Annotated in this window: 94 protein-coding genes and 8 pseudogenes (1 of these 102 running past the window's edge); 46 read left to right on the plus strand and 56 right to left on the minus strand. The window is 66.9% G+C overall.

All coding sequences use genetic code 11. The annotated features are described in order from the left end of the window. The 3 genes from ACQPYK_RS48315 to ACQPYK_RS48325 all read left to right on the plus strand — a co-directional run bounded on the left by ACQPYK_RS48315 (position 1) and on the right by ACQPYK_RS48325 (position 4,036). Positions 1-1,752: a glycoside hydrolase family 35 protein gene (locus ACQPYK_RS48315; RefSeq protein WP_433259526.1), complete on the plus strand. Its 1,752-nt coding sequence runs from the start codon at positions 1-3 to the stop codon at positions 1,750-1,752. Between the two features lie 822 nt (positions 1,753-2,574). Continuing rightward, positions 2,575-2,769: a DUF5999 family protein gene (locus tag ACQPYK_RS48320; RefSeq protein ID WP_433259528.1), complete on the plus strand. Its 195-nt coding sequence runs from the start codon at positions 2,575-2,577 to the stop codon at positions 2,767-2,769. A 430-nt stretch (positions 2,770-3,199) separates the two neighbouring features. Then, a complete protein-coding gene (locus ACQPYK_RS48325) occupies positions 3,200-4,036 on the plus strand; it encodes an LLM class flavin-dependent oxidoreductase (protein WP_433259530.1) in 837 nt (278 codons plus the stop codon). Positions 4,037-4,435: 399 nt separating this feature from the next. Here ACQPYK_RS48325 and ACQPYK_RS48330 read toward each other — a convergent pair whose 3' ends face one another. The 5 genes and pseudogenes from ACQPYK_RS48330 to ACQPYK_RS48350 all read right to left on the minus strand — a co-directional run bounded on the left by ACQPYK_RS48330 (position 4,436) and on the right by ACQPYK_RS48350 (position 9,745). Next, positions 4,436-5,458, minus strand: a complete 1,023-nt coding sequence (locus tag ACQPYK_RS48330; RefSeq protein WP_433259532.1) for an ABC transporter permease — start codon at positions 5,456-5,458, stop codon at positions 4,436-4,438. Beyond that, on the minus strand, positions 5,455-7,041 hold the full coding sequence (locus ACQPYK_RS48335; protein WP_433259534.1) for a sugar ABC transporter ATP-binding protein: 1,587 nt from the start codon (positions 7,039-7,041) through the stop codon (positions 5,455-5,457). The genes ACQPYK_RS48330 and ACQPYK_RS48335 overlap by 4 nt, the downstream gene beginning before the upstream one ends. A gap of 127 nt (positions 7,042-7,168) precedes the next feature. After that, positions 7,169-8,218, minus strand: coding sequence for a substrate-binding domain-containing protein (locus tag ACQPYK_RS48340; protein WP_433259792.1), 1,050 nt, complete (start codon positions 8,216-8,218; stop codon positions 7,169-7,171). A gap of 383 nt (positions 8,219-8,601) precedes the next feature. After that, a pseudogene (locus tag ACQPYK_RS48345) lies at positions 8,602-8,781 on the minus strand (transposase); the annotation flags it as partial. Positions 8,782-8,830: 49 nt separating this feature from the next. Then, complete coding sequence (locus tag ACQPYK_RS48350) at positions 8,831-9,745, minus strand: IS3 family transposase (RefSeq protein WP_433259536.1); 915 nt, start codon at positions 9,743-9,745, stop codon at positions 8,831-8,833. Between the two features lie 260 nt (positions 9,746-10,005). Here ACQPYK_RS48350 and ACQPYK_RS48355 point away from each other — a divergent pair, with 260 nt between their 5' ends. Next, a complete protein-coding gene (locus ACQPYK_RS48355) occupies positions 10,006-11,112 on the plus strand; it encodes an IS110 family transposase (RefSeq protein ID WP_433259537.1) in 1,107 nt (368 codons plus the stop codon). Here ACQPYK_RS48355 and ACQPYK_RS48360 read toward each other — a convergent pair. From ACQPYK_RS48360 to ACQPYK_RS48370, 3 genes are read right to left on the minus strand one after another with little or no spacing between them, the layout of a single operon-like run. Continuing rightward, complete coding sequence (locus ACQPYK_RS48360; RefSeq protein ID WP_433259539.1) at positions 11,102-11,398, minus strand: transposase; 297 nt, start codon at positions 11,396-11,398, stop codon at positions 11,102-11,104. The two genes, ACQPYK_RS48355 and ACQPYK_RS48360, sit on opposite strands and share 11 nt — an antisense overlap. Positions 11,399-11,444: 46 nt before the next feature. Further along, entirely contained in the window at positions 11,445-12,251 is an 807-nt protein-coding gene (locus ACQPYK_RS48365) for a helix-turn-helix domain-containing protein (RefSeq protein ID WP_433259541.1), read from the minus strand. Positions 12,252-12,273: 22 nt separating this feature from the next. Beyond that, the gene (locus ACQPYK_RS48370; RefSeq protein ID WP_433259542.1) at positions 12,274-12,765 is read right to left on the minus strand and encodes a transposase family protein; all 492 of its coding nucleotides are present in this window, start codon (positions 12,763-12,765) and stop codon (positions 12,274-12,276) included. Positions 12,766-13,255: 490 nt separating this feature from the next. Here ACQPYK_RS48370 and ACQPYK_RS48375 point away from each other — a divergent pair, with 490 nt between their 5' ends. The 4 genes from ACQPYK_RS48375 to ACQPYK_RS48390 all read left to right on the plus strand — a co-directional run bounded on the left by ACQPYK_RS48375 (position 13,256) and on the right by ACQPYK_RS48390 (position 16,085). Continuing rightward, positions 13,256-13,858: a dihydrofolate reductase family protein gene (locus ACQPYK_RS48375; RefSeq protein WP_433259544.1), complete on the plus strand. Its 603-nt coding sequence runs from the start codon at positions 13,256-13,258 to the stop codon at positions 13,856-13,858. A gap of 179 nt (positions 13,859-14,037) precedes the next feature. Continuing rightward, positions 14,038-15,101 (plus strand): IS630 family transposase gene (locus tag ACQPYK_RS48380; RefSeq protein WP_433259545.1). Its coding sequence is split into 2 segments (ribosomal slippage): positions 14,038-14,481 and positions 14,484-15,101, totalling 1,062 coding nucleotides; the frame shifts between segments, so codons are not numbered across the junction. A 232-nt stretch (positions 15,102-15,333) separates the two neighbouring features. Then, positions 15,334-15,630 (plus strand): hypothetical protein, encoded by a 297-nt coding sequence (locus ACQPYK_RS48385; protein WP_433259547.1) that lies wholly within the window; start codon positions 15,334-15,336, stop codon positions 15,628-15,630. 59 nt (positions 15,631-15,689) lie between these two features. Further along, entirely contained in the window at positions 15,690-16,085 is a 396-nt protein-coding gene (locus ACQPYK_RS48390; RefSeq protein ID WP_433259549.1) for a site-specific integrase, read from the plus strand. A 305-nt stretch (positions 16,086-16,390) separates the two neighbouring features. Here the strand turns inward: ACQPYK_RS48390 and ACQPYK_RS48395 are convergent, their stop codons facing one another. The 5 genes and pseudogenes from ACQPYK_RS48395 to ACQPYK_RS48415 all read right to left on the minus strand — a co-directional run bounded on the left by ACQPYK_RS48395 (position 16,391) and on the right by ACQPYK_RS48415 (position 20,154). Continuing rightward, on the minus strand, positions 16,391-17,305 hold the full coding sequence (locus tag ACQPYK_RS48395; protein WP_433259551.1) for an MFS transporter: 915 nt from the start codon (positions 17,303-17,305) through the stop codon (positions 16,391-16,393). A 513-nt stretch (positions 17,306-17,818) separates the two neighbouring features. Next, complete coding sequence (npdG, locus tag ACQPYK_RS48400) at positions 17,819-18,505, minus strand: NADPH-dependent F420 reductase (protein ID WP_433237448.1); 687 nt, start codon at positions 18,503-18,505, stop codon at positions 17,819-17,821. Continuing rightward, positions 18,469-19,224, minus strand: a complete 756-nt coding sequence (gene cofC / locus ACQPYK_RS48405; protein WP_433237445.1) for a 2-phospho-L-lactate guanylyltransferase — start codon at positions 19,222-19,224, stop codon at positions 18,469-18,471. The genes npdG and cofC overlap by 37 nt, the downstream gene beginning before the upstream one ends. A 36-nt stretch (positions 19,225-19,260) precedes the next feature. Beyond that, positions 19,261-19,651: pseudogene (fbiC, locus tag ACQPYK_RS48410) on the minus strand (7,8-didemethyl-8-hydroxy-5-deazariboflavin synthase); the annotation flags it as partial. A 113-nt stretch (positions 19,652-19,764) separates the two neighbouring features. After that, complete coding sequence (locus tag ACQPYK_RS48415; protein WP_433237439.1) at positions 19,765-20,154, minus strand: PPOX class F420-dependent oxidoreductase; 390 nt, start codon at positions 20,152-20,154, stop codon at positions 19,765-19,767. A 476-nt stretch (positions 20,155-20,630) separates the two neighbouring features. Between ACQPYK_RS48415 and ACQPYK_RS48420 the strand changes: the two genes are divergently transcribed. Continuing rightward, complete coding sequence (locus ACQPYK_RS48420) at positions 20,631-21,017, plus strand: putative quinol monooxygenase (RefSeq protein WP_433237436.1); 387 nt, start codon at positions 20,631-20,633, stop codon at positions 21,015-21,017. A 142-nt stretch (positions 21,018-21,159) separates the two neighbouring features. Here ACQPYK_RS48420 and ACQPYK_RS48425 read toward each other — a convergent pair whose 3' ends face one another. The 3 genes from ACQPYK_RS48425 to ACQPYK_RS48435 form a co-directional block, all read right to left on the minus strand. Continuing rightward, entirely contained in the window at positions 21,160-21,687 is a 528-nt protein-coding gene (locus ACQPYK_RS48425) for a VOC family protein (protein ID WP_433259793.1), read from the minus strand. Between the two features lie 45 nt (positions 21,688-21,732). Next, positions 21,733-23,292, minus strand: coding sequence for a GMC oxidoreductase (locus ACQPYK_RS48430; RefSeq protein ID WP_433259553.1), 1,560 nt, complete (start codon positions 23,290-23,292; stop codon positions 21,733-21,735). 104 nt (positions 23,293-23,396) lie between these two features. Next, a complete protein-coding gene (locus ACQPYK_RS48435) occupies positions 23,397-25,049 on the minus strand; it encodes a PucR family transcriptional regulator (RefSeq protein WP_433259555.1) in 1,653 nt (550 codons plus the stop codon). Between the two features lie 125 nt (positions 25,050-25,174). On the opposite strand from ACQPYK_RS48435, the gene hisD reads away from it, so the two are divergent. From hisD to ACQPYK_RS48455, 4 genes are all read left to right on the plus strand, one after another. Beyond that, a complete protein-coding gene (gene hisD / locus ACQPYK_RS48440) occupies positions 25,175-26,479 on the plus strand; it encodes a histidinol dehydrogenase (RefSeq protein WP_433259794.1) in 1,305 nt (434 codons plus the stop codon). A 57-nt stretch (positions 26,480-26,536) separates the two neighbouring features. Next, entirely contained in the window at positions 26,537-28,102 is a 1,566-nt protein-coding gene (locus ACQPYK_RS48445) for an APC family permease (protein ID WP_433259557.1), read from the plus strand. Beyond that, positions 28,090-29,874 (plus strand): thiamine pyrophosphate-binding protein, encoded by a 1,785-nt coding sequence (locus tag ACQPYK_RS48450; protein WP_433259559.1) that lies wholly within the window; start codon positions 28,090-28,092, stop codon positions 29,872-29,874. Before ACQPYK_RS48445 ends, ACQPYK_RS48450 begins: the two co-directional genes overlap by 13 nt. A gap of 348 nt (positions 29,875-30,222) precedes the next feature. Continuing rightward, positions 30,223-30,717: an Lrp/AsnC family transcriptional regulator gene (locus ACQPYK_RS48455; protein ID WP_433259561.1), complete on the plus strand. Its 495-nt coding sequence runs from the start codon at positions 30,223-30,225 to the stop codon at positions 30,715-30,717. A gap of 469 nt (positions 30,718-31,186) precedes the next feature. On the opposite strand, the gene ACQPYK_RS48460 is transcribed toward ACQPYK_RS48455, so the two are convergent. The 6 genes from ACQPYK_RS48460 to ACQPYK_RS48485 all read right to left on the minus strand — a co-directional run bounded on the left by ACQPYK_RS48460 (position 31,187) and on the right by ACQPYK_RS48485 (position 36,683). Further along, the gene (locus ACQPYK_RS48460) at positions 31,187-31,519 is read right to left on the minus strand and encodes an STAS domain-containing protein (protein ID WP_433259563.1); all 333 of its coding nucleotides are present in this window, start codon (positions 31,517-31,519) and stop codon (positions 31,187-31,189) included. 518 nt (positions 31,520-32,037) lie between these two features. Continuing rightward, entirely contained in the window at positions 32,038-32,232 is a 195-nt protein-coding gene (locus ACQPYK_RS48465; RefSeq protein ID WP_433259565.1) for a hypothetical protein, read from the minus strand. Between the two features lie 15 nt (positions 32,233-32,247). Then, positions 32,248-32,559, minus strand: coding sequence for a DUF6247 family protein (locus ACQPYK_RS48470; RefSeq protein ID WP_433259566.1), 312 nt, complete (start codon positions 32,557-32,559; stop codon positions 32,248-32,250). 200 nt (positions 32,560-32,759) lie between these two features. Next, complete coding sequence (locus tag ACQPYK_RS48475) at positions 32,760-33,572, minus strand: radical SAM protein (protein ID WP_433259568.1); 813 nt, start codon at positions 33,570-33,572, stop codon at positions 32,760-32,762. 277 nt (positions 33,573-33,849) lie between these two features. Continuing rightward, positions 33,850-36,099 carry a catalase gene (locus ACQPYK_RS48480; protein ID WP_433259570.1) on the minus strand — a complete coding sequence of 750 codons (2,250 nt, stop codon included), beginning with the start codon at positions 36,097-36,099 and terminating at the stop codon, positions 33,850-33,852. Between the two features lie 29 nt (positions 36,100-36,128). After that, entirely contained in the window at positions 36,129-36,683 is a 555-nt protein-coding gene (locus tag ACQPYK_RS48485; RefSeq protein WP_433259572.1) for a hemerythrin domain-containing protein, read from the minus strand. A gap of 171 nt (positions 36,684-36,854) precedes the next feature. On the opposite strand from ACQPYK_RS48485, the gene ACQPYK_RS48490 reads away from it, so the two are divergent. Then, entirely contained in the window at positions 36,855-37,304 is a 450-nt protein-coding gene (locus tag ACQPYK_RS48490) for a DUF2243 domain-containing protein (protein WP_433259573.1), read from the plus strand. 146 nt (positions 37,305-37,450) lie between these two features. Here ACQPYK_RS48490 and ACQPYK_RS48495 read toward each other — a convergent pair whose 3' ends face one another. Both ACQPYK_RS48495 and ACQPYK_RS48500 read right to left on the minus strand, forming a co-directional pair. Continuing rightward, positions 37,451-39,817 (minus strand): SpoIIE family protein phosphatase, encoded by a 2,367-nt coding sequence (locus tag ACQPYK_RS48495; RefSeq protein WP_433259575.1) that lies wholly within the window; start codon positions 39,815-39,817, stop codon positions 37,451-37,453. Positions 39,818-39,862: 45 nt separating this feature from the next. Continuing rightward, positions 39,863-44,137, minus strand: coding sequence for a HAMP domain-containing protein (locus tag ACQPYK_RS48500; RefSeq protein ID WP_433259577.1), 4,275 nt, complete (start codon positions 44,135-44,137; stop codon positions 39,863-39,865). A gap of 353 nt (positions 44,138-44,490) precedes the next feature. Here ACQPYK_RS48500 and ACQPYK_RS48505 point away from each other — a divergent pair, with 353 nt between their 5' ends. Continuing rightward, positions 44,491-44,958 carry a hypothetical protein gene (locus ACQPYK_RS48505; protein ID WP_433259579.1) on the plus strand — a complete coding sequence of 156 codons (468 nt, stop codon included), beginning with the start codon at positions 44,491-44,493 and terminating at the stop codon, positions 44,956-44,958. A 207-nt stretch (positions 44,959-45,165) separates the two neighbouring features. On the opposite strand, the gene ACQPYK_RS48510 is transcribed toward ACQPYK_RS48505, so the two are convergent. Beyond that, positions 45,166-45,540: a hypothetical protein gene (locus ACQPYK_RS48510; RefSeq protein ID WP_433259581.1), complete on the minus strand. Its 375-nt coding sequence runs from the start codon at positions 45,538-45,540 to the stop codon at positions 45,166-45,168. A 416-nt stretch (positions 45,541-45,956) separates the two neighbouring features. Here ACQPYK_RS48510 and ACQPYK_RS48515 point away from each other — a divergent pair, with 416 nt between their 5' ends. Beyond that, a complete protein-coding gene (locus ACQPYK_RS48515; RefSeq protein ID WP_433259582.1) occupies positions 45,957-46,205 on the plus strand; it encodes a hypothetical protein in 249 nt (82 codons plus the stop codon). A 525-nt stretch (positions 46,206-46,730) separates the two neighbouring features. Here the strand turns inward: ACQPYK_RS48515 and ACQPYK_RS48520 are convergent. The 8 genes from ACQPYK_RS48520 to ACQPYK_RS48555 form a co-directional block, all read right to left on the minus strand. Then, positions 46,731-47,561 (minus strand): DUF2382 domain-containing protein, encoded by an 831-nt coding sequence (locus ACQPYK_RS48520; RefSeq protein ID WP_433259584.1) that lies wholly within the window; start codon positions 47,559-47,561, stop codon positions 46,731-46,733. A 348-nt stretch (positions 47,562-47,909) separates the two neighbouring features. Further along, the gene (locus ACQPYK_RS48525) at positions 47,910-48,080 is read right to left on the minus strand and encodes a hypothetical protein (protein WP_433259586.1); all 171 of its coding nucleotides are present in this window, start codon (positions 48,078-48,080) and stop codon (positions 47,910-47,912) included. Positions 48,081-48,262: 182 nt separating this feature from the next. Continuing rightward, positions 48,263-48,601: a hypothetical protein gene (locus ACQPYK_RS48530; RefSeq protein ID WP_433259588.1), complete on the minus strand. Its 339-nt coding sequence runs from the start codon at positions 48,599-48,601 to the stop codon at positions 48,263-48,265. A 224-nt stretch (positions 48,602-48,825) separates the two neighbouring features. Then, positions 48,826-49,005 (minus strand): YegP family protein, encoded by a 180-nt coding sequence (locus ACQPYK_RS48535; protein WP_433259589.1) that lies wholly within the window; start codon positions 49,003-49,005, stop codon positions 48,826-48,828. A gap of 199 nt (positions 49,006-49,204) precedes the next feature. Continuing rightward, positions 49,205-50,194: a YihY/virulence factor BrkB family protein gene (locus ACQPYK_RS48540; RefSeq protein WP_433259591.1), complete on the minus strand. Its 990-nt coding sequence runs from the start codon at positions 50,192-50,194 to the stop codon at positions 49,205-49,207. Continuing rightward, positions 50,191-50,484, minus strand: a complete 294-nt coding sequence (locus ACQPYK_RS48545; RefSeq protein WP_433259592.1) for a DUF4235 domain-containing protein — start codon at positions 50,482-50,484, stop codon at positions 50,191-50,193. Before ACQPYK_RS48545 ends, ACQPYK_RS48540 begins: the two co-directional genes overlap by 4 nt. Beyond that, positions 50,369-51,079 (minus strand): DUF3618 domain-containing protein, encoded by a 711-nt coding sequence (locus ACQPYK_RS48550; RefSeq protein WP_433259594.1) that lies wholly within the window; start codon positions 51,077-51,079, stop codon positions 50,369-50,371. The genes ACQPYK_RS48545 and ACQPYK_RS48550 overlap by 116 nt, the downstream gene beginning before the upstream one ends. After that, entirely contained in the window at positions 51,076-51,225 is a 150-nt protein-coding gene (locus ACQPYK_RS48555; RefSeq protein WP_433259596.1) for a hypothetical protein, read from the minus strand. The genes ACQPYK_RS48550 and ACQPYK_RS48555 overlap by 4 nt, the downstream gene beginning before the upstream one ends. A gap of 440 nt (positions 51,226-51,665) precedes the next feature. On the opposite strand from ACQPYK_RS48555, the pseudogene ACQPYK_RS48560 reads away from it, so the two are divergent. After that, positions 51,666-51,752, plus strand: a pseudogene (locus ACQPYK_RS48560) (IS5-like element ISMra2 family transposase); the annotation flags it as partial. A gap of 114 nt (positions 51,753-51,866) precedes the next feature. Here ACQPYK_RS48560 and ACQPYK_RS48565 read toward each other — a convergent pair. The 5 genes from ACQPYK_RS48565 to ACQPYK_RS48585 form a co-directional block, all read right to left on the minus strand. After that, entirely contained in the window at positions 51,867-52,265 is a 399-nt protein-coding gene (locus ACQPYK_RS48565) for a hypothetical protein (protein WP_433259598.1), read from the minus strand. Then, the gene (locus tag ACQPYK_RS48570; RefSeq protein WP_433259600.1) at positions 52,262-52,555 is read right to left on the minus strand and encodes a hypothetical protein; all 294 of its coding nucleotides are present in this window, start codon (positions 52,553-52,555) and stop codon (positions 52,262-52,264) included. Before ACQPYK_RS48570 ends, ACQPYK_RS48565 begins: the two co-directional genes overlap by 4 nt. Positions 52,556-53,012: 457 nt before the next feature. Then, entirely contained in the window at positions 53,013-53,171 is a 159-nt protein-coding gene (locus tag ACQPYK_RS48575; RefSeq protein WP_433259602.1) for a hypothetical protein, read from the minus strand. Between the two features lie 106 nt (positions 53,172-53,277). Next, positions 53,278-54,660: an IS30 family transposase gene (locus ACQPYK_RS48580; protein ID WP_433239105.1), complete on the minus strand. Its 1,383-nt coding sequence runs from the start codon at positions 54,658-54,660 to the stop codon at positions 53,278-53,280. A gap of 112 nt (positions 54,661-54,772) precedes the next feature. Continuing rightward, entirely contained in the window at positions 54,773-54,997 is a 225-nt protein-coding gene (locus tag ACQPYK_RS48585) for a hypothetical protein (protein WP_433259604.1), read from the minus strand. A 245-nt stretch (positions 54,998-55,242) separates the two neighbouring features. Here ACQPYK_RS48585 and ACQPYK_RS48590 point away from each other — a divergent pair, with 245 nt between their 5' ends. Together ACQPYK_RS48590 and ACQPYK_RS48595 are read left to right on the plus strand one after the other, a co-directional pair. Further along, positions 55,243-55,857, plus strand: coding sequence for a class I SAM-dependent methyltransferase (locus tag ACQPYK_RS48590; protein WP_433259606.1), 615 nt, complete (start codon positions 55,243-55,245; stop codon positions 55,855-55,857). Positions 55,858-56,004: 147 nt separating this feature from the next. Beyond that, positions 56,005-57,582 carry a translation initiation factor IF-2 gene (locus tag ACQPYK_RS48595; protein ID WP_433259607.1) on the plus strand — a complete coding sequence of 526 codons (1,578 nt, stop codon included), beginning with the start codon at positions 56,005-56,007 and terminating at the stop codon, positions 57,580-57,582. 102 nt (positions 57,583-57,684) lie between these two features. Here ACQPYK_RS48595 and ACQPYK_RS48600 read toward each other — a convergent pair whose 3' ends face one another. Beyond that, positions 57,685-59,835, minus strand: coding sequence for an NB-ARC domain-containing protein (locus ACQPYK_RS48600; RefSeq protein ID WP_433259609.1), 2,151 nt, complete (start codon positions 59,833-59,835; stop codon positions 57,685-57,687). Positions 59,836-60,030: 195 nt separating this feature from the next. On the opposite strand from ACQPYK_RS48600, the gene ACQPYK_RS48605 reads away from it, so the two are divergent. Beyond that, the gene (locus ACQPYK_RS48605; protein WP_433259611.1) at positions 60,031-61,809 is read left to right on the plus strand and encodes a hypothetical protein; all 1,779 of its coding nucleotides are present in this window, start codon (positions 60,031-60,033) and stop codon (positions 61,807-61,809) included. 37 nt (positions 61,810-61,846) lie between these two features. On the opposite strand, the gene ACQPYK_RS48610 is transcribed toward ACQPYK_RS48605, so the two are convergent. Continuing rightward, positions 61,847-63,784, minus strand: a complete 1,938-nt coding sequence (locus ACQPYK_RS48610; RefSeq protein WP_433259613.1) for an NB-ARC domain-containing protein — start codon at positions 63,782-63,784, stop codon at positions 61,847-61,849. A gap of 337 nt (positions 63,785-64,121) precedes the next feature. On the opposite strand from ACQPYK_RS48610, the gene ACQPYK_RS48615 reads away from it, so the two are divergent. Next, positions 64,122-64,490, plus strand: coding sequence for a hypothetical protein (locus tag ACQPYK_RS48615; RefSeq protein ID WP_433259614.1), 369 nt, complete (start codon positions 64,122-64,124; stop codon positions 64,488-64,490). A gap of 132 nt (positions 64,491-64,622) precedes the next feature. Here ACQPYK_RS48615 and ACQPYK_RS48620 read toward each other — a convergent pair whose 3' ends face one another. Beyond that, the gene (locus ACQPYK_RS48620) at positions 64,623-64,823 is read right to left on the minus strand and encodes a hypothetical protein (RefSeq protein WP_433259615.1); all 201 of its coding nucleotides are present in this window, start codon (positions 64,821-64,823) and stop codon (positions 64,623-64,625) included. 179 nt (positions 64,824-65,002) lie between these two features. On the opposite strand from ACQPYK_RS48620, the gene ACQPYK_RS48625 reads away from it, so the two are divergent. Continuing rightward, positions 65,003-68,131: a DEAD/DEAH box helicase gene (locus ACQPYK_RS48625; protein ID WP_433259616.1), complete on the plus strand. Its 3,129-nt coding sequence runs from the start codon at positions 65,003-65,005 to the stop codon at positions 68,129-68,131. Between the two features lie 69 nt (positions 68,132-68,200). On the opposite strand, the gene ACQPYK_RS48630 is transcribed toward ACQPYK_RS48625, so the two are convergent. The 5 genes and pseudogenes from ACQPYK_RS48630 to ACQPYK_RS48650 all read right to left on the minus strand — a co-directional run bounded on the left by ACQPYK_RS48630 (position 68,201) and on the right by ACQPYK_RS48650 (position 73,400). Continuing rightward, complete coding sequence (locus tag ACQPYK_RS48630; RefSeq protein ID WP_433259618.1) at positions 68,201-68,962, minus strand: restriction endonuclease; 762 nt, start codon at positions 68,960-68,962, stop codon at positions 68,201-68,203. Between the two features lie 516 nt (positions 68,963-69,478). After that, positions 69,479-69,946 (minus strand): annotated as a pseudogene (locus tag ACQPYK_RS48635) (transposase); the annotation flags it as partial. Positions 69,947-70,538: 592 nt separating this feature from the next. After that, entirely contained in the window at positions 70,539-70,766 is a 228-nt protein-coding gene (locus ACQPYK_RS48640; protein ID WP_433250497.1) for a hypothetical protein, read from the minus strand. 423 nt (positions 70,767-71,189) lie between these two features. Beyond that, the gene (locus ACQPYK_RS48645) at positions 71,190-72,965 is read right to left on the minus strand and encodes a hypothetical protein (protein WP_433259619.1); all 1,776 of its coding nucleotides are present in this window, start codon (positions 72,963-72,965) and stop codon (positions 71,190-71,192) included. Between the two features lie 147 nt (positions 72,966-73,112). Further along, positions 73,113-73,400: a hypothetical protein gene (locus ACQPYK_RS48650; RefSeq protein WP_433259621.1), complete on the minus strand. Its 288-nt coding sequence runs from the start codon at positions 73,398-73,400 to the stop codon at positions 73,113-73,115. A gap of 152 nt (positions 73,401-73,552) precedes the next feature. Between ACQPYK_RS48650 and ACQPYK_RS48655 the strand changes: the two genes are divergently transcribed. From ACQPYK_RS48655 to ACQPYK_RS48670, 4 genes are all read left to right on the plus strand, one after another. After that, positions 73,553-74,788: an IS701 family transposase gene (locus ACQPYK_RS48655; protein WP_433259623.1), complete on the plus strand. Its 1,236-nt coding sequence runs from the start codon at positions 73,553-73,555 to the stop codon at positions 74,786-74,788. Positions 74,789-74,975: 187 nt separating this feature from the next. Further along, a complete protein-coding gene (locus ACQPYK_RS48660; protein ID WP_433259795.1) occupies positions 74,976-76,154 on the plus strand; it encodes an IS701 family transposase in 1,179 nt (392 codons plus the stop codon). Positions 76,155-76,220: 66 nt separating this feature from the next. Continuing rightward, the gene (locus ACQPYK_RS48665; protein WP_433259624.1) at positions 76,221-77,291 is read left to right on the plus strand and encodes an IS630 family transposase; all 1,071 of its coding nucleotides are present in this window, start codon (positions 76,221-76,223) and stop codon (positions 77,289-77,291) included. Positions 77,292-77,387: 96 nt separating this feature from the next. Continuing rightward, positions 77,388-78,229 (plus strand): IS5 family transposase gene (locus ACQPYK_RS48670; RefSeq protein ID WP_433259626.1). Its coding sequence is split into 2 segments (ribosomal slippage): positions 77,388-77,733 and positions 77,733-78,229, totalling 843 coding nucleotides; the frame shifts between segments, so codons are not numbered across the junction. A gap of 662 nt (positions 78,230-78,891) precedes the next feature. Here ACQPYK_RS48670 and ACQPYK_RS48675 read toward each other — a convergent pair. Then, a complete protein-coding gene (locus ACQPYK_RS48675) occupies positions 78,892-79,290 on the minus strand; it encodes a hypothetical protein (protein WP_433259628.1) in 399 nt (132 codons plus the stop codon). Positions 79,291-79,701: 411 nt separating this feature from the next. Here ACQPYK_RS48675 and ACQPYK_RS48680 point away from each other — a divergent pair, with 411 nt between their 5' ends. The 5 genes and pseudogenes from ACQPYK_RS48680 (at position 79,702) to ACQPYK_RS48700 (ending at position 81,899) form a co-directional block, all read left to right on the plus strand. Then, complete coding sequence (locus tag ACQPYK_RS48680) at positions 79,702-79,968, plus strand: hypothetical protein (RefSeq protein WP_433259630.1); 267 nt, start codon at positions 79,702-79,704, stop codon at positions 79,966-79,968. Between the two features lie 303 nt (positions 79,969-80,271). Next, positions 80,272-80,532: a hypothetical protein gene (locus ACQPYK_RS48685; protein ID WP_433259631.1), complete on the plus strand. Its 261-nt coding sequence runs from the start codon at positions 80,272-80,274 to the stop codon at positions 80,530-80,532. Then, positions 80,529-80,840 carry a hypothetical protein gene (locus ACQPYK_RS48690; RefSeq protein WP_433259633.1) on the plus strand — a complete coding sequence of 104 codons (312 nt, stop codon included), beginning with the start codon at positions 80,529-80,531 and terminating at the stop codon, positions 80,838-80,840. The genes ACQPYK_RS48685 and ACQPYK_RS48690 overlap by 4 nt, the downstream gene beginning before the upstream one ends. A gap of 417 nt (positions 80,841-81,257) precedes the next feature. Further along, a pseudogene (locus ACQPYK_RS48695) lies at positions 81,258-81,440 on the plus strand (transposase); the annotation flags it as partial. Positions 81,441-81,461: 21 nt separating this feature from the next. Next, a complete protein-coding gene (locus tag ACQPYK_RS48700) occupies positions 81,462-81,899 on the plus strand; it encodes a hypothetical protein (RefSeq protein WP_433237418.1) in 438 nt (145 codons plus the stop codon). Positions 81,900-82,204: 305 nt separating this feature from the next. On the opposite strand, the gene ACQPYK_RS48705 is transcribed toward ACQPYK_RS48700, so the two are convergent. Both ACQPYK_RS48705 and ACQPYK_RS48710 read right to left on the minus strand, forming a co-directional pair. Next, positions 82,205-83,713, minus strand: coding sequence for a galactose-binding domain-containing protein (locus tag ACQPYK_RS48705; RefSeq protein WP_433259636.1), 1,509 nt, complete (start codon positions 83,711-83,713; stop codon positions 82,205-82,207). A 277-nt stretch (positions 83,714-83,990) separates the two neighbouring features. Then, positions 83,991-85,136, minus strand: a complete 1,146-nt coding sequence (locus ACQPYK_RS48710; protein WP_433259637.1) for an ROK family transcriptional regulator — start codon at positions 85,134-85,136, stop codon at positions 83,991-83,993. A gap of 120 nt (positions 85,137-85,256) precedes the next feature. On the opposite strand from ACQPYK_RS48710, the gene ACQPYK_RS48715 reads away from it, so the two are divergent. The 5 genes from ACQPYK_RS48715 (at position 85,257) to ACQPYK_RS48735 (ending at position 93,598) form a co-directional block, all read left to right on the plus strand. Next, positions 85,257-86,534: an ABC transporter substrate-binding protein gene (locus ACQPYK_RS48715; protein WP_433259639.1), complete on the plus strand. Its 1,278-nt coding sequence runs from the start codon at positions 85,257-85,259 to the stop codon at positions 86,532-86,534. Beyond that, positions 86,535-87,425, plus strand: a complete 891-nt coding sequence (locus tag ACQPYK_RS48720; protein ID WP_433259641.1) for a carbohydrate ABC transporter permease — start codon at positions 86,535-86,537, stop codon at positions 87,423-87,425. After that, positions 87,422-88,228 (plus strand): carbohydrate ABC transporter permease, encoded by an 807-nt coding sequence (locus tag ACQPYK_RS48725; protein WP_433259643.1) that lies wholly within the window; start codon positions 87,422-87,424, stop codon positions 88,226-88,228. Before ACQPYK_RS48720 ends, ACQPYK_RS48725 begins: the two co-directional genes overlap by 4 nt. Next, on the plus strand, positions 88,225-89,526 hold the full coding sequence (locus ACQPYK_RS48730; protein ID WP_433259645.1) for a Gfo/Idh/MocA family protein: 1,302 nt from the start codon (positions 88,225-88,227) through the stop codon (positions 89,524-89,526). Before ACQPYK_RS48725 ends, ACQPYK_RS48730 begins: the two co-directional genes overlap by 4 nt. 229 nt (positions 89,527-89,755) lie before the next feature. Further along, the gene (locus ACQPYK_RS48735; protein ID WP_433259647.1) at positions 89,756-93,598 is read left to right on the plus strand and encodes a discoidin domain-containing protein; all 3,843 of its coding nucleotides are present in this window, start codon (positions 89,756-89,758) and stop codon (positions 93,596-93,598) included. A gap of 264 nt (positions 93,599-93,862) precedes the next feature. On the opposite strand, the gene ACQPYK_RS48740 is transcribed toward ACQPYK_RS48735, so the two are convergent. Further along, a complete protein-coding gene (locus ACQPYK_RS48740; protein WP_433259649.1) occupies positions 93,863-95,785 on the minus strand; it encodes a family 20 glycosylhydrolase in 1,923 nt (640 codons plus the stop codon). A 274-nt stretch (positions 95,786-96,059) separates the two neighbouring features. Between ACQPYK_RS48740 and ACQPYK_RS48745 the strand changes: the two genes are divergently transcribed. From ACQPYK_RS48745 to ACQPYK_RS48755, 3 genes are all read left to right on the plus strand, one after another. After that, positions 96,060-97,370, plus strand: a complete 1,311-nt coding sequence (locus tag ACQPYK_RS48745; RefSeq protein ID WP_433259651.1) for an MFS transporter — start codon at positions 96,060-96,062, stop codon at positions 97,368-97,370. Positions 97,371-97,485: 115 nt separating this feature from the next. Further along, positions 97,486-99,534 (plus strand): alkaline phosphatase D family protein, encoded by a 2,049-nt coding sequence (locus ACQPYK_RS48750; protein WP_433259653.1) that lies wholly within the window; start codon positions 97,486-97,488, stop codon positions 99,532-99,534. A gap of 713 nt (positions 99,535-100,247) precedes the next feature. Further along, on the plus strand, positions 100,248-104,141 hold the full coding sequence (locus ACQPYK_RS48755; RefSeq protein ID WP_433259655.1) for an alpha-L-fucosidase: 3,894 nt from the start codon (positions 100,248-100,250) through the stop codon (positions 104,139-104,141). Between the two features lie 306 nt (positions 104,142-104,447). Here the strand turns inward: ACQPYK_RS48755 and ACQPYK_RS48760 are convergent, their stop codons facing one another. Then, positions 104,448-104,624, minus strand: a complete 177-nt coding sequence (locus ACQPYK_RS48760; protein ID WP_433259657.1) for a hypothetical protein — start codon at positions 104,622-104,624, stop codon at positions 104,448-104,450. 153 nt (positions 104,625-104,777) lie between these two features. Then, a complete protein-coding gene (locus tag ACQPYK_RS48765) occupies positions 104,778-105,416 on the minus strand; it encodes a transposase (RefSeq protein WP_433259659.1) in 639 nt (212 codons plus the stop codon). Positions 105,417-105,631: 215 nt separating this feature from the next. Between ACQPYK_RS48765 and ACQPYK_RS48770 the strand changes: the two genes are divergently transcribed. Beyond that, positions 105,632-105,967, plus strand: a complete 336-nt coding sequence (locus ACQPYK_RS48770; RefSeq protein WP_433259661.1) for a hypothetical protein — start codon at positions 105,632-105,634, stop codon at positions 105,965-105,967. Further along, positions 105,964-106,716, plus strand: a complete 753-nt coding sequence (locus ACQPYK_RS48775; RefSeq protein WP_433259662.1) for a glycosyltransferase — start codon at positions 105,964-105,966, stop codon at positions 106,714-106,716. Before ACQPYK_RS48770 ends, ACQPYK_RS48775 begins: the two co-directional genes overlap by 4 nt. 8 nt (positions 106,717-106,724) lie before the next feature. Here ACQPYK_RS48775 and ACQPYK_RS48780 read toward each other — a convergent pair whose 3' ends face one another. Further along, the gene (locus tag ACQPYK_RS48780) at positions 106,725-107,225 is read right to left on the minus strand and encodes an NUDIX domain-containing protein (protein WP_433259664.1); all 501 of its coding nucleotides are present in this window, start codon (positions 107,223-107,225) and stop codon (positions 106,725-106,727) included. A gap of 110 nt (positions 107,226-107,335) precedes the next feature. Next, positions 107,336-107,845, minus strand: coding sequence for a hypothetical protein (locus ACQPYK_RS48785; RefSeq protein WP_433259666.1), 510 nt, complete (start codon positions 107,843-107,845; stop codon positions 107,336-107,338). Between the two features lie 132 nt (positions 107,846-107,977). Between ACQPYK_RS48785 and ACQPYK_RS48790 the strand changes: the two genes are divergently transcribed. From ACQPYK_RS48790 to ACQPYK_RS48805, 4 genes and pseudogenes are all read left to right on the plus strand, one after another. Beyond that, on the plus strand, positions 107,978-109,150 hold the full coding sequence (locus ACQPYK_RS48790; RefSeq protein WP_433259668.1) for a transposase: 1,173 nt from the start codon (positions 107,978-107,980) through the stop codon (positions 109,148-109,150). Positions 109,151-109,490: 340 nt separating this feature from the next. Continuing rightward, a pseudogene (locus ACQPYK_RS48795) lies at positions 109,491-110,658 on the plus strand (IS110 family transposase). Positions 110,659-110,692: 34 nt separating this feature from the next. Then, a pseudogene (locus ACQPYK_RS48800) lies at positions 110,693-110,966 on the plus strand (transposase); the annotation flags it as partial. A 113-nt stretch (positions 110,967-111,079) separates the two neighbouring features. Continuing rightward, complete coding sequence (locus tag ACQPYK_RS48805) at positions 111,080-111,538, plus strand: AraC family transcriptional regulator (RefSeq protein WP_433259670.1); 459 nt, start codon at positions 111,080-111,082, stop codon at positions 111,536-111,538. Between the two features lie 225 nt (positions 111,539-111,763). On the opposite strand, the pseudogene ACQPYK_RS48810 reads toward ACQPYK_RS48805, so the two are convergent. Beyond that, positions 111,764-111,886 (minus strand): annotated as a pseudogene (locus ACQPYK_RS48810) (IS3-like element ISRhosp1 family transposase); the annotation flags it as partial. 342 nt (positions 111,887-112,228) lie between these two features. Here ACQPYK_RS48810 and ACQPYK_RS48815 point away from each other — a divergent pair. After that, positions 112,229-112,465 carry a hypothetical protein gene (locus tag ACQPYK_RS48815; protein ID WP_433259672.1) on the plus strand — a complete coding sequence of 79 codons (237 nt, stop codon included), beginning with the start codon at positions 112,229-112,231 and terminating at the stop codon, positions 112,463-112,465. 263 nt (positions 112,466-112,728) lie between these two features. Here the strand turns inward: ACQPYK_RS48815 and ACQPYK_RS48820 are convergent, their stop codons facing one another. Next, a protein-coding gene (locus ACQPYK_RS48820; RefSeq protein ID WP_433259674.1) for a serine/threonine-protein kinase crosses the window boundary here: on the minus strand, positions 112,729-115,343 show its 3' portion. The gene runs 859 nt beyond the window's last position; only the last 2,615 of its 3,474 coding nucleotides appear in the window; its start codon lies beyond the right edge, outside the window — the gene reads right to left on this strand; its stop codon occupies positions 112,729-112,731.

Here is a 115,343-nt window from a genome sequence, read left to right on the forward strand (position 1 = left end):
ATGCCCGTTTTTCAGATCGATGACGGCGGATTCCGACTCGACGGTGAACCCTTCCGGCTCCTGTCCGGCGGGCTTCACTACTTCCGTGTCCATCCTGCGCAGTGGGCTGACCGGCTCCGCAAGGCGCGCCTCATGGGACTCAACGCCATTGAGACGTACGTCCCCTGGAACCTCCACCAACCACGGCCGGATCGGTTCCGCATGGACGACGAACTCGACTTGCCCGCCTATCTCGATCTCGCCGCCGCCGAGGGTCTCCACGTCCTTCTTCGCCCTGGCCCGTACATCTGCGCCGAATGGGAGGGCGGCGGGCTGCCCTCATGGCTCCTGGCCGAACCCGACCTCCGGCTGCGCACCCGCGACTCCCGTTACCTTTCGGCAGTCGACGACTACTTCACCCGGCTCCTCACCCCGCTCCACCCCTACCTCTCCACGCGGGGCGGCCCGATAATCGCCGTCCAGGTGGAGAACGAATACGGAGCTTACGGCGATGACACCGCCTACCTCGAGCATCTCGCCGACTCACTTCGCCGGTGTGGTGTCGACGTCCCACTGTTCACTTGCGACCAGCCCGCCGATCTGGAGCGCGGAGCCCTACCGGGAGTTCTCTCCACGGCCAACTTCGGCAGCCGCTCCGCCCAGAATCTCGCCACGCTGCGCGCACATCAGCCCACCGGTCCGCTGCTGTCGACGGAGTTCTGGATCGGCTGGTTCGACCGCTGGGGTTCCCGTCATGTGGTCCGCGACGCTGACCAGGCGGCGCAGGAGCTTGACGAGCTGCTCGCGACCGGAGCTTCGGTCAACTTCTACATGTTCCACGGCGGTACGAACTTCGGATTCACCAACGGCGCCAACGACAAGCACACCTACCGGCCGACCGTCACCTCCTACGACTACGACGCCCCTCTCGACGAAGCCGGTGACCCCACCGAGAAGTTCACCGCCTTCCGCGAGATCATCGCCAAGTACGCAATGGTCCCCGGCGAGCCCGTCCCCGCGCCCGGGGCCAAACTCACCGTGGCGGCCGTACCGCTGACGCAGAGCGCGGGCCTGCTGGAGGGTGCTGCGTCGCTCGGCGAGGCCGTCGAGTCCCGGTATCCGCTGACTATGGAAGAGCTCCGGCAGGACTTCGGCTTCGTTCTTTACGAGACCACGCTGCCGGCTGCCGGGCCCGCCCTGCTCGAACTGGAACACGTCCGTGACCGCGCTCAGGTTTTCCTGGACGGACAGCCCGCCGGGGTCCTGGAGCGGGAGAACCACGAGCATGCCCTCACGTTCACCGTGCCGCGTGAAAGCAGCGTCCTCAGCGTGCTCGTGGAAAATCAGGGTCGTGTCAACTACGGGTTGGGTATCCACGACCGCAAGGGACTGCCCGGAAAGGTCCTCCTGAACGGCTCGGAGCTCGCCGGGTGGACCAACCGGCCCCTTCCGCTGACCTCCCTAAGCGGACTCCCGTTCGCTGCCACCAGGACCGTTACGATCGGGCCGGCGTTTCACCGCGGCACGTTCGAGGTGACCGAGGCGGCAGACACCTTCCTCCATCTCGACGGCTGGACGAAGGGCAACGCGTGGATCAACGGCTTCGCACTCGGCCGCTACTGGTCCCGGGGTCCCCAACGGTCTCTGTACGTCCCCGCCCCAGTACTGCGCATGGGCACCAACGAGATCATCGTCCTCGAACTGCACGCCTCCCATCACGCCCGCACCGTCGACTTCAAGGAGACACCCGATCTTGGTCCCACCGAGGAATAGCCTCGGCACGGGCACGCACGCTGAGGTACGGTGCCCGGTGCATCTCTGGAGCCGCACCTCGACCGGCCGACGCCGCCGACAAAGCCGACGCTCACGTCCAGCGGGCTTCGGGCAAGACACTGCGGTGCCGCGAGCCACCGAGGCCGGACTCGCTGGTAGCGACGGAGTAGCTGCGTAGCCGAAGGCCTTCCCCACTGCCGTTGCCGCATCCTCACGGATGTGCGCATGTTCGCTTACGTTTGATTGCTTCTCTGGGGTCCCGCGGCCGATCCGGCCTCATGCATCGACCGAATGCCCGAGCCTCGATCTCCGCCTTCACCTCACGACGACCAGGCACGGCACTGCCACCCCGGGCTAAACCGTGACGAGGACGCCGGGGCGCGGCGGGGTACGGTCGTCGTCGTCGACGGGGAACCCGTACCTGGTGCCCGCAACACAGAGGGCCATGCAACGGACATAAGCGGCCATACCGCGCATAGCCCCGCGACACCATCAGGGTCGGCGGGCTGACGGCAGCCTTGAAGCGAGGCTCCCCATGCAGCGCCCGGGAGGCGAGCAGCAGTCCGACAAAAGAAACTTTATGCATGAAACCCCCTTGACATTTCCCCATATCTCAACTTTCACATGGTGAAAGAGATTTAATTTTGATGAACCTTGTTCTATTGATCAACGTGATTCGTCACGATCAAATAAGATCTCATCAAGCGGATACAGCCCGTACGGCTTGCCGTCGAGTGATGCCGGACGATGACGGTTTCGTCGCACCGGCCGCGCCGGGAGCCGCAGAGGAGCCATCGCCTTCTGCAGGAGTAGGTAGGAAGCATGTGCCAGCACCAGCCTCAGTGCCCTCCGGCCGATGCACCCGATCGCGAGGCGGCACTGCTCATCGCCTTCCACCCGGAGCAGGGGTGGTGGCTGCTCTGCAACGGTGTGGTGATCTTCGACGACACCGGGGAGCTTCTGCCCGATGGGCGCAGCATTCCCGCCCGTCGCGCCCTCTGCGAGCGAGCGACATGAACCCGCTCCGCAGCATGGTGGACGAGTGTCCGAGCTCACCGCGCTTCTCGGCGGAGCCCCCGTTCTCCCCACCGACCTTCGAGGCGGACCGCTACGCGTGCCTTTGCCGCCGGTCCAGCCGCGTCCTTTGCCGCCGGTCCAGCCGCGTCCTTTGACGCCGGTCCAGCCGCGTCCTTTGACGCCGCACGGGGCTGGCTGCGAAAGCGGCGCCTTGGTGCCGGCGCCCGAATTCTGAAACCATCAGCCACCCGGCCCATATCATCCCCCAAAGCACCAATAGGGCATTTTCAATGCTTCACGCGCTCATTAGATACAAAAGACTGGACCATCGCCATAAGTCCGATTTTTCGTGCTGCTCCGGCTGTCCCGATATCGGCGTCGGCACCCCTCCCCTCCATCGCCGGCTACTTTCGTTACTCATAGGAGAGACATGCGCCTGGGTGTGATGTTCGACCGCGACCTCCCCCCGGAGTCGCTCATCCCCTTCTGCCGCCATCTGGACGCCACCGAGGTGGACGACGTCTGGGTGGTGGAGGATCTGGGCTGGACCGGCGCGATCTCGTCGGCGGCCACCGCGCTCGCCGTCACCGAGCGGCTGCGCGTGGGCATCGGGATCGCTCCGGCGCCGCTGCGCAATCCGGCCCTGCTGGCCATGGAGCTCGGCAACCTGGCCCGCATGCACCCCCACCGCCTCACGGCCGGGATCGGTCACGGCGTCCAGGACTGGATGCGGCAGGTGGGCGTGCTGGCGCCCTCACCGCTGGCATTGCTGGAGGAGACCATCGTGGCCGTGCGCGCGCTGCTGCGCGGCGAGACGGTCACCCTCCAGGGCCGGGCCGTACGGATCGACGGGGTGAGCCTGGTGCATCCGCCCGCGACCGCGCCGCCGGTTCTCGCCGGGGTGGTACGGCCCCGCTCGCTGGAGTTGTCCGGACGGGCGGCCCAGGGCACGATCCTGCCCGAGGGGGTCGGCCCCGCCCAGATCGCGCAAGCCCGCAAGCTGACCGGCGGAGACGACCACGAGCTGGTGGTGTTCACGAACCTCTACGTCGGCGACGACGCGGCGGTGGGCGCGCGTCTGGCCGTCGGTTCCGCGAAGTTCCTGCACGTCGCCCCGGATGAGGTCGTGCAGGCGGTGGGCTCCCCCAAGGCCGCCGCCGACCAGGTCAGGTCGCTGTGGGAGGCGGGGGCGGACACGGTGGCGCTCCGCCCGTTCGGGCCCGACCCCCTCCCCCAGGTCGACCTGGTCCTGGCCGAGTTGCGCTAGAACCCGCAGCGGGCCCAGGCGCCTCCTCTGGGCGGGACCGATCTCGCCGCCTGTGCCGGCCCGCCCCGGAAGCCCGCCGAGGGCGGGAGACTACGGGCGACGGCCGCGAATGCCGGTCAGCCGGCGCAGGATGTCCCACCAGAAGGAGGCCCCGAACAGCAGCGCGGAGCTGCGGGTGTTCTCACCCGGCCTGGGTTTCCACATCTGGCAGAACACGGTCCTCGTGGAGGAGCTCGTCGGTCACGGGTACGTCGTGTGCAGCGTCGCGCATCCCGGCGGTCGGATCTCGCCCCCGGCGCCCAGCGCTGGTGTGACGACCTCATCGCCTTCGTCGACGCGCTGACGTCCGGGTGCCCCTGCTCTGCGCTGGCACGGCTTTTCTGGAGTGACGGCTGGGAGTCAGGCGGGTAGGCCGACGGCGCGCTCGCCGCTGCGGCGCTGCTGGATCACCACGGCGGCCACGAGCAAGGTGCCTTGGGCGACGTTCTGCCAGAAGGTGTTGATGCCTTGGACGGTCAGGCCGTTTTCCAGGGCGCCGAGTAGCGCGACCGCGAGCAACGTTCCGCCGATGCCGCCCTTGCCGCCCTTGAGTGCACAGCCGCCGAGCGCGGCGGCTGTGATGGCCTTGAGCTCCAGGCCCTCGCTCCCGGAGACGGGTTGTCCCGAGCCGGTGCGGGCGGTGAGCAGGATGCCGGCGATCGCGGCGACCATGCCGATCAGGGCGTAGACGGCGATCAGGTATTTGTTGATGGAGATACCGGCGAGGCGGGCGGCGGTGTCATTGCCGCCGATCGCATAGATGTTGCGGCCGATGTCGGTGTATTTGAGCAGGATGTGGACGGCGATCGCAGCGACGATCAGGATCCAGATCATCACCGGTAGTCCGACGATCTTGCCGCGGCCGAGGAAGACGAAGATGGGGTCGTTGAGCACGAAGCCTTGCGCACGGCCGTTGGACAGGAGCTGGGCGACGCCTTTGTAGGCGGCCAGCCCGGCGAGGGTGGCGATGGTGGGGTTGACCCGTCCGTAAACGATGATGAAGCCGTTGATGATGCCGACCACGGCACCCACGCCGATCGCGGCGATGATCCCGACACCAGGGTTGGCTCCCGCCGAGGTGAAGGCCATGGCACTGATGACTGAGGCGAGACCGGCCTGTGAGCCGACCGAGATGTCCAGTCCGCCACAGATGATGACCACGGTTTGGACGACTGCCAAGAGTCCGGTGATGGTCGCTGCCTCGGCGATGACCTGCATGTTGGTCCAGCTGAGGTAGTTCTCGTTGAGCGAACCGAACAGCACGAGCACCACGCCGAGGGCGACGATGAGGCTGAGGTTCTGGCCGCCGACCGAGGCGAGCGACATGTGGCGGAACGAGCCCGCCGTGCTCTCCGCCGGGGTGCTCGTCGTGGGGGAAGTCATCGGAGGCCTCCAGTGGCGGAGTCGTTACCGGTGGTCGCAGAAACGATGGCGAGGTCGTCGGCCATGGCGAGGTTGAGGATGGCCTCTTCGGTGGCTTCGGCCCGGCTGAGCTCGCCTGTGATCCGGCCGTTCTGCATCACGGCGATTCGATCGGCGAGGCCGAGTACTTCGGGGAGCTCGGAGGAGATCACCAGCAGAGCCACCCCGTCGCGGGCCAAGTCCGCGATGATCTGGTAGATCTCGGTCTTGGCGCCGATGTCGATGCCCCGAGTGGGCTCGTCGAGGATCAGCACTTTGGGCTTGCGCGCCAGCCAGCGCGCGAGCACCACTTTCTGCTGGTTGCCGCCGGAGAGCTTGCGGATCTCATGCTCGACGGACGGTGTGCGCACGCGGAGACGGTCGACGTATTCCCGGGCAAGTGCTCGTTCCGATCTGCGGCGGACGAATCGGAAGCGACGCAGCCGCTCCAGGCTCACCAGCGCTGTGTTGTCTCGGATGGAGCGGTGCAAGAACAGGGCCTGTGCCTTACGTTCCTCGGGCGCCAGGCCGATGCCGGCCTTTATCGCGTCTTTGGGACTGCGGAACCGGAGAGGCCGCCCCTGTAGGCGGATATGGCCGGAGCGGATAGGCAGGTCCCCGGCAAGCGCACGTGCCAGTTCTGAGCGGCCCGCCCCGATGAGCCCGGCGAGGGCAACGACCTCTCCCGCCCTGATCTGAAAGCTGACATCCCGGACATCGTCGGTGGTGAGGTTCTCAACGTCGAGGACGACTTCGTCGGTGGCGACGTCCTGGCGAACGAAGAGCGAGGACAGGTCCCGTCCGACCATCAGCCGGACGACTTCCCCTTCGTTGATGCCCGCGGTGTCCAGTACACCGGCGACCATGCCGTCACGCAGGATCGCGACGCGGTCGGCCAGCTGGAAGATCTCCTTCATGCGGTGCGAGACGTAAATGACCGCGAGGCCCTGGGCCCGCAGCCGGTCGATCAGCGCGAACAAGGCCTCGACCTCGTATTCGGAGAGCGAAGAGGTAGGTTCGTCGAACGCGATAACCTTGGCTTCGCCCGTGAGAGCGCGCAGGATCTCCACTAGCTGCCGTTGGGCGGCGGTCAGCTGGGAACCCAGTAGATCCGGTTTGATGGCTCGTTCGAAGCCGAGCCGGTGCAGGTCTTCAGCGATACGCCGGTTCAGCTCAGCGCGGTCGAGGCGGCGACCGGTCTTGCGGGGAAGCGCTCCGGCGTAGACGTTCTCGGCGACCGAGACATGTGGGATGATCTCTGGTTCCTGCGGGATGATACGGACACCTGCCTTTCTGGCGTCCTGCGGAGAGCCGAAAACGACTGGACGCCCGTTCAGTAGAACGCGTCCTTCGGTCGGCGGATGATCACCGGTGAGAATCTTCAGCAGGGTGGACTTGCCCGCGCCGTTCTCTCCCATCAGAGCCGTGACCTGCCCGGGAGGGAAGTCGAGCGTGACACCGCCGAGAGCCTGAACTGCGCCGAAACGTTTGACAACGTTCTCTACGGCGATTCCTGCGTTGGCAGCGGGCGGAGGGGGCGACGGTTTGGCACTGAGTGTGGTCATATGGTCCTCGAAGCTGGAGACAAAGCTGGAGACGGAGCCGGAGCGCGGCGACAGCCGCCGGTAGAGAGAATCGGCGCGGCGGCCAACACCGTCACCACCGCACCGACGTGAGAAAGCGGTTGTCAGATCAGCCGCACTTGACGCCCTCGGCCTGCCAGTTGGAGGCGTCAACCACCTTGGTCGGCGCAAACGCCTCCTTCGGGAACTCCTTGCTGTTCTTGAGCTTGTCGTACATGGTCTGTACGGCCAGCGCGCCGACGTCGCGACCGTTGATGTACAGGGCGGCCTTCATTCCCGACGGCTCGGTCGAGCTCCAGCTCTTGCAGGCCAGGTACGCGCCAAGGCCGACACCGATCACGTTGTCGGCCTTGAAGCCGGCGTTCGCCAGCGCGGTGACCCCGCCCTGGACGTTCTCGTCGTTGCAGCCCCAGACCACCCAGTGCTTGACGTTGGGGTTGGCGGTGATCGTGGCGGCGATCTTGTCCTGTGCGCCAGTCGGGGTGTTGTCGGTCGGGACGTCGATGTTCTTGACCGTCGCGCCCGAAGCTGTGGTGAAAGCCTCCGCGGAGGCCTTCACCCGGTCGGTGCAGACCGTGACGTCCTGCTTCCATGCGGAGATGGTGCGAGTGTCCTCCGCCTTCCAGCCGGCCTTCTTGAACTCCTCACCTGCCCTCTTGCCGACCTCGCCGCCCATCTGGGAACCGCTGAAGCCGACACGGGGCACAAGCGCGTCCGCACCGCACGTCGCGGGGTCGGGACCAGTGGTGCAGATCTGGTCATCGGAGGTGAGCAGTGCGACGTTGGCGTCCTGTGCGGTCTTCACGAGTTGGGGTCCCACGGCGGGGTCGGGAACCACGACGATCAAGCCATGAGCCTTCTGCGCGATCGCCGACTGCGTCTCGCTGATCGTCTTGTTGGCGTCATTGCCGAGGTTCACGACCTTCAGATCGATTCCCAGCTCGCTTGCCTTGGCTTTGGCTCCTTCGGCTTCGCCGACGAAGTACTCCTGGTCCCCCTGCTTCTGCAGATATGTGATCGCGATCTTGCCGTCGACTGAGGCGACGGCGCTACCGAGCTTGATGGGTTCCTGGCCCGAGGAACATGCCCCGAGGCCGAAGGTCGCGGCGAGACCCAGTGCGACTAGCGCAATGGGGTGACGAGTGCGAATGGCAAACATGTGGGCGTCCCTTGCTTGGAACGGGCCGGAAGCCCTTGAGGGGTGGGTTGAAGTCCAGATTTCGGGTGACCAGATTGGATGATCACCCAAAATCAAACGATTTCTAACACAGTGGGACAAAGAAAGCAGTCGATTCCCCCGCAAGTCAACACAGGTCAATCGGTCATTAACGAATCGTTACTGGCGCGTTACAGCAGAAGGCTTCCCGTCGGATCCGGTCTTGGCCAGAAAGCCGCAGGTGACGGACGTATTCCAGACGGATCCCAGAGAGGTCGGACGTCGGCGATGATGAGCCGGCCGACCTCATCCCCACGTGCAAAACAAACAGAATGTGACATACCACTATCGGTCACAAGCAGGCTCTGGCGCTGATCTTGTTGAGCTCAGGCGAGCAAGACTCGTCGGCGGAGTAGGTCGAGGTTGGCTCGGCCGTACATGCTTCGCTCGATCATTTTCAGTCGGTTCACGGTACCCTCGGTAGGGCCGTTGCTCCAGGACAGGGTGAGACCGGCGGTGACGGCGTCCCGGTCACGGATAAGGCTGGCTGCGAAGCGATGGAGCGCGGGCAGGTCATCGGCCCGGTGGCAATCCCCTGAAACCGTGGAGACTTTTCTATGCGGCGATGAGCTGCTGAAGTCTCACCGTGGTGGCCGCTCTAACGGCCGCGATCCGCTGTTCGTAGATGATCGGTGGTAACCCGTCAGCGGCGCTGTGCCGGCGGCGGGCGTTGTAGAAACCGGCGATCCAGGCCGCGATCTTCAGCCGGGCCTCGGCGCGGGTGGCGAAGCGATACCGGTGGGCGAGCTCGGCCTTGAGCGTGGCGTTGAACGATTCGGCCGGAGCGTTGTCCAGCGCGCAGCCGACCCGGCCCATCGACTGCACCACGCCCCAGTGACGGCAGGCAGCCTGGAACCGGGCAGCGGTGTACTCGCCGCCGCGATCGGAGTGGAAGATCACCCCGTCGACGTCGCCACCTCGGGTGACCGCGGCCATCTGCAAGGAGGCAACCGTCAAAGTGGCGTCATGATGGGCAGACATGGCATAGCCGAGCAACCAGCGGGAGAACAGGTCCTGCACGGTGGCCAGATACAGCTTGCCCTCGTCGGTGACGATCTCGGTGACATCGCCGCACCACAACACGTCCGGTACGACGGCGGTGAACTGACGGCCGACCAGGTCCGGAGCCGCGGGCCTGGCGCCCTGGCGGGTCAGCGAACGCCGTTTGGCGGCAGGCCGACCGGCCAAACCGAGTTCGGCCATCCGCGCGGCCACCGTGTTAGCCGAGACCCGCCAGCCCTCCTCGTGCAGGTCCCGGGTAATGCGCGGGCTGCCGTAGGTGCCGCCCGAGGCGGTGAACCTCACCTCGATCGCCGCATCCAAGCCGGCGCGACGCTGCTGACGAACACCCGGCGCGCGGTCGCGCCATTTGTAGAACCAGGACTGCGAGACCTCCAGGATCCGGCAGGCCACCGCGTGGGCAACGCCATGCTCGGTCTTCTGGCAGGCGATGAAGGCCGCCACGCTCACCGGCCCGTCGCCTCCTTCACCCACAAGACCACCGAGCGCTTGAGGACTGTGAGGATGAATGCGTGTCCCCGGTGCCGGGTCTGACCCGGCTTGAGACTGGCCATGCTGCCTTCGTGATGACCTGTCGCCCCGGTGCCGGTGGCGCCGTCGACCGGGCGGGGGATGTGTCCCGATAGGGGCCTTGCCGTGCACCATCACAGTCCTGACCTCCCTCACCTGGTCGGTGCCCGTGCCGCAACCGCACCCCCCAGGAGAAGCACGTGAGCGTCGCCGTCGACGACACCCCCGTCACCACCCACTACGCCGATGATGAACGCGAAGAGGTCATCGTCGGCGTCGACACCCATACCGAGGTCCATGTCGCCGCAGTCCTCACGATCCAGGGCGTCCTGGTCGCCACCCGCGCCTTCCCAGTCACCGCGCGCGGCTATGCCGAGCTGCTGGCCTGGGCGCGCAGCCACGGACGGCTGCACCGCGCCGGCGTGGAGGGCACCAGCTCCCACGGCATCGCCCTGACCCGCTACCTGCGTCGCCACCGGGTGCAGGTGATCGAGGTCAACCGGCCCGACCGGGCGGTGCGCCGCCGACGCGGCAAGACCGACGCCATCGACGCCGAAAACGCCGCCCGTGCGGTCCTGTCCGGACAGGCCAGCGCCGTGGCCAAGTCCGGCGACGGCGCGGTGGAGATGCTGCGCATGGTCAAGATGGCCAAGGAGTCCGCGGTCAAGGCCCGCACCCAGGCCATCAACCAACTGCGCGCCGTCGTGGCCCGCGCCGAGCCGCACCTGCGCGAATCCCTGGCCGGCCTGGGCCCGGCCACGCTGTTTCGCCGCTGCGCCGAGTTGCCCGTCGCCCAGGCCGGCGACCTCACCGACGTCGCCACCGAGGTGCTGCGCACCCTGGCCCGGCGGATCCTGGCCCTCACCGAGGAGATCCGCTCCCACCAGCAGCACATGAAGGCCATCATCACCGCTTGTGCGCCGCGGCTGCTGGAGCGGCACGGCATCGGCCCGGACACCGCCGCTGCCCTGCTCATCACCGCAGGCGACAACCCCGACCGGCTGACCAGTGAGGCCGCCTTCGCCGCCTTGTGCGGGGTCAACCCGATCGAGGCGTCCTCCGGCAAGACCGCCCGCCACCGGCTCAACCGCGGCGGCGACCGACGCGGCAACAGCGCGCTCTACACCATCGTCTTGACCCGGTTAAGCCGCGACCAGCGCACCCGTGACTACGCCGAGCGCCGTACCGGCGAAGGCAAGACCAAGAAAGAGATCATCCGCTGCCTCAAGCGTTATGTCGCCCGCGAGGTCTTCCCGATCATCGCCGCAGCGCTGTCACCGGCACCGACTCCGGCGATCACGGCTTGACAAACATAGGGGCGTCATCACGCTCCATTTCCAGCTCAGCGCGTTCCCTGCTCCACTCGGCCCGCTGCCGGCGCAGCCGGGTCAGCTCTTCCCGCTCGGACTCGGCCAGCTCACCGTTGGCGTCCTGTTCACGGGCCAGGCGGTCCATCTGCATCCAGTTGGCCAGCGTGCCCGCGTTGATCCCCAGATCCTTGGCGACCGAGGCGATCGATTTCCTGGTCTCGTGCACGATACGCACCGCACCCGCCCGAAACTCCGGATCGAAACTCCGTCTGGTCTCTCCCACGATCCGACCTCCCCTTAGGCCAGATCTCCACAGTACGAGGGGAGGCTCACGGACGGCGTCGATCCAGGCCGGTAGCCTGTTGCCGGCAAGGTTCTGGATCATGTTGGCGAAGCTGCCGACGTGCTGACGCGTAGCCTCCAGCTCGGGGCAGCGCGCGAGAATGTTCTTGAGCTGCACGGCGGTGCCCGCGGACAGGTGGTCGGGGTCGGACATGATCCAGCCCGGCGACTTTGCGTGGTTTCGGAGGTGTCGGCGCGGTCGGTGGGGGGTTGGTCCGCTCCCGCAGCCGGGCGACGTAGCGTTCGACGGTGCGCAGGCTGCCGCGCCAGCCCAGGAGCTGGATCTCGTGGTGTAGCGCCGTGGCGTTGCGGAGCCCGTCGGCGAAGCGCTGGTGCAGGTGGTCCATGAACCGGTCCAGACGGCTCGCTCTGTGGTTGGCCTTGCCCAGGTATTGCTCCAGGGGCGCGCCTGCGAAGCGGTAGACGGTGCGTTCGCTGATGCCGAGCTCGCGGGCGGTCTCGGCGCGGGAGCGGCCTGCGGCCAGCAGCTCGTGGATCGCGGCGTGGCGTTCTCGATGCCGCCGGGCCAGCGAGTACTCGATCGGCGAATCGAGTTGCGGTGGCAGGCCGGCCTCGCTGGGCTGTTCATCGGGTCCGTGATGGTCTTCCAGGGACGGCTCGGGCAGGCAGGTGGCGTGTGCGGAGACCGTCTTGTCCACTGCTGCGCCCAGGTTCGCCCACAGGCGCCACCGGTCGGCCACCTCGACGGCATCCGGTGCGCCGCGCCTGGCCCCGTCGGCGTAGGATCCGGCGCGGTCCCGGCAGATCATCACGATGCCGGGGCGTTTGGCCAACCATGCGGCCAGTGTGTCGGCGTCACGGCCGGTGGTTCTCCATGTCGATGATCACGGTTCCGTACACGGCGCCCTTGCGCAGTGCGAAGTCATCGACCCCGATCACGGTCGGCGCCGCCGCGGGCGGCTCGGGCAGTCGACGGACCAGCCGGATCAGCGTGTCTCGGCAGGCCGGCATGCCCAGCTTGGCTGCCAGGTGGGATCCGGCGCGGCCGGCCAGCGCCAGCCCGATCTCAGCCAGCCGACCGGTCAGCCCGGCTGTGCGTCGCGCGAACGGCATGGTCAGGCCGGGAATCTGCTCGGCGAACGTCACCGCACTACATCCGGGATCATCACAGCGGAAGCATCGGACGCCGACGTCGATCCGCACCGGGCGACCGGAGATCAGCAGGTCGGTCAGCTGCCGACGGTAGCCGCCGCGCGTCCTGGTCGAGATCGTGCCGCACCTCGGGCACGTAGCCGTGCGCATCGCCGAGCCGACCGTGAACACGACCGCGCCTAGCTCGACCCGCACGGACTCCACCCGAGCTGATGCAAGATGCGGCAGTAGTAACTCAAACTCCTTATCTATGCACGCGCACCATCATCAACCTTCAGGCCACAACACAGGAACTACACCAAACTGACGGCACCGCACGAAGATCAGCGCCAGATCTTCGGCCTGTCAGTGGATTCCGCCACCAGCGTCAGTGACGTTCGGAGGGTTGCGTCGTCGAGGCCGCGGGGCCGGTCACGGCGACATGGCGGGCTCCCGGCGCTGGACACGTCGCATGGTGGCCTAACAAGCCCGCGTACTTCTTCGTCTTATCTCGACGCCGAACGAGGCCACCCCCAGCGGGACCGCAGCCGACCCCCAGCCGATCGTGCGCGCCCTGCCGCACAGTGGGCCGTGCCGCCGCAGCGGCGGCTTCCTACTCGCCAGGGCATCGGGATCGGCTTCGGCCAAAGCTTCGACACCCTCATCACACACGCACACGAACAGACATGGACATCAGGAGCATCGCGTGAGCACCACCAACACCGGCCGCAGAGTCAGCGCCAACCTCGGCCTCAGCCTCGATGGCCGCTATAACGGCCCCGGCGGTCCCACAGACTTCGCGGCCTTCGCCCCCTACGTCGCCAGTGACGTCGCCCGTGACCACATGACCCGCATCTGGGAGACCGCTACTATCGCCGTCCTCGGCCGGATCAACGCCGAAGGCTTCATGAGCTACTGGCCCTCCGTCGCCCAGGACGCCAACGCCGACCCCCGCGACCGCGGCTACGCCAACTGGCTGGTCAACACCGATAAAGTCGTCTTCTCCACCACCTGGACCCAAGCCCCGTGGGAACGTACCCGCGTCGTCAACGCCCCTGCCGCCGAAGTCATCACCGAGCTCAAAAGCACCGGCGAGGGCGACATCCTCCTCAACAGCAGCCCCAGCATCATCAAACCCCTGCTGGCGGCCGACCTCATCGACCGTCTCCACCTCATGATCTTTCCCGAGATCGCCGGTGGCGGGCAGCGCCTGTTCCACGACGGCCTCCCCGCCACCCGGTGGGCCCTCACTCACCAGGAAACCGGCGCACTCGGCGAGATCGCCATGGTCTACGACCGCCTGCGCTGACCGACTCAGCGGCCGCGTCCGGGAGAAACCCGGGCGCGGCCTCCGTGCGGTCAAACGACACCGCTTTGGTCGAGGCCGGCCTGGTTCACCCTGACGAGGCCATCGGCTCCTACCTACTGAGGTTGAACTCGTGGTGTCGTAAGTCCTGACGTGCGTTGATTGCCGGGTACACCGGCATCATGAGGTATGCACAAGGCGGAGGGCTGTCCGCCGAGCGAAGAGCGTTCCGCGAAAAGCTGCGGTTGCAGGCGGCTGAGAGGTTCGCCCGCGATGAATCCAGCACAGCTATCGCCCGGGACCTGCGGATCAGCGTCCGGTCCGTTCAGCGATGGCGCAGGGACTGGCAGGCCGGCGGGGCCGGAGCGTTGCGCTCACACGGGCCGGCCTCTCTGCCCCGGCTCGGCGAACGGCAACTCACCGCACTGGAACAGGAACTGCTCAAGGGACCCATCTGGCACGGCTGGCCCGATCAGCGCTGGACCCTGGCCCGCATCACGACCCTGATCGGCCGGCGCTTCCATCTGACCTACACCCTCCAAGGCGTGCGCAAGCTGCTGCTCCGCAACGGCTACTCCTGTCAGATACCGGCCCGGCGCGCAATGGAACGCGATGAGGCGGCGGTGACCGGGTGGGTGAAGGAGACCTGGCCGAGCGTGAAAGATCCGCGGCGGCGCTCGGCGCCTGGATCGTCTTCGAAGACGAGACCGGCCTATCGATGACGCCGCCCATCGTGCGCACCTGGAGCCCGCGCGGCCAGACCCCGCTCATCACCGTGCGCGGCCGCTCCCGGCGCCGGATCTCAATCGCCGCTCTGGCCTGCTACAAACCCGGGCACCGTTCCCGCCTGATCTACCGGCCCCGGCTGGAGACCCGCCCCGACGGGCGCAAATCCTTCGCCTGGAGCGACTACCGCGACCTGCTGATCGCCGCACACCGCCGGCTCGGCGGCCCGATCGTGCTCGTCTGGGACAATCTCAACACCCATCTGACCGGTGGGATGCGTGCCTTCATCGCCGCCCAGGACTGGCTGACCGTCATCCAGCTGCCCACCTACGCCCCCGATCTGAATCCGGTCGAGGGCATCTGGTCGCTGCTACGGCGCTGCTTCCTGTCCAACGTCGCCTTCACCAGCCCGGAGCACCTGATCCGCACCGTCCGACACGGACTGCGCACCCTTCAATACCGCAGCGACCTCATCGATGGCTGCCTCGCAGGAACCGGCCTGACCCTCACGCTGGCATAACCACACACGACACCATGAGTTCAACCTCAGTAGTCAAACCGATGTCCGCTACAGCCTCGGCTACTTACCCCATTCCAACGGCAGACGACAACAAGATCAGCGCCAGAGCCCACAAGCATGTCCACTTCGGGGAGAGAAGCGAATCCACCGAGGCTGACGACTCCCACTTACGACCTCGTACATGATTAGCCGTGGCCTTATTCGGAGTCTGGCGGGTCTGCCTTGGTCGCCCATGACAGAGATCACATGGGACAGATTCCCCCTGTTCGCAGGGCACGAGCACGCTCGAAGACGGCTGCAGTCCACCCCCGACATCGGCCGCGCCCCCAACACGATCACCGCCTATGGCCGCGCGTTCGAGGATCACCTGCGGTTTCTGCACTGCGGTCGGCGTCGACCCGCTGGTGATCAGGGGCTGGTGCGGCGGGTGGAGAAGGCACCGTGGATCCCCAAGGAGTGGGACCGGCAGCACGCCGCCTACCTGGTCGAGCGGCGCCTGCTGGTGGGCGCCGGGCCGGGCGGCTGCTGATCAGCCAGTTCTGTCGTAACCGTGGCGCGACGCTGGGCGCGGCGAGCTGGTCAAAGATCGTGACCGGCATCGGTGCGCGTGCCGGGGTTCCGCGACTGTGCACGCATACCTTCCGGCACCTGCGGTTGACCGATCTGGCCCGCGCCGAGTGGACGATCGACCAGATCGCGCAGTACGTCGGGCATCAAGACGTGTCCACCACGCTGCGCTACATCCACCGGTCGGGAGTTGGCGGCCAAGCTGCACCGGGCCAGCGCGGCGATCCAGGCCGACCGGGAGCGTCTGCTTGCCACCCTGCTGGAGGCGCGATGAACCCCGACGACCTCGCCCACCCTGCTCAAGAGCCGTTGGCTGTGGCCGAGCTGTGCCGGCGAGTGCGCGGCCAAGACGCCCGCTCACCGCTGTCGAACGCGCAACGCTCGCGCATGTGGACTCGCTGGCCACGGTCTATCTGATGACGACCACGTCAACGTTCTCGGGCCTCTCTCGACCGCCGAGCAGCAAGTGAGAGGACGAGCGAGAGGACGAGGAGGACGAGCCCGGCCGCGGGGGCCTGTGAGAGGGCGGCGGAGGCACCCCACGCGTCGGCGGCGCGCCCGGCGAGAGAAGCCGCCAGTGCCGAACCAGCCGCGCTGGCGGAGTTGTTCCAGGTGAAGGCCTGGGTGCGGACGGCTGGGTGAACGGCCTTTTCCGTGAGCACGTTCAGCAGGACGAGCGTGGGCGGTACCGCCGCCTCCGTGACCACCACAGCCGCGCCGAGTCAGATGGCAGACGGCGCGAGGGGAAGCAGCAGCGCGGCGCCCGTCAGATAGGCGGTGGCGATGACGAGTTGGCGGCGCGCCGGGGCGGGGTGCCGTCGCAGCCCGTAGAGCCAGCCGGACAGCAGCCCGCTGAGGCTGGAGGCGGCGATGATCGGCGCGGCCGCACCGGGAATCCCGTGGCTGAGAGCGAAGAAACTCACAGCAACCCCCATGGTTCCGAAGTACAGCCCGATGGCCAGGTTGAGCAGGGCGAGCAGGAGGAAGGTCGGCTGCAGCAGGGTCCGTCCGGTACGGGCACGCTCGGCGTGCTCGCGGGCCGGCGGGGGCGCGGTGCGGCTCTGGGCGGCCAGCGCTCCTCCCCCACCGAGGATCAGGGCCACGGCGATGGTGCTGGCCAGGGCCGCGTCGCCGACCGCGCCGAGCGAGGTGACCAGGACCGACCCGAGGAGGAAGGCGGTGGCGTTGGCCAGAGATTCCAGGGAGAAGGCGGTGGGCAGCTCGTCGGCCCGGTCGCCGCGCAGCAGGTGGGCCCAGCGGGCTGCGGACAGGGCGCCGAGCTGGGGGACGACCGCGCCGGCGCAGGTGGCGGCAATGATCGCGGCGGCGGGGGTGGCGGAGGCGAGGACGCCGGCGATGGCGGCGCCGTGGGCGAGAACGGAGAACGGCAGGACGCGGGTCTGGCCGAACCGGTCGACCAAGCGGGCCAGATGCGGGCCGATCAGGGCCTCGGCGAGGGCGAATCCGGAAGTGGCGAGGCCGGCGGTGCCGTAGGAGCCGGTGCGGGCGTGCAGCAACCAGACCAGGCCGAGGCCGGTCATGGCGACGCCGACGCGGCCGACAGCGGCGGTGAGGAAGAAGGCGACGGCGCCGGGGGTGCGCAGCAGGAGACGGTAACCGGTGGCGGCGTGGGGCATGAGGGTGTCCTTCATAGCCGCCTGGCGGGGCGAGCCACCTGGGGTCGCCGGCGCCTGAGTGATGCAGAAAGGTGCGGCCCCCGGCTCGCCGAGGGACGTCCAGGACTGCGGTGGGACGGGACACGCGCCCTCGCCGCCGCCCCCGAATCGTTACCTCATATTCGCCCTAACGTGCCTCTGAGCTTCGCTTTTAACCCGGTGACGAGTGTCAGGCCGCCTGGTCGGTCGTTTTGATGGCCGGATGGCGGGGAGCAGGGCCACGGGTAGTGCCGCGTGGGCGGCCCGGGGAGCGTCCGCAGGGTTGTGGTGCGCTGGCGGGAGTGCCCATCTCCGCGTGAGCCGCAGGTCACAAACAGCGGGCCGGCTCCCCCAGCAGCTCAGGCCAGATGTCGTAGTTGTAGTTGATCGTCAATAAAGAATATGCCGACTATCGGCAGAAATCGCGGTGGGGTTCGGCTGATCGACCCGGTCCGCGGCGTCGGCCGGTCGAGGCGCGGCTCCAGAGCGGAATCATCACACGTCCGTGATGCGGATTCCCGCGTGTGCCTTGTAACGGCGGTTGATCGCGATCAGGTTTGCGGTCAGCGCTTCAACCTGGTGGGCGTTGCGCAGCCGCCCGCCGTACACGCCGCGCATGCCCGGCACCGCATCGGCCAGGGCGCGCACGATGTCGGTGGCCTCGCGGTCGTCGCCGAGCACGAGCACGTCGATGCCCAGCTCGGGGATTGACAGGTTGGTCAGGTGCACGGCCGATACATGGTGGAAGGCGGCCGTCACCCGGGACTCCGGCAGCAGTTTCTCCGCCTGCTGCGCGGCGCTGCCCTCCTTGACCGGCAGCGCGAACGAACCCTGCTTGTCGAAGCCGAGCGGGTTCACGCAATCGATGACGATCTTGCCGACGAGTTGGTCCCGCAGCGATGCCAGCAGCTCACCGTGGCCCTCCCATGGCACCGCGACGAGCACGACGTCTGCGGCGGCGGCCGTGCCCCGGTTGTCCATGCCGGTCACGCCGTCGCCCAGCTCGGCGGCCGTCGCCCCGGCGCGCTCGGCGCTCCGCGAGCCGATGATCACCTTGATGCCGGCCTTGGCCCAGCGCAGTGCGAGGCCCTTGCCCTGCGGGCCGGTGCCGCCGAGCACCCCCACCGTCAGGCTTGTCACGTCGATCAACGTTCCTCCTGTGTCGAACTGGTCGCTTCGCATATCTGCCGGATGTTGTCTTGCCTTCGTCGCGCCCTCGGTCTGGCTCGTACCTCGCTGGCGCGGTCCTCGGTCCAGTCGGCATCCGCTTCTTCGGACCACCGTGTGATCGCGTGGTCGAACGGAAGAGTGAACTTTCCAAGTCCGATCTGGGCCGCAATGGCCAGATCGTCTTCGGTGTCCACGTCGCACCGCAGTGACGCCAGCGACCCGCCGACGCGCACGGCGCCGGTGGCGGCGTGCGCGTCGGCGGATCTGGGGCCGAAGCTCGGATGGAGCGGCTCCCCGGGTGCGGCCAGCAGCAGCGTGGTGCCGGTGCCCGGCCGGTCCGCGCAGTACGCGCGCCGCCCGGCGGCCTCCTCGATCGCCGCGGACAGGTCGGCCGGGCGCAGCGCGGGCAGGTCGGCCTGCAGCGCGCCGACCGTGCTCCCCGGCGTGCGCAGGTACGCCGCGCCGAACCTCAGCGCCGCGTTCAAGCCGGGCAGGCCGCGCTCATCGACGCACTCCACGCCGGTGCCGGCCAGCGCTGCCGGGATCCGTTCGTCCTCGCAGATCACCAGGACCCGCCGCACCCCGCCGGCCTGCGCGGCCGCCGTCACGGTGTCCAGCAGCAGCGTCAGCACGAGGCCGGCGTGCTTGTGCGCCGGCACGGTGCCACGCAACCGCGACTTGGCCCGGTCCAGGTTCTTGATCGGGACGACCAGGTCCACTCCACGCTCCACTCGACTCCTCGATTCGGATACTCGTGGGGTTGCGGCTTAGCCGCTGATCAGCGGTAGCAGGTTCGGCCGCCATACGCCGTCGTGCTCACGGCCTGTCGCCAGGCGCTCCTCGTCGACCTCGCCGTAGGTGGTCGTTCGTTGGCGAGCGGGGCGACCGGCGGCGTGCGCCAGGGCCTCGAGGTCGGCGATCGTCTTGTAGCTGCCGTTCTCAGAGCCCGCCATGCGGCTGATGGTCTCCTCCATCAGCGTGCCGCCCAGGTCGTTCACGCCGCCGCGGAGCACGTCGAGCACCCCCGCCGGGCCCAGCTTCACCCAGCTCGTCTGGATGTTCGGGATCCGGCCGTGCAGCAGCAGCCGGGCCAAGGGCGTGCACGGCCCGGTTCTCCAGGTGCGTGGGGCCGGGGCGGGCGATGCCGGCCAGGTACAGCCGATCCGGGCGCCGACCGATTCGTTCAGCCGCTCGACCGGCCGCCGGGCTGACGCGAGCGCCGGCGGGGCGTTGAAACTCCCGCGATCTCCTCAGTGAGAATCCACGGGCTTTCACACCTTGCGGCTCGACCGAGCCCCGTCCAACCCCCAAGAGATGATCTTGCTGGGCGTGATCGTGATGATTTCCCGCGAGAAGTACGGAACCGGCGGCTCGTGGTCCGTCAAAGCCACCGCCGAACCCCGGATCTCGATGCCGCGCACCACCCACGGGTCCACCGAGGCCAGGTCGTCCACGACGAACGACACGGTGCTGCCCTGCTGGACGTTCCTGAACTTCTTGGACACCCCCAGCGCGTGCCCGCCGATGGTGATCGTGCCCGAGGCGGCGTCCACGAAGAACCCCACGGGGTTGTTCTGCACCTGGCCGGCGGGAGAGACGGTGGCCAGACGGCCGAGATGCTGTCCGGCCAGATAGTCGAGTTCTGCCTGTGTGAAGACCATGCGGCCAGTATGTAACCTTGACGCCGACGTCAATCAAACCAGGCCGCCGGCCGGCCACCTCAGCGGGTCGTCGCGGGTGACCAAACGACGTGGGTCGTTTCGGGGCGAAGTGCGGATCACGGCTGCCGGCCCAGGAGCGAGGGCGACGCCGACGCCCTCGGCCAGCAGGACCCGCCGTATCTGCGAGCGCGTCACCTCATCTGCCGAGGGCGCGAGCGGCCTCGGCAGATGAGGTGATCCCTGCGGCCAAGTGCTGGTGGATCTACCGGATGCTCGCGATGAACCGGCCGGGGGCGGGGCTGTCAGCGGCGATGGCGTATCGGCGCGCGGGTGTCCGTTTTGCCTGGTCCTGTCAGGCCCAGGCAGGGCAGGCCGGGGTGGAGCGGAGCTCTGGATGGTCTTGGGCAGGTGCCGCAGGATGGACATCGTTCGCCAGCGAACACCGCACCAACCACATCAGATCAGGAGTTTCTGCCGTGTCGAACACGCTCACCATCATGGCCGGCTTCGTCGCCAAGCCCGGTCAGGAGCAGCGGCTCCGGGACAAGCTGGACGCGATGATCGCACCGTCCCTGGCCGAGGAGGGGTGCCTGAGCTACCAGCCCTATGCCGACCCGAACCGTTCCGACCGGATGATCATCGTTGAGGAGTGGATCGACTGCGCCGCACTGGACCACCACTTCTCGCTGCCGCACTTCAAGCACGTCGCCCAGGTCTTGGACGAGATCCTCACCGTATCCTCACCGTGCCAAGCCATCGGCCCAGTGCCTTGCTCGACGGCGGAGAGCAGGGATCTCTCCTGGGCGTCGGTCAGGTCCTCGGTGGTCAGCGCGTTGTTCCAGCCGAGCACGATGAGGGCGTAGCCGGTGAGATCGGCGTCGAGCGCGAAGATGTCACTCGTCTCGGTGACGACGAAACCGAGATCGTCGAGCAGTCCGCGCGCCTATGCGCCGACTTCGGCCGGCCGATGTCGCGGCCGGCCGCCGAACAGGCCCGATACCGGGGTCATTCGGAAACCTCTGCTGGCGGGGCCATGCGTTCGCCGGGGAGTCCCCGGTAGAACGTGCCATCGGCGCAGGAGGTGATCTCCATCTGTAGCCCCCACGGGGTCGTGAAGTAGAACCATCGCTGCCCGAAGACCGGTGAGTCGTCGGCGACCCCGTTCGGGCCCTCCATGAGGGTCACACCGGGAACAGATGACAGATAGGCGTGCGCGGTGTCGACGTCGTCCACGTAGAGGGCCAGATGGTGCCCGCCGATGTCGCTGTTGCGCGGCTGGGTCGTCGACTGCTCGGGTGCGGTGTATTCGAACAGCTCGAGGTTCAGGCGGCCGAGCCGGACCATAGCGAGTGTGCATCCGGCTCGCGCGTCGACGTTGAGCCTGCGGGTCATGCCGTCTCCCGCCTCGTCCACGAACGGACCGTCGCGGAAGATGAGTTCGCCGCCGGTGTGGTCGACGAAGAAGGCGATCGCCGCATCGAGGTCGGGCACGGTGAAGGCGACATGGTCGACAGATCTCAGGGTGGGAATGATGTCCTGCTCCTGCTCTTTCGTGGGTGCTGGTGCGGGCGAGGTCGCTCAGGCGATGAGCTGACCGGACTCGGCGACGCGCAGGGCGAGGGCCGCAACTGTCAGCGCGGGATTCACCGCGGCCGAGGACGGGAAGGGCGAGGAGTCGACGATCCACAGGTTGTCGACATCGTGGGACTTGCAGAACGGGTCGACGACGCTCGTCGCGGGGTCCACGCCCATGCGGGCAGTGCCGCACTGATGGGACGACGCCTCGATGCCGAGCAACTGGGTGAGGGCGACCGGGTAGCCCGCCCTGCGAGACACCGCCTTCATCCGCGAGACGAGTTTCTTGTGTGATGACAGATTGGTGGGCCTGCGGGCGAGAGTGAGCCGGCCGCTGGTGCTCAGGGTGACGCGGTTTTCCGCCAGCGGGATGTCCTCGGTCTGCAGGAACAGGTCGAGGGTGTGGTGGGTGACGGCGTCGAGAATGGCCTTGGGCACCATTCGGCGCGCGTTCTTCACACTGGCCCCTTGGAGTTTTCCCAAGCCCTGCACATTGCCGAGGGGGTATCGGCTGTCACCGCCGGCGTTGTACCAGTCGTTGATGCCGATGGTTTTCTGGAAGACCGACTTGTTGGCGTGCCGGGGGTCGACCGCCAGGAAGAACGATGTGACGTGCGTCATATAGTTGCGTCCGACCTGGTCAGAGGCGTTGGAGAGCCCCGCGGGATGCGAGGGCGAGGACGAGCGCAGGAGCAGCGCCGCTGTGTTCGCCGCGCCGGCCGAGACGACGAAGCGCTTGGCGGTGATCCGGATGGGCGTACCGTCGTGCACGGCCTGTGCGGCCACGACCTCCTTGCCCGAGCCGTTGGTGTCGAGGCGAAGAACCTCGGCGCGGGTCAGCAGGCGCACGGTTGGCGACTTCAGCGCGGGCCGGACGGCCGCGACATCGGCGTCGCCCTTGGCATCGACCATGCACGGGAAGGCATCGCAGGTCGCACACCACAGGCACTTGCCGCCGGGCCGGTAGTCGATGGCGGTCGGCAGACTGAACGGGCTGAGGCCCTGCCCGCGCAGACTCTCGACGTATTCGGCCACGGTGTCGTCGTGCGGCACGGGCGGGTGCGGGAAGTCCGTCGAGCGCCACGGATCGGTGGGGTCCTCCCCCTTCAGACCGTGGACCCAGAAGATCGACTCGGCCTGCGCGTAATGGCGCTCCATGTCCGCGTAGTTCAGCGGCCAGGCTGGCGACAGCCCGTCGGGGTGCTCGACGTCATCGAAGTCGTGCTCACGGAAGCGCGGCAGCGTGGCGCCGAACATCTTCGTGCTGCCGCCGACGTAGTGATAGTTGCCCGGAGTGAAACCCCGGCCGGTGCCGGCCTCGTACCACATGGGCGAATTCTTGTACCGGCCCTGCATGTGGACCGCGCGCGGCGACCAGTTGGAGATCTCCCGGGGCAGGAAGTCGCCCATTTCAACGATGAGCACCCGGGCTCCGGAATCACGTAGCGCGTACGCCAGGGTGCCGCCGCCCATACCCGAGCCGATGATGACGATGTCGCAGTCGATCTCGGTCGGGGGATCGGTGACCACGGACGGTTGGTCGGCACGGAACACATCGGTCATCGCTCACTCCTCGTGACATGGGACGAGGCCGGATGCCTGCTTCGATCCCCTAGTCACGTTAGTTTGGGGTGAGGGTCATGGACGGCGCACAAAGTGTGCAGTCTTCAGCTATCGGATTTCATCGTTCGTGCACGGCCCTGCTGCAACAGATCGAGGCCGTGCAGGGCAAGCGCCAGGCTCTGGCGGACGTCGCTTTCGTCGAGTGAGCGGCCCAGCAGCGCGTCGAGGCGCTCCAGCCGGTAGTAGAGGGTGCGGCGCTGGATGTAGAGCTGGTCGGCGGTCTTGGACTTGTTGGCGTCGTTCTCCAGGAAAGCGCGGAGCGTCGGCAGCAGCGGGTAGGGGGAGTCCGCGTCGTGCCGCAGCACGGGCCCGAGTTCGTCGTCGACGTAGTTGGCGAGTTCGGGCCCTTGTGAGAGGGACACAAGTAGACGTAGCAGGCCGAGATCGTCGAAACGGACCACTTCACGGCCTGAATGGGAAGCGGCCACCGAGGCGGCGCTCCTCGCCTGGCGGATCGCGGTGGACAGGTCGGTCGGCGGGCAGGTGCGGCTGACCCCGGATCGTAGTTTCTCGCGTGCGAGTTGTGCGACGATCTGAGGTTCGTCCTGGGAGCGCGCGAGTCCGACGATGGCCATGACGTGGTCGCCGATGTCGGCGACCACGGCCGGCAGCGTGATCGACTGGCAGGCGGCGCTCAGACGCGCCTGGTCGTGGTGGTCTGATGCTGATTCCTTGACGGCGCAGATCGCGATGAGGGGTCGGCCCCTCAGATCCTTGCCCAGCCGAAGCGCGCGGGAGATGAACGCCTCGCCGGAGATATCGCCGAGCAGAAGCCGGTTGACCAGGGCGTTCTCTCGCTGGGCCGCCTGGGCGCCGACCTCGCGCGCGCTCAGCACACTGATCGCGATCACATCGGCGGTCCGGTCGATCGCGTGATGGGCGGGGCTGAGCAGAGCGTCGCTGTCATGGATGACGTGCAGCCAGCCCCACCGCTCGCCGCGGATGAGGATCGCGCGGCGCGTGCACGTCATGCCGGCGCTCGGCGCCTCGCCCTCGTCGGACGATCCCAGGGGGGTCGACGCGACGATCGTCTCCCCATGGGAGTCGCGAGCGTGCAGGACACGGGAGTGCAGGTCCCAGCCGGTGATCACGGTGTCGGAGGCATCCGTGCCCGCGGAATAGGCGACGATCCGGCGGGATGCGTCCTCGAGGATCACCGGCCAAGCGATCTCGTTCGCGAGGGCCTGGGTGAACGCCACGTGGTCACGCCCGGCGAGCAGCAGCCGCATAAAGGTGTCGTTCAGCCGGTCATAGGCGGTGAGCTCGGAGACCCGCTCATCGACCAGGCTCCCGTGCACCTGGGCCGACACCTCGAGGAAGGGCAACTCGCCATCGAGGCCCACCAGCGGAAGCCCCAGCCGGGCAGCCTCATCGACGAGGGCCTCGGGCATCTCGGAGTAGGCGCGCCCGCTGAGCTCGATGATGAGCACGGCGGCACCCGCCTCCGCGAGCGCCCGCACATAGGCTCGCTGGGCGGCCGGCCGGTGATCGATCCCCAGACCGGCCGTCAAGAGCATTTCGCCTCCCTTGAGGAAGCGCGCGATGTCGGGGATCTCGACGGGATGGACCCATCGCACGGTGCGATGCAGGTTCTCCTCGCCCGCGTACACCTTGAAGTGAACGCGGGAGAACACCTCAAGCGACAGCGCGGCTTCCACCGTCAGCGGCACCACGTACCCCCGAACCCTGCACATCATGTGCAGCTGAATCAATCATTTTTGCACAGTGTGAGTCTAACCTCACGGTGCGTCAATGGGCAGACTCGACCCCACATCGCCCCGCACCCAGCAGGAGACCCACCGTGACCGTTGACTCCCAGCGCATGCTCAAGCGTCCCGCCGGCCAAGCTGAGGCGCCGATTGGTGACTCTCAGGTGGCGCAGACAGTGGCCCAGGTCATCGCCGATGTAAGAGCGGACGGTGACGAGGCCGTCCGGCGCCACTCAGGCACCTTCGATCACTGGCAGCCCGCCTCATTTCGGCTCGGCCCCGCTCAGATCGCGGCGATCGTGGCGGCTTTGCCGACCACTGTGCTGGATGACATCCGCTTCGTCCAGAAACAGGTGAGCGACTTCGCCCGTGCCCAGCGTGAGTCGTTGCACGACTTCGAGATCGAGACGCTTCCGGGCGTCTTCCTCGGCCAGAAGAACATCCCGGTGTCAGCGGCCGGCGCCTATGTGCCGGGCGGGCGCTATCCGCTGACGGCATCGGCCCACATGACGATCGTGACAGCGAAGGTGGCAGGCGTCGAGCGCGTCGCGGCCACCACGCCGCCGAACCGGGGCGAGGTGCCGCCGGTCAGCGTCGCCGCCATGCATCTCGCCGGAGCCGAGGAGATCTACGTGCTTGGGGGCGTGCAGGCCATCGCCGCCCTCGCCCTCGGGACCGAAACGATCCCTCCCGTGCACGTCATCGCGGGCCCGGGCAACGCCTACGTCGCCGAGGCGAAGAGGCAGCTCTTTGGCGAGGTCGGCATCGATCTGTTCGCCGGTCCCACCGAGGTCCTGATCGTCGCCGACGACTCCGCTGATCCTTTTGTGGTCGCCGTGGACCTGCTCAGCCAGGCCGAGCACGGACCCGACTCTCCCGCGGTGCTCATCACGACGTCCGAACGCGTGGGCAGGGGGAGCCTGGACTGGATCGACCGGCTGCTCGTGGACCTGCCGACGCGCGATATCGCCTCAAGGGCGTGGCGCGATCACGGCGCCGTCCACCTCGTCGACACCCTGGACGAGGCGTATGCGCTGGCCGACCAGTACGCGTCGGAGCATGTGCAGATCCTGACGGAGACGCCGCGTGAGGCTCTGGACAAGATGCGTGACTACGGCGCGCTCTTCCTTGGTGAGAACACCTGCGTGTCGTTCGGCGACAAGGTCATCGGCACCAACCACGTGCTGCCCACCCGGGGAGCCGCCCGCTACACCGGTGGCCTGTGGGTCGGCAAGTATCTGCGCACGGTCACCTACCAGGAGGTCCGTGACCCGAGCAGCAGCGCCTTCTTCGGCGAGCTCTGCGGCCGCATGAGCCGCCTGGAGAATTTCGAGGGCCACGCGAGGTCCGGTGATGTACGAGCCGCGCGGTTCGACACCGCGGGCATCCCCTGGCTCGCGGCCTCTGACGCTTCCTGACCCTATCCGCTTCTAGCCACCTGTTGCCTGCCTTGCCACTTTTATGAAGGAACGCTCATGTCAGATCCACATCCACCGCCAGAGGCGTTCTCCGACGACGCCTACTTGAGAACGCTCGGCTACGAGGAGCGCTTCGACCGCCGCGTCAGTCTCTGGTCGAACTTCGCTCTCGGGTTCCTCTACCTCTCTCCCCTGGTCGGAATCATCGCCCTGTTCGCCCAGGGGCTGACGACGGCGGGACCACCGGTCGTGTGGTGGATCATCATCGCCGCGGGCGGACAGTTCCTCGTCTCGCTGGTGTTCGGCGAAGTCGTGTCCCAGTACCCGATCGCGGGCGGGCTCTACCAGTGGGCCCGGCGGCTCTGGAGCGGTCCGTACGCCTGGATGCTCTCGTGGATCTACATCTCCGGCGTCATCATCGGCATCACGACGACCGCCATCTTCAGCGCGGACTTCGTCCAGGCACTGCTGCACGGCAACGCCACGGACCCGGGAACGGCGTCGACGCCGGGCGAGAAGTTCGTCATCGCGATCGTCGTCACGGTGATCGGACTGCTGCTCAACACCACGGGGAGCAAGACACTGGCCCGGATCGCCAAGGTGGGCCTCGCGGCCGAACTCTCCGGGATCATCGTGGTCGGGCTCTACCTGCTGGTCTTCGAGCGACACAACTCCGTGTCGGTCTTCTTCGATACGATGGGAACCGGGGGCACCGGCGGCTACGCCTCGCCCTTCCTCGCCTCCGCGCTGGTCGGGCTCCTGCTCTTCTACGGCTTCGAAGCGTGCGGAGAGGTCGCGGAGGAGACGCCGAATCCGGGACGTGCGATTCCCCGCTCCATGCAGATGACCGTCCTGATCGGGGGTGCGGCGGCGCTGTTCGCCTTCGCCGGGTACGTCCTGGCCGCCCCCGACCTCCAAGGCATCGTCAACGGTGAGATCACCAACCCGATCCCGGTCATCCTGCAGAGCACGCTCGGAACGGTGGGCACCAAGATCTTCCTGGTCGTGGCCCTGACCTCGTTCCTGGCCTGCGTCATGGGCCAGCAGGCGGCGGCGAGCCGGCTCATCTTTTCCTTCGCACGCGACGACATGTTCCCCCGCAGCACCTGGTTCTCGAAGATCTCCACCCGGACGCACGTCCCCGTCAACGCGCTCATCGCCGCGAACGTGCTGCCTATACTGCTCTACGTATTCATCTATTATCTGCCCGACTCGCTGTTTCGCATCGCCTCCTTCCAGATGCTCGCTGGATACTTCGCCTTCCAGATGGTCGTTTTCGCTTCGCTGCGCGCTCGGCGGAAGGGCTGGCGTCCGGCAGGCAGGTTCTCCCTCGGCAGGGGAGGCTGGCCAGTGTCGATCGCCGCACTCGCATACGGCATCTTCGCCATGGTGATGCTCGCCAAACCGTCCGGTGACGCTAACCTCGCGTTCTACGACCGCTGGATCTCACTCATCGGGTTCCTGATCGTGGCCGCCACCGGACTCATCTATCTGCTGGTCGCGAAGCCATTCCGCAGGTCGAGCGCTCCAGAGGGAGACGCCGTCGAAATGGCCGAGCGGTTGCGGGCCTCCCATCTGGCCGCAGAACCCACAGAAAGAAAGGACGAGTCATGGCTGAGCTGACCGGCGGACAGATCGTGGCCCAAGCCCTCAAGGAATACGGCGTCAAATACGTCGCAGGCATCCCGGGCCACGGCATCTGGTCACTGACGGACGCCTTCCTGGAGGAGGGCTCCGAGATCCCCTTCATCCAGGTGTTCCACGAGCAGAGCGCCGTGCACATGGCAGACGGCTACTACCGGGTCACCGGCCAGCCGATGGCCGCCGTGACGTCCATCGGTGCCGGTGCCAGCAACACGGTGATCGGCATGGCGACGGCCTACACCGACTCCACGAGCACCATCCTGATCACTGGAGGGCCGCCGACCCATATGCGTGGCCATGGCCTCCTTCAGGAGCTGGAGCGTTTCACGGCGAACGACTTCCCGAAGATCGCCGAGGCCGTGTCCAAGCGGCACTGGGTGGCCCAGCGCGTAGACGAACTGCCGTTCATCATGCAGCGGCTCTTCAGCGCGATGAAGACGGGACGGCCGGGCCCGGTCCATCTGGAGATCCCCATGGACGTCCAGGCCGAGAGCGCGGACGTGGAGATCCACGCGCTGGAGGAGCGGCTCCCGGTCGGGGTCGCCTACCCGGACCCGGCTGCGATCGCCGCCGCGGTGAAGGTGCTGTCCGCGGCGGAGCGGCCGGTCATGGTGGTCGGTGGCGGCGCCATCACCGGCGAAGCGTCCGGGGAGATCCTGCGGCTCGCCGAAAAGTGCCGCATCCCGGTCGTCACCACGTGGAACGGCAAGAGTGCCTTCCCCGAGGACCACGGTCTGTTCGCCGGCAGCGTCGGCCAGACCGGAACGCCCGTCGGCAACCGCATCGCCTCCACCGCCGATGTCGTCATCGCCGTGGGCTGTCGCTTCACCGACTGGTCCGCTTCGAGCTACGCGAAAGGCGTGACCTTCTCGATCCCGGACTCCAAGCTGATCCACATCGATGTCGACCCGCAGGAGATCGGCAAGAACTATCCCGCCACTGTGGGCATCGTCGCGGACGCCCGGGTGACGGTGGGGCAGATCGCGGACGCGCTGCCCGCCGGTAGCCCGGACCGCTCCTCCTACGAGGCCGAACTCGCCGAGAGGAAGGGGGAGTGGGAGGCGCTGCTGTCCGAGCGCCGCGATTCCGACCGCTTCCCCTTCACCTCCCAGCGCCCCTTGGGCGCCCTCCGCAAGGTCCTGCCACGGGACGCCATCATCGTCGCCGGTTCCGGTAACACCCAGGGCGCGGTGAAGCAGACGTTTCCCGTCTACGAGCCGCGCACGCATCTCACCTCGGGAGGCTTCTCGTCCATGGGGTGGGCCGTGCCCGCCGCCATCGGCGCGAAGCTGGGCGCCCCCGATCGGACGGTGGTCTGCGTTCTCGGCGACGGCGACTTCCTGATGACGGCGCAGGAGATCGGCCTGTGCGTGACGAACGACATCTCGGTCGTGTTCGTGGTGCAGAACAACTCGGGCTTCATGTCGATCCGGGGTGGTCAGCGCAAGCAGACCAACCGGCACATCGGTACGGAGTTCAACCGCCCCGACGGCACGCCCTACAGCCCGGACTACAAGGCCCTCGGCGAGGCGTTCGGGCTGACCTCCTTCCGGGTCGAAAGTGACGCAGAGCTGGAGGAGACCCTGCGGAAGGCGGTCGCACTCAACGCGCCGGTGCTGGTGGAGGTGCCCACGTCGCGCGACGCCGCGGGCCCCTGGGTGCCGGGCTGGTGGGACTTCCCCATCCCGGAGTATGTCGAGGAAGGCCAGGACGAGTATCGCGCGTACCGTCAGAACGAGCAGCACCTCTGAGCGCGCCGGATACTACGGGGAGTCGTGTGCCTTGACCAGATCTGGGGTGAGCGGCAGGCATCGCCGCGTAGGTCATAGCTGCCATTGTCATGAGTACGCCCGAGGCGTGGCTGGTCGGCTCACGCGTACGTGATGCCGCCGGTCGCCGTGGCGGGTGCCGATTCGTTCGCCACCACAACGTCAGCCACGCCAGCGGATTCGGCGGGGGTGCGGCAGGTGATCTCGTCGTCTCATGGAGCACGGTGATGAGGGTCGCGGGGTCATTCAGGGGTGCCGGTAGCAATGGAGAAACTTTCAACGGATATGCAGGTCGGAGCCCCCATAGGCCTGCAGGAAGGCGACGAACAGATGCTGGCCACCCTGGCCCGGGACGACCGCATAACTTATCCCGATATCGCCAAGGTAGCCGGCTGGTCGGAGATGACGGCCAAACGCAGACTGGCGCAGCTGCGCCGACGCGGCGCGCTGTTCTTCGACGTGGCCATCGATCCCCTGCTACTGGGGCTCGAGACGCTCGCCGTATTCTGGCTGGCCGTCGATCCGGCCCAGGTGCGCCGGACGGCCGAGGCGATCGCCGCGCATCTCGAGGTCACCTTCACCGCGGCCACCACCGGCCCGACCAACTTGCTGGTCTTCGTCGCCTGCCGCGACGTGGACGCCCCGTACGACTTCCTCGAACGCGGAATAGGAAACCTACCGGGGATCCGCCAACTGGAGAGCACACCGCTCATCCGTAACAGCAAGCGTGCCGGTGCGGCCCAGCACCCGGTCCATAAGCCAGAACGCCGCGTCCCTCGCCGTGCTCCGCCCGCGACGAGCAGACCAATGACCCCGCAGGGGTGAGCTGGTGCGGAATGCGCAACAACGGCATCGGTCGGCGCCGCCGGGCAGGTCTGGTGGGCGGGCGAGAGGGGGCGTGGGCGCCGAGGCTCCGGCCAGGCGCAGGACTCGCCGAAACCAGACCTCAAGGCTCGCCAGGGCGGGTAGGGCGGATGGCGGATCCATGGGCTGGCTCTACTTGCGGTCTGTCCGGCGGCGTCGCAGGCGCGGTGTCTGCGCCTCTGCTCGCGTAAGGCTCGACTCCGGACGATGGACGGGGTTCACCATCCGGAGTCAGAGCAATATGCATAGTAATCATTGGTTGACCATGTGGCGCAGATTGTGAGCATCGCCATGATCAAGGCTTTCCTTCCCGCGCTGGCGTTCCTCGTCGCGGCGCTGATCATACTGGTGCTGTTGTCTCGTCCGCGGCAACCACGCTGACCGTCGGATGGGCCGTAGCGGATTTAGCGGCCGACGGTAGCCCTGAGCGTCATCGACCGTGCGCCGACGCTCTCGTCGTGTCCAGCCGATGATCGAGTCCGGCGGCCCACAGCAGCCGCTGGACCGCAGGGCCGAGGCCGGACAGGGTCAGGGTGCCGCCCGACTGCTGCAGGCGCTGTTTGGCGCCAATGAGCACGCCCAGCCCGGAGCAGTCCATGAACGGTACCCGCGTCAGGTCCGCCTCGACCCAGCGGGCACCCGCTATGAGGGCTTGGTCCAGCATGGCTTCCAGCAGGTCCGCCGTGGCCAGGTCGATCTCGCCGCGCACGTGCACCACGGTGTGGTGCTTCTCGATGTCCACACTGACGGCCAGGTCCGGCATTGCCGTCTTCAGGATGGATCGACCTCCCAGGGCGGGATCGGCCACCTCACCGGAGGTGCCCGAAACCGGGTCCTCCCTGGCAGGGCAGCACGCCCCAGTGCCCGCTGTCACCCCTCGGAGCGCTAAACCTGCGCCATTTTTCTGCCTGGGCCGGCAGCGAGCGCCGCTGCCCCAGAGAGGCGGTGCGGACACACCTCTCCGGGGCCAACGGCCGGGTCGGTGACCCGGTCCAGGCCGAGCCCCGTCTTGACTGTCCCGCCAAGAGGCCCGGCCCTTTGCGCGGACTGAGGTCGTCCCCCCGAATCGGTGCCCAGTCAGTGAGGAAGACGCCTCACGGGCCCCTGATCGTTGCTCGATGGGGAAGATTTTAAGGCGTCAGGCAACCCGGGCACCGGCAAGCGTTCCCGGCGGGTAACGTCCGGCGACAGGGTCACGCCCAACGGGGCATTCATCCTCATGGGTAATCGGCCCGGGGCGGAGCCTAGATCGGGTGGCGATCCATGCCCAGCACCGCGACCTCACGCTGGGGGTACATCTATCAGGACGTAGGTCACCGAGATGCCCTTGTGGTCCCAGACGTACATATCGCCGGTCATGGTAAGTCGGCGGCCGTTGCTCGGCGTCAGTCGAAGCACCTCGTAGATCTCCAACAGGGTGTCGATCTCCGGATCGGACAAGGCATCGAGCTGGGCTTCAGCGACCGGGCTGCCCATCCTGATGGCATACACCTACAGGTGTGCTCCCCGCCGGGCCAGGACCTCGGCCAGTGACGGGCCCGCAGGCCGCCGGCCGGATCGGATCTGCTCGGCCTCGGCGGGCATGCGCTGCCAGTCGTCCGGGTCATCGGCCGCCCGCACCGCGATGTGCCACCAGCCGGTGAGGAAGTCGTCCAGGGCGGCTAGATCCACCACGTCCGCGTGGGTGATCGCTGCGAGCTCGGCGTCGAACGCGATCACGTTGACGGCGGGCAGCGCCGCCCGTACTGCGGTGAAGGTTCGCTCGATCGCCGGGCTGGGGCCCGCGTGAGGCTGGGCGGTCATGGTGGCGGCTCCTTCCGGTACTCCTGGCGGTCTACCGAGCGGGGCTGACGTGGTCGTAAGACAAGTCCCGCGCACGGATGGGCCGATGACGCGGCCGCCGCCGTGGTGGGTCAACCACTCCGTCGCCTGACCCACCACGGTGCCATTGTAGGCTCGGCGAATAGGCCACCGATCGGCGGGCGTTCTTCTCGGCGAGGGACTCAATGGACAACGCGTGCTCGACGCCGGGCGTGCACGAGGCGCTGGCGACGATCGCTGCGGCGGCGCGGGCCCTCCGCTGTGGGTCCTGCGCCAATCCATGACTCGCCGCCAGAACCGTTCGGCCTGGTCCTGGGTGATCCCGCACCGCTGGTTGTTGACGCCTCCCATCTCCTCCACGTTGAAGCCGATGGTGTGCGGCCCCAGCTCGGCGAGGAAGCCCAGGAGGGGTTCGGGCTGCTCGATGCCTTCGGCCCCGACGGCGATCGGGAGAAGCGGATGCCGTGATCGTGGAGGCGGCGGATGTTGCGCACGATCCGGTCGAAGGCAGGCCGGCCGCGGAGATCCACCCGCCGGGCGTTCAAGGCCGCGGGGCCGTCGATGCTGACGCCGACGCGGACCTGGTAGCGGGCGAGCAGGTCGCACCACTCATCGTCGATGAGGGTGGCGTTGGTCTGCACGCTGTGCTGGATCCAGCCGGCCACCGTGGGAGAGCTGTCGGCCCAGCGGCCATAAGTGGTGATGGCCGGCATGGGCGCGTCGGCTTTGGCGGCGAAGGTGGCGCCGCCGACGCGTAGCCCGTGGGCGGTGTAGGTCTCCGGCGGTCCAGCCCGGCCAGGCGGCGGCGTTTTTACGATGAGGTTGATGGTCTGACCGCTGAGATGCTGGCGGCCGCCACGACCCGCGCTCTGGATGCCGCCGTCGGTGCCGCCGTGGCGGCCGGTCAGGCGCAGCAGAGCGCTGGAGGTGACGCCGTGTTCGGCCAGTACGGCCAGCCAGGTTTGCAAGAGGGGCGGCCCGGGGGCTGCGCCCATTTGAAACCGCAGGTCAGAAAGTGGGGCCGGGAGCCCGAGGGAGGTTTCGGCGACCGACTGTCGTGCGGCACGTGGGACCGGATTGGCACCCAAACCGAGGCCAGGTTACTGACCTGTGGAGAGACGGTTGCGGGGACCGGAAAGAACCAAGTTCTTTCCGGTCGGTGGCCGGGTGCGGTTCGCCCGTATCGTATTCCGGGGCCGCGTGTGTAGGGCGGGCCGAAACGAAAAGGGGCGTCGCGACCAAAGTCGCGACGCCCTCCCGGCCACTCGGCTGCTACGCGAGCATGCTCGGGAACCGTTCCCAGACGCGGTGACGGGCCAGCAGCCCGGTCACCTCCTCAAGGACGGCGGCCGCCGCATCGCCGGACACCACGCCCGGCGACCCGGTCGGGATCGCCGCAGTGGCGAACGCGTCCTGCGCGTCGCCCCAGCCGCCGATCGGCTTGGCGTGTCGATACGCCTCGCCGAGCAGCAGCGCGATCCGCGGGTCGATCGGGCCGCTCGCCCCCGCCTTGGCGTCGCGGGCGCCCTGGGCGTCGGCGTCGGGTGCCGGAGCGCCGGCGACGAGGATCGCGTCGAACTCCACCGAACGGGCCGTCGCGAAGGTGCGCTGCACGGTCACGGGCTCGCCCGCCCCGGGCAGGACGCCGCCGGTCGGCGCGATTACTAGCGGCACCATGCCGCCGTCCAGCACCGCCTGCCGCACCGTCCGTACGGCGTCGAGATCGGGACCGGCCACGATGCCGATGATCCGGCCCGTCGTCGGCCAGGTCTCGCCCACCTGTGACAGCGCGGGACTGGGCTCCGAGTCGCCTTCGGACGTGTCGTCGGGCGCGGGCAGACCGAGCCCGGCGGCGACCTCCTGGCACAGCACCGGGTCGATTCGGGCCAGCACCAGGAGCTGCCGCTCCTTGATCGCCTGCTCGTACACCTTGCTCAGTTCGAACGTGTACGCGGCGATCACATGCTCCTGCTCCACTGGCGACAGGCTCAGCCAGAACAACCGCGCCTGGCTGAAGTGGTCGTTGAAGGAGGCAGGCGCGAGCCGTCCGCGCGGCCCCGCTTCCACGGGGAAGGGCATCTCGACGTAGCCGTCGGGCGCGTGGAACGGGCAGCCGCCGTCGAGCGAGTTCGGCCGGTACGGCGCCGCCCCGGCGTGCACGGCGGTCTGGTGCATGCCATCGCGCAGCATGTCGTTGACCGGGGCGTGCGGCCGGTTGATCGGCAGCTGGTCGAAGTTCGGCCCGCCGAGCCGGCTGATCTGCGTGTCCAGGTAGGAGAACAGGCGCCCCGCCATCAGCGGGTCGTCGGTGACGTCGATGCCCGGCACCAGGTGGCCGACGTGGAAGGCGACCTGCTCGGTCTCGGTGAAGTAGTTGACCGGGTTGGCGTTGAGCGTCATCAGCCCGATTGGCTGCACCGGCGCCAGTTCCTCCGGCACGATCTTCGTCGGGTCGAGCAGATCGATGCCCTCGTACGTCTGGTTCCCGGAGTCGGGGAAGGTCTGCACGCCCAGTTCCCACTCGGGGAAGCCGCCCGCCTCGATAGAGTCGGCCAGGTCGCGCCGGTGGAAGTCGGGGTCGACGCCGGCCAGGAGCTGCGCCTCCTCCCACACCAGCGAGTGCACGCCCGCCTTCGGCTTCCAGTGGAACTTCACCAGGACCGTGCCGCCGTCCTTAGCGACTAAGCGGAAGGTGTGAACGCCGAAGCCCTCCATCATCCGGTACGAGCGCGGGATGCCGCGGTCGGACATGTTCCAGATCGTGTGGTGAGTCGCCTCGGTGTGCAGGGAGACGAAGTCCCAGAACGTGTCGTGCGCGCTTTGGGCCTGCGGGATCTCCCGGTCCGGGTGCGGCTTGCCCGCGTGGATGATGTCCGGGAACTTGATCGCATCCTGGATGAAGAAGACCGGGATGTTGTTGCCGACCAGGTCGAAGACGCCTTCGGAGGTGTAGAACTTCGTTGCGAAGCCCCGCGTGTCGCGGACGGTGTCGGCCGAGCCGCGCGAGCCCAGCACGGTGGAGAAGCGCACGAACACCGGCGTTTCGGCGTCCTTGGCCAGGAACGCGGCCTTGCTGAGGTTGGCGGCGGTGCCGTACGCCCGGAAGACGCCGTGCGCGGCGGCGCCGCGGGCGTGCACGACCCGCTCCGGAATGCGCTCGTGGTCGAAGTGCGTGATCTTCTCACGCAGGTGATGGTCGCGCAGCAGGGTCGGCCCGCGCGGCCCCGCCTTGAGCGAGTGGTCGGTGTCGGGCAGGCGCGTGCCGGTGGCCGTGGTCAGGAACTGCCCGCCCTGGGCGCGAGCCTCGGCCGTCTCGCCGGACGGCTGCCCCGTAGGCGTGAACGGGTCGGGCCCGTGCTGGTCGGGCTTGGGCGGCAGCGGACCGCGTGGCTTCACGGGTTCGGCGAGACTCGGCGGCTCGACGCCGGGTCGCCCCGGGATCTCTCCTTGCGGGCCGCGGTCGGCCACCGCGTCGATCACCTTGTCGACGGCCTTGGCCACTGGGTTGGTCTCTTCCGGCATGTGAATCGTCCCCCTATGTACCAGCGGCACTAGTCGCTGAGCGCGTCGATCAGTTCGTCCTTGGTCATCGAGCTGTAGCCCGCCACACCCTTCTCCTTCGCCTGCTCCAGCAGTTCCTGCTTGGTACGCCCGACGGGCTTGGGCGGGGTCGCCAGCTCGTCGGCCTTGGCCTGACTGAAGACGCGGCCCAGCTTGACGAGCTTGTCGGCCGGGATGGCCTTGGCCATGGCCGGGAGGATCTCGTTCTCCTCCTCCTCGACGTGGTGGCCGACGGCCTTGACCATCTCCTCCAGGACACTGAGGAACTGCGGCTCGTCAGGGTTGGCGTCCATCAGCTTGGCCAGCAGTTCCTCGGCCTCGTGATGCTCCTCGACGCCGTGGTGGACCTCCTCGCGCTCCGACGGGTTGGCCCTGGCCAGCTCGGGGTAGACCTTCGCCTCTTCGGCGCGGGCGTGCGCGACGAATTTGGCGGCCAGCTCGGCCACCAGCGCGGGACGGTTCTGCGGCTGCTCCTTGAGCTTTTCGAAGATCATCTCGACGTCGCGGTGGTCCACCATGATGAGATCAATTACGGTTTGCGTCATTTCCCCTCCTGATTGTGACTTGTGAGGTGCTACCCGACGCAGAGAGACACATGCGGCGCCGGCACGCTTACGCGAACCGATCGTCCGGACACGACGTCCGTCCTCGCCCTTCTCGCGGGCGGCTATGACCGGCGACGCATGGCGCTGTCCGCCGGGGGTAACTCGGCGCCCATGACATCGACTACCTCAGCCCGTCTGGCGGGCCTCGTCCTTGGTCTGGGCCTCGGCGGGTTCGTGGATGGAATCGTCTTGCATCAGCTCCTCGGCTGGCACCACATGCTCAGCGGCTGGTATCCGGACGACGAGCACGTCAACATGATCGGAGACGGCCTGTTTCACCTGCTCTGCCTGGCGCTCGTCGTCACCGGCGTCGTCCTGCTCGCCCGCGCGGCTCCTGTCCCCGGCCGGGCACTGGCCGGATGGACCGTCGCCGGATGGGGCGCCTTCAACTTCGTCGAAGGACTCCTCGACCACCAGATCCTCGGCGTGCATCATGTGAAGCACGGCTCCGGCCAGCTCGCTTACGATCTGGCCTTCCTCGCGTCGGGGCTACTGCTGATGGCGGTGGGGTACACGCTGGCGCGCGCGCCCGCGCGGTCGCGCGACGTGGGTGGCGCATAGGACGGCCGTAGCCGACAAGGCGGCCGTGTCCTGCGCACCGTGAAACGTTGTTCAGCACCGTGAGTTTCTTCTTGAAAAGAAGAATTCGCCAAACCGGGCTATCTTCAGTAGAGCTTTCCGGTAAATGGAACGCGCTTTCTCGAAATTCAGCGAAGCTGGATACCAATGAGGCAGGTGTCGTCGTCGGTATCGGAGCTGCTGTGGGTGAGCAGGTGGTTGAGCCGTTGCTCGAGGGTGGCGGCGGGGCTTTTCGCGAGAGAAAGAAGCTGTCGCTGGGAGTACTGGAGGGTACGATCTCTGCGTTCGATCAGCCCGTCGGTGTACAGCAGCAAGACGTCGTCTCTTTGTAGCTGAAGCTGTCCCTCCTCGTAGTCCGTCTCGGCAATGGCCCCGAGCAGGACACCGTCGATGAGCGGCAGCTCGGCGGCCTGATCCTGGCGGACCAAGATGGGCGGCAGGTGCCCGGCCCGGGCCCAGCGCAGGATTTGGGTGTGCGGGTCGTAAATGCCGCAGACCGCGGTCGCGGTGACATGGTCGGTCAGGTGATGGGCGACGAGGTTGAGCCAGGACAGAAGCTGGGCGGGGCCCGCGCCGGTGGCGGCCAGGCCGCGTAGTGCGTTACGCAAGACGACCATGCCGGTGGCCGCCTCAATACCGTGGCCGGCGACATCGCCCACCGACAACAGGATCTGCTTGGAGGGCAGGATAACGGTGTCGTACCAGTCGCCTCCTACCAAGTGATCTTTTTCGGCAGGGCGGTAGCGGACGGCGATGTTCAGGCCGAAGGCGTCGATGGGATCTCGGGTGGGCGGCATGATGGCTTGCTGCAGTTGCAGGGCCAGCCGGTTGCGTTCGGCGGCGTGCTGCTCGCTATGGGCGAGTTGGTCGCGGGTGGCGGCCAAAGCGACCTCGGTCCAGTGCTGAGCGGAGATGTCTTGGTAGGCGCCGCGGATGGCGAGCAGGCGGGCGTTGGCATCGAGGACGGGTTCGGCGACGACACGGATGTGACGGGCGATTCCGTCGGGGCGTTGCAGGCGAAAAGCAGTGGAGGCGGGGCGGCGATGATGGTGCAGGGTACGCAGGAAGCGGCCAATGGCGACGGCATCGTCGGGGTGGGCGTGCTCGGGCAGCTGCTGCAAGGGAATCGGCGTAGCGGTAGGCGGTAGCCCGTGGAGGGTGAACAACTGGCCGTTCCAGGTGATCTCTCCGGTTGCGGTGTTTTCCTCGAAACCTCCGATCCGGCCTAGGCGCTGGGCGTGCTGCAACAGGTTCGCTAGCCGAGCTGCCTCGTCCTGGACACGCCAGATGAGCAGCACGCTGTCGCCGTGGCGGCTGATGCTGATATCGGCCACGATGGTCAGCGGCACTTGGTCGACCAAAGTGGTGAGGACCATCCGCTCGGTGCGGAAGGGTTCGCCGGTGGCGTGGACGTGTTCGATCTTTTCAAACAGGCCGCTTTCTCCGATGGCCATCGGATAGGTCTCCAGCAGGAGTCCTCCGATGACGGCGTTTCGGGGGCGGCCGGCGGGATCGATGAAGTGGCTGTTGATGTGGTGAATACGGAAGTCGACGAGTCGGCCGTCGGGGTCAAGGTGGGCTCGCAACACCAGCGCAGAGTCGTGCAGACCGTCGACGAGTTCTACCAATTCTGCGCCGTCTCGGCTGCTGCCTTGCCGGGTGAGCGCCGAGCCGGAGAGCGCTGTCAGACGGGTCTCCAGGGTGTGGGCGCACAGTTCGGCCAAAGCTTCGATTTGGCGCTGTATCTGCGGGGGTTGTGGCGCCAGGGGGTGCGGCCAGCCGATCTCCAGGACGCCGAGGATACGGCCTCCGGTGCCCGCAGGCACGGTGACTCGGCCTCCGCTGGGAGACTGCTTGTGGCCGATGGAGGGCAGATTCATCTGCGACAGGTTCGTGAACCACACCGCCTGCCGCTCGACCAGCGCCCGGCGGGCGGGCGTCGCCACGCCTGGCGGCACATAATGCCATCGCTCAGCCTCCTCGGGAGTGAAGCCCGCAAATCCCGCCAGCGTAAGGGAAGCGTCGGGTCCTGCGGCCCATACCGCGACCATCGTGGCGCCGAGCGGGACGAGCGCGTGTTCCAGCAAAGAGTCGGCGACCGCCTGGGTGTCGTTTGCGGCTAGCACACCGCTTTCGGTGGTGCGCAGCCGTACCGCCATGGAGGTGCCGCCGAGAGCGCCTTCTTGCGCGGTGGCCGAGACCAGGAACGCGTTGGCGGCTTCGGTCAGCCGGTCCTGGGCCGTCTGGTTGACGATGTCAGCGGCCAGTTCCAACTGCGACAACCCAGCTTGTTCGGCGAGTGCGGTGAGCTGCCGGGCGGCTTGAGCCGGAGTGCATCGCAGCCGCTCCACCAAGATTCCTTTGGCCAGCCCAATGAGGGCGCGGCCGTCGGCGGCGGCGTGGGCTTGGCGCACCTCCAGGCGCAGTCGTTCCACGGTGGCAGCCAGCCGCCCAGGGCCGATACCGGTATCGGGCGACTGCTGAGGGTCATGCACGTGCTGCTCCCTTGGTGGTTCTGACGCAAATGCCCGGGGTGTGACCTATCGGGTCAGCCAACGCTGGATCCGCGCGATCAGATCGTTGGCGTCGACCGGCTTGGTCACGTGGTCACTGGCGCCAGAAGCGAGGCTTTTCTCCTGGTCACCGGGCATCGCCTTGGCCGTCACCGCGATGATGGGCAGTTCCGCGTGCCGGGGCATCGCCCGGATCGCGGTAGTGGCGGCGTAGCCGTCCATCTCCGGCATCATCACATCCATCAAGATCAGGTCGATCTCTGGATGGGCGATCAGGGCTTCGATGCCCTTGCGGCCGTTTTCGGCGTGCAGGACCTGAAGGCCGTGAATCTCCAAGATGCCGGTCAGGGCGTAGAGGTTGCGGCTGTCGTCGTCGACGACCAGCACGGTGCGTCCCGCCAGCGTGTCATCGACCTGCGGGGTCGGCTGTCCCACCTCCTCAAGCCGGACTAGGGGCAGGACGTCTCCCGGTTCGTCAGCCGAAAGGTGCAACGCGATCCGTTCGCGCAGCTCATCCAGACTCGACAACAGCTCCAACGGCTGGGTAGCGGCGCGCGACTGCAGGAGTTCTTCCTGTCGTAGGTTCAGGCGCCAGTTGTTGTAGGCCAGGACGGGGACACCGTGCAGTGCGGAATCGCCGTCCATGTCTTGCAGGAAGCGCAACGCCGCACCGTTGGACATGTCGAGCTCCAAGACGATGCAGTGGTAGGTCTGCGCGGCGAGGGCGGCCGCCGCCTCCTGCGCGCCGAGGGCGGTGACGACCTCGACAGGACCGCGTACCTTACCCAGGTCGTGATTGTTGGCCAAGTCGGTCGCGGCGCTTTCGGCTACCAGGGACAACAGTCCACGATCGCGTTCTTCAACTACCAGCAGCCGCCGCTTTTGAGGTGGTGAGGGCAGAGCGGGTACCGGCTCCGTGTGCGTCGAGCTGCCGGGGGCCAAGGCGTCGGAAGCCGCCTCCTCGAAATCGGGGCGCGCCACGGGCAGATAGAGGGTGAACACGCTGCCCTGGCCCGGGGCGCTGTGGGCGGTGATGGCACCGCCGAGCAGCTGGGCGATCTCCCGGCTGATCGACAATCCAAGGCCGGTGCCGCCGTACTTGCGGCTGGTGGTGCCATCGGCCTGCTGGAAGGCACCGAAGATGACCTCTAGCTGTTGCTCGGCGATGCCGATGCCGGTGTCCTTGACGCGGAAGGCGATGGCTGAGCCGTACGGGCGGACCGAGGCGGGAACCTCGGCCGAGGAGACGGGCTCGATGCGCAATTCGACGCTGCCGGCCTCGGTGAATTTCACCGCGTTCGACAGCAGGTTGCGCAACACCTGACGCAGCCGGGAGTCGTCGGTCAAGACGTCCACCGGCACCCCGGCAGCCGTGGTGACCATGAAGTCCAGACTCTTTTGCGTGGTCATGGGGCGGAAGGTGGCCTCAACGTCGTCCAGGAGCTGGCGCAGTGGAACCCGCTCGGGAGCGATGTCCATTTTGCCGGCCTCGACTTTGGACAGATCCAGGATGTCGTTGATCAGCTGCAGCAGGTCGGAGCCGGCCGAATGGATGATGCTGGCGTATTCGACTTGTTTAGGAGTGAGATTACGGGTGTGGTTTTGAGCCAGGAGCTGAGCAAGGATGAGCAGGCTGTTGAGCGGGGTGCGCAACTCGTGGCTCATGTTGGCCAGGAACTCTGATTTGTACTTCGATGCCAGTGATAGCTGCTGGGCGCGCGTTTCCAGTTCCTGCCGCGCTTGTTCGATCTCCAGGTTCTTGGTTTCGATGTCGTGGTTTTGGCTGGCGAGCAGTTCGGCCTTTTCTTCTAGTTCGGCGTTGGAGCGCTGCAGTTCCTCCTGCTGGTTTTGCAGCTCTTCGGAGCGGGCCTGCAACTCGGTCGCAAGCCGTTGAGACTCCCCCAGCAACTCGTCGGTGCGGGCGTTGGCGACGATGTTGTTGACGTTGACACCGATGGTCTCCATGAGCTGGTCGAGGAAGGCACGGTGAACCGGGGTGAAGGCATGCACCGAAGCCAGCTCGATGACGCCGAGTACCTGCTCTTCGACCACGATGGGCAACACGACCAGGCAGGCGGGCATCGTCTGGCCGAGTCCGGAGGAAATCGTGATGTAGCCGGCCGGGACGTCGTCCACAGCGACAGTACGGCGGCTGCGAGCGGCCTGGCCGACCAGGGATTGACCGAGCCGGAAGCGGGTGTGACGCTCAACCGCATCGAAGTAGCCATAGGAGCTGATAAGACGTAGTTGCGTGCCCTCTGTGGTTTCTTCGGCCAGGAAGAACGCGCCGTACTGGGCGGCCACCAGCGGGGCCAGCTCGTTCATCACCAGTTCGGCCACGACGGCGAGATCGCGGTGTCCCTGCATGAGACCGGAGATGCGGGCCAGGTTGGACTTGAGCCAGTCCTGCTCCTGGTTGGCCAGGGTGGTCTCGCGCAGGGACTTCACCATGGAGTTGATGTTGTCCTTGAGCTCGGCCACCTCGCCGGAGGCGTCGACGGTGATCGACCGGGTGAGGTCGCCGGAGGTCACGGCACTGGTCACCTCGGCGATCGCGCGCACCTGACGCGTCAGGTTGCCGGCCAGCTCGTTGACGTTCTCCGTCAGCCGCTTCCAGGTGCCGGAGACCCCTTCGACCTCGGCCTGGCCGCCCAGCCGCCCCTCACTGCCGACCTCCCGGGCGACACGGGTGACCTCGGCCGCGAAGGAGGACAGCTGATCGACCATCGTGTTGATCGTGGTCTTCAGCTCCAGGATCTCGCCCCGGGCGTCCACGTCGATCTTCTTGGTCAGGTCGCCCTGGGCGACCGCCGTGGTGACCTGAGCGATGTTGCGGACCTGGTTGGTGAGGTTGTTGGCCATCGAGTTGACGTTGTCGGTGAGGTCCTTCCACGTGCCGGCCACGTTGGGCACGCGTGCCTGACCGCCCAGCTCACCCTCGGTGCCCACCTCGCGGGCCACCCGGGTGACCTCGTCGGCGAAGGCGCTCAACGTGTCGACCATGGTGTTGATGGTCTGCGCGAGCGCGGCGACCTCGCCCTTGGCCTCGACGGTGATCTTCTGCGACAGGTCGCCGCGGGCGACCGCCGTGGCCACCTGAGCGATGGAACGCACCTGGCCGGTGAGATTGAAAGCCATGAAGTTGACGTTGTCGGTGAGGTCCTTCCACGTGCCGGACACCCCGCGCACGGTGGCCTGGCCGCCCAGTTGGCCCTCGGTGCCCACCTCGCGGGCCACCCGGGTGACCTCATCGGCGAAGGCCGACAGCTGATCGACCATCGTGTTGATGGTCTCCTTCAACTCCATGATCTCGCCGCGCGCGTCCACCCTGATCTTCTGCGACAGGTCGCCCTTGGCCACCGCCGTGGTGACCTGGGCGATGCTGCGCACCTGGGCCGTGAGGTTGTCGGCCATCACGTTCACCGACTCCGTCAGCGCCTTCCAGGTGCCGGAGACGCCCTTGACGTCGGCCTGACCGCCCAACCGGCCGTCGGTGCCCACCTCACGGGCCACCCGGGTGACCTCGTCGGCGAAGGACGACAGCTGATCGACCATCGTGTTCAGAGTGTTCTTCAACTCCAGGATCTCACCCCGGGCGTCCACCGTGATCTTCTGCGACAGGTCGCCCTTGGCCACCGCCGTGGCCACCTGGGAGATGTTGCGCACCTGAGCGGTGAGGTTGCCCGCCATGTAGTTCACCGAGTCGGTGAGGTCGCGCCAGGTGCCGGCCACGCCCTTGACGTCGGCCTGACCGCCCAATTGGCCTTCGGTGCCCACCTCACGGGCCACCCGGGTGACCTCGTCGGCGAAGGACGACAGCTGATCGACCATCGTGTTGACGGTGTTCTTCAACTCCAGGATCTCACCCCGGGCGTCCACGGTGATCTTCTGCGACAGGTCGCCCTTGGCCACCGCCGTGGTGACTTCGGCGATGCTGCGCACCTGGTCGGTGAGATTGCCGGCCATGGCATTGACCGACTCGGTGAGATCCTTCCAGGTGCCCGATACTCCGGGAACGTCGGCCTGGCCGCCCAGCCGCCCGTCGGTGCCCACCTCCCGGGCCACGCGCGTCACCTCGGAGGTGAACAGCGACAGTTGGTCCACCATGCCGTTGAAAACCAGCGCGATCTCGCCGAGCAACCCGGCCGCGTCATCGGGCAGACGGGTGCCGAAGTCCCCGTCCCGAACCGCGGTCAGTCCGGCCAGCAATTGGTGAAGTTCTAGCTCCTCCACTGTGTCGGCGCCACGCGCAGCTTTGCCACGCCCGATTGGGCGCGAACCGCTGACTGTCGTGTCGTCCATGCCTGTCCTCGTTCCGCTCAGCGCTGTGCTCGCAATTTCAGCCCACCATTATGGCTATACGCCCCATGGTCGGCAGATTGAGAAGCCTATGGCAGTGCCGGTGTGAAGGTATGCCGAGAGGCCGAGACCTCTCCCGCCGCAAACCGTTGAGCCATGCTTGAGACTTGCGGATCAGCGGGAAGAAGGGGCGGAGCTTCCCGGTGATTGTTTGAGGCTCCCCGGCATGGCCGACGCGCCAACCTCGGCGGGGAAGGCACACCCGATGCTCACCGTCGTCCCCGACCCTGCCGTACGGCAGGCACCCGGTTTGCTCCTCCATACTCGATGCGCTCGTCTGTGAAGGCGCCCGCCGGATGCTCACCCAAGCACTCAAAGCCGAAGTCGACGCCGACTTCGCCAGTTCGCCGAGAAACGCGATGAGCACGGCCATCGTGATCCTAGGTAACGACTCGGCCCAACTGCGGGAGATTCTCACCGCGGCCGGCACGCTCGAGATGACTGCGTCTCGGGCAACAAGCGGCACCACCCTGGAAACCGGCGGGCGGCAGCGGTTCTTCTCGGCGATCCCGCTACCGTGCGTCCAGGGCCCCCAAGTCACCGAGGTGTTGTCGCCGCTGTATCCGCACGATTTGTCCAACGGGAACTTCGTACCCACGCTGGAGCAGTTCCTTAAATCATCTGCCGAGCTGTCAGTCCGCCGTCAGATCAGCCTGCACGATTCCCGACCACGGCAGGTGAAACAGCGTCGGGACAACCGTGACGAGATCCCTGGTCTGCTCGGTTTCAGCCAGCAGGGTCACCTCCAGCGAAGTGGTGTATGAGCCGACCTTGCCAAGATGGCAGTATCGCTCTGAGACAAGGTGCTGCACCGCAACCAGGACACCGGAGAGGGAAAGCCCGGGAAGTCATTCCAGCTCTGTGCGCTCGCCCGACGCTGACGGTTTCACCCATTCGTGATCTTCATGCAGCGGTGGTTTGAGGAGGTGCGGTGGCGGCGACGCTGGAAGGGGGCGTCGCCGCCATCAGAATCAGGCAGCTCCGTGCTTGCGCGAGCGGCCGGAAGGACGCCGGGCTGAGGTGCGTCTGATGGTGTGGCATCGCAGAAGCCACACTGCTGCGATAAGAAGATCGGCGGCGATAAGGACGGCGATGGCGGTCGGGTTCAGTCCCGCTGTGGGCCCCAGGTAGAGAACGACCATCGGTACGCCAATCGTCAGCGTGACGACGATGATGACACACCCAACCATGTTGATCATGCTGTTGGCTTCATGGGCAGGTACCTGGGCCTGCAACTCCCCCTTGAACGGTACCGCGCTGATGGTCAGCCGGGCCGATGCTGAGGGCTCCTCGGCCGGCTCCGCAGAGCTGGCGGGCGGAGGACTCACGGATGGTTCTGTGGACATCGAGGGGGTTCTCCTCGTGGTGCTGCTGGATGTTGACGCTGCACCGCGCGCGGTGCAGGTGGAACCGCTTTCTGCTCCATGGGGTCGTTCTCCTCGGGGACCATCGGGGTGATCGGTCGCGGAACGCGCGTTCGGACCACCACGATCCGGCACCGACTATAGACCATGACGCAGGAAATCACTGCCTGTGAGATGGCAAATACACAGCAACTTCGCATATAGTTAGCTGAAGTAATCTGCAAACAGTATGCCTATAGACTGGCGAACTTGTGCGCTGATGTGTCACGGTAAGAAGACGGCCACGGCCCACCCCAGCCCACTCCAACCCCTCCGCCCCTCGCTTCCGCCGCCCTCGACCGTTCAACCTTCTCTCTAGCGCCAGTCCATGTGAAAAGACCTGCAAGGGAGTCCGACAAATGACCTCCATCACCGGTGAAGGCGTGTCGCCTCGGCAGGCCGTTGCCGAACGGATCACCACTGCGCTCATCCCGAAGTCCTCAGAGGCGCTCCAGCGCTCTTTGGACCGCACCGGCCTGTCCAAGACAGACATCGTCAACCGCGCCCTGGCCCTGTACGACTACATCGACGAGCAACTCAGCGCCGGCAAGGAGCTCCTGCTACGCGATGGCGACAGCGGCGAAGTGCAGGTAATCAGGCTGCTGTAACCGGACCAGCCTGATCCTCACCCCCCTTGACTCCCGTCCCTCCGACTGCCCATCCCGATTCCCACGCCGACGCGGCGGACTGTCCGCAGTGATCGCAAACCGCCGCGCCGGCTTCCTCCCTCGACGCCGTTCACCGCTGAAGTGGCCATACCCTCTTTCGCGTACTGGCTGGCCGCCTTCGGCGCGCGGACCCGGACTGCGCGGGTCTGGCCCGCATGCCCGCTGCGATCCGCCGCCGCTCAGCCACCCATCCGACGCCGCCACCAGCCGCGGGATACTCAGCCCCGCGGGACGGGCCTTCGTGCTGGCCACCCGCACCCGCTCACCGCTGATGTTCGGAGGCAGTGAGCCTGCCATGGCTATCCGCTGCCTCGCCGTAGCCGTCTCAAGCCTTCGTCGATGGTGATGTCATCGGTGTCGACGGCCGATTCGATCCAGTCCGCGGTGCGGGAGGGGAAGCATGTCCTGCTGCCCCGGTGCCGGTCAGGCTTTGAGGCAGCCAGACATGTGCAAGGGGGAAAACCCTCAGGAGGTACGGCCGGACTCGCCGGTGTCCCCTTCGGCTTCGATGCGCTCCTTGCGAACCTGCTCGGAGACGGTCTCCTCGTCGGTGACCTGCTCCTTGGTCATCCGGACCTGCTCCACCGGGATGGTCTCTGTCTCCACCACCGGCCGTTGTTCGTGCAGGATGACCTCGTGTTCAGCCTCGGTGATGTCCGGGCCGCCGAGTGCGGCCTCGCGGTTGGCGTCGGTAATCGGCTCGCGTTCGAGACGCACCTCTTCGTGGCTGACGGGTACGGTGACTTGCTCTTCCTCGGTGACCACGTACTTGCGCAGCCGTGCCCGGCCGCTCTCACGGGTCTCGGTGCCGACCTTCAACTGCTCTTCCGAGCGGGTCATCGCATCGTCGCCGGTGCGATCCATGGACTCGCCGTCGGGCTGCTCGCTGATGCGGTCCATGCGCTCGCGTTCTCGCTGGCCGCCGGTATGGGCCCAGCCGCCCTGATCGGGCTGGTTGGCCTGCTGCCAGGAAGCCTCCCAGTCGATGTTGTAGTAGCGGTACAGCTCCTGCTCCTCCTGTGCCGACATGTGGCCGCCAGCCTCGACGTCGATGGTGGGGGCGTCCTTGATGCGGTCCTTGTCGAAGGCGACCTCTACATGATCGGCCACCACGTCGGCCCCCTGGATCGGGACGAAGGTCTCCTTGGTGCCGAACAGCCCGGTCTGCACGCACAGCCACTCGGGCTGGCCACTGGCGTCGTCGAGGTAGACGTGCTTGATCTTGCCGACTTTGTCCCCGTGGGTGTCGTAGACCGGCTGATCGATCACCATCGGGATCTGCTCCTGGGTAATCATGGCCTTCCCCCTTCTTTGGAGATTTTGTCTGATTCATGCCTGTTGCCGCTTTATGTGAAGAAAAAACATGATTGGCCTAATCTCTTCCTATTCATGGAAAAGGCTCGCCGGTAGGGACACTGCCGCTGGGCTCGCGCCGCCCCTCACAAAGGAGTGGGCAGTAATGGAGCAGGCGAACGCAGGCGGGCGGGGGAGCAACGAAGCACGCCCTGGGCGATCCGTCGGGCTTAGCTCTACGCGCCGGAGTGTGGGGCAACCGGATGGGAGTTCGTGCTACCGGTGCACCGCCGAGCGGATCAATCGCGTTCGGACGTCCATGACGATCGCGGCACCCAGCCCGGCGGCGTCTCAACTCAGCTCGTGCAGCACCTCACCGACCCGGGCGGCGCCCGCGAAAGCGGCCTGCCCATCCGGAGCCGCTGCGATCGCGGTAAGAGCTTCGGTGTAGGGGCGCTCCAGCGCGTTCAGAGCGGTATCCAGCGCACTCGCGGGTGTCTGCGGCGCATCGGGAGGGCTCATGACACGAAATCGCCTCTTCTGGATGAACGTAACCGGGGTCTCACCCCGGCACCACCCCCGCCGCACAAGGACACACCGACGGCTATGCCAGTAAGGCATTTGCGGCGCTGCGCCGGGACGGCATCGCCGCCAAAGACGCCACCGAATCCGCCTGGCTGTTCATCGGTCTGGTGAGAGGGCCGCTAGCGCAGACGACTGCCGAGCGCCGTGGCGGAAAGGTGGTTCCAGAGGCACATAGCGGCGGCCGGCCGGGCAGGACGCCTGCCGATCGTCAGGAAGCGCGCGGGGTGATCAGTGACCGCAGCGCTGCGTCCACAGGGTCGAAGATCGACAGCCGGCCAGACCGGTGATGGGCAACAGCCGTGCCGGTCGCGGCACCGGGCGGCGTCCAAGGCGATCGCCCCCTTGGCGGCCAGCCGGTGACCGATCGTCAGCAGCGCGGCCAGACCGGCAGAGCCGATGAAGGTCAGCCCGGACAGGTCCACCAGCGTGGTGGGGAGGACCATCGGCGAGGTAGCCATCCAGCCAGCGCCTGATCTGCACGGCGGTGTGCACATCAGGCTCGTCGACGGGCCGCAGCCGCCGCCGCATACCGTCGTTGGGGGGTGTCGGCAGGCGCAGCAGATCGGTCATGATGGTGCTCCCTGCTGTTGTCGCCTCCGATGACCGCCCGCCACCGGCCACGGCCGGCCTGCCCGCTTGCCGGCGGCGGACAACGCCGACCGCCGGCAGACGGTGGGCTCTGTCAGGCGCTGGTCTGATCGTCCACCGGGGAGGCGGCGTTCGCGCGGACCGCGTCGATGCCCTTCAACGCGCTGGCCTTGGTCGTGTAGGACTCGCTGGTGGCGATGATCTCACCATTGCCGGCGACCAGATTGAAGCGAAATCCTGCGGAGGTCTTCTTCAGAACGTAGCGCGCTGCCATGGCAGGGCTCCTTTCCTCGATCGTTTCCGCCGAACCCCTGCCCCAGCGGTCCGCCGCCATTCCCCTTGCGGTAATCCGATCGAGACTTCCTCGAATGCGTCACGGACGTGAGGCATGGAGCGCGGGGTAACGCCGCCCTCACCGGTCGGCTGAGTGCCGGCGGCACCCAGCCGAGATCGCCGGTGGCCATCGGCGGCCCTCAGGCGGACTCGTCCTTGTCGAAATTGCGGGTGTCGCGGGGCTCGACGTAAGGCTCCTCGTCGGCCGGCCGGCCCGCCTCGATGGCGCGCTCGCGGGCGAGTTCGGCGTCGAACTCGACCCCGAGCAGCACGGCGATGTTGGTGATCCACAGCCAGATCAGGAAGACGATGACGCCGGCGAGGGCGGCGTAGGTCTTGCTGTAGGAGCCGAAGTTGGCGACGTAGAACCCGAACGCGGCGGACGCGACGATCCACAGCACGACGGCGAGCATGCTGCCGGGGGTGATCCAGCGGAATCCGGGGTGCTCGACGTTGGGCGCGGCCCAGTACAGCAGGGCCAGGACCAGCGCCACGATGATCACCAGGATCGGCCACTTGACGATGCCCCAGATGGTGAGTCCGGTCTCGCCGATCCCGAGGACCTTTCCGGCCTGTTCGGCGAGCCCGCCGGTGAAGACGACGGAGACCGAGCCGATCGCCATCAGGATCACCAGGACGGCGGTGATGGCCAGGCGCAGCGGCAGCGTCTTCCAGACGGGCCGGCCCTCGGGCATCTCGTACATGACGTTGGCGGCTCGCATGAACGCCCCCACGTAGCCCGAGGCGGACCACAGCGCGATGGCGATACCCATGATCGCGGCGATTCCGGCCGCCCGCTGGCTGCTCTGCAGGGCCTGTAGCACGCTGTTGAGGGTCTGCCGAGCCGGGCCGGGGGCCACGGCGCCCAGGTTGTCGATGAGCGACTGGGTGGCCGACTGGCCGAAGAGCCCGAGGACGGAGATCACGGCCAGCAGCGCAGGGAAGATCGACAGCACCGCGTAGTAGGTGAGCGCGGCGGCCCAGTCGGTGAGATTGTCCTCCTGGAACTCCTTGGCGGTGCGTTTGAGCACGTCCCACCACGACCTCTTCGGCAGCTCGGTCGGCTTGTCCGGGGTGTCACCGCCGGCCGACCCCCTTGGCCGGTCGGCGGCGTCGGCGTGTTTACTCACGACCGCGGGCTTTCGAGGGTTTTGCGCCGGTCGTCGCCCGGCCAGCGCCCGGTCGTCTTGCGAGCGCCGTGCGCGCCGGCGCGTCGAACGGCCGCCTTCACCAGGCCGAAGGTGGCTCCCTGCGCCATGGCGGCCACGACCACCTGCCGCCAGGTGTGATCCTGACCGTCGACGTCAGGGGCATCGTCCTCGCCCGCAAAGACCTTCCACACCTGCTTGAACAGCACACTGGCGATCAGAGCGCCCAGCGCGCCAAACAGCAGGGACAGCGGCTTGTAGAGCAGGGCCATCGCGCCTCACCCCACCCCGGCCCGCCGGTGGCGCGGGCGGCGGCGCAGCCAGATGAGCATGAACAAGGCGATCGCGGCGGTTGTTGCGCCGCGCGCCCCGGGCGTGGCCGCCGATGACGTGGCGGCATGGTGCACCTGCGCTCCGCTGTGCCGAGCGGCCTGCACCGCGCGCTGCCAGGTGGTCTGCCGGGGGGGCGTTGCGGCGACGTAGCCACGCCGTCACGGCGACGGCACCGCCGAGCACCGTCGCGGCCGCGGCACCGCGACGCACCGCTGGCATGGTGTCCTTCGCGGCGATCTGCCGAGCCTTGGTGGTGAACTCGGTGGCCATGGTTCGCACATGATCACCGGTGTGGTGCGCCCGGGCGGTGAGGTGCGCCTTGACCTGCTCGGTCTTGCCCTTAGCGCGGGCTTTGGCGCGGGCTTTAATGTCGGCCTTGGCGGCCAGCGCCTCCACGGTCTCCCCCAGATGCTCGCGCGTCTGAGCGATATCGGCCCGCAACTGCTCGGCGGAGCCGGCCTGCTCACTACCCTGAGGCGGCCCCGCCTTGGTCGAGCCAAACGCGCCGTGAGATGGTCCGCTGGTGGTCATCATCGTTCTCTTTTCCTGATCTCGATCACGACTTGCGTGGCGCTGTCACCCGACGGCAGCCCGTGGGTGAGTTGTCTGCGGACCGTCGGGTCCAGCACCGCCGCGGCCGCCAGCAGCACCACACCGGCGATCGGCGCGGCCGCCCACACCCGACACGACCAACGCCAAGACGGCGATCACCGCAGCCACCGGGGCCACTGGCCCGTAGAGCGCGACCAGACCGGCCGTACCCAGCATCCCCGCTCCGGGGTCGGGCCGGCCTCTTTGTCCTTCACCTCGGCCAGCGCCAGCCATGCCTCCTAGCGCACTGGCACAGAAATCTGCTCGAAGGCCTGTTTGATCAGTTCAGCGATCGGCTGCGGTGACTCCCGTGCCCGGCTGGCACCAGCTCTGCCGCCGGCAGGCGGCTGCACCGCGCTCATTGCCGTTCATCTCCTCGCCCTCTGAGCCAAGCCTGCGGCATCCCTCCCTAACTGCACCGTTACCCCGCGATAGCCCGCACCATGTGCTGTCAGGGCAGACTCCCCTCCCGGCTCTGAATTGCCGAAGCTGTCACAAGGCAGATCACCCCCGTAGCGCTGGTTCGCCCCCCTGGCGCGATCACCGCGAGGTCATCAACGGAACCTTGTGGCGGCTGCGGACTAGAGCGCCCGAGGGGGCACCCACTCGCTACGGGAAGCCACGCGCAGCGCCTGACCAAGAGCGGTCAAGTAGAACGACTCGCAACGGACTTCTACAGAAAACGGTCCCATCTGTGGGGCGAGCTCTCGGATGGCGCCCGTGGTGTTCCTTAGACCTGGACGAGCTCTAAGTGGTCGTAGCCGATCCAGCGGGCCGGGTCGGCTGTGAGCACAGGCCAGCCGCGCATCATCGCCAGATAGGCCGTTTGGGCGTCGTGCTCGGTTACCTCGCCGGGCCGCGGAGCGAACCGGGCCTGGGACATGATGCGAAAGCTTTCCTGGTTGGTCAGGTCGGCTACCTGCGTGGCGCGGAATCCGTAGAGCCACATGAGCTGCTCGGGGTGCGGCTCGGCGATGATGCCCGCCCGAACCAAGCCGGCTACGGGCAGCAGCAGCGTATGCCCATCTTCGGCGATAGTTTCCAGCGCTACCCGGATCCGGCCGTCCTTCTGATCGTCAGCGAGGATGCGCAAGATGGCGGTGAGGTCGGCGACGTATCCGCCGATCACGCGACGATGCCCATGGCGCGGACATCAGCGGCCTTGCGTCGGGCAGCCGCCTGAGCCGAGCGCATGCGCTGGCGCAGCTCATCGGCCATCTGGGCGTGGCCCTCAGGGTCGACCGCCCGGTCCTGCTCGATCTTCTCTGCGAGAAGAGCGCGGGAGCGCCGGTCGGCATCGAGCTTTTGCTGGGCGAGGTCGGCGAACCAGCCGGAGACAGTCGTGCCCTGCTGGGTGGCTAGTTTCTTGACGTCCTCGTACATGTCGTCAGGAATGCTGATGGAGAACTTCGCGGTCATACCGGCACCATACCCAGTGTTCCGACGCTTGTCCCCCTCACGGAAAGACGGGCGTGAGCCGTACCGTCGGGGTCCGACCCAGATAAAGCCAAAACCCACATTGGATCTTGTTGGGCCGTCGAGGTATCGGATAACGTGCCCGGGCCACATGGCGGCCCTCTCGGTGAAACCTCAGGTCGGCACCGTCCCGGTTGCCGCCATGTACCGGATAACGGTCCCTTATCCGGTACATCAACCCGCGCCCGTCGTGTGCCGCCCATCAGGCTCCCGACCAGCGGCAGCACCTGGCGAATGTGGGTTTTGGGGTTATGTGGGCCGACCCCCTACCGTACGGCTCACGCCCGCAGGCTAGTCACGTATCGATCAACGTCACCAGGGACGGCTGGCGGCCCTACAGCTCGGCCACCATGTCGAACAGGTGCTTGTCCTTGTCCGTCAGGTCCTCGTAGCCGCGTTCCTAGGCGTTGTACTCAGGGGCGATCCAGCAGCCGCCGGACCCGCCCAGGCACATCGCGGCCAGCAGCGCCACCAAGTCGTCGCTGCGGTCCGGCCAGATGTCGGGGTAGGCGGCGGCTGGAGCGTCCGGGGAGATCCATCCACATGTGCGTGTATGCACGCCACGCACAAGTCGGGCACTCCGGCCCTTTTGGCGGCACCAAGTAGACGACCATGCCCCCTTCACGGCAGTGGCGGATTCTAGGGATCCTCGCAACACCTGCCACTTACGTGGCTGTCAGTAGATCACGCAGGCGCTCGGCTGGGGTTCCCCAGCCGAGCGTTTTGCGTGGTCGGCCGTTGAGTTGTTGGGCGACGTGTTCGAGATCTGCGGGGCTGTGCACGGACAGGTCGGTGCCTTTGGGGAAGTACTGGCGCAGTAAGCCGTTGACGTTCTCGTTCGATCCACGCTGCCAGGGCGAGTGGGGGTCGCAGAAGTAGACCGGCACGCCTGTGGCCACGGTGAACTGCTTGTGCGCGGCCATCTCGCAACCCTGGTCCCAGGTCAGCGAGCCGCGCAGGTGCTCGGGCAGGGTCTGGATCAGAGGCACCAGCACGTCGCGGACCTCCTCGGCGGTGTGTCCGCCGGGCAGATGTCCGAGCAGGACGTAGCGGGTGGAGCGCTCGACCAGGGTCACGATCGCACTCTCGCTTCGGGGACCGACGATCAGATCGCCTTCCCAGTGGCCCGGAACCGCCCGGTCCTCGACCTCCGGTGGCCGCTCGGAGATCATCACCATCTCGTCGACGAAGCGGCGAGTGCGCTGCTGAGGAGTCTTGCGCGGCTTGCGGCGGGTGCGCCCGGTGCGCAACGCGTCAGCGACCTGGCGGCGCAGTCCGCCACGGGCCTGGACATAGATCGCCTGGTAGATCGTCTCCGGACTCACCCGCATGCTCTCGTTGCCGGGGAACTCGATGACCACAGCGTGACAGATCTGCTCTGGGGACCAGCGTTCGCGCAGCTTGTCCTCAACGTATCGACGCAGCGGACCGTCTGCGGTGAGCTTCGAGGCCTTGGGCCGCAGCCGGCTCTCGGCCCAGGCCCTCTGGGCCCGGTGCGGCTGGTAGACGCCGTCGACCGCCCGAGCGTCGATCTCCCGCTTGATCGTGGACGCCGGTCGGCCCAGAGCTCGTCCGATAGCCCGCAGCGAGTCGCCGGCCCGGTGCATGTCAGCGATCGTCTCCCGCTCGGTCACGTTCAGGAACCGAGGGTGCAGCCGCGCGTCGACCGCCGCGAGGGACGGCTTGGTTGCACTGGCGCTGATGGTGATCACACCGGTCTTATAGTCGATCAGGCGGCCATCAGCGTGCAGTCGCGAATGGCCGATCTGCCGGATGCCCTGGTCCCAGTCCTGGGCGGTGCGCTCGTGGACGCCGACCTGCGCGGCGGCATCGCGGCGTCGGACTCCGGCCGCACGCAGCCGCTCGTACTCCGCCCGGCCCGGATGTCCGGACGCGCCGGGCTTGCCACGACCACGTACACCGGCCCGACGGGCCCACCCGAACGCCGTATTGCGGTTCACCCCGGCTGCAAGAGCAGCAGCGGTGACGCTGCCGTCCTCCCGGTCCAGTGCCTCGAAGAACCTCGCCTTCAGCACCTCAAAACCCATGATCCCCGCAGCTCCCTGACTTCAGGGTGTTGCGGGGATCATTAGAACCCAAGAGCGGTCAGGTGCGTGGGCCAGGTGATCCACCCGGTCAGCGAGGTCGGATCGCGGCGTGTCATCGCCGTTTCCTCTTGTCCTCGACGAAGTAGCCGATGCGGCGCAGGACCTCAACGACTGCTTCGGCGGCCTGGTCCGGGCGGAGCGTGCAGACCTCCACCGGCTCGCCTGCCTCGTCGTGATTGTCGCCCATGACGCCGTTGTCCGAGGACAGGACGCCGCTGTTAGCGATCGCCTTGAACACGACGTTGCAGGGGGCGTTGTCCAGATGCTCATACACCATCGGAACTCTTCTCAGAAATGGCTACCAGCCGTGCCTGATGAACCGGCAGGCATACTCAGGCATCTGGCCCTACTGGTAACCCTTGTCGTTGAGCCTCTGCAGCCCGAACATCAGTGCAGCGGCCTGCGGGGTGAACCGGGCCCGGATCCGCCTGGGCCTGGGGGAAGGGGCAGCGGGCTCGCCCTGCTGACGGCCGGATTCGCGCTGGTCACCCGATCTCGCCGCGACGCCGTTCTGGAGCCACGATGGCCGACGACGTGCGGGCCGTCTGCCTGCCGCCCTTCCGCAGGCTGATCGACCGCCTTGCGGGACTCCGGCTCACCATCCTGTATGAGGACCCCTTCGAGTCCTACTTCCACCAGCGCGCCACGACCAAGACGTGGGACCTGCCCACCTTCACCGGGGTCGCGAAAAGGCAGGGCGGCCGGGTGCTCGACGTCGGCTGCGCACGGGGCCGGGTCGCGTTGGCCCTGACCCGCGAAGGGCTTGAGGTCACCGCCATCGACGGCTCCCACGCCGTCGTCGCCCGGCTCCGGGCCACGCTTGCCGCCGGTGTCGACGTCACGGCCTTGTACGCCGACCTGTTCGACCGCTCTGCCGGACTCCGCGTGCCGTACGCCACGATCACCCTGGGGAACACCTCGGTCAACATGTTCGTCACCGACGAACGACTCCTGGCCTTCCTGACCAGGACCCACGAACTGCTGGCTCCAGACGGAGTGCTGCGCCTGCCGGTCCTCGCGCCGCAGGCCCTCGCCTTCTACAGCAGACGCAACGGCGTCATCACCGATGACTCCATCTTGGGAGGCACACTGGTCAAGCGATATGGTGCGGATTTCACCAAAACGGTAACAGCCTGATAGCTCGGATGAGCTGGTCGGAGGGTCTTGAGCGGCGAAGACCAGTCGGGAGTACCGCAACGTTTTCAAGCAGATCGGTGGAGTACTGTCCACAGCGGCCGGACCGTCCTGGCCGTGGCTCGAAACGCGACCTCTGTGGGACGCCTGTTGGACGTTCTGCCTTTGTTCGGATCGGACCTGCGCGTACGGACGTTGTTCACTTCCGTGGAGGGGTCGGCTTTCAGCGACGGGCTGGATGACTATCTGCAGATGGTCGGAGCCAAGACCGTGTCGTGGGCGGAGGCCATGACGATGCGGTTCGATCTCGCGCTGTCGGCCAGTGCCAACGGTGAGCTGCACCACCTCGGCGCCCCGTTGCTGTTAATGCCGCACGGTGCCGGCCACAACCGCCTGCTGCGTACCGCAGACGGCTACGGGCCCGAGGTATCGGGGCTTGCTAGGAGTCAGCTGGTCCGGGATGGCCGGGTGGTGCCTACCGTAATCGCCCTGTCTCATCAGGAGCAGCTGGCACGCTTGGCGCGATATTGTCCCGAGGCTCTTCCTGCTGCCATGGTGACGGGGGATCTGTGTTTCGACCGGATCGTCGCGCACCTGCCACGTCGAGACCGTTACCGGCGTGCGCTGGGCGTGGCCGATGGCCGCAAGCTCGTGCTGGTCAGCTCGACCTGGGGCGAGCATTCCCTGCTGGGAGCAGGCGGCGACATATTGCCGCGATTGCTGGCCGAGTTGCCGCTGGATGAGTACCGGGTGGCGCTGGTGACGCATCCGAACATCGTGGCCCGCTATGGTGAACTGCAGCTGAGGCTGTGGCTCGCACGGGAACGAAGCGCGGGACTGACGGTGATTCCTCCGGAGCGGGGATGGCAGGCAGCGCTGATCGCCTCGGATGTGATCATCGGTGACCACGGGTCGGTCACCTTCTACGGTACGGCGCTGGGACGTCCGGTCCTGCTGGCGTCCTCGGGCCAGGAGATACAGGAGCTGGATCCGTCCTCCCCTACGGCCGAGCTGTGCCGGCTCCTGCCTCGCCTGGACCGGCGCCGCAGTCTGCTCGGCCAGGTGAAGGAGGTGGTCACCGCCCATATTCCCGGCGCTTATGCAGAGGTGACCGGCCGGACACTAGGCAACATCGGCCGGGCAGGTGAGTCGCTACGCAAGATCGCCTACCAGATCATGAACCTACCCTGCCCGCCCACCCCCGCGGTGATCGAACCGCTTGCTGAGCCACGGGCAGAGGTACCGGAGGTGACCGCGTTCCTAGTCGAGGCCCGAGTCCTCAGCGCGGACCGTACCGTGGTGGTGCGCCGGTTCCCTGCCTCTGCGGAGCGGGTATCCGATGACGGCCTGTGTGATCCGCACCTGGTCGTGGACGCCGAAGATCTGGACCGACGGCTGCTGGAGAGCGCGGCCATCATCATGCGTCGTGACGGCTCGCCGCGGTGGGCACGGGAGACGGTCCGCCGTTACCCAGGGTGCGCGATGGCCTCGGCGGTTATCGGTGACCAGCGGGTATATGTCGTCCTGCGTGATGGGCGGGAGTTCGTCCTCACCCTGCTGTCGTGGGTGCCTCAGGCGGCAGGTGACCGGGTGGATGTGACGTGCTTGCCATCGGTACTGTACGGCTGGCTGACGGCGGGCCACCGCGAGGGCGGCTTCCCCTCCGAACTGCAGGTGCGACTGGGCGCCGCCGAAAGCCGCATCCGCGTGACTCCTCCGGCACTTTAAAGCCCCTGTACACAAAGTCTTCCCTTCTAGCGGTCGTCGCAACACCCCGGCTCGGGGAGTGCGGGAGGGGCTTCGGCTGGTGCCATACCGGGTGTGGGAAGGTCAGGGGCTTTCGGTGGACAGGCGGCGGCTCAGAGTCTCGGCTTTGGTCGGGTTCCCCGAGGCGAGGCAGGCTGCGATCGCGCGATGCAGGTAATCCCGGGCAGCCTCGTCGTTGCCCATGTCCGCAGCGAGATCGGAGAGAATCTCCCACGCTCGGCCTTCCTTGACGGGGATCCGGCGCGCCCGCATGACTTCTGCCGCCCACGCCATTGTTTCCATCGCCTCCGCCAGCCTGCCCAGTTTTCGGTAGGCCAGACCGAGCTCGATGCCGATCTTGGCTTGGCTGAGTTCGTCATCGACTTCGCTCATCACCGCCCTGGCCCGTTCGAAGGCTTGGGCGGCGTCGTGGAGACGGTTCGCCTCGCGGTAAGCCAGACCGAGATGATAGGTCTGCAGTCCGACGCCACGGGGATTGCCCATCGCCTCGTTGAGGGTCAGGGCTGCGGTGAACCATTCGATCGCGGCCTCAGGTGCGTCAGCAGCCAGATCCGCCTGCCCGAGCGATTCCAGCACCACCGCTTGCATCCGCTGGTTGTCTACGGCTTCGGCCAGGCGCCGGGCCAGGAGGAGTTCTTCGCTTGCTCGGTCGAGTTCGCCGAGTTCAATGAGCGCTCGCGCGATCTGGTTGCGCATCCGCGCTTCGACTGCCTGGTCCCCGCAGCGCTGGGCGGAGACGGCTCCGAGTTTGCCGGTCTCGATCCAGTCGGCGTAGTGCTTGCGGTTGTGGTAGAGCGCCCATAGCGCCTCGACCGTCTGCCAGACGATCTCGTCCCATCCAGCTTGCTCCGCTAGCCGCAAGAGTGCCACCGTATTGACCCGCTCGCTTTCCAACCAGTCCAGCGCCTCTCCTGGGGAGGCGAACACCGTCTCGGGACCGATCGGTTGCGGACGAGAGGCCAGACGCAGTCGGTCCCCCATGATCGCTCGATCGGCGGCCATGGTCCTGCCCAGGTACCACAACGCCACCCGGTGGAGTATCGCCTCCCGTTCGCCGACGGGCTCCTGCCGCTCAGCGACCCGGGCCGCGTGCAACCGGACCAGGTCGTGAAACCGGTACCGTTCCTGCGCGGTCTCCTCGAGAAGGTTGACCTCCACGAGGATCTCCAAAAGGCGCTCCGTCTCTTCGGTTCCAACTCCGGCCGCGACTTCGGCGAGCGAGGCAGAGAAGTCGACCACTGGTACCACTCCCAGCAGCCGGTACAACCGGCCGGCCTCGGGTGGGAGCGCGTGATAGGCCACCGCGAACACCGCTTCCACGATCGTCGCTCCTCCTGCCGCTAACCGTTCCAGCCGTCGATGCTCGTCGGCCAGTTCATCCACGAGCCTGCTAACGGGCCAGGTCCGCCGCTGCACCAATCGGGCGGCGCACACCCGTAAGGCCACGGGCAGTCCTCCGCACAACCGCGCCAGCTGCCGCGCCGCCTCAGGCTCGGCGTTGACGCGCTCCTCACCGAGCATGGTGGCCAGCAGCCGCACTCCTTCGTCATCACCGAGTGGCTGGACGGGAATCGGAGTCGCCCCGGTAACAATCAGCTCACCGAGTCGGCGATGGCTGGTCACCACGACGGCGCCGGCTGCGGACGCCGGAAGCAGCGGTGTTACCTGGGCGGCGTGCTCAACGTCATCGAGCAGGATGAGAAGCCTCAGGTCGGCGGTCTTGGAGCGGAATAGGGCGGCGCGTTCAAGTAGGTCTGCGGGAATCCACTCCTCGTGGACGCCCAAGGCGCGCAGGAAACCGCCCAGCACATCGCTCACCTCCACTCCGCCGTGATGCCGCAGAGCCCCCAGATCCGCATAGAGCTGACCGTCGGCGAAGCGGTCGCGTACGCGATGTGCCCAGCGGCGGCTCACCGCACTCTTGCCCACACCGCCGAGACCGCTGATCACAGCCACCACGGGCATGGACCCGTCGTCGATTTCCTCCAGAAGCCGGTCCAACGTGTCCAGCTCGCTGATCCGGTTGACGAAGCCGCGCGGCGCCGGTGGCAGTTGTCTGGGGATCCGGACCGGAACCGGAGCCGGAGTGCTGAAGGCCACCTGTCCGATGTCACGGGCCTGCACCACATTGCCGGCGACCTGGCCGGAAAGCTCGTTACGTGCTTCGCGCGTTCTTCTTTCCCCGCTACCGCCAGGCCCGACCATCATGCCCATGCAACCGCCTCAGGTTCAGCCGCGCTTCGAAGGTGTTCTCTCGGTGGGTGCCGTCCGCCCTGGAAAGGCACTCCGCGTTGAATGATCTCAAATGATGTGCCTGTTTCACGAGCAAGCGCCCGTGCTTGTCCTCGATGGCGGGCACACCTGACTCGTTCGCCACCTTTGTCGGGTTCCTCGCTATAGGGTGTGCTCGTGCAGGATGAACAGGGGTGGCGTCCGGTACCCGTTGGCCTCGACGCAGCCCGGTGGACGACCTTCTCCGACTGTCGCACCGTTCTCGTTGTCGTGCATACCGTGACAGCCCTGACCCGACTGCTGGACATCCTGCCCGTGTTGAGCACCGATCGGCGCATCCAGACGGTCTTCACCAGTCCGGGGACATCGACATTCCACTCCGGCGTGGACGAATTCCTCCGAGATATGGAAGCGCCGACGATTCCATGGGCCCAGGCAACTCACACTCCCTTTGATTTGGCGCTCACCGCCAGCCTGGGCGGGGAACTCCACAAAATATCAGCACCACTCATTATAATTCCCCATGGAGTGGGATATACTAAATATTCGAAGTACAGAAGTACAGAAGTACAGAAGTACAGAAGTACAGAAGTACAGAAGTACAGAAGTACAGAAGTACAGAAGTACAGAAGTACAGAAGTACAGAAGTACAGAAGTACAGAAGTACAGAAGTACGTGTTCGGTCTCGGTCGCGACCAGCTCATGCACAACGGTCGTGTCATTCCGGCGGCCCTTGTTCTGTCGCATGACGAACAGCGCGAGCAACTCCAACGGAACTGCCCGGAAGCGTTGCCTGTCGCGGTCGTAGCCGGGGACCCCTGCTACGACCGCATCGTGGTGAGCGCAGGTAGACGGGCCGAGTACCGGCGTGCCCTCGGAGTGGGCGTGGACATGCGCCTTGTGCTGATGACCTCCACCTGGGGTCAGGAATCTCTCCTGGGGCGTTACCCTGACCTGGCGTCACGGCTGCTGGCGGAATTGCCGCTGGATGAATACCGTGTGGTAGCCGTTCTCCACCCCAATATCTGGCACGGCCACGGGCCATGGCAGGTCCGTACCTGGCTGGCCGAGGCGCAACGTGCCGGGTTGGCGCTGGTACCTCCGCGGGAAGGATGGCGTGCCGCACTCGTCGCCTCCGACATCGTCATTGGCGATCACGGTTCCGTCACCTTCTACGGTGCCGCACTCGGCCGCCCCATCGTGCTGGGAGCGTTCGGCGAAGAGGACTTGGATCCCAGCTGTCCCACCGCTGAGCTGGGTCGGACCGCCCCTCGGCTGGATCTTCGGCGTTCAATTCGCGAAGAGATCGACGATACGCTCGCCGGTCACGCTCCCGGCCGCTACACCGCTCTCACCTCGCGGGCGCTGGCTGTGCCCGGGGAAAGTCAGACTCGGCTCCTCGAGCTGATGTACCGGCTCATGAACATGGCCACCCCTGAGGATCCACCGACCGCCATATCGGTCCCTCCTCCCGAACCCGAGACGCAGAAGGTGACGGCCGTACTCACCGTCACCGCCGTCGAGGCGGGCGAGACAACGGTTCGGCTGACACGTTATCCCGCCTCGCTCCCTGCCGTCCGCGCAGCGGCGCATTCGCCGGCCCATCTCGTCGTGGACATAGATGACGCTGATCTGCGGATGCGGGAAAGCGCCTCTGTCCTGATCCGCCAAGGAGCCGCGGGGACGGAAGCGGAGACGTGGACGGGCGCAGCATTGGATGGCTATCCGGCGGCCCACCTCGCCGCCGCCGTTCAGGCGCCTGGCCGCTATGTCATCCGCACGCGGGGAGGTCAGGTCCTCCGGCTGTCCTGTACGTCCGATCCGACGACCGACCTCGCACTGATCGCATCAGCGGTGTACGGCTGGCAGAGCGTGCACCGGCCGCTATCAGCGCTCGCCGAAGGGCTGTGGATTCATGCAGGGGCGACACGATTGCGGGTAACGAGCCTGCCGTAGACCGTTCGTCAGCCGACGAAGCGACGCGCTCGGGTCCTCACTGCCGAAGCCTCTCCAGCCGGCCCTGGGCGCGCTCAGCGTCCGGGCTGCCGCACCGCTGGTAAGCGGCCACGGCCTCTTCCAGATGCTGCCGGGTCTCGTCGCGCTCCCCGGCCGCGGCGGCGACGTCCGCCAGTGCCTCTCGGATCTGGCCGACCTGGAAGGGGGCGCCACGCCGCTCCATAAACGCTAGCGCGCCGGCGAGAGCGTCCCGGGCGTCCGGATAGCGCTCAAGGTCGCGGTAGGCCTCACCCAGGCTCATCTGGATCCGCGCCTGGTTGTATGTGTCACCGACCACGAGCATGCCTTCCAGAGCGGTGTGGAGTTCGAGCACTGCGGCAGCAGGCTGGGACATGCGGATGAGCACCCGCGCCAGATGGTGGCGTTGCAGCGCCGTACCGCGCTGATCGCCGAGTGCTTCGTGCAACTCCTGAGAACGGGTCAGCTTCGCAAGAGCACCGTCGTGGTCACCGGTCTCAAACAGAAGCCGTCCGGTGAACTCGACAGCAGAGGCGATGAAACGCAAGTCACCCGATCGGGTCGCCGCGCTTTCTGCTTGCTCGTACTCTGCCGCGGCCCTGCCGTAGTCACGAAGCTCGGTGTAGGCGCGGCCGAGCTGGCAGCGCAGGCGCGCCTGCGCCCGTGGATCTGCGGCTCTCAGCGCCGCGGCCACACCGAGCTGGTGGGATTCGATCCAGTCGGCGTAGTACTTGCGGTTGAGGAACAACGCCCACAGCGCGTCGCACAACAAGATGACCTCTGTGTCCCAGCCGTACCTGGCGGCGGTGCGCACCATGGTCAGGAGGTTGGCCCGCTCGATCTCCAGCCAGTTCAGGGCCTGGATGTCGTCGCCGAAGGGCTGAACCCAGCCGGCCAGAAGCGCGGAGTGCTCGGCCAGGCGAAGGCGTTCGCCCTTGGCTGCCCGGTCGGCGAAGGCGGCGGCACGCAGATACCACGTGACCACGCGGTAAACGGCGGCGGCCCGTTCGTCAGGGCTGTCGTGGCGCTCGGCGCAGGCTCGGGCGTGCAGCCGTACCAGCTCATGGATCCGGAAGCGGCCGTCGTCGCCCACGTCCAGGAGAGCGTGGTCGGTCAGCGTCTCCAAGAGTCGTTCGGTCTCGGCTGCCGACAGGCCGTCGAGTTCGGCGACCGCGCCGGGATCGAAGTCGCTCCACTCCAGCAGGCCGATCCGCCGGTACAACCGGGCTGCCTCCTGCGGCAGGTCTCCGTAGGAGAGATCGAGCACGGCTGACACATCCCGCCCTCCTGCCTCGGACAACGCGCCCAACCGATGGTCTTCGGCCGTCAGCTCCGACGTGACCTTGGTCAGTGGCCAGTGCCGCCTGCGCCGCAGGCGTCCTCCGGCGATCCGCAACGCCAAAGGCATACCCCCGCATCGGTGAACCAATTCCGTAGCGGTGGCTTTCTCGGCCGCCACCCGGTCACCGCCCAGCATCCGTTCCAGCAGTTGAAGGCCGGCGGAGACCTCTAACGGTCCCACGAGGACCTCCTCGGCCCCCTCGTCGAGCAACTGTGTCAGTCTCCGGCGGCTGATCACTACCACCGCGCTGTTCGCCGAGGCGGGGAGCAGTGGCGTCACCTGAGTGTCCTGCGTGACGTCGTCCAGCACCAGAAGAAGTCGGCGATCGGCGGTGCGGGAGCGAAACAGCCGGAGCCTTTCGGCCAGGCCGGTGGGAATTGACTCGGCCGGAACACCGAGGGAGTGAAGCAGCTCACCGAGGATGTCGGACAGAGCAACTCCTTCGCCACGGGCCTGTCTGCCCAGGTCGATGTGGAGTTGGCCGTCGGTGAAGCGGCCGGACACCGCATGGGACCACTGGACGCCCAGTGTGCTCTTGCCCATTCCCTCGACCCCGCAGATCGTCAGCACCAAAGGGCGGCGCTGTCGCCGAGGGCGAGCCAGCAGATCGTCCATAAACGCCATTTGAGCTGTCCGGTTGACGAACCATTCCGATGTCGGCGGCAACTGCCGGGGGACTCCCACATCCACAGGACCAGGAAGAGCGATGTTTACCGTGTGGATGTTCCCACTCTGCAGGACCGGACCGGTCACTGTTCCCGACAGGTCATTGCGGACACCGCCGCAGGATCCATCAACCGGCCGAGAACCATTCATTTTCCCGCCTTGTCTTCACATCCACGCCACATCACCACACAATGATCATGAATCTATGTCCAACATAGAGGACCCGCGCCCCCAGTGCCATGGGGACCCTTCGCGGAAAGGTCAACCGGATACTGGGAGAGGTGCGATGGATCCGACCGTACTCGCTGGGATCATCTCCGCCTTGGTCGGCGGCGTTGCAGGCGAAGCCGGCAAGAGCGCGTGGACCTCACTGACCGCCCTGGCCCGTCGCCGGTTCGGAGGCGACTCAAAGGAGGTGGCCGAACTGGAACAGGCCAGCGCCGACAACTCGCACGAGATCGCCGGGATCTTCGTCGACTATGCCGAGGCGGATCCCGAGTTCAAGGAGTCGCTGACGTCCTGGGTCTCCGAGACCGCCAGGATCATCCGGCAGAGCCACGACGTTTCCAACACCATCAGCGGTGAGGCTCGGGTCCATGGAACCGTGATTCAGGCCGGTGATGTATTCGGGTCGATTAATCTAGGTCCTCGGTGACCGCCCTTATCCATATTCCACTCACTTCGAAAGCTGGAGAGTCAACCAACAAGTGACAATACGAAAGGCGGACACAAGGGGACACAAGTGCCAGATTGGATGTCTTCCGCAAGCGCCACAACACGCCCAGCGTCAGGGCCTTGAGTTCTTCAGCGCTACCGGACGAGGAACGGGTGATTCGGCCTGCTTGACACTCTTCCCTACCCACTCGTCCGGGTTGAGCTCAGGCGAGTACGGCGGCAGGAAGAACGACGACAGCATGCCCTGACCGACTTCGACGAACTTCTTGGCCTTCTCTGCCCAGCGGATGCGGAACTTGCCGGCGAAGAACACTGCCGCGTCCAGCCGCTTGGCCTCTGCGGTGATAACTGGGAAGGTCTGCTGATTTTACACGGTTTCCGCGTCCAGAACGTCGTGGTGGCTGCTTAACCTGTGATCAATACTCGCACCATCAGGGTGCAGGAATCTGCTCCTGGACCCTTGAATTCTTGCCGCCCCCAGCAAGGAGTGCCGTGAGCGACCTGAACGACAGCCGTGCTCGGATCATGGAGTTCTGGCGTGCCTGTGAGCTGTTCAGTCCGCAGAGTGTCCCGAAGGTCAATCCTCGAGACGAGCGTGAGCCCGCGTTCCGCATCGAGCCGGGCGAACCGCTCCCCTGGCAACCGGGCCACCCTCTACGGCGCAGGCGTATCAAGACCACGATGGCCTGGCGGCACATCCTCTACGGCGGCCTCTTCTCACTCGAACGGATGCGTGCCCTGCTGGAGAACGTCTTCGGATCCGATCCGGAGAACTTCGACTCCGCCCCGCGAGGATCCAGTGCCCTGTTCGCGATGGTCCTCACTGAAGAAGGCCGACCGCTGCTCGGCACCTGGGAGTTCTCCAGCGGCGCGTGGGCTGCGGGCCGTACGATCTCCCCCGGCCCAGCGGCGGTCAGTTGGCTGGAGGGATTCGAGGACGCATGCGGTTTTCTGGGCGTGGCGGTGGAGGCCCTTGTCTCCGCTTTCGAACATGATGAGCGAGCCGCCGAACTTCGGAACGCAGGGGTGCCGGTCGGACGTCCGCTCGGACATGAGGACCTCACCGCGCTGGTGAAACTGACAGCCAGTGGTTTCGGAGTGGAAGACGTCTTATGCCCCAATGGGCTCATCGTCAGGTCCGTTCAGGTCTCGCGCAAACGAGAGCACGCTTCAGACGAGGGAACCGGCTTCCTCAACAGCTTCATCGTCGATGATCTGGAGCGGGTGGCTTCGGCCGTCCAGATCGGCACGTACGGCGCCGCGCTGGATGCCTATCTCCAGTTCCGTGAACCGGTGCGCATCGACCTGCGGCAGAATCCGCAGGTGGTCTTCGAGCACGTGGCGCCTGACCTCGTGCCCACCGGCCGCTGGCCGCAGGGACCAGACAAGCCACTCGCGCTCAGCCAGCAGTTCGCCGTCAACACGATCATGGCCGAGCTGGCTCCGGCAGCCGGGCTGTTCGCGGTCAACGGTCCGCCCGGCACGGGCAAGACCACCATGCTCAGAGATCTGATCGCCGCCAACGTGGTGGAGCGCGCACTGCAGCTGTCGAAGCTGCCGCACACCTCGGCAGCGTTCACCGGGGAGATGCGCTGGCAGACAGGGAACTACCGGCGCGTGGTGAGCCTGTGGCGAGAAGACCTCACCGGGTTCGAGATGGTGGTCACTTCGGCCAACAACGGAGCCGTGGAGAACGTCACGACCGAGATCCCCGGACGAGGAGCGATCGATGCACCGTGGCGAGGGAAGGTGGCCTACTTCGACGACATCGCGAGCCGAGTCCTCGGCGAACCCGCATGGGGGCTGATAGCGGCCAAGCTGGGCAGAAAGTCCAACCGTGTGGAGTTCGCCGGCAAGGCCTGGTACGGCACGGCGGACGAGCCCGGCCTCCGCGCGGCCTTCGAGACATGGCAGGCCGACAGCGCCCTCTCATGGCCCACCGCCGTCAGGTCCTTCACCCTTGCCCACGAGAAGGTCCGCGCGCTCCAGCGGGAACGCTCCACCGCTCATGCCGCGCTGCGTGAGCTGCCGGCGCTGCACCACACGGTAGAGACCATCACTCACGGCATCTCCACCTCCGAGGCCCATCTCAGCGGACTCCGCATCGAACACGACCGGCTGAAGCAGCAGGAGGTGGCCGCTCAGCAGGAGGTAGCCGAGCGGGAAGAACGGCGCAAGGAACACCAGCGGCTCCAACCGACACTGGTCACTGCGGTCTTCACCCTCGGAAAGGCCTCCCGCGAGTGGCTCGCACAGGACCGGGTTCTGGCCGAGCACGTGCAGGCCGCGCAACGTGCGCTCGACGATGTCACCGCTCGCTTGGTGATCCTGCGACGGTCTGCGGCCGACCTCACCTCCGATCTCGACCGGAAAAGAACGGCCCTCAACTCGACGCACTCCCGCCTCGCCGAGAGCCAGTCCCGGTTGGCCGAGCAGCAGGGCACGCTGGGCGACTTCTTCCCCGGCGAGCATTGGTGGGCCAACGATGAGCAACGCGAACGCCACACCCTGTGGACCGAAGCGGAATGGAACACCGCCCGCAGCGAGCTGTTCATCGAGGCGCTCCGCCTCCACCAGGCCTTCCTGCGCGCCGAGGCGTCCCGGATGCGCAAAAGTCTCCAAGCCGTCATGGACGTCCTGAGCGGTGAGGCGCCCAAGGACGCACCGGAAGCGGCCGTCCAAGCCGCTTGGCAGAGCCTGTTCTTCCTCGTCCCGGTGGTCTCCACCACCTTCGCCTCCTTCCACCGGGTGTTCTCCCACCTCACCCAGGAAGCGCTGGGCTGGCTCTTCATCGACGAGGCCGGACAGGCCGCCCCGCAGCTCGCCGCAGGAGCGATCTGGCGCTCGCGGCGCGTGGTCGCGGTCGGAGACCCCCTCCAGCTCGAACCCGTCGTGACGCTCCCGTTCTCCGCGCAGCAGGCGCTTCGTCGTAGCTTCGCCGTCCAAGACGAGAGATGGTTACCCGGCCGCACCTCGGTGCAGCAGCTGGCCGACCACGCCAACGCCTACGGCACCTACCTTCCCGGTGAAGACGCTCCCGTCTGGGTCGGCGCGCCACTGCGGGTCCACCGCCGCTGCGACCAGCCCATGTTCGGCATCTCCAACCGCATCGCCTACGACGGGCTCATGGTGTACGGCAAGCACGAGCAGCCGCCGATCTTACTGCCGGACAGCATGTGGATCGACGTGACTGGCACCGGGTCCGACGGGCACTGGATCCACGAGGAGGGCGAGGCACTGAAACGGATTCTCCACCGTCTGGCACGCGAGGAAATCACCCCCGAGAACGTCTTCGTGATCAGCCCTTTCCGTGATGTCGTGCGAGGAATCAAGCGGGCGGTGAGCCCCTTCAAGGATGTGGAAGCCGGCACGGTCCACACGGCGCAAGGCAAAGAGGCCGATGTGGTCATCCTCGTTCTCGGTGGCGATCCCGGTAGTCCCGGCGCGAAGCGCTGGGCTGCCCAACGCCCCAACCTGCTCAACGTCGCGGTCAGCCGCGCCAAACGACGTCTGTATGTAATCGGCAACCACGCTCAGTGGTCGCAGCAACGCCACTTCGACGTCCTGGCTCGCGATCTCCGGCGCGTCACACTCCCGCCTGTCTCTGCTTCCAACCAGTAGACAGCACTAAGGAAGCGCCCAGCTTTCGAAGCCATGACCGATCACCGCAGTTGCGGCGCGGGGCCCCACTCACCCGAAATGCTCAACACCCGAAACGTCGCGGCGCGGAGGATGACGGGTCAGCCGAGGTGCGGTATGCCGTAGTCGCCGCCAGCGCCGCAGCGGCGGACTCAACCTCAACAGCTGATACAGCGTGATGCCGTCCTCGGCCCAGCGCGCCAGGTCTTCGCGTCCGATGAGATGGATACGAAAAGCTTGGGCGCATTGGCGGGCGTCGCGGGTGAAGGCCCCGTTGGTGACGACGACCGCGATATCGGCACCGTGGATAGGGCTGGCGGTGCCGTTGACCTGGTAGATCACCGGAGCGCCGACCTTGTTGCCGGTGGTGGTGTGCTTGCACTGCACCACGATGACCTCACCGGCGCAATCACGGCCGATGACATCGGCGGCCTGGTCACCACGCTGGCCGACGCGCCAGGCCTTGATGCCATCGCGGATCATGAGGTCGCGTGTGGCGTACTCGAACGCGATCGCACCCATGGCGTCCAGATCCGCAAGGCTCAGCCTCAGAGTGGAAAGCCGTTCGGTCCGACGGTGGTGCGCCATACGCCTCCAGCGCTGCCAAGCTCCCGCGCCGATGACAGCGCAACCCGCCACCGTCACCGTGATGTACCAATGGCCAAAAATCAAACCGATGACAGTCCGGATTACATCGAGCGACAACAATCCAGCGAAACCCGCGAAAACGCCAGCGGCGATCCACTCGAAAATACCCGAGGGCATTCTCGGATGCGGTAGCCGTGAGAACTGGTCGACGATCCAGCCTTTCATGGACCCTCAGACGGCAGCGGCGGCTCGGACGGCATAGGAGGTTCCTGCGCTGAGCCGGCGTCACCGACCCGGGCGGGAGCGATCGTTTCAGAGATCGTAGGTGCTGGCTGCGGCATGGCGGGCTGCTGGCTTGACCCATGGACCCAAAACCACGCCAGCGCCGCAAGCCCTGCGACGATGACCCATCCCGACGCCTTGGCCTTTTTTGGCGTGGACTTTGTCACCCAATGGCCGCGCCGATAGTACTTACCCTTCGGCATGATCACTCCCTTTGCGAAGGAACACGCGTGGTGTTCTGCCACTGGAACAGATGTAAGCACGCCGATGTGACAAATTCGCACCGATTGGCAATCTTCAAAAGAAGACCTGAAGCAGATACTTCTTTCTGCGTGGTTAGGGAGTTCTCACGCTGCCGGAGGTATCACACAGGGTTGCGCTCACGGAGGCAGCAGCCTCCGTGAGCTCCTCGCCCGCCTTCCGAACGCTCCCAGCGTGCCGGCGGGTTCATCGTGCCATGACCAGCTGCACCCCGCCCAGCCCCCGGGCGACCAGGCCGCGCAGGAAGGCCAGCCAGCCAGCGCCGTCCTCGGCCGAGGACACCTCCAGCCCGAGGATCTCCCGGTTGCCGTTGGCATTGACCGCGGTGGCGACCAGCACGTGCACGTTGATGATCCGACCGCCCTCACGGACCTTCTGGGTCAGCGCGTCCAGCCAGACGAAGGAGTACGGCCCGGCATCCAGCGCCCGGGTGCGAAACGCCTCAACCTGCCCGTCCAGCACCTTGGCCATCTCACTGACCTGGCTCTTGGAGATGTGCTTGATGCCCAGCTGTTCGACGAGCTTGTCTACTCTGCGAGTGGAGACGCCCAGCAGGTAGCTGGTGGCCACCACGCTGATCAGTGCCTGTTCGGCGCGTCTACGGCGTTCCAGCAGCCAGTCAGGGAAGTAGGAGCCCGAGCGCAGCTTCGGAATGGCGAGCTCGACAACTTCAGGCAAGATCTCCTTGAGCGGTGCCACCCTCACGATCGCCTGGCGGTGGCTGATCTACGTGCAGGGTCGGGGGCGATCGACGGTCCGGGGTCTCGTTCCTCAACCCCGGCCCACCGAGCATCAGAGCGACGAAGGTGCAGACGTTCCCCCATGTCCCTCGCGTGCCCGTTGCGTGCCCGTCAGGAGGGTCACCAAGGGGGAATCACGGCCACTCGACCCGCTCCCCCGCAGGTCAGCCTCTTTCCCGCTCAGCGGCAGGCGCGATAGAGACTTCCTAAACTGATAGTGCCTTGGCTGTACTAAGCGAGAAAGCTGGGGGTTATTCCGGGTCGGAGATCACGAGTCCGGTCCCGGCGATGAACCCGTCCAGCAGGTCGGGCCAGTACTGCATGGGTTTGAGTCGGTTCTTGATCAGGATGGTGAGCTGATCCATCGACGCTCCGCATTGGCTCTGCCCGCCTACGCTCCCGACCTCAACCCGGCTGAAGGCGTTTGGTCCAACCTGCGCACCAAGGTCCTCAACTTCGCCATCGGCGGCATCGATCGTCCAGAAGTCGGCCACGGCGCTCGTCGGATAAGGGCGGGCTCAGAAATCACGGAACAGGCGGATAGCTGAAATGAGCGCCCCTGGGCCCAGGAAGAATCCCAGAAAAAACAGAGCAGACATGAAGTCGATCGCCGAAAACGCTTGATTCGCCAGGTATGGCGAGAGGATCTGAGCCGTCAGATATGCCGTTGCCACCAGGTGGGCGAGGAGGACTGTCCTTTTGAACCATTTTCCCGGCCATGGGGCGGCGGCCCAGGCGATCGACACGATTAGAACGCCTACCCATGCGAAAACTCCAGCTCCCACGCCACTCCCTCCTCGGCTATGCAAAGACAAATGAACGACTGAGCGCCAGAAGGTCATCCTTCTGGCGCTCACCTCTATGAATCAGCTAGAAGGTGGAATGCAGAAGTTGCCAGCTGCAGGATCCGCTGGACCAGTAGCCGGGGGTATGACTCCCCAAGGGTTCCCTCCGCGCTGTGCCAGCGTAGCGCACGCTCCCCATGGAGTGATCGCGACGGTGGGGGACGGAATTCGGCTGAAGCCGACGAAATCACCCTTCAGCACCGGGGAGGAGCTTCCCGAGTAACTACCGCCCTGAGTTATTGCCTGCCCATTGTGATAGAGGTACTGGTCGGGCATGAGGCTGGAGTTGAGAATCGGAAGGGGATAGCCGTTGTTGGGGATCTGTCAAAGTGATCCGTCCCCGCATAGGAGAAATTCCAGTTGCTGCCAGATGGGTGGGGCGTTGTAGAAGATCGAGCCGGTATTACCCGACTTGAAGAAGGCGTTGTATATTTCGTCCGCGACCCTGGACACTGCCTGGGGAACCTTGGGGTTCAGGGGGTTTCCGTTGTTGTCGGCCTCTAAGGCGTCGTAGTGGATTCGGGTGCGCCAGGCTTCGACTCTCCCCGGGACGTCGGTTCCGAGCATCGGGCCGTATCCGATGATGCCGCCTGAGGCGTAGCGAACCTTGATGCAGCTGCTGTCGCCACTGGTCGTCTTCCCCTGCTCGTCCGCCAAGGTCGATACGCCCTTGTCGATCCATGCCCGGCCCGGGAGGATGCCGTCGCTGTTGGGGTTTGTCGCGGTAAGTCGGCCGTCGTGATGGTTCAGGTTGGCGATCCGGTAGCTCAGATCGGGGGCCGTATATCCGTACCCCTGTTCCAGAGCCGACAGCGAGTCCAGGACGAAGTGGGGAAGGGTGGTGTTGCCTGTCCGGTGCTCGAAGTTGACGTCTTCGCTTCCATTAATGATCTTACCAGCGCCGTCGGCGATGAAGGAGACCTTCACGAAAGACTTGATCTTGTGACTCGTGTCGTCGGTATCGAACCTCGCCGGCTTGGTGGGGCTGGTCGGTCGATCGGTATAGGGATTGGCAAAGTGAACCCAGTTGGCGATTCCCTTCCCCGGTTGGTGGTTGACCGGGTCGGTACCCGCTTCGATCACTTCCTGCCGCCAGCGCTGCATGGCCTCCTTGACCGGTGACATTACGCATGAGGCGGCCGGGCCGTTCTGGCGGGTGGGAAGAGCGATGACGCTTCCGGTCACGTTCAACGCCCAGTCGTAAAGAGCCTGCCGGCTCTTGAGCGGAGTGTTCATGATCCATGTTGAGACCGGATCCGCATCAATGTCCTGGTTCTCGTCGAATAGGGCGACGGCCTCCACCGTGTGCTCGACGTAATTTCCCTGTATAGGTTGGAAGGCTATGGCGTCCCAGGCCACGGTCTCCTTCCCCGTCCCGCTCTCCATGACGGTGCTCAGCTGCACCTTAGGAGTGCCGTTGAACAGGAAGCCACCCAGCGAGGTCCACCGGTTGCCTGTGCCGTCCAGGTTTATTATTCGGCTCTTCGTTCCCTTCGCCGTTTCAATCTCGTACTTCGCTTCTTTGGCTGACGCGTAGTGGTCTGGAATGTGCACGAACACTTTGGCGGCGCCGTTGATCTGCTGGCCTAGCGTCCATGTTCCCGTCACCTTGAAGGCCGTCTCGCTGCTCTTGCGGGCATAGGCGAACCACTGATGGCCGCCGAAACCATTGCCGAGCTGGTGGAAGTCGGCCTTGGACACCTCTTTCCCTGCCGAGTTCTTGCCGAACGTGAAGGTCAGGCTTCCGGAGTTCGTCCATCCGCTGTTGTCGCAGCCGCCGCGGATCGCGGGAGCCGTGCGGGGGACGTCGTCGATTATCAGGGAACCCGCAGGCAACCCCAGGGTTAGGCACGGAGTCCAGTAGTCGGTCGGCTCCGCTCGTTCCGTAGAGGCCCAGGTGGCGTCGTACCGAATCGCTCCTTCGTTCCCACACGTGGACGGGCAGTCAGTCTTCCAAACTTTAGGCAGATACCACCAGCACTTGAAATCGCTTCTCGTGCACGTGCCGGCGGTGCTTCCCGGAGGGGTGCCGGTCGCAGGATTACAGTTGTTGTGATTGTCGCCGCCACCGCTCGGCGCGACGCAGAAGGTTGTTTTCACAAACTCCGATGATCATGCGGTGGCCGTCGCTATGTGACCCCGACCCTCAAGATCGCGAAGTGCCACCGGAGTACTAGTATTCCGGCGACACTTCGCGATTGTAGTACTGGCGCCTGAAGTCGTACTGCATATGGTGAGAGGTTGGCGTCACTCGAAATGTATGGCGGCGGAGGCTATGAAGCCACCAAAAGCCAGAAGCGCGGCGAATGTTCCGATACCGGCCAGGAGAACGATCGACTTCCCCACACCAGGCCTGATCCGGACGATGAGGGCTCCTGCGATGAGAGCCACACCGAAGACGTATCCGCCCACCAGACGAGGGACGGGGCCTGGTCCGCGGATGAAACCGTAGCCCCGGCTCACGAAGATTCCCAGCGTCAGTCCAGCCAGCCCGAAGCCGAGCAACCCAAGCAACACTGACAGCCTTCGCGCCATGAATACACGCCCTCTTCAAGCTCGCCCTGCCAGTGAGACAGATCAGGCTACACCCGCAGATCACGCCCGCGATCTCGAATTGTCGCTGGAGTACTAGTAGTACTTCGTTAGGTTGATTTGATCTTCGGTGGTGGGTTCGGCACGCTGCCCGCGTGAACGTGGAAGAGATCGAGCGACTCCGGGGTGAACTGGCCGCGTTCGTGGCCGAGGTGTTCGCGTCGGTGCCGCGCAGGGATCAGCGAGCCAAGGGCGACTGCTATCTGCGGGGGCTGATGCTGGATGGCCGACGCAAGTCGATTCAGCCGATGGCCGAGCGGCTACCGGACGGCGACATGCAGGCCTTGCAGCAGTTCGTCAACCAGTCGCCGTGGGAGCACGCCGCGGTGTTGCGCGCGGTGGCCCGCAAGACGGTCCCGATCGTCGGTCCACAGGTGTGGGTGATCGACGACGTGTCGTTTCCCAAGGACGGGAAGATGTCGGTGGCAGTGGCCCGCCAATGGTGCGGGGCGCTGGGCAAACAGGCCAACTGCCAGGTCGCGGTCAGCCTGCACGCCGCATCCGACACCGCGTCCGTGCCGATCTCCTGGCGGCTGTTTCTGCCGCGGGAGTGGGCCGGCGATGCCGGGCGCCGGGCCAAAGCGGGGGTGCCCGAGAGGGTGGAGCACCGGGAGAAGTGGCGGCTGGCCCTGGACCTGATCGACGAGGCGATCGACTGGGGCCTTGTCCCGCAGGTGATTGTCGCCGACGCCGGATACGGCCAGAACACCGCGTTCCGCCACGGCCTGGCCGAGCGGGGGCTGGACTTCGTCGTCGCGGTCCGCTCCGACGAATCGGCGCACCCGCACGATGCGGTGCCCGCCAGACCCGCTTGGAGCGGCACCGGGCGCAAGCCTGCCGTCCGCTACCGCGCCCCGGCGTCGTCGCTGAAGGACCTGGCCGCGGAAACGGGTCGCAAGGCCTATCGGCAGGCGACCTGGCGGAAGGGTGCCAAAGGGCCGATGCGCTCTCGATTTCGAGTCCAAAGCGTGCGTCCGGCCGGTGTCGCGGCCCGCACCCAGGCCAGGGCCCAGGCTGGAGGAGCGGCGCTCTGGGACGGGGTACTGCCTGCGGTGACCCTGCTCAGTGAATGGCCGGTGGGCGCCTGGGCGCCCACCGAGTATTGGCTGACCAGCCTGGGTGAGCAGGTGCCGCTGCGGCGCCTGGTCGGCCTGGCCAAGATGCGCTGGCGGATCGAGCACGACTACCGGGAGATGAAGCACGGTCTGGGGCTGGACCACTTCGAGGGGCGTACCTGGCGGGGTTGGTACCACCACGTCACCCTGGTCACCGCCGCTCATGCCTTCCTCACCCTTCGGCGTCTGGACCCAAAAGCCCTGGCGCCGGCCTGACCTTCTACCAAGTCCTGGCCGCGCTCCAGGACCTCATCCGCGCATGGACCGGCGCGTGTCCCACCTGCCACCGTGACATACCTGCCGCAGCACGGCCAGAACACCACCCACCCGAACCAACCTAACGAAGTACTACTAGTACTACAGCCTGATTTCGTGATTCTTTGCCTGTAGTGTGCGGGTTGTGGTGACTGCTGATGACCTACAGGTGTGGACGTCGGGGCTGGACGCCCTGTTCGGGCGGGTAGCGGCGCGGTTCGGGCGGGTTGAGCCGCGCCGCCAGGCGCGGGCGTATATGACGGGTCTGTTGGCTCCCGTGGAGCGGAAGAACGGTTGGCAACTGGCTGAGGCGGCGGGAGACGCCGCTCCGGACCGGATGCAGCGCCTGTTGAACAGCGCCCGCTGGGACGCCCGTGAGGTGCGCGATGACCTGTGGGCTTATGTGGTGGAAAACCTCGGCCACCGGGACGCGGTGCTGATCGTGGACGAGACCGGGTTCCTCAAGAAGGGCACGAAGTCGGCCGCAGTGCAGCGGCAGTACTCCGGGACGGCGGGCCGGACGGAAAACTGCCAGCTCGGCGTGTTCCTGGCCTATGCATCCCCGCTGGGGCGGGCGTTGATCGACGCGGAGCTGTATCTGCCCAAGTCCTGGACCGAGGACCGGGCGCGGTGCCGGGAGGTCGGCATTCCCGATGAGGTCGAGTTCGCGACCAAGCCGGTGCTCGCGCGGCAGATGCTGGCCCGGGCGCTGGAGGCGGGTCTGCCGGTGTCATGGGCGACGGCGGATGAGGCTTATGGGATGGATTCGAAGTTCCGGCGCTTCCTGGAACAACGCCGGGTGAACTACGTGGTCGCCGTGCCCAAGAGCCAGACCGTCGCCATGGGGTGGAACGGTGACACCCGGGCCGACACGCTGGTCGCCGCCGCCCCGCCTGAGGCGTGGAAGCGCCTGTCTTGCGGCGACGGCGCCAAAGGCCCGCGGCTGTATGACTGGGCACTGGCCACCGTGCGCTTGGAGACCGACCCCGGCTACCAGCGCCGGCTGCTGGCCCGCCGATCCCTCGCCCCCAACAGCAAGGGGGAACTGGAGATCGCCTACTACCTGTGCCATGGCCCCGTCGGCACCACGATGAACGAGCTCATCCGCATCGCCGGGGCCCGGTGGGCCATCGAGGAATGCTTCCAGTCCGCCAAAAACGAGACCGGCCTGGACCATTACCAAGTCCGTCGCTTCGACGCCTGGCACCGCCACATCACCCTGGCCATGCTCGCCCACGCCTATCTGGCCGTCACCGCGGCTCACGCCCCAAAAGCCCAGGCGGCCTGGTCCGCCTCACACCCGCAGAGATCCGTCGTCTGCTGCTGAGGTTGAAGGGCTGAAGTTACCTCGCTGAGAGCGTGATGATCGCTCCATAGCGGTCATACCGGAGGCATGAGGTACCCCGAAGGCGGCGGGCTGACCGCCGCCGCACGCGCCAGACGAGAACAGCTGCGTTTCGAGGCCGCTGGCCTGTTCGCCCAGGGAGTTGCGGCACCGGAGGTGGCCCGCCGGTTCAGGGTGAGCCGGATGTCGGCCAACCGCTGGTACCGGGCCTGGCAGGCCGGCGGCACCACGGCGCTGGCCTCCAAGGGCCCCGGCGGGGAGAAGTGCCGCCTGGACGAGGCCCGGCTGAAGCGGTTGGAAGCCGAGCTGGAGCGCGGCCCGGCCGCGCATGGCTACACCGAGGACCAGCGCTGGACCCTGGCCCGGGTGGCGGACCTGACCGCCACGCTGTTTCACATCCGCTACACCCCTCGCGGGGTTTCCTATCTGCTGCATCGCCTCGGCTGGACTCCACAGATGCCCGTCCATCGCGCCGCTGAGCGCGACGAGGAGGGGAAGCGAGCAGTGGACCATCGAGCAGTGGCCGGCGATAAAAGGACGACGCTCGACCTGGGCGCCTGGCTGTGCTGGGAAGATGAGGCCGGACAGAACCTGAGACCGCCCAAGGCCACCACCTGGGCGCCGCGGGGCAGGACCCCGGTGATGCGCGTGACCGGCAAGGGCTACGGCCGGGTGGCACTGGCTGGGCTGGTGTGCGCCAAGCCCGGGCAGCGCACCCGGCTGATGTATCGGATGCTGATCCGGCGCGGGCGCCCCGGGGAGGTCAAGGGTTTTGATCCCCGGCGGTTCGCAGCTCTGCTGGATGCCGCGCACGCCCAGCTCGGCGGGGCGATCGTGCTGGTGTGGGACAACGACCGCCGCCACTTGTCGGCCGCGATGCGCGCGTTGATCGATGCCCGCCCGTGGCTGACGGTCTTCCAGTTGCCCGCTTATGCGCCGGAGCTGAACCCGGCCGAGGGCGTGTGGTCGGCGCTCAAGCGCGCTTTGGCCAACCTCGCGCCTCGCGACATCGACGAACTCGCCGAAGTCGTCGCCACCAAGCTCAAACGAATGCAGTACCGATCCGGCCTGTTGGACGGATTCATTGCTCAGACCGGCTTCATCCTCAAACCGCTGTAACTCCAGCCCTTCAACCTCAGTGGAGGGTGTCTGAAAAGTTCCTGAATGGGCATGGTGATGGCGTAGCGCCCCGTCTGGAAGTACGGGAGGCCACCGATGCCCAGGAAGCGCGCTGCATATGCGACGGACCTGTCCGATCCGGAATGGGAGACTCTTGCCCCGCTGATCCCGCCGGCCAAGCCGGGCGGGCGTCCCGCGGTTCATGAGCGCCGGGAGATCGTCAACGCTCTGGCCTACTGGATGCGAGCTGGCTGTGCCTGGCGGCTGCTGCCCCACGATCTGCCGCCCTGGCAGACGGTCTACCACTACTGGCGCCTGTGGCGGATCGAGGGCCGCTGGGAGCAGATCACCGCGGTGCTGCGGGAACGCGAACGCGTCAGGCAGGGTCGCCACCCGCTGCCCAGTGCGGGCATCGTGGACAGTCAGAGCATCAAGACCACCGAAAAGGGGGGCTGCACGGCTACGACGGCGCCAAGAAGGTCAACGGCCGCAAACGTCACCTGCTCGTCGACACGCTCGGGATCGTCTGCAAGGCGCACGTGAGCGCGGCGAACATCGGTGACCGGGACGGGGCCGCGGTGCTGCTGGCCGGCCTTGGCGATTCCTTCCCGCGCCTGGCCTACGGCTGGGTGGACCAGGGGTATCGGGGTCCGTTCCTGCAATGGGTCAAGCAAGTCACCGGCATTACCTTGCAGGTGGTCGTCCGACGCGACGGTGGGATGCGGTCCACCTGGGCGCCTGTCGGGACGCCGCCTCGGATCGTGCCCCGCTTCGCCGTGGTCCCGCGCCGCTGGGTCGTGGAGCGCACCTTCGCCTGGCTGGGCCGCTACCGCCGCCTGGCCAAGGACTACGAATACCTGCCCGCCACCTCCGAGAACACCATCTACCTGGCGACGACCTTCACCCTGCTTCACCGCCTCGCCCGAGCACCAATCTGATGCTTTTCAGACACCCTCTGGCACACCTGACCGGCCCCCTTCCCCGAACCCTGGACTTCGCCCTCGCGTGGTCGACCCGCCGACGCGAACACCAAGCCCGCGCCCGCAGCAGCCACTACTGGAGATGCTGGCTCAATAATCACGAAATCAGACTGTAGTACTAGACGACGAATGACCCCACGCCTCTTCACCGGACCGGTGGATGGGGCGGGCTGGCAGGCGCTGAGCGAGAAGGAACGCATCCTTCATGACCTGCAACCCGCCGCAACCCACACGAATCTGCCGCTGCTGGAGACGCCGATGAGCGCGGTTGTTACCAAGCTCCCCTCACCTGAACCGGGGCGCTCCACGGTGAACATGTGCTCATCGAGCACCCGGGTACGCGGGGCGCGAGGTCGGACCAGGAGCGCTTCGACGGCGGACGGCATGGCGGGCCTCCAAGGGGATCGCCGGTGAGTGCTCTTGGGCACACCGGGGCGGGCACGTCCCGGGCGGGGTGGGTGTGTCCCTGGCCAGGCCGACAGCGTAGCCGTCACTTGCCCGCCCGCAAGTCCCCGCGGCCGCCGACCCGAGCAGTCGCCGTACGGGGACTTGCGGGCGGGCGGCACCGACGGCTTGATCTGGCCCCAGGCCGGGTGTCCGGTAAGAGATGTCAGGACGTCTTAACTCCAGTCGGTCTTCGCCCGCTCCAGCACCTCCTCCAGCGAGTCGGCCTCGGCTAGGACGTCGATGGCGGTCTCGCGGGCGCGAGCGGCCCACGCGGCACCGACACTGGTCCCGGTACGGGCGCGGGGGTTCGGGGCTACGACCGCTTGCGACAGCAGGCGGAGGGTGGTCTCGCTTGGGTTACCGAACACGATGAGGACCATCTCCGCCAGAGTGCATGGGGCACCTTCGGGCCACATCGTGGCGGTGTCGCTGACCCATCCGCCGATCGACATGACGGTGGGGAGATCTCCGCAGTCGTCGGCTGCGCTGTTCCACAGCGGCTCGCGGGGGTCGGATGGGAGCAGCAGCATGAGCCGGACAAGCCGCTCTGCGGCAGGGGGCATCTTTTGCACGCGCGTTCCTCCAGAGAGGTGAGAGGCGTAAGCCTCAAGGAGAACACGGGATCGGCCAGAAGTCAGAAACCGGACGCTCAACACCTCACCCGCCAGGATGGCAGGAAGCCCAGCCTGCGCAACAACTGTTCGCGATGCGTGCCGTGTGCTGCCGAGCCGAGGCCAAATACGGGCTGCGTCATACGGCAGTGCCACCGGCCATCGGTGATGCCCGGCATCACTGACGACAAGTCCGCGCACAACACCGCGGGCAAACGATCGCGGGTTTCCTCATTGACTCGGCGGTGACCTTGGCCGCGATGCTTACTGGCCGAGGCCGCGACCGCCGAGGCAAAGGAAGTCACACGCAACGCCGTCGCCGCGGCGACGGCCGACCAGCGCGCGCACGAAGACCACCGCGAGCTCGCCGGGGTGCGGGCCGAGCTGAGTGCGGCCACCACCTGGCATCAGACGGACCTGCAACGGCTACGCGACGACCTTGACCAGCAGCGCCACTCCCATGCCGTCGAGCTGGCCGCCACCCAGCAGCAGACCGCCCAGGTGCGTACCCAGTTGGTCGAGGTGCGAACGGCGCTCACCGCGGCCGTGGAGCGGGCCGAGGCCGCTGAGCAGCGTGAGCAGCATCTGCTGAGCCTACTGGGCAACCAGCCATCGCTCCCCCGCACCGACGATGCCTGATGCGCCATGCGGCAGCATGGAAGGCCGTCGCGCGTGGAGAAAACGCCGGTGAACAGGCGGACTTGCTGCCGGTACGCGCTCACCATGCATGCCCGTGCGGCTCGATGGAGGAAGGGGGTGAGACTACGATCCTCCCAATAGGTTCCGGGAAGGTGCGTTCCCGTTACCTGTAATTGAGAGAGGGAACGTGCTGACGAACGCGCTCCGGTGGGCATAGCAACGAACGATGGTTCCCGGTGAAAACTGGAGCGATTATTCGCTGCCGTCCTACTCGACGGAATACCACACGGGTACACTTCACGTATGACTAAAGGGAAGACCTCAGTGAGCATCGCCCCCTGGATCCTGGAGGCGGTACGCAAGCACGCCGAAGCCAACGGGCTCAGCGTCTCGACCGTCCTGGAGCGCGGTGCGCTTCGCGAGATCGCCGCCACCCACAGCCCGGCCGCCCGCGCTGCGGTGTACGGCGCCGACGCGGCCGCCGCGCAGGAGGCCGACGAGCGGGTCGTCACCGAAGACACCACGCGGGCCGTCGACGAACGTCGTTCGAGCGAGGCCGCGTGAGCCACCGCTTCGGCGAGTTGTGGTCGGTTCGGCTCGGCGACCGCGAGGAAGTCCGGCTCATCGTGTCCGGCGACTTTTACCACACGCTCTACAACGACAACGTGCTCACCGCGCACGTCGAGCCTGCCGACATGGCCAACGCCCTGACGGCGTTCGTGGTCGACGTCGGCGAGGGCCAGGCCGCCATGGTGGACCGGATCTCCACGGTGGCGGCCGTCCGACTGAAGAGCAAAGTGGGCGACCTGCCCGAGGCGCAACTAGCCACTGTGCGCGGCATGATCGGCACTATTTTCGGCCTCACGGGCTGAGCGAACGCCTGAGAGGGTCCAGGAGTCGTTGAAGTCACCCCTGGACCGGGGTTCCTCCGGAGTCGGCCTCCTCGGGCTCCCCGTAGCTTCGGCCGAAAATCCAACCGATACGCAGGCCGTGCCGGAAGGTAGGGCCGCAACTTGACCCCTATAAGAACAATTCGGCAACTGGCTGCGCTCGCTCGGTGCCGGGTTCCGTCATCCACCGGCACCTGGCGGCCGCCGCAACGAAACCCCCTCGGGTAAGGCCAGTTCGAGCCGCCCGGATTCTTTCGGCAACTCGTCCGCGGTGCCTCCCCGATCAATCGGGGCCGATCGTGTCAACGCCCTGTTGCCCTCGACCGACGGCCAGGATCGAGACTCGATCGACGGGCTTGTTATATGCGCCATAACTGGCCGCACATCGATCGGCCCTGCTCGACAGGGGTCAATCGTATCGAGGCCCAGTTCACCGCCCTGCGGTACTTCGCTCTCGACGGCACCGACCACCCCAGCCACACGGCCCAGGGCAGCATGATCCGCCGCTACGTCATCTGGCGGAACAAGCACACCGCTGACCTTTGGCTCCGCACCATCGTCGCCCGGGCCAACGCCGCCTGACACCACATGAAGGCAGAGAAGATGACCACACAGATCAACCGCGTCGACCATGAACTGATCCAGGCTGCGGCGCATGTCGCGGCCACACGCTGCCGGGGCGACAACCACACCATGGCGGCCGCGGCCCGCAACCACGACGGCCGGATCGTCACGGCGGTGAACGCCTATCACTTCACCGGCGGTCCCTGCGCGGAGCTGGTCCTCATCGGCACGGCTGCCGCGCAGGGCGCCTACGACCTGGACACCATCGTTGCCGTGGGCGACCGCGACCGAGGCGTTGTGCCCCCATGCGGCCGCTGCCGCCAGGTCCTTCTCGACTACTTCCCAGCCCTCAAGGTGATCGTCGGCACAAGTGACAGACTCCGCACCGTCTCCATCCTCGACCTGCTTCCCGAAAGCTACGTCTGGGCGGACCACCAGCTCGATGCCGAGGAAAATGCACCACTTAGCACGAGCTGACGCCCCCGACGATTACAGGGCAAAGGTTGCTTGACGCGGCACTAGTCACCCTCGACTACGGTGCCGCCCTCATGTCGGAGCGGGCCGACAAGGCCCGCTCCGGTAGGAACTCTGCGGACACTGAAGGAACGTCCGCAGAGCAGAGCCGGGAGATGGCACAGGAGTAGCCGCAGCCGCGTCCACCGGGTACCGCGTTGGTGTGGTGGACACCGGCGCTGTTCCTGATCGGCTGATTCCCGTTGGGGATGGTGTAAGGGACGGTCAGATGTCGGCTGCTGTGCCTGGCTGTGTGGGTGTGATCGGAGTCAGCTACCGGTGCCGGCCGCGGAGGCGGGGACGTTGACGCGGACCTCGGCCAGACTGAGATAGTTGGTGCCGGCGAGCTGGACCCGCACGAACCGTCCGTCGGTGCCGACGGGGATGGTGAGTTTCTGGGGCGAGGTGCCCTTGATCCGGATCCGCTTCACCGCCGGATCGGCCTCGATGTCCGCCCAGCTCCGGCCGGTCAAGTCGGTGGCCGATACGACGAGGTGGAAGTCGGTGAGGCGGTCGACACAGCAGTCCGTGCGGTTGAACACCTCCACCGACCGGATTGGGCGCTGCGCGCCGAGGTCGGTCTGCCACCAGGCCCGCTGGTTGCGGCTGGTGTGGCTGGTGCTTCCGGCGGCATAGACGCCGTTGGTGTTGCCGTCCACCGCCCGCGGGGCCAAATTGACGGTGTGCCAGGGGGAGGACTGGGTGGCCGGTCGTCCCAGGGCCGCGTTCACGGTGGTCTCGACGGGTGCGCCGTACAGACCTTCGGTGAAGACGGTCTTCCACTGCTGATCGACGAACCACTCCTGCACGGCGCGGGAGTAGTGCACCGTGTCGATGAAGATCCCGTAGTTGCTCGGGGCGGAGGGTTGATAGAGCGGCGTGCCCGTCGCCGAGGTGGCGTCGGCCGCGTCGAGCAGCCTGTAGGAATTGGGCGCGGGCCGGTCGGCGAGACCCGTCAGTGCGTCCACGACGTGTTGCGTCGGCGCCGGCTGCGCGTTCGTTGCGCGCGGACGGTAGAGGAAGACCGGGGCAGAAGTGCCGCCGATCATCGTTCTCAGCGGCTCCAGGACGTTGAGGAACGCCTGCTGGACATGGCTGGCGCTGATCGTCGTGTTCAGCCCCGCCTCGGTTTCCCACTGGTTCCAGTGTATGCCGATGATGCGCGGTCGCTTGCCGGCCTCCTGCAGCGCCCGGAGGCTGTTGCCAATGGTGTTCAGGGTGAGCTGGTGCAGGCTGTCGATCTTTGTCGGGTCGCGGTCGGGCCACCACCGGTCAAGTGCCCCGTCCGTCTCCTGTATGCCCTGGCCACCCCAGCCAATGTAGATCACGTGAAGGTCGGGGAGGGCGGTGCCGGCGTTGACGGCGCGTTCCCACCGCAGCGCGGTCGCCGAGGCGACGCTGTAGCTGAGACCGTTGTTGAACTCGGCACCGAGGTTGGTGCCGGTGCAGGTGTACGGCGTCCATGTCGCCTGTGTGGCCCCGACCGTGCGGTTGCCTTGCCGATTCAGCCCTTTGACGTGACTGAAGGACGCGCACTGCGCCAGATCGGCGGAGTTGCTCATCGGCGCCCCCCAGCCGAGCGCGTTGCTCTGCCCGAGCACGATCAGCACCGGGGCGTCCAGCGCGAGGTCGTACGGGGCTCGGGTGGGGTCGTCCGCGGGCGGAGTCGATGCGACTGACGGGGTGGGAGACAGCGCGGCGAAACCCGCCAGCAGGGTGAGCACGGCCACGAACGAGACGGCGAGGCGGTCGAGCGAGCGTGTACGGCGTCCTGCCACGGAGGAGGATCCTCGGGGGGCGTTGCCGCGCGATAACGGGTCTTGGCCGTCGACCGGGGGCCGAGTGGAGGGTCTGCCGAACATCAGGGGGTGGCTCCTTTTCTCGGGAATCGGGACAGCGGTGGCCCGCCGTCTTGGGCGGCACCGCATCGTGCGGGCGGATTCTCATTGGACGATCGTGCTCATCGTTGATCCGTGTCGGTCAGGACTACACGGAGGAGGACCTACGGATGCCTTGAGGTGCTTACACAACCCCTTCGCGAGGCGTCAGCCCCGCTCAGCGAGCGGCGTGAGGATCGTCTGGGCTGAACAACTCGGCCTCCACCTGGTTCAGTGCCAGCCGCACTGCTCCCAGCGCCACCGCTTCATCACCCAGCGTCGAGGTCGCCACTGTGACCGGGAATAGACACCGCTTGGCCAGCTCGGCGCGCAACGGTTCGGCTAGCAGATCGCCGGCCTGAGAGAGACCACCTCCGATGACGACCAGTTGGGGATCGACTGTCAGTACGGCGGCGGCGACGCCTGGGGCTATGTCCGACACGAAGGAGTTCACGACCGAAACCGCTGTCGGGTCACCGCTCCGTGCGGCGTCGAAGACCCGCTTCGCAGCGCTGCTGGCGGGGGCGCCTATGGGATCGACGTCGCCGTAAGACAGGAATCGGTCCAAGGCGGTGTACCAGCCGGACTCTCGAAGGACGCCGATCTCGCCCGCGCCGCCGTTGTACCCGGTGTGAAGCGTTCCCCGCAGCAGCAGACCGAGGGAGATGGCTCGGCCGAGCAGGACGTACACCACATCGTCGGCCTCGTGAGCTGCACCACGCCAATGCTCGGCCAAGGTCGCCAGGTTGGTGTCGTTTCCGGCGAGAACGGGGTAGGACTGATCGCTGCCGAGCGCGGCGGCGAGGTCCAGACCCTCCCAATCGGGCAGCCGGCTACTCAGCACGACCTTGCCGGCCGAGACGATACCCGTGATTCCCACTCCGAGCGCACGTACGTTTGCCCGGCCGCGGACGGCCTGCTCGATCACGGAGCGGGTGGCGGCCAGGCGCTCAACAGCGCTCATCTCCGGCCGCACGTCCGCGCGGGCGCTGGCCACGATGTCGCCGCGGAGGTTGGCGACCAGGCAGAGCACCTTGTGCGGGCCGATGTCGACCCCGGCCAGGTGCCCGGCCTCCGGGCGGAAGCGGTAACGCTTGGCAGGGCGGCCGACCGGGCGGGGCCCCTCGGGGGCCAGGCCCACCTCTTCAGCCAGAGCTTGCTGCTCGAGGTCCGAGATGATCTCTTCGACGGTTGGTCGGGACAGCTGGCTGGTTTTGACCAGCTCGGCGAAGGTCAGTTCTTCAGCGCCGTACAGGGCGCGGAGCACCGTTGCGACGTTGAGGCGGCGCAGCAGCGCCGGATCGGCACGGAACACCTTGATCATGTGCTTGCTACTCCCGTAACAACTCTGCATCCGACTCTTGCCTGCCTCTGAGGAAGATGCTAAACCATGGGCAAGATATTAAACAACCTTTAGTTTAATAATTTCCAAGGAGTGCCCCCCATGAAAAAGGCCCTCTGCCTCGCCGCGCTCATCGCGCTCACGGCATGCGCCCCTGCCGACAGCGGTGGGACGCCCCAACAACCCTCGGCGAGCGGGAAGAAGGAGATCTCCTTCCTCGTCTTCGAGACCCCCAACCTCACCCCGCAGTACTGGGACGAGGCGATCAAGCGCGTCACCGACAAGCACCCCGACATCGTCGTGAAGAAGCTGGTGGCCCCCAGCGCCGGTGAGCGCAACGCCTACGCCAAGCAGCTGCTGGCCTCCGGCCAGCTGCCCGATGTGATGCAGGCCGTCGCCCCGGCCGGCTTCGCCGAGAGCGGCAACCTGTACGCCTGGACGCCTGAGGAGCTCAAGGCCTACGACTACCCGCAGTCCAATCCGCTGGGCGGCAAGATCTACCAGCTCCCCTACAACTCTCAGCCGATCCCGCTGGTCTACTACAACAAGAAGCTGTTCGCCGAGGCCGGGAGCACCGCGCCGCCGAAGACCTACGCCGAGCTGCTGGAGGTCTCCGCCAAACTCAAGGCCAAGGGCGTCAACCCCTTCGTGGTGGGCGGCGGCGGTAAGGACGCCTGGGCGGCCGGCTACATGTGGGTCGCGCTGGTCGGCGCCGACGTCTACAGCAAGCAGCCGGACTTCCTCCTCAAGCGCCGCGCCGGGCAGACCACCTTCAGCGACCCGCTCTTCGTGGGGGCCACTCAGAAGTTCGCCGACCTCGTCGCCAAGGGCTATGTGGACAAGGCGGGGCTGTCGAGGGACTACCCGTCCACCGAGAAGGCGTTCCTGGACGGTAAGGGGGCGATGTACCCGATGGGCTCGTGGTTCGCGGCGAGTGCCGACGCGAACAAGCCGCCCTTCGAGGTGGGCGTGTTCGCCTGGCCGACCGACGACGGCTCCACCGTGGTGCCCTCCTACACCGGAGGTGGGCCGATCGTGAACGCCAAGTCCAAGCACCTGGAGGCGGCCAGGACCTTCGCGCTGGAGTTCAACCAGAACGCGGCCAACAACGACGTGCTGGTCAAGGCCGACGCGGCGATCATCGCGATCAAGGGCTACACGCCGCCGCAGATGGGCTCGGTCTACAACACCACGCTTGAGGTCTTCAAATCCGGCAAGGTGGTCAACGCCTTCACCGTCGAGACCGGTGACGACGCGCTGCTGCCGGGTGTCGGCGACAAGGTCTCCGCGATCGCGCAGCAGATCATCGCAGGCAAGACCGACGGCGCCGAAGCCGCCAAGCTCCTCGACGAGGAGTGGATCAAGGCCGGCGGCCAGTAGATGTCCCTGGAAAGGAAGGCGCCGGGCAGGACCGGGAAGCGGGGCTGGAGCTATCCGCTCGTGTTCGCCGTTCCCGGCCTGCTCGTCTACGCCGGCTTCGTGCTCGCGCCGATCCTGCTCAGCTTCGGCTACAGCCTGACCAACGCCGACCTGTTCCACACCGAAGCTGGGTTTGTCGGCCTAGGCAACTACGTGACGCTGTTGACCGACAGCGGCTTCCTGAAGTCGTTCCAGGTCACCACGGTCCTGACGTTGATCATCGTCATCCTGCCCAACGTGGGCGGGGTGATGGTGGCCGTGCTGCTGGACCGGCGAGGCTGGCTCTACAACGCCCTGCGCAGCGTCTTCTTCGTCCCGGTTGTGCTCAGCTCGGTCGTGGTCAGCGTGGTCTGGATGGCGATGCTGCAGGACGAAGGACTGATCAACCGACTGCTCGGCACCCGCGTCGGCTGGTTGTCCGATCCGGACCTGGCGCTCTACTCGATCGGGTTCGTCATCTCCTGGCAGATGCTCGGCTTCTGCTCGGTGGTCTACCTGGCCGGACTGCAGAGCGTGCCGGAATCGCTGCTGGAGGCCGCGCAGCTCGACGGCGCCGGACCATGGCTGCGCTTCCGCAAGGTCACCTGGCCGATGCTGGCCCCAGCCCTGACGCTCAACACCGTCATGCTGCTGATCACCGGCTTCAAGGCCTACGACCACGTGCAGGTGCTCACCGCCGGCGGCCCCGGTCTGGGCACCACTTCGACTCTCGCTTTCAACGTCATCCAGATCGGCTTCAGCGAGAACCGCACCGGCCTGTCCTCAGCGTTGGCGATCATCATGCTCGTCCTGGTCGCCGTCATCTCGTCGGTGGCGCTGCGCGTGCTCAAGCGCCGGGAGGTCGACCTGTGAGGAAACTCTTCGCCATCGCGGTCACCAGCGCCTTCTTCTTGCCGCTGTACCTGGTGGTGACCAACGTTTTCAAGCGCGGCCCGGACATCACCGCCGACCCGGCCGGGCTGCCGATCCCGCCCACACTCGACAACCTGACCCAGGCGCTGGCCAGGCCGGACGGACTCTTCTGGAATGGCCTGGTCAACAGCGTCACCGTCACGCTGTTGTCGATCGTGGTGCTCACCGTCGTCTCGGCGATGCTCGGCCACTACGTCGCCCGCACCCGCAGCCGCTTCGGCCGCATCGCCCTGCTCGTCCTGCTGGCCGGGCTGATGATCCCACCGCAGGTCATCCTGGTGCCGGTCACCCAGGTGCTGGAGGCCACCGGGCTGATGGGCACCATCAGCGGGCTGGTGCTGTTCAACGTCGGCTACTACGTGCCCTTCGGGGTCTTCGTCTTCTCCGGTTTCATCCGCTCGATCCCGATCGAGCTGGAGGAGGCGGCCTCGATGGACGGCTGCGGCCGCTTCGCCACCTTCTGGCGGGTCGTCTTCCCACTGCTGCGCCCGGCCACTGCGAGTGTGCTGATCTTCCTAGGCGTATGGATCTGGAACGACTTCCTCAACCCGCTCATCATTCTCGGACCGGCCGGAGGCACCACCGTCACGGTGGGCGTCTACCGCTCGCTCGGCCAGTTCCAGCGGGATTTCGGCGGCATGTTCGGCCTGATGTTCATGGCCACGCTGCCGATCCTCGTCTTCTACCTCGTGCTGCAGAAGCACTTCGTCAAGGGTCTCACCGGGGGAGCAGTCAAAGGATGACCACCATTGTCTCCACCCACGCGAACCTGCATGCGCACCTCGGCGTGCCGTTGGAGCGGCCGCTGACCGTGGCCGTCGTCGGCGCGGGAGCCCGCGGCGCCGGCTACGCCGAGCTCGCCGCGCAACGGCCCGACCGGGTCGAGATCGTCGCGGTGGCCGAGCCCCGCGACCAGGTGCGGGACCGCTTTGCCGTACGGCATGCGCTGCCATCAGAGCGGGTCTTCGCAGACTGGCGGGAGATGGCCGCCCACGGCAGGATCGCCGACGCGGTGATCGTGGCCACCCTTGACGCCGGCCACCTGGAGCCCACCAACGTCCTGGCCGGGCAGGGCTACGACATCCTGCTGGAGAAGCCCATCGCGCCCACCGAGGCAGAGTCGACGGCGATCGGCGAGCTCGCGGCGCGCACCGGCGTGACCGTCGCGGTCTGCCACGTGATGCGCTACACCCCCTACACCCAGCGGGTGAAGGAGCTGCTGCCGGAGATCGGGGAGATCGTCAGCGTCGAGCACCTGGAGCCGATCGGCGCCTACCACTTCGCCCACTCCTTCGTGCGCGGCAACTGGCGGCGCACCGACGAGGCGACCTTCGCATTGCTGGCCAAGTCCTGCCACGACATCGACTGGCTGGTCTACATCGTGGACAGGCCGGTGCTGCGCGCCTCCTCTTTCGGCGGGCTGTTCCACTTCCGGCCGGACAACCGGCCCGACGGGGCGGCGGAGCGCTGCCTGGACTGCCCGCTCCAGGACAGCTGCGCCTACTCGGCGACCGCGCTCTACCGCGACGGGCTGCGCAGGAGAGGCACCAAGCAGTACTTCACCCGCGTGATGACCGCCGGGGAGCTGTCGGAGGAGGCCGTCACGCGGGCGCTGCGCCAGGGGCCCTACGGCCGCTGCGTCTACGCCTGCGACAACGACGTGGCCGACCACCAGGTGGTCAATCTGGAGTTCGCGGGCGGGGCCACGGCCTCCTTCACGATGACCGCGTTCACGCCATTGGAGAACCGCCACACCAAGATTTTCGGTACGGCGGGCCAGCTGACCGGCGATGGCCGCTTCATCCACATTTATGACTTCAAGTCGGAGAAAACCACGACCGTGGATACCTCCCTCGACGGTTCCAGCGCCGCCGAGGGCCACGCAGGCGGTGACGAGAACCTCATCCGGTCCTTCGTCGACGCCCTGCACCAGGGCCGTCCCGAGCTGATCCGCTCCGGCATCGAGGAGAGCGTGGCCAGCCACCGCGTCGTCTTCGCCGCCGAACGTGCCCGCCTCACCGCAACCGTCGTCAGCCTGTGATCGGCCGCTAGGCACCCGCACTGCACAGGCTGCGTAACGCCACGACAAACAGATCCAGCGCCTCGGCATGGCCGTGGGAAGGAAACGGATGGAAGTGAAAGTAGGCAGGACCCGTGCCGCGACGGTTCGGGTGATCGGTTGTCTGGTCGCACTGGTTTTAGGAGGGTTAGGGCTACCCGCACCGGCTCACGCGGAGCCGCGATCAGCCCAAGGTGAGCGCACCGCCGCTGTGGCGCGTGGTGACTGGGTGGTCCACCCGGTGACGCAACCCTCGACCATCACGGTCGGCTCCGACCAGATCACGATGGCCAACGGCATCGTCGCCCGCGCGTTCGACCTCCGGCAGGGCGGCATGACCACCACCTCGTTACGCAATCTCCAGACCGGCCAGGAGATGCTCCATCACGCGGGAGAGCCCGAAGCCCGCATCACCCTCGACGGCGTGGCCTACGCGGTGGGCGGTCCCGGTGTCGCCAGCGGCTTCGCCTACCACTCTCACCTCGTCGAGGACAGCACCCAGAAGCCGTATGAGTGGACTCCTTACGAAAAGGACGGCACCACCCTCAAGCCGTATGCGACGGTGCGCCCCTGGCCCGCGAAGGGCAAAGCACTCGTCGTGACGTTCAAACCGGTCGCGAGCCTGCCGGCGAAGCTGCAGACGCTCACCGTGACGGTGCGCTACGAGATCTACGACGGCATCGCCACGGTGATGAAGAAAGTCTCGGTGGACAACACCGGCGCGACCGCAGTGATGATCGACGCCCTGACGGTGGACGTCCTGCACGTGAAGGCGGAACTGAAGGACCGCCTCTACATCGACACCGACTTCCACGGCGGCCGCGGCAACGCCTATCGCAACAACGACAAGGACCGCACCTATACGGCGGTCGACGCATCGGAGTACCGGACCTACACGCTTCTGCACAAGGTCGGCCCCGCCTACCGGATCGGCACCCAGATCCCGCACTGGGGCGGGCACTTCGACGGTTTCCGCAGTTTCCTTCTGCTGCACGGCACCGGCCACTACGAGGCCCAGCAGATGGAGATCAAGGCGATGTACCGCACTATCGCCCCGCAGATCACCGAGAACCCGCTCTTCTACCACCTGATCTCCGACAACGCCACAGCGCTGCGCGCCTCCGCGCAGGCAGCCGACGCCATGGGCTTCGAGATGATGATCCAGTCCTTCGGCAGCGGCTTCAACATGCTGAGCACCGACCCCAACTACCTCAACCGCAAGAAGGGCGATTTCGACGCGATCCGAGGCACGGGGCTGGATGTCGGCGGTTATGTGCTGCTGACCACCGGCCAGATCCTCGACCCGGCGCAGAGCAGCTGCGCGGGCACGGGCTGGGGGACGGTGATGGGTATGGCCACCACCGGGTTCCAGGAGTTCCTGCGCCGGATCCGTACCACCGTCGAGACCACGTCCATGGACGTCATCGAGGTCGACGGCCCCTGGCCGCTGTTTCGGTGCAACGAGACCAACCACGCCTTCATGGACGGCGGCGACGACTCGATCTACAAGCAGTGGGTCTTCAGCAACGAGCTGTACCGCTACTTGCGCGGCAAGGGCCTGTACATCAACGCCCCTGACCTGCACTACCTCAACGGCGCGAACAAGGACGGGATCGGGTATGAGGAGAACGGCTGGAGCGCGCCGCGCCAGCAGCAGCTCATGCTGGGCCGGCAGTACGTCTACAACGGCACCTACGAGAAGACGCCCTCCTCGACCTGGACCTTCGTCCCGATCTCGGTCTATCACGGCGGTGGCGAGGCGGCGGCCTTCGCCCCGCTGAAGCAGAACCTGTTCGACTACAGCTGGGTGATCGCCCAGAACTACCTGTCCGGTGTCCAACCGTTCTTCCGCGGCACCACCCTGGACGGCGGCGACGCGGACGTCCGCTCGGTCGTGTCCTACTGGACCGACGTGTACAAGACCTACCGCGGCCTGGTCACCTCCGACATCATCCATCTGGTGCCGCCGCGCCAGGATCCGGCCAACCCGGCCCGTGCACAGGGCATCGACGCGTTCATGCACGCTCGCTCCAACGGCAACGAGCGGGCCCTCGTGGCGGTGTTCAACCAGACCGACCAGCCACGCACCCAGACCTTGACCGTGCCGCTCTACTACACGGGCATGACCGGGCTGAGCCAGCCTCCCCAGCCGGTCCCGGGCTCCTACCTCGACACCAAGGACATCCCGGTGCACGGCCCGTATCCGGTGACCGAGAGGTTCCCCAAGCCGAGCTGGAACGGCAGCTACCCGGCGGCCACACCGACCAGCGCCAAGGTCGACGTCCACCGCGAAGGAGCGGGAACCCCGCAGAAGCTGAACATCGACTCCAACGGCAACGCCCAGCTGGAGGTGAGTCTGGCCCCGATGAGCTTCAGCTGGTACGTCGTCACGCCCAACGGCGTGGAGCCAGCGGCGGCTCCGGCCAAGCCGGCGGCGCTGCCGGACTTCGGCGGCGCCGAACTGAAGGGCACGCCCTTCGGTTCCCCCGACGCCGACACCGAGCCCGGCGACACCAGCATGGCGGCGGCTTTCGACGGCAAGCTCGACACCTTCTACGATGGCCTCGACACCGGCAGCTACGTCGGTCTGGACCTCGGCAAAGAAGTAAAGGCCAAGCGGATCGAGCTGCATCCCCGTGTGGGCCAGGGCGGACTCATGCAGGGAGGGAAGATCCAGGGCTCCAACACCCGCGACAGCGGCTACCGTGAGCTGCTCAAGATCAGTCATGTGCCGGGTGACGGCTGGCAGAATCTCGCGTTGGCCAACGACGGATCGTATCGCTACTACCGCTACATTGGTGGCTCAGGCAAGACGAGTGTGGCTGAGATCAAGCTGTTCACCGACGCCCTCCCACCTGGCCCGCAGCCACTCGACCAGTTGATCGGCTCACCGTTCGGCACCGGCGGGACCAGCGCCGCCGCCGCGTTCGACGGCGACGTCACGACATCCTTCAAAGGCCAGGACACCACTGCAGCGGTGGGCCTCGACCTCGGGGCGGGCAATACGAAGGTTCTCAAGCGACTCCGCTACCACCCCGACGGCGTCCAGCCCCAAGCCACAGGGGGTGCGAGGATCCAGGGTTCCAACACCTCCAGCACCGCAGGCTTCGTCGACCTGTACACGATCCCTGGCAATCCCGCGGCGACCTGGCACGAAGCGGTGCTCGACAGCCAGACCGCCTACCGCTACTACCGCTATGTCGGTGGCACCGGCAACACGAGCGTCGGTGAACTACAGCTTCTTGCCGGCAGCGACGACCTCGTGCAAGCCACCGGCACGACTTTCGGCACCGACACCTGGGCCACGCAGCCCGGCGACACAACCTTTCGCGCCGCCTTCGACGGTCAATCCAACACCTTCTTCGACGGCCGCAGCTACAACGGCGCCTTTGCCGGGCTGGACCTCGGGCTGGGCAACGGACGCGTGCTGAAAGCCGTTCGACACCATCCGCGATCAAATCAACTCGAGCGATTGACCAACGCGGTCGTTCAAGGCTCGAACACCTCCGCCACCTCCGGTTACGTCGACCTCTACAACATCGGTGCGGAGCCGCGGGCCGGCTGGCACTCGGCTTTGGTGAACAACACCAATGCCTACCGCTGGTACCGCGTCCTCAAGCGTGACGGCCTGCTGAACCTCGCCGAGATGCAGTTCTTCGTCGAACCACGAAACCTCGCGCTGGGGCGCACCACGTCGGCATCGGCGACCACGGCGGGATCACCCGCCGCCGCGGTCGACGGCAAGGCGTCGACCGGGTGGCGCGCCGACGGCTCGGCCGAGGCATGGCTCTCGATCGATCTGGGCTCAGCGCAGCAATTCGACAAGGTGCGCGTGGCCTGGGGCAGTGCGTGGGCCAAGGACTATCAGGTGCAGACCTCGTCCGACGGGATCACGTGGACGACCCAGCGCCTGGTCTTCCAGACAGGACAAGGAGAGTCAGAACTCACAGAGCTGCCCGCCCCCGTAACGGCACGATATGTCCGGGTGCGCGCGACCTCATCAGCGCAGAGTCCGCCTGGATACGACATTCGGGAGGTGCGCGTACTGCAGTAGGTCTGGCTCCATAGATGCGGCGGCCGTCGGTGCTGGACTGGCGACGGCCGCCGCCATCGCGCATGCTGACGCCGTTGCGCTTGCCGTCGGTGCTGGTCAGCGGCGTGTCGGGGCGTGACAGCGAGAACCCGCTACGGAGTAGGTCCAGGCGCGCGACACCCCAGACGTTTTGACGTCGATGGCACGCGTGCCGTCCACGCCCGCCGTCCGGGCAAGCGCAACGACCATCCCGCCCGTCTCATCGAGGGCCGCCGCACCACTGGCTCAGGTGGCGTAGGCCGCCAGCTCCCACAGGGAGACGCCCCAGCGCGTGGCTCGGGCGGTGCTGTAGACGCGCAGGTAGCGGCCGGTGCCTGAGACCGTGAGCTGGTCGAGGCCGCCGTCTCCGGCTGTCGTGGAGTACACGTCGTGCCAGGTGTTCCCGTCATCCGAGAGCTGCACCTTGTACGCCCGTGCGTAGGCGGTCTCCCAGGTGAGCACCACCCGATTCACCGTCTGTGCCGAACCCAGATCCACGCGGATCCACTGCGGGTCGGAATAGCCCGACGACCAGCGGGTCGAGGTGTTGCCGTCCACCGCTGCCGAGCCGGGGAACTGCGCCACCTCCGTGCTGGAGACCGTCACCGGCCGCCCCTGCGCCAGGTTCGTGCCTCCGGTCGCGGACCACGGGATCTGCGTCGAGCGGTAGTAGGTGATGCCGAGCGCGTCCCAGCGCGGGCCGTGCGCCGCCAGCCGTACCCGGAAGTCGTTCCAGACCCGCGCCGACTGCGGCGACCACGCCGCCTCCGCCAGCGCGGGCAGGCGCGGGAAGGCCATGAACTCCACCTGGTCCAGCCGCGACAACGTCTCCGACCACAGCGGCGCCTCGAGGCCCAGGACCGCGCTCTCCGGCACCCCGGTGACGTGCGTGCCGGGATTCCAATTGTAGGCGGTGCGCACCTCGATGTAGCCCGCCCAGCTCAGCCCGTACGGGGTGGAGGCGTTGTACTTCATGTCCAGATAGGCCTTGTTGGCCGGAGACATCAGCACTTTGACCCCGCGCTGTGCCGCCTGGGCGAGCGAGGTGTTGCCGGTCGCGGTGCCCCAGTACTGGGCCAGCGACTCGGCCGCCGGATCGGCTTTGGTGATCTCGTTCCAGCCCGCGACCTTCTTGCCGTACTTGGCCGCCAGCGGCATGACCCGGTTCATGAACGTCCGGTAGTCGGCGTCAGAGGTGGCGTGCGCCTCGTCGCCGCCCAGATGGATGTACGGCCCCGGCGTCAGCTCGGCCAGTTCGCGGATCACATCCTCGACGAAGCGGTAGGTGACCTCCTTGGTGACGCACAACGAGCTGAAGCCCACCTGCGTGCCGGTGTAGAGGGGCGGTGCTACGCCATCGCAGTTCAGCTCGGCGTACGAGGCCAGCGCGGCGTTGGTGTGGCCGGGCAGGTCGATCTCCGGGACGATGGTGATGTAGCGGCTCTGCGCGTAGGCGGCCAGGTCGCGGTACTGCTCCTTGGTGTAGTAGCCGCCCGGACCGCCGCCGACCTGGGTGCTGCCTCCGTAGCTCGCCAGCCGGGGCCAGCTGTCGATCTGAATGCGCCAGCCCTGATCGTCCGACAGATGCAGATGGAGCATGTTGATCTTGTAGAGGGCCAGGTCGTCGAGGTAGCGCTTGACCAGGGCCACATCCATGAAGTGTCGTGAGACGTCCAGCATCGCTCCCCGGTAGGCGAAGCGCGGGCGGTCGTCGATCACGCCGCCGGGCACCGTCCATGGGCCGGGTTGGGTGGTGCGCAGCTCGACCGCGGCCGGGAAAGACTGCCGCAACGTCTGCACGCCGTGGAAGAGCCCTTCGGCGGCACTGGCCCTGATGGTGACGGCCGAGGTAGTGACCTCCATGCGGTAGCCGGGCACGGAGGCGTCGATCAGCAGGGCGATGCCGCCCGAGGGCGAGGCGGTCGAGACGGGCAGCGCGTACCCGGTCGAGGGTCGCAGAAGCCCCCCGAGGTACTCGCCGACGGAGACGGTTTCGGCCGAGGTGTAGATCTTGGCTGTTGAGCCGAGCGTGAACGTGGTGCTGGAGGGTGTGACCTGCGCGGGGATCGGCACCACGGTCGAGCCGAGCGCGGGGGCCACCGCGGACACGCTCGCGGTGTTGGCCGACAGGCAGGACTGAAGGAGGACGATGACGACAAGGAGACGCATGGGGGGTGACGTCCTTTCGACGACGCTCACGATCGACGCTAGGCGGCGCATCCCTGCTCGTCCAGATATGGGGGATGACGTCAGTGATCAACCGGACCTGCAGCTAGCCGGAGCTGGGGAAAGCCGCTCGTCGTATCGGGTTATAGCGGCCATAACAAATTGCCGCCTTCTCCCCCGAAGTGACCGGGGATACACCTTGGTCGATCGAGCAAGGTCCACAGCAGGAAACAGCCCCGCGTCGCCCCCCGATCTTTCCCGAACGAGGTAAATCCCGGTGTCCCATCTGAAAAATACGGCCCAGGAGGATTTGCCCGGTGACCTCTCCGGGCAGCGGTTCCGCAGACTCCAGTGGCGCATGCTACTGGCCGCGATGTTCTGCTACCTGTTCTTCTACACCGGACGCCAGACGTTCGGATTCGCCATTCCCGGCATCCAGGCGGAGCTGGACATCTCGAAGGCGACCCTGGGCGCGATCAGCGGAATCCTGCTGTGGTCGTACGCGATCGGGCAGGCCGTCAACGGCAACCTCGCCGACAAGTTCGGCGGCAGGCGGATGATGACGGCGGGCGCGATCCTGTCCACGATCATGAACTGGTTCACCAGCTTCTCCGTTGGGGCGAAGTCGCTGGGAATCCTCTGGGGCGCCAACGGGTACGCCCAGGCGATGGGCTGGGCCGCGGGCGGCCGGGTCATCTCCAACTGGTGGACCCCGCACGAGCGCGGCAAGAGCTTCGGCTTCTACACCTTCGCCGCGGGCATGGCATCGGTGCTGGCCTTCGTCACCTCGACGCTGGTCGTCGACACGTTCGACCTCGACTGGCGGTGGATCTTCCGCCTGCCGGTGCTGCTGATGCTGGTCGGCGGCATCACCTTCTGGATGGTCGCCCGGGACAAACCGGCCGACGCCGGCATCATCCCGCCGAGGGAGTTCCTCGACGACCTCGAGATGGTCTCGGTGAACAGTCACGGCCTGGCCGCCACCGGGGAATCGTCGTGGGCGCGGTACAAGGCGGTCCTGCGCAGCGGGAAGATCTGGTCGACCGGCATCGCGATCGGATTTCAGAACACCGCCCGCTACGGCCTGCTGATCTGGGTCCCAGTCTACTTCCTGGGCGAGGACTGGAAGTCGGCCGACACGGGCATCAGCCCGGTGTGGATCTCGGTGGCCCTGCCGGTGGGCATGGCGGTCGGCGCGCTCACCAACGGCACCATCTCCGATAAGGTGTTCGGCTCCCGCCGAGACCGGCCGATCGCGCTGTTCATGATCCTGGGCGCGGTGGCGGCCGTAGCCATGTACCTGCTGCCTCTCGGGCCGGTCGGCGGCATCGTGGTGCTGTTCCTCACCGGGTTTTTCGTCTACGGCCCGCAGTCGTCGTTCTGGGCGCTGTGCCCGGACATCGCGGGCAAGCAGATGGCGGGCACGGCGACGGGCATCGTGAACTTCTTCTCCTACCTGTTCGCGGGTGCGGCCGAGCCGTTGATCGGCGCGTTCATGGACTCCACCGGCCAGACCGGCCTCATCTTCCCCATCGTCGCGGTCGCGTGCGTGTGCAGCATGCTCGCGGCCCTGACCATCCGCCGCTAGAAGACGCCACCAGACGCACCACGCCGATGCCCACCGTGCTGGGCCACCCCGGTCTCGCTGGCGCTCCCGGTGAGACCGAGCCGGTCTGTCACAGCTCCCGCCATAGGAGGACGATATGTCAAACGACGGAATCCACCGCAGGTCGTTTCTGGTCGGGAGCATGGCGGCCGCGCTGACGGCCACCGGCACACCGACGGCCGCCGCACAGGCCGGTCCCCATGCGCTGGTGCTGGAGTTCACCGACCGGTGGACCTCGGCCACCGGTCTCGCGGAGTTATTGCGGCGCGCGGGTTTCACCGTGGCGCCGCTGGACCTCACCCGCCCCGCGACCGAGCAGAACGCTGACCTGATCGCGTTCGGCAGCTTCACTAACAACGACTCGCGCTACACCCGCTACACCACCGACCACGCCGAGTCCCTGCGGACGTTCGTCGCCGGCGGTCGGGTCGTGCTCGACATGGCCCAGTCCGACCAGTTCGGCGCGCCGGTGGCGTACTTACCGTCCGGGCTGGCGGCGGTGCGCACGGACAGCGACTACTCCACGGTGTACCCGGTCGCCACTGACCACCCGTTGGTCACGGGCCTGCGCACGGTCAGCGGACGGCTGTTCACCGGCCGCCTGACGGCGCACCCGGTCAGCTGGGAGTCGATCGGCTCCTGGCAGTCCATGCGCGTGCTCATGGCGTGCGACACCACCAACTTCCCGACGTGTCTGCTGGAAGCCGCGCACGGTACCGGCCGCTTCCTGGTCGCTAGCCTGACCGTGGACAAGTGCTTCTCGGCGTCGGGCACGCCGATCCAGCCTGCCTCCGCCATCGAGGACAGCGTCGCGTTCTTCCAGGCCGTCGCGGGCTACGTCCAGCGGGTGCGCGCGGGCACCGCACCCGAGGTGGTGCCGACGCCGATGCCGACGCGTCAGCCCGCCGCAGGCCCCCTGGTCGGCCACGTGGACGAGACGACCGCACGCGTTTGGGCACGCCCCGGGCTCGACCCGACCGCGTACTCGGCCTGGGTGTGCACCGTGCGCACCGCGTCCGGGGCGACCAAGACCGTTCCGGCCACGCTGTCCACCGCGAACGACAGCACGATTCTGGTCTCCATTCCCGGCCTCCAGGCGGGGACGCGCCACGACTTCACCCTCCAGCCGAAGGTCGGCGCGCCCGGCTTCACCCCGCTGACCGGTTCGTTCACCACCGCGCCCGCGGCCGGCACGCCCGCGAAGGTCACGATGGGCATGGGCTCCTGCGCACCGTCCACTCCGAACGCCGTGTGGACGCGGATCGTGGACGAGGGCTGCGACAGCTTCGTCATGCTCGGCGACACCCCGTACGTCGACTCGCGCGACCTCACCGTGGCCCAGACCAAGCACCGCAACTTCCTGGTCCAGCCCGAGATCGCCCGCATGATCCGGACCATGCCGATCTGGGGCACCTGGGACGACCACGACTTCGGCGGCAACAACACTGACGGCAACTTTCCGGGCAAACGCAACACCCGCACCGCCTTCGTCGACTACCGCGCCAACGCCACCTTCGGTCACGCCTCCGACGGCACCCAGCTCACCACCCGCAGCGACGGCCAAGGCGTCTACACGTCCTTCCGGCGCGGCCCGCTGGAAGTCTTCCTGCTCGACCCCCGCTGGTTCAGCCGCACCGAACCCAGCTGGGCCGACCCCGCCAAGCCCACCTGCCTGGGCCGCGTCCAATGGGAATGGCTGCGCGGCCGGCTGCGCGCCAGCACCGCCACCTTCAAAGCCCTCGCCTCCGGCATGATCTGGGACGACAAGGGCAACGCCGAGACCGACGACTGGGGCACCTACGCCCACGAGAAGGACGCGATCCTCGACTTCGTCGCCGCCGAGCGCATCCCGGGCGTCTTCCTCATCGGCGGCGACATCCACGTCTCCCGCGCGTTGAACTACGGCCCGCGCGTCGGCTACGACCTCTGGCAGTACATCGTCAGCCCCTTACACGACTACACCATCCCCAGCTTCAACATCCCCAACCCCAGCCTCGTCCACAGCGCCGTCGAGCCCCACGTGTTCCTCAAGCTCGTCGCGGACACCACCGTCACCCCCGCCACCCTCACCGCCACGTGGATCAACCGCGAAGGCCGCCGCCTGTTCGAGGTCCGCCGCACCGCCACCGACATGGACTACGCCTGACCATCCACGTCGTCGACCGTTCCCGCTGGATCCGCCTCGGCCCGTCCGGCTGCCGCAGGCCCGGCCTACCGTCCACTGCGCAGCCTGCGATCAGCTGAGCCGCCCGTCCTTGGTCGGCGCTGCCACCCGTAGGCTCGTGATGGGCGCTCGTTCCCATTCCACAGGAAGGTCGCGGTGAACAAAGCGGAACGGCTGCGAGCGCAATGCCTGCGGATATCCGCGATCCGCAGGCGCACGCTCCGCGCTGTCCTCCCTGTCGGAACCACCCCGCAGGCTGCGAGCCTTCCCTGCCTCAGGGGCACTGACCGGAGGGCGAAGCCTCGCCCCTCGGTCCCACCGACGTTGGCGGCTGTTAAACGGTGATTCCGGGTCGCTTTCCCTTCGCGCTGTGAGACGCCGTCCCGCCCTCCCGGCATTCATCCGAACAAGGCCGCCCTCAGCTTCAACCTCACTGCTGTGACAGGGATTGATGCGGGCCTTGCCCAAATCAACCAATATCTCCTCCGGTTTCACCCAGACCGGCCCGGTGAAGCGGGTTCACGGGCTTTGGGATCGACGCTCGGCGTCGGCCCACCCCGGGACCGCTGCTTCCGACTCCGTCAGGAAAGGCGGAACAAAGCATGCGTCCCCATTTAAGAAGCTGGCTCGCCGTTACGGCCCTTGCCGCCGCGATGGTCGCGGTCCCACTCGCCGCACCGGGACAAGCAGCCGAGATGCCGAAGCTCCAGCTCCGTTTCGGCGGCTCGTTCTCGCAGGGTAACGTCTACACCTCTGCCTCAGGCGAGACGGTGAACGGCACTCTCAGCCGCCGTACCGGCGGCGAAACCCTGGACCCGGCCGGCGGAGGCGTGCAGCTGGCCGGCGGCACCCAGGGCCTGTCCTTCCAGCCCGCGTCCGGCGCGCTGACCGGCGCCACCGTCGACACCAGCATGGTGCTGGAGGGCAAATACATTCCGGCCTCTGGAGTCACCCAGTCCGCCCTGACCACCGTGCTGGCCGCCGGCGGCAACATCTACCTCCGCTACGCCGACGCCACCCACCTCGAGTACGGCTTCGCCTACGCCGGAGGCCATGCCAAGGTCACGGTCGCGGCACCCTCCGCCGGCACCGAGCACGCCGTCGCCCTCGCCTACGAGCGCACCTCCAATGGCGCGATGATCCGCGCCTTCCTCGACGGCGCCGCAGTCGGTACCGCGACCTCCATCAGCGGCGCCGCGGGCCGCAACAGCAGATCCGCCGCCGATATGGGCATCGGCAACGACGTCCATCCCAGCGCGCTCTCCCGCGGCCTCAAGGGCACCATCACCCAAGCCGCCTACACGACCTTCCCCGCCGGCGCGATTCCGCCCAACGAGCTACCCCCCACCTCCTCGGTCGCCGTGCGCTCCCGCTTCGGCGGCTCGTTCTCGCAGGGTAACGTCTACACCTCTGCCTCAGGCGAGACGGTGAACGGCACTCTCAGCCGCCGTACCGGCGGCGAAACCCTGGACCCGGCCGGCGGAGGCGTGCAGCTGGCCGGCGGCACCCAGGGCCTGTCCTTCCAGCCCGCGTCCGGCGCGCTGACCGGCGCCACCGTCGACACCAGCATGGTGCTGGAGGGCAAATACATTCCGGCCTCTGGAGTCACCCAGTCCGCCCTGACCACCGTGCTGGCCGCCGGCGGCAACATCTACCTCCGCTACGCCGACGCCACCCACCTCGAGTACGGCTTCGCCTACGCCGGAGGCCATGCCAAGGTCACGGTCGCGGCACCCTCCGCCGGCACCGAGCACGCCGTCGCCCTCGCCTACGAGCGCACCTCCAATGGCGCGATGATCCGCGCCTTCCTCGACGGCGCCGCAGTCGGTACCGCGACCTCCATCAGCGGCGCCGCGGGCCGCAACAGCAGATCCGCCGCCGATATGGGCATCGGCAACGACGTCCATCCCAGCGCGCTCTCCCGCGGCCTCAAGGGCACCATCACCCAAGCCAACTACACCACGTACACCGGCCCGTTCAGCAACTCGCTTCTGGTGAACTCCGCACCGTGCGTGACCGACACCACCCCCGTGACGCCCGGTCCCCGCATCCCGCTAGTGCCCAACGAGTGCACCGAGAGCAAGGTGGCCAAGGCGAGCAAGGTGCGCCCCACCGCCAGCCAGTTCGCCTGGGCACGCAACGAAAGGGTCGCCTTCCTGCACTTCGGCGTGAACACCTACACCGACCTCGAATGGGGCTACGGCGACGAGGACCCCGACCTCTTCCAGCCCACCACACTCGACACCGACCAGTGGGCCCAGACCCTCAAGAACTCCGGTTTCGCCAGCGCCATCCTGACGGTCAAGCATCACGATGGCTTCGTCCTCTACCCCTCCCGCTACACCACCCACGACGTCGCCTCCAGCAGCTGGCAGAACGGCACTGGCGACGTTGTGCGAAAGTTCGCCGACTCCATGCACAAGTACGGTCTGAAGGTGGGCGTCTACGTCTCGCCCGCCGACGAGAACGCTTGGGCCAACGGCACCGGCATCTACCACAATGGCAGCGCCCGCACCGACCGCACCATCCCCACCCTGGTGCCCGGTGACGACCGTCGGGGCCGGGACCTGCCGACTTTCACCCTGAAGGCGACCGACTACGGCGCCTACATGCTCAACCAACTCTACGAGGTGCTCACCCAGTACGGCCAGATCGACGAAGTCTGGTTCGACGGCTCCAACGGGCGCATACCGGCCGACAGCGCCGAGAAGTACGACCTCGACAGCTGGTTCAGCCTCATCCGCTCCCTCGCCCCGCAGGCCGTGATCGCGAACGTCGGTCCCGACGTCCGCTGGGTCGGCAACGAGGGTGGCGTCGCCCGTACCAACGAGTGGTCCGTGCTACCCACCACCGGAGTCCCCGGCGGCAAGCCCAACACCGTCGTCCCGTACAACGCCCCCGACCAGGGCAGCCGCACAGTCCTCGACCTCTACCGCAACGCCACCCAGCTCACCTGGCTCCCCGCCGAGGCCGATGTCAGCATCCGGCCCGGCTGGTTCTACCACGCGAGCCAGGACAGCCAGCTGAAGGACGTCGCCAAGCTGACGGACATTTACCACAAGACCGTCGGCCGCAACGCGGTGCTGCTGCTCAACATCCCACCCGACCGGACCGGTAAGATCAACGCGGCCGATGTCGCCAGACTGGCCGAATGGCGCACCGAGCTGCAGCGCCGCTACAGCGTGAATGTCGCCACCAACGCCACGGTCACCGCCACGAGCACCGCCGCCGACTCCGCCCCGGCCAACGCGGTGGACGGCTCGTACGACACATCCTGGCGCACCACCAACGCCAACCCCGCAGCGCTGACCGTTGATCTGGGCAGCGCGCAGCAGGTCGACAGCGTGGTGCTGGCCGAGGACATCCGCCAAGGCCAGCAGGTCGACTCCTTCAAGATGGAATATCAGGACAACACAGGCGCCTGGCTGCCTGTCCCCGTTCCGAGCGGAGAGCAACTTCTCACCATCGGGATCAAGCGGATCCTGCCCATGACCCAGACCGTCACCGCGCAGCGGTTCCGGCTGTCTGTCACCCAGACCCGCGGCCAGATCAACCTGGCGACCCTCGCCCTGTACCGCAACGCACAGGCGCAGTCGACTGCCGCGGTCAGGATCATGCCTGTGGGCGACTCGATTACCTACCGTGCCGGCTACCGCCTCGGGCTGTGGCAGAAGTTCACCCAGGACGGCACCGCCGTGGACTTCGTCGGCTCGGTGTCCTACGGGCCGCCCGCGCTCGGCGACAAGGACAACGAGGGTCACCCGGGCTACCGCATCCACCAGATCGCCGAGAGCATCGTGCCGTGGATGCGGGCGGCCGCGCCGAATACCGCCTTGCTGCATATCGGCACAAACGACGTCTACTTCCAAGAGGACCTCCCCAATGCCCCCGCGCGCCTCTCGGCCCTCCTCGACAAGATCCTCGGCGTCAACCCGGACGTCGAGTTGTTCGTCGCGCAGATCACTCCCGCGAAGGACCCGGCGGTGGACGCGCGCGTCCGGGCCTACAACGCCGCGGTGCCCGGGGTCGTGCAGCAGAAGGTGCAGGCGGGTTACCACGTTCACCTGGTCGACATGTACTCGGCACTGACCACCGCCGACCTCGAGGACGGAGTCCACCCGAACGCCGCCGGCTACGAGAAGATGACGGCCGTGTGGTATAACGCATTGCGCGCCACGCCGCTCGCCCTGATCCCGTCGCCCGAACCGCGGGTCGGCGTCGCGGGTCGGCTGGGCAACCCGAACTCCGGCCGCTGCCTCGACGTCCAGGGGGACAACCGGAGCCCGGGCGCGAGCCTGATCCTGGACCAGTGCGCCACCGGCGCCAACCAGGTGTTCACCCGAACCGCCACCGCCGAGCTCAGCGTCTACGGCGACCGCTGCCTTGAACCCTCCTCCACCGGCACGATCCTCACCGCCCTGTGCACCGGCGCCGAGAACCAGAAGTGGACCTTCCGCAGAGACGGCCACATCTCCAGCGCTACCACCGGCAAGTGCATGGCACCCACGAACAACAACATCGACAACTACACGATCATCCGCCTCGCCGACTGCTCCACCGCAGCCGCTCAACGGTGGAACGTTCGCTGACTCAACTCCCAAACCGACGAACGGGCTCGTGCGGGACGACAACCCGGCACGAGCCCTTCGTCGTGTTCCTGGGCTTCGCTACGCGGAAGTTCCAGAGGTCGGTGACGTAGCCGAAGCTGGCACCGGCGTCGGACCAGTCCGGAATTTGAAGCCACACGTGGCCCCTCGCGTTGATCGATCACCGGCCTCGCTCCTTCGCCGCGGCCATGATCCGCATCGTGTGGATCAACATCCTTACCCGGTGCATCATCGGCGAAACCACCCCAACCTGGCGAGATGTATAACCGGCGATCAATTACGAACTTCTCATCGAAGGCGGCGCCGCTTTGGGCATCGATGTCGAAGTCGTCCGCCGCCTTCGATGACTTTGATGCGGTAGGCGCTGTCGGCCCAGGCCTTGGTGATCGTCGGGTTGTCTGCGGCGGCCTGGGTCAGCAGGGGCAGGCCGGCGCCGCCATCAGAGACGCCGGCGGCGGTGACCATGACCGCGATCAGCAGGTGCGAGGGTGTCGGCGGGTGATGCTGCGCTTGCGGCCGGCGATCTTCTTGCCCGCGTCGTAGCCCTGGCCGGCGGCGGGGATGTTGGCGGAGGTCTTGACGCTCTGGGCGTCGATGACGCAGGCCGTGGGGTCGGGGTCATGGCCTTGTGCGGTGCGGGCCAGACGCCGTAGCAGACCGTTGAGCTGGGTGAAGACGCCGTCGTTCTGCCAGTGGGCGAAGGAGTGCGTAGACGCTCTGCCGGGGCGGGTACTCGTGGGGGAGGTAGCGTCGGCCGATGCCGGTGCGGTCGAGGTAGAGGGTGGCGTTCATGATGGCGCGCAGGTCATGTTCACACGGCCGCCCGATGTCCAGGCCTTTGCCGCGGCGGTCGGCGCGCCAGGCGCTCAGCACCGGCTCGACGGGCGCCCAGCGGGCGTTGGACAGGTCGCTGGGGTAGGGGGCGCTGCTCTGGTGCCGTTCGGTCAGCCCGTTCACCTGCTCGGCGAACGTGGTAACCGGGCAGTCGGTGTTTCTGCAGACGAACCGGCGAACCTCAAGCTCGATCATCACCGGACGCCCACCGCAGGACAAGTCCTGCAACCGTCGCCGATACCGGTCGTGCACCCGAGACGAGGCCCGGCCGCACCCACGGCGCTCGGCCTCCTCGGCACGCGTGCGCGCGACGATGCGCATCCCCTGACCCTGGTCCTCCATCCGTTTCACGGCCAGGCCGTTGAGCTGTGGAAATAGAGTTGCCAGGAGGCAGACCTGGTCGTTGGACAGGTCAAGCGGCACAATGACCCCTCTGCGGTCGTTCCGGATGATCAGATCGTGGTGATCCAGATCGTGACGGAACGACCGCAGCCATGCGCACCGCGTTATGTGATCGCGACTTTCAAGGAATTGAGCCACCGATCGCCGCTCGCTCCACTCAACGGAGCCGGCTCAAGGTGACGGCCTGGATTGCGGACAGTCACCGCTCCCCAGAGAGCGACCAAGAACCCAATTGCGTGATCGCCGACAACCAGCAGATGCACGACCTCGTCACCCGGGTCAGCGGCGAGATCATCCCGTTGGACAACGGGACCGGCGGCCACACCCGGTTCGGGAATCTGGCCGCGTTCCGGCACGTGTGCGCCGCCGGCGGCGACGCCATCGTCCGGGAGGTGCTGCCAGACGCCGGCCCGCTACTGGTCCTCCCGTTCGACTGCCCCTTCTACGGCCTGGCCGAGCATCTGCCCGCCGCTGCCCGCCGCCACCTGGTGGCCGTCGCGCACTCCACGGCCGCGCTGCACACCCTGACGACGCCCGGATCCGGTGGGAACGCGACGGCCTGCACACGGTGAGCGCGGCTGGCGGCGACGTCGCGGTGATCTCCGCCCACATGCGCACCCATCTGGTCGAGGACTATCAGCTCCCGCCGGACTCGCTGTGTGACCTACGGAACGGGCTCACCATCACCGACTGGCAGCACATCGCCCCACCAGACCTTCAGCTCCTACCGAAAGCAGCGCGTTCGGGGTTGCTGCTGGCGATGGGGCGGGCGGTGTCCTACAAGGGATTCGAGGATCTACTGAACGTTCTCGTCATGCTCGCCGACTCTGGCCTCCGGCTTCCGCACGCCGTGATCGCTGCAGTGACCGACGACCCGCACCTGACGCCCTACCAGCGCTACCTCGCCGCCCGGATCACGAAGGGGGAGGTGAACGCGACCCTGATCAACCGGTTCGATCCCCGGCTGCGGAGCCTGCTCATCCACCCGGCCCTGGCCACCGTGGTGCTCCCCTCCCGGGTCGAGCCGTTCGGCCTCATCCCGTTGGAAGCGTTCGTCGCCGGAGCGACCACGGTGGCCACCACCGCCGGCGGCCTGGCCGAGCTGGTCACCGACCAGACGGGATTCCCGGCGCAGCCCTGTGATCCCTCGTCGCTGGCCGCCGCCATCGCCAGAGCCCTGACCCGGTCACCCCCATGGAGCGGGCCCGCCTACGGGCGGCTGGGCGCCGCCTGGCCTCGACCCGCTACAGCTACGACATGGCCGTGCGCGCCTTTCTGCACCGGCACGCCCCGTGGGCGCTCACCTCGACCCGCGAGGTGAGCGCGACGTCAGTCCACGTACCCGGCCAGGGCAGGCGAGTCGACCGGCAGGCGCCACGCTTGCTCGGCGACCCGCGCGGTTGCCTTGGCCTGCGCCACAGCGGGCTCACCCCAGCCGAGGATGTTCGGGACGTCGGCGAGGGTGGCCATCAGCCGCCGGCGGAGCCGCCCGCCATCAGGATCGGGGTAGCGCTCGGCGAACTCGGCGATCAGCCCCGTCATGCGCACCTGCGCGTACGGCTCCTGGCCGCTCTCGTGTACCTCCTGATATCCGAGGTAGACCGGGTCGACGACGACGACCTGGCTTTCCTCCATGGCTTCCCGCACCAGCGTCGCCGCCACGTCGGCGTCTTCGGGCTCCGGGCCGCCGCCGGGCAGGTTGAACTCGCCGTGATACTCCTGGATCAGAACGCGCGCCGTCTCGGGGCACAGCAGGTAGCCGTACACCTGGACGATCGGAAGGTCGGCGGGCACGGGAGCCTCGTGCCAAAAGTAAGTCGTCTCAGCCACGCCGCCAGAGCCTAACGATCGGCCGATACCCGCGGGCGGGAATCAGACCACCCTGGAGAAACCGGCCGGGAGACTGCATCCGTCGCAGCCTCCCGGCTGTTTCGCCGCGTTCAGGAATGATTCACAGGCTCTGCCTGCCGGGGTGCGCGCAGCATCAGCCGGGCTAGCTTGCCGTCCTTGACCAGCTCCGCCAGGGATCCGGCGTAGGCGGCGAGCCGTGTCTCCAGCCCATCCGGGTTGAGCTCCACCGGTGGTGGGCGTTTTCGGCTGCGACGCGGCTGCGACGCTCCGGCGGCGTGCCTCCATCGCTGGGCCAGTCCGGCATCGATCTCGGTCAGCCCAGTGACGGGCGCCTCCGGCAACCATGGCCACTCGCTCACCTGAGCGACGTCGACGTCGAGTACGACCACCGGATCCGTTCCGGCCGCAATGGCGGCCACCACCGCCGTCGCCGTCAGCGCGTACCGCACGCACTCCTGCCGGTACAGCGCCGCCAGCTCCTCGGCCTGGGCGTCCAAGGCCGTCCGGTACTGGGCGGCGGCGCGCGCCAGCGTCCTGTCGTAGGCGTCGGCCGCCTTGTTGCGCCGCGCCGCCAGCTTCTCCACCCCCGCCGCATCCACGCGCCGAGCCAAGGCGACGGGCAGCCGCAACAGCCGCTTGTGTGCGGTCTGGAACGGTGCTTCGTTCCTTTTTGGGCAGCAAGATTAGACGTACGATCAGGGCCCAGCAGGTCGTTGACGGGCGGTGAGGCAGTGCCGAAGCTCCTGTTCGCGCGGGCGCCGAAGGACCCGATCGAGGAACGCAAGATCTGCAAACTGGCCGGTGCCCGGCACGCTCCGGCCGACTGGATCCGTAGAGCTCAGATCATCGCGTTGAGCTGGGAGCGACTGCGAGTGCCGCAGATCGCCCGCGAGCTCGGCTGTGCGGAGAAGACGGTGCGCTACCGGCTGACGCGCTTCAACGCCGAAGGTCTGGACGGATTGGGAGATCGCCCTGGTGCCGGCCGTAAACGGCGGATCAGCGAAGCCGAGCGCTCACAGATCATCGCGCTGGCCCGCACCTCGCCGCCGGGCCGGCCGGTACGCGATCAGGCGACCGGTGAACTGTCCGCGGCCGATGAGGCCGGGCCGGGTAGCTGGACGCTGGACACCCTGACCCAGGCCGTCCACGGGCTGGGTCAGGGTGGTGGCGCGCTCGCAGGTGCGACGGATCCTGCTGGCCGAGGGGGTGCGCTGGCGCCGCACCCGCTCCTGGGCCGGCAGCCACGACCCGGAGTTCGCCCCAAAAGAACCCGCCTTGTTGCCCTCTACCCCTGCCCGCCGCCGGGAGTGACGGTGGTGGCCGCCGACGAGCTGGGCCCCGTCCTTCCCCGCACCTTTGAGTCCGCGCCTGGCTGGAGCGCCGACGGCCGGCGGATCAAAGATGCTTTGGAATACAGTCGCGAGCCGGAGAAGACCTGGGTGTACGGCGGCCTGCGCGTCGCCGACGGTCACGCGGTCACCATGTGCGCTCCCTCGCGCAACAGTATCGGCTGGCAGCGTTTCCTGGCCCTGCTGGAGAAGAGCAACCCAACCGGCACGATCACGGTGATCACCGATAATCTTTCCAGCTACAACAGCGTCTCCACCCGTCAATGGCTCACCGAGCATCCACGAATCCAGCAGGTGTTCATTCCCAAGGGTGCTTGCTGGCTCAACCTGCAAGAAGCATGGTGGCGCATCTTCCGCCGCCAAGCCCTGGCCGGACAGACCTTCGCCGACCCTGATGAGATCGCCTACGCCACCGCCGTGGCGACCAGGCAGCTCAACACCCGCGCCCGCCCCTGGATCTGGGGCCGCCCGATCCCGAGCCTCGTCGCCGCCGACGCCGTTTTGTCTACCTGCTTTGGGGCGACACCAGAAGAGGCGTATCCGCGCAACTCATGACGAGCCTTACCACGCAAGATACCGCTGACCAGCCCTATTGTCCCTAATGAGTGTTAGCGAGTCGCCGTCCGGCAGACTCGGTGCCTGGTAGCCGCCGGCAGGTGAGCACTTATTGCCCCTGGACTTCGAGTCCTGCGGAAAGATCGTGCCCCTGCCGGTCGGCCGGGAGAGTTGATCACTGCTGGGATGTCGTGCCCGCCTGATCAAGGCGTGAGCACTGCTTCATTAGGTCGCTGATGGTTCTCCCGCAGGCTGCTGACCAGCGATATCGGGGACGGGAGAGACGTTGCGACTGTTCGTGGGAGATGACTGGGCCGAGGCGCATCATGATGTCGAGGTGATGGACGCTTCGGGGCGGCGGTTGGCCAAGGCGCGGCTGCCGGAGGGCGCGGCGGGGATGACCCGGCTGCACGCGATGATCGCCGAGCAGGTGGGTGACCTCGCAGGAGGATGTCGAGGTCGTGGTCGGGATCGAGACCGACCGCGGTCCGTGGGTGCGGGCGCTGATGGCCGCCGGATACAGGGTGCCGGCGGTGAACCCGCTGCAGGCGGCCCGCTATCGGGAACGGCTGGGCGTGTCGGGCGCCAAGAGCGATGCCGCGGACGCGCACATGCTCGCCGACATGGTCCGCACCGACTCCCACCAGCTGCGCCCCATCGCGGGAGACAGCGACCAGGCCGAGGCGGTCAAGGTCGTGACCCGGATGCACAAGACGCTGATCTGGGAACGCGTCCGGCAAACCCAGCGGCTGCGGCACGCGCTGTGGGACTACTTCCCCGCCGCCCTGACGGCGTTCGGGGACCTGGACGCGCCGGACACGCTGGAGCTGCTGGCCAAGGCACCGGATCCGGCATCGGCGGCGAAGCTGACCATCGGGCAGATCAGCGCGGTGCTCAAGCGGGCTCGCCGCCATAACGTGGCCGACAAAGCCGTACAGATCCAGGCCGCCCTGCGAACCCGGCACCTGGGTCAGCCTCCTGCGCTCACCGCTGCCTACGCGGCCTCGATACGTGCCCTGACCGCTGTCTTGCTGACACTGAACGAGCAGATCACGGCCATGCGCAAGGAGGTCGAGGCCCATTTTGGCCGGCACCCGGCCGCTGAGATCATCCTCTCTCAGCCCGGCCTGGGAGCGATCCTCGGTGCCCGGGTGCTCGCGGAGTTCGGCGACGACCCCAACCGCTATGCCTGCGCCAAGGCTCGCAAGAACTACGCCGGCACCAGCCCCATTACCCGGGCCTCCGGCAAGAAGAAGGTCGTCATCGCCCGGTTTGTCCATAATGATCGGCTCATCGACGCGCTCATCGCCCAGGCGTCCACAGCGATCAGCGTCTCGCCCGGCGCACGCGCCTACTACGACAAGCAACGCGCCCGCGACGCCGACTACAACGCCGCCCTTCGCCAGGTCGCCAACCGGCTTGTTGGCATCCTGCACGGCTGTCTCAAGACCGGCACCCTCTACGACGAGGTGACCGCCTGGTCACATCAAGCGGAACTTGCTGCTTGACATCAAAACTCCTGGGATGTCTTTCCGGCGTACTTGGTCTGCCCCCAACACCCATGTGTCGGCGCAGATGAAGGCCTTGGTCGCCGCCCGTCCCTGGTTGACGGTGTTCCATCTGCCTGCCTACACCTCGGAGTTCAACCCCGTCGAGGCGCTCTGGGCCCACATGAAGAAGTCCCTGGCCAACCTCGTTGTCCACACCGCCGACCAGCTCGCCCACACGGTGAAAAACCGGCTCAAATGAATGCAGCACCGACCCGCCCTAATCACCGCGTTCATCGCCGACCAGGCTGGACTTCCGCCCGCCCTAACCTCAGCCTTTAAAGCTCTCTAATAGTCCCGCCTTTCAAAATCCACCGAAAAGAATTTTATATCTTGCTACTATTTCCATACCGCCCGAACCGAGGAGGAAAATGTGTTCACGATGGAAGAAATCCCGGAATCCCGCATCGCCTATCTCAGGCGCACTGGCCCCTATGGAGAGACAAACGGAATCCAGATGGAAGAGCTCAAATCCTGGGCCACTGCGAACAGCCTGCTGCGCACCGACTCCGCCGTCCTGGGCATCGCCCGCGACGACCCCGCTCGCACTCCGTCCCGCGACTGCCGCTACGACACCTGCCTCGTCCTGCCCGACGACGCCGAAGTCCGTCACCCCGAGGTCCGTCACCCCGAGGTCCGGGAAACCCACCTCGCCGGCGGCCGCCACGCGGTCCTCACTACCGCCCACACCCCTGAGGGCCTCGCACACGCCTGGGCCAGCCTGTTCGACGACCTCACCGCCCAGGGCCTCACTTTCGATGCCACCCGCCCCGTCCTCGAACGCTACCGCCCCCGCCTGCTCGCCCAGCACCTCTGCGAGATCTGCGTCCCCGTCCTGTGACCCGCAGAGCCGGCGACTGGCCCTGGCGGGGATCCCGGTAGTAACGACGCAGGAAACAACGGATATGTGGGTCAGCGGTCTGCCTTCCAGGCTGTGCTCGAAAGCGTCACAGGTACCCCAGCCTGCATATTCGTTAAAGATTTCTTCATTGCTACCGGAACCCTTCCCTGCGCCACAACATCCTCCTGCACGATCGAGGTGTCACGACGACCAGTTGAATCCGCCCTGACAGCCACGATCCGAGTGGAAGATCACCGACCCGGTGAGGTGGCGCGACCACGCCATGTGCAGTGCCTCAGTCACGAACTCGGTGCGTAGATGGTCGGCGGTGGCCCAACCGACAACGCGGCACCAGAGCATGAAAGACGCTCGGCTGGGATACCCCGGCCGAGCGTCTGGCCGGGCTTCTCGCCGCCGACCACTGACCACCGTGTTGCAACGATCCCTCGAATGCGTCACGTCGGCCGAGCTCTTCCGGGGCCGCACTCACCCCGAGCTGGATGCCGGCAGAAGCGATCGTGGAGCGCAGAGAGGTGCTACCACTTCTGCCATTCGTTGGTTTTGAAGCACTTCATCGCCCAGTACGTGAGCTTCGACATGCCGGTAAACCCCACATACGGCGCGTGGCCCTGAAGGCAGCGCATCTTCTTGATCGTTACCGGCTCCCACTTCCCGTGCGAGCAGGCAGGGATGAACTTTTTCACGATCGGCTTCCCGCAGAGCCATTTGATGCTGGGCATCGGCGAGCTGACCTGGACGCCCGAGGTCACGGATGCCGAGGCGATGGATGCCGCTGTGACGGGCGATGCGGCGCTCTGCGCTGACGCACTCGGCCCTCCCGCCAGCACCAGCGAGAACGCCCCCGCCGCGACAACGGCGCTGATCTTCGTCATGGCCTTCATGTTGCTTCCTTCCTTCTCCCGATGAGCACGTGGTGCTCGGCTGTGGAGAAGGTAGGGCGCCTTGTGTTGAGAACATGTTGAGTTTCTGTTGAGCACGGCTGCCAGCAGGGACATCCAAGCGGACGATGACGAGCTACGGTGGCACTCGGAAACCGGAGCGCCTCCCACTCGAAAAGGAATGGCTGGGCGTCCCGTCCGTCGAGGCCCGATGTTCCTGAAACACCCTGCCGCAGTGACCGCCTGGCTCGGGCTGGTACGGCGGTGAGCCCGGGTGGTCGTCTCGGCGCGTCATCCGCACACCGTGAAGCGCTGGATCCCGGGGAGGTGTCGCTGCCATTCCTGTGGGGTCATGGTCCGGCCGGCTCTGGCGCAGACGGCCGCCGTGACCCGCGCCTCATCAAGAGGGTGCCGTCGCACGACGCCCTCCGATGTCGTGCTGTAGAGCGTCTCGCCGTCCGCGCCGAACGCCATCGAGGCGCTCGCTCCGAAGCCGAGGCCTGTCAGGCCGTCGAACACGACACCGAGCAATTGCCTGCTCGGCACGTCCCACAGCCGGATCCGGTCGCCGGACTCGTAGGAGGCGAGCGTGCGCCCGTCGGGCGACCAGGCGAGGGAGGCGCTTTCGCCCGCGGCGGGCAGGTCGCCGACGGCGGAGGTCAGGGTGGAATTCCACAGGGAGATCCGGCCGGGTCCGCTGAAGGCGATGAGTCCACCGTCGGGACGGAAGGCGTAAGGGGCGGAGAGGCTGCCGAGCCCTTCGGGACGTGGGCGGCGGGAGCCGCTGACCGGGTCCAGGGGTTCGGGAACCACGCCGGCCACGAGAAGCCCCCCGCCGGGGCGGAAGGCCGTGGAACCGCCGGCGGCCACGTCGGTGACGGTGACCGAGCCGGTCCTCAGGTTCCGCAGCTCCATGGGCAGGATGCCCTCCACCCCGGTGACCGCGACCGCCAGCGTGCCGCCGTCCGGGCTGAACGCCAGGCCGTCGACCCCCGTGGCCTGCCTGTTCGAGACCTCGAAGGAGGTGAGCAGCCTGCCCGAGCCTGCGTCGGCGACCCGCACCCGCCTGCCGGCCCTGTCTCCGGTGGCCACGCGTCTGCCGTCGGCGCTGAAGGCGAACACGTTGGCCCGCCCCGGGACGGGCGTTCCGGCCTGCCGACCCTCGCGAATGTCCCAGAGCCGCGTCTCGTCGCCCACGCCGATCGCGAGGGTCCGCCCGCCCGGTCCCACGAGCGCGCCGCCGTAAAGGGTGCCCCTGGCCACGGGGCTGTCGAACAACGGTGAGATGTCGAGCGTGTGGACCCTCCCCCCGTCCGTCGCCACGCGCAGCGCCCGGTCGGCTTCGTCGATGCGGAGGGTGGCCGACTGCTCGGGCAGCTGTCGCTCCATGACGATGTGCTCGTCGACGCTCCGGCGCACGATCAGCTCTCCGAGCAGACTCCAGTGCGCCACGAACCGGGCGCTGAAGACGATCCGCATTCCGGCGGCGCCACCGAGGTAGTCCGTCACGAGGCCCCCCGAGGGCACGCGTCTTATCAGCACCCGTCTCTGTTGCGACCCGTTCACGACGAACGCGAGGGTGCGGCCGTCCTCGCTGAACTGGACCTCGCTGAAACGATGCTTCAGAGGCAGCCAGGGCGCAGGAATGCGCCTGCCCCTGCGCAGATCCCACAACTCGGCGCGGCCCTGCCCCGTGGAGGCGACCACGCCGAGGCTCCGGTCGGCGTTCACGGCGTCCAGACCCGCCCCCGATCCCGCCCGGAGCGGTGTGCGGCCGGCCATGTCCCACCAACGGGCCGCGTAAGCGCCTTCGGGTACGGCCAGCAACCGCCCGGTTCGGTCGAAGGTCATCTCACCCGGCTGGAACTCCTCGACCCCGGCCGCGAATCCGCCGCCGACGGGCCTGCCCGTGGTGACGTCCCACAGCCGCACGTTCCGATCGTCCTGGAGGGCGAGCGTCCTGGCGTCGGGGCTGAGCGCGGCCTTCCTGACCGTCTTGCCCACGCCGGAGAATGCGCGGGTCTGACGGTGTGCCCGCACGTCCCAGACCCGCACCTGGCCGCCGAGGACGGCCGCGAGCGCGCGACCGTCGTGGCTGAGGGCGTAGACGGTGCCGGGGCTCGCGTGCGGATCGGTGAAGGAGTCGGTCATGGGCTGGGACAGCGCCTCGTAGAGCGCTCCGCGTGACTCGGGCAGTGAGGGGGTCAGCCGCCACGCCGCCACGCTCAACAGCATCGCGAGCCTGGGATCGCTCTGCCGCAGGCCGGCCGCGCGCAGTGCGAGCGATCGGGCCGTGGCCGCGTCCCGTTGCCGGTCGGAGACCCCCCGGCGGTACTCCGCCAGGCCGAGCCCGCCAAGCGCGGCCACCAACAGGACGGCGAGCGTGGCAGCGAGCAGGCCGCGGCGCCTGGACTGCCGTCTGGTCCGTCCCGCCGCGGCGTCGAGGAACTCGCGTTCCAGCTCCAGCAGCGTGATGTCCCTGCGTTCGGTGGCGGCCCACCGCAGGGTCCTGTCGAGGTTGGAGCCGTGCAGCAGGTCACCGGGCTTGCGGCCGTGGCCGTCCCAGAACCGGGCGGCTTCGGTCAGCCGCCGGTGGATGGGCAGACCCTCACGGTTGTCGTCCACCCACTGCCGCAGCCGCGGCCACGCCTGGACCAGGGCGGGCCTGGCCAGCGTGTAGCCGCGGTCCACGGCGGAGTCCACCGTGGCGTCCACCTGGGCGATCAGCCCGGCGGTGGCGTAGAGGGACAGCAGCGCATCGACGGCCTCGGAGTCCGGGAACTCCGAGCGGGCGACCTTCCTGATCGTCTCGTCGGCGTCGATCATCCGCAGGAAGATCTCGGGCGCGACGGCCCTTTCGCGTTCGGAGAGTTCCTCGAAGAGCTCCTCGGCGATCGTGCCCAGAT

The sequence above is a fragment of the Streptosporangium sp. CA-135522 genome (genome assembly GCF_050949235.1).
Taxonomy (GTDB): domain Bacteria; phylum Actinomycetota; class Actinomycetes; order Streptosporangiales; family Streptosporangiaceae; genus Streptosporangium.

Excerpts from the sequence above, each read along its gene's own strand:
- ACQPYK_RS48720 (WP_433259641.1), top strand. The coding sequence starts at position 86,535 with ATGTCCCTGGAAAGGAAGGCGCCGGGCAGGACCGGGAAGCGGGGCTGG.
- ACQPYK_RS48320 (WP_433259528.1), top strand. The coding sequence starts at position 2,575 with ATGTGCCAGCACCAGCCTCAGTGCCCTCCGGCCGATGCACCCGATCGC.
- ACQPYK_RS48330 (WP_433259532.1), bottom strand. The coding sequence starts at position 5,458 with ATGACTTCCCCCACGACGAGCACCCCGGCGGAGAGCACGGCGGGCTCG.
- ACQPYK_RS48525 (WP_433259586.1), bottom strand. The coding sequence starts at position 48,080 with ATGAGCCCTCCCGATGCGCCGCAGACACCCGCGAGTGCGCTGGATACC.
- ACQPYK_RS48615 (WP_433259614.1), top strand. The coding sequence starts at position 64,122 with ATGGATCCGACCGTACTCGCTGGGATCATCTCCGCCTTGGTCGGCGGC.
- ACQPYK_RS48515 (WP_433259582.1), top strand. The coding sequence starts at position 45,957 with ATGACCTCCATCACCGGTGAAGGCGTGTCGCCTCGGCAGGCCGTTGCC.
- ACQPYK_RS48460 (WP_433259563.1), bottom strand. The coding sequence starts at position 31,519 with ATGCCGGACCTGGCCGTCAGTGTGGACATCGAGAAGCACCACACCGTG.
- ACQPYK_RS48550 (WP_433259594.1), bottom strand. The coding sequence starts at position 51,079 with ATGATGACCACCAGCGGACCATCTCACGGCGCGTTTGGCTCGACCAAG.
- ACQPYK_RS48430 (WP_433259553.1), bottom strand. The coding sequence starts at position 23,292 with ATGACCGATGTGTTCCGTGCCGACCAACCGTCCGTGGTCACCGATCCC.
- ACQPYK_RS48435 (WP_433259555.1), bottom strand. The coding sequence starts at position 25,049 with ATGATGTGCAGGGTTCGGGGGTACGTGGTGCCGCTGACGGTGGAAGCC.
- ACQPYK_RS48445 (WP_433259557.1), top strand. The coding sequence starts at position 26,537 with ATGTCAGATCCACATCCACCGCCAGAGGCGTTCTCCGACGACGCCTAC.
- ACQPYK_RS48510 (WP_433259581.1), bottom strand. The coding sequence starts at position 45,540 with ATGTCCACAGAACCATCCGTGAGTCCTCCGCCCGCCAGCTCTGCGGAG.
- ACQPYK_RS48385 (WP_433259547.1), top strand. The coding sequence starts at position 15,334 with ATGACAGAGATCACATGGGACAGATTCCCCCTGTTCGCAGGGCACGAG.
- ACQPYK_RS48685 (WP_433259631.1), top strand. The coding sequence starts at position 80,272 with ATGACTAAAGGGAAGACCTCAGTGAGCATCGCCCCCTGGATCCTGGAG.
- ACQPYK_RS48480 (WP_433259570.1), bottom strand. The coding sequence starts at position 36,099 with ATGCCGGAAGAGACCAACCCAGTGGCCAAGGCCGTCGACAAGGTGATC.
- hisD (WP_433259794.1), top strand. The coding sequence starts at position 25,175 with ATGCTCAAGCGTCCCGCCGGCCAAGCTGAGGCGCCGATTGGTGACTCT.
- ACQPYK_RS48710 (WP_433259637.1), bottom strand. The coding sequence starts at position 85,136 with ATGATCAAGGTGTTCCGTGCCGATCCGGCGCTGCTGCGCCGCCTCAAC.
- ACQPYK_RS48535 (WP_433259589.1), bottom strand. The coding sequence starts at position 49,005 with ATGGCAGCGCGCTACGTTCTGAAGAAGACCTCCGCAGGATTTCGCTTC.
- ACQPYK_RS48465 (WP_433259565.1), bottom strand. The coding sequence starts at position 32,232 with ATGGGCAGCCCGGTCGCTGAAGCCCAGCTCGATGCCTTGTCCGATCCG.
- ACQPYK_RS48570 (WP_433259600.1), bottom strand. The coding sequence starts at position 52,555 with ATGACCGCGAAGTTCTCCATCAGCATTCCTGACGACATGTACGAGGAC.
- ACQPYK_RS48665 (WP_433259624.1), top strand. The coding sequence starts at position 76,221 with ATGAGGTACCCCGAAGGCGGCGGGCTGACCGCCGCCGCACGCGCCAGA.
- ACQPYK_RS48485 (WP_433259572.1), bottom strand. The coding sequence starts at position 36,683 with ATGACGCAAACCGTAATTGATCTCATCATGGTGGACCACCGCGACGTC.
- ACQPYK_RS48545 (WP_433259592.1), bottom strand. The coding sequence starts at position 50,484 with ATGGCCCTGCTCTACAAGCCGCTGTCCCTGCTGTTTGGCGCGCTGGGC.
- ACQPYK_RS48630 (WP_433259618.1), bottom strand. The coding sequence starts at position 68,962 with ATGAAAGGCTGGATCGTCGACCAGTTCTCACGGCTACCGCATCCGAGA.
- ACQPYK_RS48805 (WP_433259670.1), top strand. The coding sequence starts at position 111,080 with ATGGAAGAAATCCCGGAATCCCGCATCGCCTATCTCAGGCGCACTGGC.
- ACQPYK_RS48700 (WP_433237418.1), top strand. The coding sequence starts at position 81,462 with ATGACCACACAGATCAACCGCGTCGACCATGAACTGATCCAGGCTGCG.
- ACQPYK_RS48335 (WP_433259534.1), bottom strand. The coding sequence starts at position 7,041 with ATGACCACACTCAGTGCCAAACCGTCGCCCCCTCCGCCCGCTGCCAAC.
- ACQPYK_RS48580 (WP_433239105.1), bottom strand. The coding sequence starts at position 54,660 with ATGGGTTTTGAGGTGCTGAAGGCGAGGTTCTTCGAGGCACTGGACCGG.
- ACQPYK_RS48585 (WP_433259604.1), bottom strand. The coding sequence starts at position 54,997 with ATGGTGTATGAGCATCTGGACAACGCCCCCTGCAACGTCGTGTTCAAG.
- ACQPYK_RS48740 (WP_433259649.1), bottom strand. The coding sequence starts at position 95,785 with ATGCGTCTCCTTGTCGTCATCGTCCTCCTTCAGTCCTGCCTGTCGGCC.
- ACQPYK_RS48315 (WP_433259526.1), top strand. The coding sequence starts at position 1 with ATGCCCGTTTTTCAGATCGATGACGGCGGATTCCGACTCGACGGTGAA.
- ACQPYK_RS48340 (WP_433259792.1), bottom strand. The coding sequence starts at position 8,218 with ATGTTTGCCATTCGCACTCGTCACCCCATTGCGCTAGTCGCACTGGGT.
- npdG (WP_433237448.1), bottom strand. The coding sequence starts at position 18,505 with ATGCGAAGCGACCAGTTCGACACAGGAGGAACGTTGATCGACGTGACA.
- ACQPYK_RS48750 (WP_433259653.1), top strand. The coding sequence starts at position 97,486 with ATGTCAAACGACGGAATCCACCGCAGGTCGTTTCTGGTCGGGAGCATG.
- ACQPYK_RS48600 (WP_433259609.1), bottom strand. The coding sequence starts at position 59,835 with ATGGGCATGATGGTCGGGCCTGGCGGTAGCGGGGAAAGAAGAACGCGC.
- ACQPYK_RS48475 (WP_433259568.1), bottom strand. The coding sequence starts at position 33,572 with ATGGGCGCAGCCCCCGGGCCGCCCCTCTTGCAAACCTGGCTGGCCGTA.
- ACQPYK_RS48590 (WP_433259606.1), top strand. The coding sequence starts at position 55,243 with ATGGCCGACGACGTGCGGGCCGTCTGCCTGCCGCCCTTCCGCAGGCTG.
- ACQPYK_RS48450 (WP_433259559.1), top strand. The coding sequence starts at position 28,090 with ATGGCTGAGCTGACCGGCGGACAGATCGTGGCCCAAGCCCTCAAGGAA.
- ACQPYK_RS48395 (WP_433259551.1), bottom strand. The coding sequence starts at position 17,305 with ATGCCCCACGCCGCCACCGGTTACCGTCTCCTGCTGCGCACCCCCGGC.
- ACQPYK_RS48730 (WP_433259645.1), top strand. The coding sequence starts at position 88,225 with ATGACCACCATTGTCTCCACCCACGCGAACCTGCATGCGCACCTCGGC.
- ACQPYK_RS48530 (WP_433259588.1), bottom strand. The coding sequence starts at position 48,601 with ATGGCTACCTCGCCGATGGTCCTCCCCACCACGCTGGTGGACCTGTCC.
- ACQPYK_RS48520 (WP_433259584.1), bottom strand. The coding sequence starts at position 47,561 with ATGATTACCCAGGAGCAGATCCCGATGGTGATCGATCAGCCGGTCTAC.
- ACQPYK_RS48715 (WP_433259639.1), top strand. The coding sequence starts at position 85,257 with ATGAAAAAGGCCCTCTGCCTCGCCGCGCTCATCGCGCTCACGGCATGC.
- ACQPYK_RS48500 (WP_433259577.1), bottom strand. The coding sequence starts at position 44,137 with ATGGACGACACGACAGTCAGCGGTTCGCGCCCAATCGGGCGTGGCAAA.
- ACQPYK_RS48490 (WP_433259573.1), top strand. The coding sequence starts at position 36,855 with ATGACATCGACTACCTCAGCCCGTCTGGCGGGCCTCGTCCTTGGTCTG.
- ACQPYK_RS48470 (WP_433259566.1), bottom strand. The coding sequence starts at position 32,559 with ATGACCGCCCAGCCTCACGCGGGCCCCAGCCCGGCGATCGAGCGAACC.
- ACQPYK_RS48760 (WP_433259657.1), bottom strand. The coding sequence starts at position 104,624 with ATGGTCACCGCCGCCGGCGTCTCTGATGGCGGCGCCGGCCTGCCCCTG.
- ACQPYK_RS48455 (WP_433259561.1), top strand. The coding sequence starts at position 30,223 with ATGCTGGCCACCCTGGCCCGGGACGACCGCATAACTTATCCCGATATC.
- ACQPYK_RS48325 (WP_433259530.1), top strand. The coding sequence starts at position 3,200 with ATGCGCCTGGGTGTGATGTTCGACCGCGACCTCCCCCCGGAGTCGCTC.
- ACQPYK_RS48415 (WP_433237439.1), bottom strand. The coding sequence starts at position 20,154 with ATGGTCTTCACACAGGCAGAACTCGACTATCTGGCCGGACAGCATCTC.
- ACQPYK_RS48755 (WP_433259655.1), top strand. The coding sequence starts at position 100,248 with ATGCCGAAGCTCCAGCTCCGTTTCGGCGGCTCGTTCTCGCAGGGTAAC.
- ACQPYK_RS48610 (WP_433259613.1), bottom strand. The coding sequence starts at position 63,784 with ATGGACGATCTGCTGGCTCGCCCTCGGCGACAGCGCCGCCCTTTGGTG.
- ACQPYK_RS48650 (WP_433259621.1), bottom strand. The coding sequence starts at position 73,400 with ATGGCGCGAAGGCTGTCAGTGTTGCTTGGGTTGCTCGGCTTCGGGCTG.
- ACQPYK_RS48505 (WP_433259579.1), top strand. The coding sequence starts at position 44,491 with ATGCTCACCCAAGCACTCAAAGCCGAAGTCGACGCCGACTTCGCCAGT.
- ACQPYK_RS48815 (WP_433259672.1), top strand. The coding sequence starts at position 112,229 with ATGAACTTTTTCACGATCGGCTTCCCGCAGAGCCATTTGATGCTGGGC.